Here is a 114049-nt window from a genome sequence, read left to right as displayed (position 1 = left end):
ACCGCGCGCGTGGATCCGCCGCGCGTCACCCAGCGCATCGGCGACAGCCTGGCCAAGGACAAGTACTTCTGGTGGAACGCGGCGCTGCCGGTGGCCGAGGGCGCGGAGTTCTACAGCTTCGGCGGCGTCTCGCACCGCACCGGCGACTCGGCCGGCTTCTTCCGCACCGCCGGCGACGGCCGCAACGTGCCGTCCGTGTACCCGAACGGCTTCCTGCCGAACATCCGCACGACCGTGAAGGACGAGTCGCTGGCGGTGGGCTACAGGCGCGACCTGGCCGACCAGTGGAAATTCGACGTCTCGCTGAACCACGGCCGCAGCGAGCTCGATTTCCACGAAAAGGAAACCATCAACATCAGCTACTGGTACGAGCCCAAGCCGGGTGGCGGCATCTACGCCGAGTCGCCCTTCGAAGCCGACACCGGCAAGCTGAAATTCCGCCAGACCACCGTCAACGCCGACCTGCGCGGCCCGCTCAACCTGGGCGGACGCGAGGTCTCCTTCGCCACCGGCTTCGAATACCGCCGCGACGGCTATGCCATCGGCGCCGGCGATCCGGTCTCCTACCAGTACGGCCGCACCAATAACCCGGCCATCGTGATCCGCGACCAGCTGGGTGGCATCGCCGCATCGGGCACGCAAGGCTTCCCCGGCTACACGCCCGGCACCGAAGTGGACGACAGCCGCCACAACATCGCGCTCTACGCCGACCTCGAACACAAGCTGACCAGCCAACTGCTGCTGGGCGCCGCCGTGCGCTGGGAAAAATACTCGGACTTCGGCAGCACCACCACCGGCAAGCTGAGCCTGCGCTACGACCCGTCGAAGACCGTGGGCGTGCGCGGCACCGTGTCGACCGGCTTCCGCGCACCCAGCGTGCAGCAGAAGTTCTATAGCTCGGTCTCGACCAACCTGAACGCGGCCGGCGTGCTGACCGAAACCCTGACCGCGCGCGAAGGCAGCGCCGTCACCAAGGCCTTCGGCATCCCGAACCTGAAGCAGGAGACCTCGAAGAACGCCAGCATCGGCCTGGTGCTGCGCCCGGCCTCGAACTTCTCGCTGACCGCCGACCTGTGGGGCATCAACATCGACGACCGCATCGTCTTCTCGTCGAACATCGCGCCGGAATCGGGCGCCTGCGCCAGCGCGGCCGCTTGCCCGATCAAGGCCATCCTCGATCCGCTGAAGGTGGGCCAGGCCCAGTTCTTCACCAACGCCATCGACACCGAGACGCGCGGCCTGGACATCGTCGCCGAGCACACCACGCGCTGGCCGGGTTCGACGCTGGTGCTGTCCGGCCAGCTGGACTTCAACCGCACCAGGGTGGCGGGCCGCCATTCCGATTCGCCGGTGCTGAGCGGCACCCAGCTGTTCGACGATTCGCAGGTGACCCTGATCGAACGCGGCCAGCCGCGCCAGCACCACGTGCTGTCGGCCGACTACACGACCGGGGCCTGGAACGGCAACGTGCGCGCCAATTACTATGGCGAAGTGCAGGGCCAGGGCTTCACGGCGCCCTTCGTGCAGACCTGGGATTCGAAATGGATCGTGGACGCCACGCTGCGCTACAACTTCAGCAAGGCGGCCAGCGTGACGGTCGGCGCGAACAACCTGTTCAACACCTTCCCGACCAAGTGGGACCCGGTCAAGGCCGCGCCCTTCCCGCAGCTGGGCTTCACCTACTGCTGGGAGACCTGCCCGTTCGGCATCAACGGCCGCTCGTGGTATGCGCGGGTGGACGTCGCGCTGTAAGCCTCAGGCTTTGATCGGGGCCGGCGGCACCGGATGCAGATCCAGGCGCCGGCCGGCTTTCAGGATCTGGCTCGGCACGGCGTGGCCGAGCAGGTCTTCCAGCGTGTGCGCAGACTTCAAGAGCTGGCCGAGGTCGACGCCGGTGTCGTAGCCCATCAGTTCCAGCGCATGCACGATCTCCTCGGTGCAGACGTTGCCGGTGGCGCCCGGCGCATACGGGCAGCCGCCGATGCCGCCCAGCGATGCGTCGAAGCGCTCGGCGCCGGCGTCGATCCCGGCCAGCACATTCGCCAGGCCCATGCCGCGGGTGTTATGGAAGTGCAGGGTCAGCTCCAGGCCGGGCCAGCGTGCGCGCACTTTATCGGTCAGCTCGCGCACCTGGGTCGGATAGGCCATGCCGGTGGTGTCGCACAGGGTGATGCCCTGCACCTGCAATTCGTCGACGAAGCGCGTGCACCAGTCCAGCACCGTCTGCTGTTCCACCTCCCCTTCCATCGGGCAGCCGAAGCTGCAGGACAGCGAGACGTTCACCTTGATGCCATGGCTGTGCGCAAGCGCCGCCACGTCCCGCAAGCCGGCGAAGGATTGCGCGCGCGTCATGCGCAGGTTGCTCAGGTTGTGGCTTTCGCTGGCCGACATCACCAGGTTGATCTCATCGACGCGGGCTTCGATGGCGCGCTCGGCACCGCGCAGGTTGGGCACCAGGGCGCTGTAGACGACGCCGGGTTTTCTTTCGATCCCGGCGAACACCTCCACCGCATCGGCCAGCACCGGCACCGCTTTCGGCGAAACGAAGGAACTCACTTCGAGCTTGGCGACGCCGGCCTTCGAGAGCGCATCGGCCAGGGCGATCTTCTCCATCGTCGGCACGAATCGGCTTTCGGCCTGCAAGCCGTCGCGCAGGCCGACTTCCTGGATGTGGATGCGGCGGGGATTCATGCCACCACCTTGCGTTCGCGCAGCGCCACGATCTGCTCTTCCGTCAGGCCGATCTCGCGCAGCACCGCGTCGGTGTCCTCGCCCAGGCGCGGCGCGGCCGAGCGTACCGCGCCCGGGGTGCCCATCAGCTTGGGCACGATGCCCGGCACCTCGACCTCATAGCCCTCGCGGGTCTGCTGGGTCAGGATCATGCCGCGCTCGCGGTAATGCGGGTCTTCGGCGATGTCCTGCGCGGTATAGACCTTCCCGGCCGGGACCTTGGCTTCGCCCAGCGCCGCCAGTACGCCGGCCACGCTGCGTTCGACGGTCCAGGCTTCGATCGCGGCATCCAGCTCGGCCACGCGCTTGACGCGGCCGGCGTTGTCGGCCAGGTCAGGCGCCTCGGCCAGGTCGGCGCGACCGATCGCCATCATGAGGCGCTTGAAGATGCTGTCGCCATTGCCGGCCACCAGCACATAGCCATCGCTGCAACGGTAGGCGTTCGACGGCGCGATGCCCGGCAGCGCGCTGCCCGCGGCCTCGCGCACCGCGCCGAACGCGCTGTACTCGGGGATCAGACTTTCCATCACGTTGAACACGGCTTCGTGCAGGGCGACGTCGATCACCTGGCCTTTGCCGCCGTTGACCTTGCGGTGGTAGAGCGCGGTCAGCACGCCGATGGTGCCGTGCAGGGCCGCCAGGGTATCGCCGATCGAGATCCCGCAGCGCACCGGCACGCGTCCCGGTTCGCCGGTCAGGTGGCGCAGGCCGCCCATGGCCTCGCCGATCGCGCCGAAGCCGGGCAGATCACGGTAAGGGCCGGTCTGGCCGTAGCCGGAGATGCGCAGCATGACCAGGCCCGGGTTCAGTTCGGACAGCGCTTCATAAGACATGCCCCAGCTTTCCAGGGTGCCCGGGCGGAAGTTCTCGACCAGCACGTCGGCCTCCGCGATCAGCTTGCGCGCGATTTCCTGGCCTTCGCTGCTGCGCAGGTCGAGCGCCACCGAGCGCTTGTTGCGCGACTGGACCTGCCACCAGACCGAGGTGCCATCCTTCATCATGCGCCAGTTGCGCAGCGGGTCGCCGGCGCCGGGCGCCTCGATCTTGATGACCTCGGCGCCGAATTCACCCAGGGTCTTGCCGGCAAAGGGCCCGGCGATCAGTTGTCCCATCTCGATCACGCGCACGCCCTTCAGCGCCTGCTCGGAGATCATGTTTGGAGCGGTCATGGTATTCCCCTTCAATTGTCCGAATGTTCGCGCTGGCGCAGCTGCTGCGGCAGGCCGAAGGCCAGCACCGCGGCGCACACCAGGCTCAAGGCCGCGATCGCATACAGGGCCGGCGTCGTGCTGCCGGTGACGTCCTTGATGCGTCCCACCATCACCGGGCTGACGATGCCGCCCAGCTGGCCCAGGGTATTGATCAGCGCGATGCCGCCCGCCGCGCCGGCGCCGGTCACGAGTTTTGGCGGCAGCGCCCAGAAGGCCGGGATCGATGCCACCACGCCGGCGCCCATCACGGCCAGCGCCGCCAGCAGCAGGGCCGGCTGGTGGTCGAACAGGCCGGCGCAGCAGAAGCCGATGGCGCCCAGCACCACCAGGCCGATCACGAATTTGCGGCGCTCGCCGCTGGCGTCCGACAGGCGGCCCACCGCCACCATCGCAATCGCGCCGCACAGATAAGGCACCGCGGTGAGCAGGCCGATCATGGTCGGATTGGTGGTGCCAGCGCTGCGGATCATGTGCGGCGCCCAGAAATTCAGGCCGTAGGAGCTCACCTGGATCAGGAAGTAGACCAGGCCCAGGGTCAGGAAGCCGGGCGTCTTGAGCGCGCCGAACAGCGAGTGGCTGCCGATGTGGCGGTTCTGCTCGGCGATGCGCGCGGCCAGCAGGCTGCGTTCATGCGGCGCCAGCCAGCTGGCATCCTCGACCCGATCTTTCAGCGTCAGGTAGACCACGGCGCCGAGCAGGATGCAGGGCAGGCCGCCGACCAGGAACAGCCAGTGCCAGCCGGCCATGCCGAGTGCGCCGTCCATGTGGCCCAGCACCAGGCCGGCGGCGGGCGCGCCGACCAGGCCGGAGAAGGCCGAGGCCAGGAACAGCATCGATGTGATGCGGCCGCGGTAAGCGGTCGGGAACCACAGGGTCAGGAAGTACAGCACGCCGGGCGCGAAGCCGGCTTCCATGGCGCCAATGATGAAGCGCAGCGTATAGAACTGCCATTCGGTCTGCACCAGCGCCATCAGCGCGGTGGCGATGCCCCAGGAGACCATGATGCGGGCGATCCAGCGCCGCGCGCCGACCTTGTACAGCATCATGTTGCTGGGCACCTCGAACAGCACGTAACCGACCGAGAACAGGCCGGCGCCCAGGCCATAGGCGGTGTCGGACAGCGACAGGCTGCTCTGCAGCGCGAACTTGGCGAAGCTGATGTTGATGCGGTCGAAGAAGGCGAACAGGTAGCAGATCATGATGAGCGGCATGATGCGCCATGCCACCTTGTTCACGATGCGCGCCAGCTCGGGCGTGGTGCCGGCCGCCGCGCTGAGCGGGGCGTTGAGGGTCTTGTCCATGATGTCTCCGATTGAATGCCGTGGCGACGTTCTATGACGTCATGATGGCAATTCTGGCACCGGACTTTCAAACGCAGAAGCGCAAAGGCATGAACCCAGCTTTCGTGAAACGCGAAAGCTCGGCTGCTATCGGATCAGGCGTGCGCAGGCTGCGCCAGGTGCTCGACCAGTTGGCGCGCATGCCGCGGCAGACTTTCGAGGTCACGCACGCCAATCAAAAGCTGGCGCCGTGCCCAGGCATCCTTCAGCGGAATCTGGCGCAGGTCGAGCGAACGCACCAGGGCGCGCACCGCATCGGCCGGCAGCACCGCCACGCCCAGCCCGGCGGCCACCATCTGGCACATGGCGTCGAAGCTGCGCACCTGGATCCGCAGCTTCAGGCGCCGGCCCATCGCCTCCGTCTCGGCCTCCAGGCGGCGCGCCAGCGAGGTGCCCTGCGACAGGCTGACGAAGTCGTAATCGACGGCCTCGTCGAAGGCCAGCGCGCGGCGCCGCGCCAGCGGGTGCCTGGCCGGCACCACCAGCACCAGCCTGTCCTCGCGGTAGGGCATCAGCTGCAGGCCGAGGGCCGGCGTGCGGTCGGCGAAGATGCCGATGTCCGCCCTGCCCTCCAGCACGCCGAGCACGACTTCGCTGCTGTTCAACTCCTCCAGCTCGATCCGGATCGCCGGGTTCGCGCGCGAGAACGCGGCGATGTCGCCAGGGAGGAACTGGGTGATGGCCGAGGTATTCGCCCACAACCGCGCCACGCCGACGATGCCGCTGGCATGGTCATGCAGCTCGGCCGCCAGCAGGTTGACGTCGCCGAGGATGCGCTGCGCATGGCGCGCCAGCGCGTCGCCGGCGGCAGTGGTGCGCACGCCGCGCGCATGCCGCTCCAGCAGCGCGGTGCCGACGGCGGCTTCCAGGTCCGAGATGCGCTTGCTGGCGGCGCCGACCGCCAGGTGCGCGGCCTCGGCGCCCTTGCTGATGCTGCCGGAGCGGACGATATGGCTGAACAGGGAAAGCGAGACGAGGTCGAGACGGTGCAGGTTCATGGCGGCGCGTAGCAATCGGACTTTCCCATTGTGCAGCGCGCTGGCGTGGCTGGCAATCGCCAGCTCTCAAGCGGCCAGTTCGACCCGGTTGCGGCCCTTGTCCTTGGCGCGGTACAAAGCATGGTCGGCGCGCTGGCACAACAGGTCCAGGCTGTCGACCTCCGGGATGTTCTCGGTTACGCCGATGCTGATGCTGGGCGCCAGGCCCGCAGGCAGGTCGCTGCAATCGATGTCGAGCACTGCTTGCCGGAGGCGCTCCGCAACCTGCAAGGCATCCTGCTCGGAAGCCCCGGGCAGCAGGCAGAGGAACTCCTCGCCACCTACCCGTCCGATGGTGTCACCGGGACGCAGAGCGCTGCGCAGGACATGGGCGACCCGCTGCAGGACAATGTCGCCGACGGCGTGGCCGTAGCGATCGTTGATGCGTTTAAAATAATCGATGTCGAGCCCGGCAAGCGACAGTCGCGACCGGGATTTGCCGGCTCGCGCAAAAGCATCGTTCGCGACAGCCATGAAGTGGCGGCGGTTTGGCAGGCGGGTCAATTCGTCGGTCAGCGCAAGGTCGCGCATCTTCCGGCTGAATCTGCGCTGCCGGACCACCAATACGCTCAACAAGACAATCAGCGCGAGGCTGGCTGCAAGAGCCGCCGCCTGCCAGCGCCTGACCCGTGCCGTGCTCTCGAGGTCACGCAGCTGCAGGATGTTCTGGTGCTGTAGTTCCGCATTACGCAGCCTGGCCTGTTCGGACTGGAACTGGATGCGCAGGCGCGTGGTCCGTTCATCCAGCTTCTGCTTGTCGATGGCCTGCTGCGCCTCCAGCATGCCCTGTTGCGCCGAAAAGGCGTTACGCCAGTCGCCCGCCTGGCCGAACGCGGCGGCGCGCTCTTCCTGGATTTTCTTCAGGAAGCGTATGTTGTGAATAGGGCCGAAATGAAGGAGCGCCGCATCGAGATCGGCCAGCGCATCGGCATGACGGCCGGCCCGCCGGTAGGCCGCGCCGCGCGACAAGCGTGCCGCGGCGATCGCCGTCTTGTCGGATGCATACCGGGACTGCAGGGTGGCCAGCACGGCATCGAGCATCGCAAGCGCTTTGGCGTGTTCGCCCATCTTCGACAGCACGACGGCATATGCCCGCTTGTCGTTGGCCAGGTCGGCCTCGAGATCGACCGGACTGTGTTCGGCCGCCGCACGCTGGGCTTCCAAGGCCAGGGCTAGTTCGAAATGCCGGCGCGCCAGCGGTAGCCGGCCCTGATTTTCATAAGTACTGGCGATGTTGAAATGCGTCGTCGCCTGGCCACGCACATTGCCGGCCGCTTCGTTGGCGGCCAGGAGCTTGCGGTAGGTCTCGATGGCATTGTCGAAGTCCCGGACTTCGGGATCGGCATACAGGTTGGCCAAGGCATTCAGCACGTAACGCTGATGACTTGCATCGTCCAGTGCCCGCTCCAGTTCGTAGCTGGCCTTGAGGTCGGCAATCGCATCCGCATACAGCCCGCGCACATAGCGTTGCTCGCCGCGCAGGGCAAGCGCACGCGCAAGCGCCTTCTGGTCATGCATGCGCCCCGCCTGTTCGACACCGAATTCATATTCGGCCAGCGCATCCTCGTTCCGTTGCAACTGCTCGTAGGCGTAGCCCCGGCAAACATGCAGCGAGGCGTCATCGCGGAATACAGGTTTGGCTATCTCCGTAGTTGCCAGGGCAAGCGCGCCGGCGGCATCGGTATAGCCCAGGATCCAGCAGCGTGCCGTTTGAATTTCCCGGTAGTCCGCATCGGCGCGGCGCACCCTGGCCTCGGCCGCCAGGGTTTCGAGCTTGGCCAGCGCTCCAGGGACGTCGCGCTCAGCCTCACGGTCGATAGCGGCCAGTTGTTGGGCGAGGTCAGCGTGTGCAGACCCCGCCGCGAACCATAGCGGTGCCATGAGCACTGCGCGTGCTGCCATCGCGCGAAAAACCGGGAAATTGAACATGATGTAAACATAAAAAGTGACTGTTGGAAATATACATGATCTTGACGCAACAGCCCCCAATCGCGTGCTACACTAAAACGATGCGAAATCAAGCGATCAACTCTGGAGTGTGTCCGCGCCGGCCATAGAAGCCAGCGATTGTCTTTTCACATCCACCGTTTCTATGGGCCACAGCGAGAACCTTCTCCTGTGGCCTTTTTCATTTCTGGAGCCCTTCATGCCGCTGATGTTGTACGACACCTACGAGCGCCGCCTGCGCCCTTTCGAATCGCTGGAGCCCGGCCGCGCCGGCCTGTACGCCTGCGGCCCGACGGTCTACGACTACGCTCACATCGGCAACCTGCGCACTTACCTGTTCGGCGACCTGCTCCGCCGCGTGCTGCAGCTGAACGGCTATGAGCTCAGGCACGTCGTCAACATCACCGACGTCGGCCACCTGACTTCGGATGCGGATGCCGGCGAAGACAAGATGGAAAAAGGCAGCCGGCGCACCGGCCGCAGCGCCTGGGACATCGCGGCCTTTTATACCGAGGCCTTCCAGCGCGACCTGGAACGCCTGCGCATCCTGCCGCCCACCATCTGGGCGCGCGCCACCGACCACATCCCCGAGCAGATCGCATTCATCGCCGATATCGAACGCCAGGGCTTTGCGTATCGCACCACGGACGGCATCTACTTCGACACCGCGCGCCTGGAACGCTACGGCCACCTGGCCCGGCTCGACATCGCCGGCCTGCGCGCCGGCCACCGCGTCGGGCTCGGCGACAAGCGCTCGCCGACCGACTTCGCGCTGTGGAAGTTCAGCGGCGACGAGCAGCGGCAGATGGAATGGGACAGCCCCTGGGGCCGCGGCTTTCCCGGCTGGCACATCGAGTGCTCCGCGATGTCGACCCGCTACCTCGGCGCGCTGTTCGATATCCACATCGGCGGCGAGGACCACGTGCCGGTGCACCACTCGAACGAGATCGCCCAGCACGAGGCTTGCCACGGCCACCCGCCGGCGCGTTACTGGCTGCATGGGTCGTTCTTGCGGCTGGCCGACAGCGAGAAGATGTCGAAGTCGGATGGCAGCTTCATCCGGCTGGGGACGCTGGTCGAGCGTGGGTTCGATCCGCTGGCTTACCGCTATCTGGTCTTGAGCGCGCACTACCGGTCGAAGCTGGTGTTTTCGTGGACGGCGCTGGCGGCGGCGCAGACGGCGCTGGGGCGGCTGCGGCTTGCCTATTACCGGCTGCCGGCCGGTGGCGTGGCCGATCCGGCTTATCGCGAGCGCATGCTGGCGGAGTTGAATGACGATCTGAATACGCCGCGGGCTTTGGCGCTGGCCTGGGAGCTGCTGAAATCCGATCTGCCTGGCGAGGTGCAGAAAGCGACGCTCGATTGGCTGGACGGGGTGCTGGGGCTCGGACTGGATGCGTGGAGGCCGGAGGAACACGCGCTGCCGGATGCGGTGCGTGCGCTGGTCGAAGCCCGCCAGCAGGCGCGCGTGGAAAAGCGCTGGGCGGATGCGGATGTCCTGCGGGCGGCGATCGAGGCCGCGGGTTTCAGCGTGCGCGATACGGCCGCAGGTCCGGTGGCGGCGCCTGCCGGATGAGCTTCTGTATGTACGCGTACGCACGGAACCGTGCTGGGCAGCACGCTAGCATGCCTCATCAACTGAACGGGAGGAGCACATGCATATCGCACACCGACACATTGTCCGTATCGCCGCGGTGATGGCCTTGACCGCTGCAACCACGTCCGCCTTTGCCCAGAGCGCGGAATATCGCCGCGGCTACGAGGACGGTTACGCGGCGGGCCAGCGCGAGGCCCGCGGCGGCCAGGGCGGGCCGGACGGTCCTGTCGCCTGGGGCCGCCTGCATATCGAAGAAGCCGAGTACGGCGCGCGCGGGGCCACCTGCAATGCACGCCGCGCCGTGCGCGACCAGCTCGAGCGCAACCACGGTTCCGTCGTGGCCAACAACGAGCTGTGCGGCGACCCGGCGCCGGGCGAGCAAAAGCGCCTGCGCCTGGTCTATCGTTGCGGCGACAGCGCATCGGCACGGGCCTTCGCGCGCGAAGGCGAACGACTGCGCCTGCGCTGCGGCCGCTGATGCCTGGCGCTGCGGCGCTTAGTCGAACTTGCTGAAGTCCGGCTTGCGCTTCTCGAAGAAGGCCGTGAACGCCTCCTTCGCCTCGCCACCCACCAGCATCGCGCTGAAGCGCTCGTTCTCTGCCGCGATGGTGTCCTTCACCAGCGCCGCGCGCGAACGCTTCATCAGCGCCTTGGTGGTGCGGATGGACGCGGCCGGCAGCTTGACCAGCTTGGCGGCCTGTCCCTGTGCGAAGGCCAGCAGTTCGGCGGCCGGCAGCACTTTGGCGACGATGCCCATCTCGAAGGCTTCCTGGGCCGGGAAGGCTTCGCCCAGCATCAGCTTTTCGGCCGCGCGGGTGTAGCCGGCGGCTTGCGCGACCAGCAGCGACGAGGCGAATTCCGGGCACAGGCCCAGCTGGCTGAAGGGCATCGAGAACTTGGCGGTGTCGGCGGCGTAGACCAGGTCGCAGTGCATCAGCATCGTGGTGCCGATGCCGACCGCAGCGCCGGCGACGGCGGCGATCACGGGCTTGGTGCAGCCTTCCAGCGCCTGCATGAACTGGAACACCGGACGGGATTCCGTCATCTTGCCTTCGCCGACGTTGTTGAGGAAGTCGTCGAGGTCGTTACCGGCGGTGAAGATCTCCGGCTTGCCGGTGATGAGGATGGCGCGCACTTGCGAGTCGGTCTCGGCGCCGCGCAGGGCTTCGGCCATGGCGGTGTACATGGCGCCGGTGATGGCGTTCTTGCGCTCGGGGCGGTTGAATTCGATGGTCAGGATGCCGTTGGCGGTGGTGGTGACGATGTCCATTCAGGGTCTCCGTTTATTTAGAAAAAAGGCGCTGGGGTTGTGCCCGCAGCGCCCTTCTTTGTATCGTGAGGTGGGGTCCATCAGGCCACTGGCCTGATGGACCCCACCCTACCTGGTTTACACGCGCTCGATGATACCCGCAGCGCCCATGCCGGCGCCGACGCACATGGTGACCATGCCGTATTTCAGGTTGTTGCGGCGCAGGGCGTGCACCACGGTCGCGGCGCGGATCGCGCCGGTTGCGCCCAGCGGGTGGCCGAGGGCGATCGCGCCGCCCATCGGGTTGACCTTGCTGGTATCCAGGTTCAGGTCGCGGATCACGGCCAGCGCCTGGGCGGCGAAGGCTTCGTTCAGCTCGATCCAGTCCAGCTGGTCCTGGGTGATGCCGGCGGCCGCCAGCGCTGCCGGGATGGCGACCTTCGGGCCGATGCCCATGATCTCCGGCGGCACGCCGCGCACGGCAAACGACGAGAACTTGGCCAGCGGGGTCAGGTTGTGCTCTTTCAGGATCTTCTCGCTGACGACGATCAGCGCGCCGGCGCCGTCCGACATCTGCGACGAGGTCGCGGCGGTGACCGAGCCTTTGGCGGCGAACACCGGCTTCAGCTTGGCCATGCCTTCCATGCTGGCGTCGGCACGCGGGCCTTCGTCCAGGTCGACGGTGCGGCGCTTGACGGTGATCTCGCCGGTCGCCAGGTTCGGCGTGCGGGTCACGATCTCGACCGGGGTGATCTCGTCCTTGAAGAAGCCAGCCTGCTGGGCGGCGATGGCCTTGCGGTGCGATTCCAGGCCGAAGGCGTCCTGCTCTTCGCGGCTCACCTTCCACTGCTGCGCCACCTTCTCGGCGGTCAGGCCCATGCCGTAGGCGAGGCCGACGTTCTCGTCCTCGAACACGCGCATGTTGATGGACGGGTGGTGGCCCATCATCGGCACCATCGACATCGATTCGACGCCGCCGGCGATCATCACGTCGGCTTCACCGACGCGGATGCGGTCCGCGGCCATCGCCAGGGCGGTGATGCCCGAGGCGCAGTAGCGGTTGACGGTCACGCCGCCGACGGTGGTCGGCAGGCCGGCCATCACGACGGCCTGGCGCGCCACGTTGAAGCCCTGCTCCGCTTCAGGGAACGAGCAGCCGACGATGGCGTCGACGATCAGGGCCGGGTCCAGGTTCGGCACGGCGGCCATGGCGCCCTTGATCGCGGCGATCAGCAGGTCGTCCGGACGGGTCTTGTTGAAGAAGCCGCGCGGCGCCTTGCCGATCGGGGTGCGGGTCGCTGCGACGATGTATGCGTCTTGAAGTTGTTTGCTCATGTCAGTAGTCCTTGTGGTCGGCGACTTAGTTACGCACCGGCTTACCGGTCTGCATCATGCCCATGATGCGTTCCTGGGTCTTCGGATTGTTCAGCAGCGAGATGAAGGCTTTGCGCTCCATGTCCAGCAGCCACTGCTCGGAGACGTAGCTGCCCTGGTCGATGTCGCCGCCGGTGACGATTTCGGCGATGGTGTCGCCCAGCTGGTAGTCATAGGCCGAGATGAAGCCGCCGTCGCGCATGTTGACCAGCTGGCCGCGGATGGTCGCCCAGCCGTAGCGGCCGGTGACCGGGACCGGGCGGCGCAGCGGTGCGCGGTAGCCGGCGTCGAACATCGAGCGCGCGGTGACTTTCGCCACGTGCAGCAGCTCGTACGGGTTGAAGACGATGACGTCGTCTTCCTTCAGGTAGCCCATGGCCTTCGCTTCGAGAGCCGATTTCGACACCTGTGCGGTGGCCGCGTTGGTGAAGCCGGTCTTCAGGAATTGCAGGATGTCGTTGCCCTTGGCTTCGCCGGCAGCGCGGACTGCCGCTTCCTTCAGGCCACCGCCGGCCGGCACCAGGCCGACGCCCACTTCGACCAGGCCGATGTAGGACTCGATCGAGGCCACGCGCTTCGATGCGTGCAGCGCCATCTCGCAGCCGCCGCCCAGGGCCAGGCCGGCCACGGCCGCCACCACCGGGATGTTCGAGTACTTCATGGCCATGAAGCAGTCCTGCAGCTCGCGCACGATCGGCTCCATCGCCTTCGCGCCGCCGGTCATGAAGGCCGGCAGGGCCGATTGCAGGTCGGCGCCGGCCGAGAAGGCGCCGCCTTCGGCTGCGTCGGTGTTCCAGATGACCAGGCCCTTGTAGCCCTTTTCCGCTTCTTCCAGGCCGCGCTTGATGCCCTTGATGACGCCGTCGCCGATCACGTGCATCTTGGTCTTCAGCGAGATCACCAGCACTTCGTCGTCCGAGTGCCACAGGCGCACGGATTCGTCTTCGAACACGGTGGTGCCGGCGGTCCTGGCGTCGACGGTGGTGCTGCCCACGACCGGCGCGCGGAACTGCTGGCGCTTGTAGACCGGCAGGTCGGACAGCGGCACATAGGCGTTCTTCGACACCGAGTACGAACCCTCGGCGGTGTGCACGCCCTTCTCCGCCACCGGTGCGCTGAACACCCAGCTTGGGAGCGGGGTGTCGGTCAGCGCCTTGCCGGCTTCGATGTCTTCCTTCACCCACTGGGCGATCTGGGTCCAGCCTGCGGCCTGCCAGGTCTCGAACGGGCCGACGCTCCAGCCGAAGCCCCAGCGCATTGCGAAGTCGACGTCGCGCGCGTTGTCGGCGATGGTGTCCAGGTGGACGGCGATGTAGTGGAAGGCGTCGCGGTAGATCGCCCACAGGAACTGCGCCTGCGGGTTGGTCGATTCGCGCATGGCCTTGAACTTCTTGACCGGGTCCTTTTCTTTCAGGATGCGGCCGACGATGTCGGCGGCCTTGGCGCCGCCCGGCACGTATTCGCCGGTGGCGAAGTCCAGGCGCTGGATCTCCTTGCCGACCTTTTTATAGAAGCCGCCGCCGGTCTTCTGGCCCAGCGCGCCCTTTTCGATCAGCTTGGCCAGCACGTCCGGCGTCTTGTACAGGCTGAAGAAAGGATCGTCCTGCAGGGTGTCCTGCATGGTCTTGATCACGTGGCCCATGGTGTCCAGGCCGACCACGTCCGCAGTGCGGAAGGTGCCCGACTTGGCGCGGCCCAGCTTTGCGCCGGTCAGGTCGTCGACCACGTCCACGCTCAGGCCGAACTTCTCGGCTTCGTGGATGGTGGCCAGCATGCCGAAGATGCCGACGCGGTTGGCGATGAAGTTCGGGGTGTCTTTTGCACGCACGACGCCCTTGCCCAGGGTCGAGGTCAGGAAGGTCTCGAGCTGGTCGAGGATTTCCGGACGGGTGCTCGCGGTCGGGATCAGCTCGACCAGGTGCATGTAGCGCGGCGGGTTGAAGAAGTGGACGCCGCAGAAGCGCGCCTTCAGGTCGCTGTCGAAGCCTTCGGCCAGTTTCTCGATCGACAGGCCCGAGGTGTTCGAGGCGAAGATCGCGTTGGCGCCGATGTGCGGGGCGACCTTTTTATACAGGTCATGCTTCCAGTCCATGCGCTCGGCGATGGCTTCGATGATCAGGTCGCAGCCGGCCAGCAGTTCGAGGTTGTCCTCGTAGTTGGCGACTTCGATCAGGGCGGCGTCTTCCTTGTTGCCCAGCGGGGCCGGCGACAGCTTCTTCAGGCCTTCGATGGCCTTCAGGACGATGCCATTCTTGTTGCCCTCTTTGGCAGGCAAATCGAACAGCACGACCGGAACCTTGGCGTTGACGCAGTGCGCGGCAATCTGCGCGCCCATCACGCCGGCGCCCAGCACGGCGACTTTCTTGACGATGAAATTGGACATTCTCGTTATCCTTAATTTAGTCGTCATTCCCGCGGAGGCGGGAATCCAAGTTCGTCGATTTGCCGGCAAACTTGGATCCCCGCCTGCGCGGGGATGACGGGAAGCGGTTACGTGATGGTGCGGTTAGAACAGATCAGCATCCATAGCCAGCAAATTCGCCGAACCCGAACGCGCCTGACGAATCAGCATCGCGGTTTCCGGGTACAGGCGGCCGAAGTAGAAGCGTGCGGTGTGCAGCTTGGCTTCGTAGAACTTGTCGCCCGAATCCTTCTTCTCCAGAGCGATCTTCGCCATCTGCGCGAAGAAGTAGCTGAACACCAGGTGGCCGACCACGCGCAGGTAAGGCACGGCGGCGGCGCCGACTTCGTCCTGGTTCTGGAAGGCCTTCATGCCGATTTCCATGGTCAGCTTGGTGACCTTCTCGCCCAGTTCGCCCAGCGGGGTCACGAACTCGGACAGGTTCTCGTCCAGGCCGTTCTCTTCGACGAAGTTCTTGATCTTCTCGCCGAAGGCGCGCAGCTTGGCGCCGTTGTCCATCAGGATCTTACGGCCCAGCAGGTCCAGCGACTGCACGGTGTTGGTGCCTTCGTAGATCATGTTGATACGGGCGTCGCGCACGTACTGCTCCATGCCCCACTCGCTGATGTAGCCGTGGCCGCCGTACACCTGCATCGCTTCCGAGGTCGCGATCCAGCCGTTGTCGGTGATGAAGGCCTTGACGATCGGCGTCAGCAGCGCGACTTCGCCGGCGGCTTCCTTGCGCACTTCTTCGTCCGGGTGGTTCAGTTCGCGGTCGATCTGCAGCGCGACGTAGGAGGTCAGCGCGCGGGCGCCTTCGGCGTAGGCTTTCGCCGTCAGCAGCATGCGCCGCACGTCCGGGTGCACGATAATCGGGTCGGCCGGCTTGTCCGGCGCCTTCGGGCCCGACAGGCTGCGCATCTGGATGCGGTCTTTCGCATACACCAGCGCGTTCTGGTAGGCGACTTCGGTCAGGCCCAGCGACTGCATGCCGACGCCCAGGCGCGCGGCGTTCATGAACACGAACATCGCGTTCAGGCCCTTGTGCGGCTGGCCGATCAGGGTGCCGACTGCGCCGTCCAGGTTCATCTGGCAGGTCGAGTTACCGTGGATGCCCATCTTTTCTTCGATGGCGCCGCAGAAGATCGGGTTGCGCTCGCCGATCGAACCGTCGGCGTTCGGCAGGAACTTCGGCACCAGGAACAGAGAGATGCCTTTCGAGCCTTCCGGTGCGTCCGGCAGGCGCGCCAGCACCAGGTGGACGATGTTTTCCGAGACGTCGTGTTCGCCGGCCGAGATGAAGATCTTCGAGCCGGTGATCTTGTAGGTGCCGTCGGCTTGCGGCTCGGCCTTCGAGCGCAGCAGGCCCAGGTCGGTGCCGCAGTGGGCTTCGGTCAGGCACATGGTGCCGGTCCATTCGCCCGAGACCAGCTTCGGCAGGTAGAACTTCTTCTGCTCTTCGGTGCCGTGCTCTTTCAGGCACTCGTAGGCGCCGTGCGACAGGCCCGGGTACATGGTCCAGGCCTGGTTGGCCGAGTTCAGCATCTCGTAGAAGGAGTTGTTCAGCGAGACCGGCAGGCCCTGGCCGCCGTATTCCGGATCGCAGGCCAGCGCGGCCCAGCCGCCATCGACATACTGTTTATACGCTTCCTTGAAGCCCTTCGGCGTGGTGACGGTCTTGGTCGCCGCGTCGTAGTGGCAGCCTTCGCGGTCGCCGGAGTGGTTCAGCGGGAACAGCACTTCCTGCGTGAACTTCGCGCCTTCTTCGAGCACCTGGTTGATGATGTCGGCGTCGATTTCCTGGTACGCCGGCAGGTTCTTGAACTCCTCGGTGACGTTCAGGAATTCATGCAGAACGAACTGCATATCCCGGATTGGCGCGACGTACTGACCCATGTTGTTCTCCTGACGAAGGTAATGATTGGTGGTTATTTGGTAGTGGGATTGCGGTAATTCTCGATCAGGCGCGCGAAGCCGCGATGCGCGCGGTCGGGGGCGCCGGGGATGCGCAGGAAGCGCGCATCGTGGTGCACCGCCAGCACCAGGCCATACATCTCGTACACCAGCTGCTGCGGGTCGGTATCCGCTTTCAGGTCGCCGCAATCGACGGCCTGCTGGGCGCAGCGCACCAGGGCGCCCTGCCAGATCCGCACCATGCCGACCAGCTCGTCGCGGATCGGACCCGGGCGGTCGTCGTATTCGACGGCGCCGCTGATATAGATGCAGCCGGAGGCGATTTCGACCGAGACGCGCTTGAGCCAGTGCTTGAACATGGCTTCCAGGCGCGGCAGGCCACGCGGCTCCTTGATGCTGGGGACGAACACTTCCTGCTCGAAGCGGCGGTGGTAGAGTTTCAGCACTTCGATCTGCAGGTCTTCGCGCGAACCGAAGTGGGCGAACACGCCCGATTTGCTCATGCTCATGCGGTCGGCCAGCAGGCCGATCGTGAGTCCCTCGAGGCCGTCGCGGCTGGCGAGTTCGAGCGCAACGTCGAGAATCGCTGCACGCGTCATCTCGCCCTTGCGCATGACCATGGATTTGGCTGAAGTGTTAATACGAGACCCCCGTTTGAAGCGAGAAAAAATCCGAACGCTCGTACTATTATCTACCAGCCTGGAAATGTCAAACGGGAAGTTTAGAGGCGCTGTTCTATTGCTCGTCCCCGGCCCGTTCGATCGCGCGGCGGTCACGCTTGGTGGGGCGCCCCTTGATCGTGCTGCTGGGCTCCGGGGCCAGGCGGCGGGCTTCCTGGTCGTTGGCGCGTTTCTGGATGCTGACTTCGGTTTCGCGGTAAAGCGCCTGCGCCACCGGGGCCGGGCCGCGCGTGCCGGACAGGCCTTGCACGATCACTTCCCAGCGGGTCGAGCCATTATCGATCAGGATCTTGTCGCCCAGCTTCACCGAACGCGCCGGCTTGACGTTCTCGGCATTGATCTTGATGCGCCCACGGTCGACCGCCTCCGCGGCCAGCGAGCGCGTCTTGAAAAAGCGCGCCGCCCACAGCCATTTGTCGATCCGTACGTTGTCGTTATCGGTCATAAATCACAGTTCTTGCTCAGGCATAGCCGATGGTAAAGATCCGCATCGTCAGTTTATACAAAAGATAGGCGATTTCGTGGCCTGTACGGCGCACCCATCCGAGTTGCCTCAAATCATCCAGCCCGACCGGCACACCGTCGGCGATGCCGCGCTCGATCTGCTTGGCCATGCTGGAGGCGAAAGCGGCGTCGCGCACCACCACGTTCGCTTCCTGATTCACGAACAGGGACAGGCCGTCGCAGTTGCTGGAGCCGACCGTGGCCCAGTCATGGTCGACCACCGCCACCTTGGCGTGCAGCTGGGTCTTGCGGTATTCGACGATGCGCACGCCCGCCGCCAGCAGCTGCGGGTAGAAGGAGCTCGCCACCGCATCCTGCATGCGGAATTCGCCCACGCCGATCAAGAGGCAGACGTCGACCCCGCGCCGCGCAGCCTGCGCCAGCGCCTGGCGGAATTTGAGTCCCGGTGCAAAGTATGGCGTGGCCATCAGCACCCGCTTGCGGGCGCGGCCGATGGCCTGCAGGTAGGCGCGCTGGATGGTACGGCGGTTGCGCAGGTTGTCGCGCACCACGAAGCCGGCGCGCATCGGATGCTCGCCCTGCCCCGGCGCCTGCTTGCGGGTTTCCTTGAACAGGTGGTAGCGATGCTTGATGTTCAGGTGGCCGGCGCGGGTCCACTGAGCCTGGGCCTCGCGGTGGATGCGCTCCACCAGCGGGCCGCGCACGCGCACCGCGAAATCCCAGCGCGGCGCCGGCAGCGGCTTATAGGGCGCGTAGTCGCACAGGGTGTCGTCGTTGGTATTGATGCCGCCCACGAAAGCGGTCTCGCCGTCCACCACGCAGATCTTGCGGTGGCTGCGCGCGGCGCCGCGCCGGAACCAGCGGTTGAACATGCGGTAGTGCACGCAGTGCCGGGCGAATTCCTCGCCCAGGCGGGCGGCCGTGCGGCGGCCGGTGCCGAACCAGTCGACCAGCACGCGCACCTTGACATCCCGCTTGGCGGCGCGGATCAAGGCGTCGGTGACGGCGCGCGCGGTCTCGTCCTCGGCGTAGATATAGGTCTCGAAGAGGATCTCCTGCCTGGCCGAATCGATCGCGGCCAGCAGTTCCTTGAAATAGTTGCCGCCGCTTTCCAGTAGCTTGACGTCGTTATTGGCGACGTAAGGGACCGATCGCATGGGCGCTCAGGACAGCTGCAGGTTGGCGACGATGGGCGCGTGGTCCGACAGCTTGGCCCATTGCGGCCCGTGCAGGACTTCCGCCTGTTCGACCTTGAAGCCGCGCACATAGATGCGGTCGAGGCGGAACCAGGGCATGGCGGCGGGGAAGGTCCGCGCCGGCACCAGGCGGCGCTCGCGGCCGGCCACGTTGCGCACCAGCTCGCCGATCTTCGAGGACCGTTTTTCCAGCTCGTCGAACACCTCGACCACGCCCAGCTTCAGGCGCAGGCAGTCGGACAGGGTATTGCGCCAGTCGTTGAAGTCGCCGGCGATGATGACCGGCTCGCCGTTCGGCGCCGAATCGTTGACGGCGCTGATCAGGGCGTCGGTCTGGCGCCGGCGGCTGCCTTCGAACAGGCCCAGGTGGACCACATAGCAGTGCACCTTGCCGACCGGCGTGTCCAGCGCGCAGTGCAGGATGCCGCGCTGCTCGTAGGCGTGGTCGGAAACGTCGTGGTTATGCTCGTTGGCGATCGGGTAGCAGGACAGCAGCGCATTGCCGTGGTGGCCATGGTCGTAGACCGCGTTCATGCCGTAGGCGGAATGCAGCGACTCGCCGGCAAAGAACTCGTGCTGGGCCTTCTCCGGCCAGTGGTGATGGGGACTGCGCACCTTCTCGCCATAGCGTGCCTGGTAGCGGTCGTGCCGGCCCTGCACTTCCTGCAGGAACACGACATCCGCATCGAACATGCCGATGGCCTTCTTCAGCGCCACCACACGCGGGGTGCTGCGGAAAGAAGAGACGCCTTTATGGATGTTATAGGTCGCAACACGAATTTTCATGGGAACATTTTAACCCCATCATTCCGTGTTCTCCCGGTAAGCGCGCCAATCGTGCGGCACGTCAGGACGCGGCCAGCACCCTGGCCTGCACTTATTTCTCCAAGGCACGTATTTAGGGCTGGGCAGCGCGTACGACGCGGTTGCGCCCCTCCCGCTTGGCGCGGTACATGGCCTGGTCGGCGGCCCGGAACAGCGCTTCGGCATCGGGGCCGTGGAGCGGGAACTCAGCGACGCCGAACGAGGCCGTGATGGTGTCCGGGCCGGCGCCGTCGTTCATCGGCGGCGCGCCCGCGATATCGGCGCGCAGCGACTCCGCGCGCCTTAGCGCATCCGACTGCGCGCAGTCCGGCATCAGGATCACCAGCTCTTCGCCGCCGTAGCGGCAGGCGACGTCGCAGTAGCGGATCGATTGCCGCACCAGCTGGGCGATCGCGCGCAGCACCGCATCGCCGGCGGCATGCCCGAAGCCGTCGTTGACGCGCTTGAAGTGATCGACGTCGAGCACCACCAGCGACAGCGGCGAGGCCATGCGCCGCGAACGCGCCAGCTCGCGCCTGAGGGTCTCGTCGAAGTAGCGGCGGTTGAACAGGCCCGTCAGCGGATCCAGCACCGACTGGCGGCGCAGCGATTCGCGCAGCCTGGCGTTGCCGAGGGCGAGCGCCAGCTGCTCGGCCACCGTCACGGCCAGCTGTTCCTGCTCTTCGCGCACGCCGGCTTCGCGCGCCAGGTCTTCGAGGTGGACCAGGCCGATCAGTTCGTCGTGCGTGACCAGCGGCACGCACAGGCGCATGCCGCCCTTGCCGTCGCCGCCGTGGCTGCGGTAATGCGCGCAGGATGGCCTGTCGCAGCCCGAGGTCTTGTATTGCGTGCCGTGCTGCAGAGCCCAGCAGTCGTCCTGCGTCATCTCGGACGGCTGGGCGGAGGCATCGCCCCAGCGCGACAGCTGGTGCAGCGTGCCCTCGTCGTCGCCGTCCAGCGCGAAGAAGGTGCCGCCAGCGCCGGGCAGCAGCCTGGCGAAGCCGCGCGCCACGACCGCCCCGGTATCCAGGCTGGATGGCATGGCTTCGACTGCGCGCAGCATCTCGGCGACGATCCTGAGTTCGCGGTTCTGGCGCGTGCCCACTTCGACCGCGCTGGCCAGCTGCTCGGCCTTGTGCTCGAGCTGGAGCGCGGTGTCGCGGCGCTCGCGCAGCATGCGCGCCAGGACCACCAGCAGCGCGCCGAACACGCAGATATTGATGAGGGTGGCGGCCAGGCTCACCATGAAGGACCGGCGCGAGGCCGCCAGCATCTCGGTGCGCAGCTCGGCGCGCCGCGCCTCGGTGCGCACGTGGCGCGCCGCCACCAGGCGGCGCAATTCGTCCATGTAGGCCTTGCCGCGCATCGAGCCGACGGTTTGCGCGGTCTTCGCAAAGCCCTCGGCGCGGCGGACGGCGATGGTCTCGTCGAGTTCGGCCAGCTTGAGCTCGGCCAGGCGCGCGATGTGCCGCAGATTGGCCCGCTCGGCATCGCTGCCGGCCTTGTCCTTGGCCTCGCGGATGGCGGCCGGCAGCGCCTGCTCTGCGTGGCGCCAGGGTTCGAGGAAGACTTCGTTGCCGGTGATGATGAAGCCGCGCTGGCCGGTTTCGGCATCGCGCAGCATATCCAGGATGCTGTCGACGCGCTGCTGCTGCTCCAGCTCCGCGCGCAAGTCATGGACCAGGGCCGTCGTGGAGCGGTCCAGCCAGAAGGGCACCGCCGCCACCAGCACCATCACGAGAAACACGGCCAGTGCGGCAAATTTTATGTTCTTTTTACTGCGCATGCGGCTGGGCAGATATGTATCTCACTCAAGTGCGAGCAAACATAGCATAGATTTTGAACAGCACGATTGCAGTCGCCATCTTTTGACGCGCCTGCCGGCTATTCTTCGGTTTCGAAACGGAAGTCGCCGGCTGGGAGCATCAAGGCTGGGGCCGGTTTGCCGGCATCAAGCAGCACGACGTCGGCCGGCACCGCATCCTTCCCATCCGCTGGCCGGAACGCCTTGATCACGCGCCGACCCTGCTTCGGCAGCAGTGCGGACGGAATGGGACGCGGCGCGCGGCCGGCCAGGGTCTGCAGCCATTCGGGGCGGCCGTCGCGCGTGGCATAGCGGGGGAAGATCACCTGCATATCGATTCGTCCCTCGTAGCCGCTCAGCACCGGGTGGCTGCCATCCGGTGCGCGCAGGACGAATGGCGCCGTTTCCGGGAACTTGCCGAGCAGGCCGGCATACATGGGATGCTCCAAGGCGGGGTCAGGATGGGCGTAGAACTGTGTCTGGTCGACGTGCAGGGTCGGCACGCCGCTCAGCCGGCGGATCAGCTCGCCCATCGGCACGAAAGGCATCTTGTCGCCAGGCGCCACCTTGATCAGGTGGTGGTAGCCGACGTGGATCAGCACCTTGGCGTTCTTGTCCCTGCCGAGCGTGCGCTCGATGAGCTGGCGTGCCTGCACCTGCTCGCGTTCCCTCACCTGTTCGGTCTGGTTGAGGCCGGACGACGTGGTCCGTTCGATCTCGTAGGGGACCAATGTCCAGCCATCGGCCACGGCCTCGTTCACGAAATCGGCAAATCCCGGCTCCCAGGTATAGGTGCCGGTCCTGAACTGCGTCCGTCCCGCCGCGCTCAAGGGCACTCTGCCCTGGCTGTCGGCATTGAAGGTCTCGGCAGCCAGGTAGGTGTAGCCGATCTTGCGCAGTTCCTGCGCCAGCCTGCGCGTGAAGGCGCGGTGCATCGGCACGTGGTGGGCTTCGTTGATCAGCACGATCTGTTTGCTGCGCGCCTGCTCGACGATGGCGCGGATTGCATCCTCGGCGCGGGCGTCCTCCACCCCGGGCAGGTTCGCCACCTGCTGGGGCTTCAGCAGCGGCCTGGCCGGCATTTGCAAATCGAAGGCGGCGATGGCGCCGTCGGTGTCGCCCACATAGGACCGGTTCGTGGCCAGGCTTTGCAATGCATGGCTCATACGGCGTATGGCAGTCTCCACCTCGGGCGTGCGCGGGCGCGCATATGCCTCCGCAGGCAAGGCCGCCGCGTCTTTTTCGGCGTTGGCCAGCGGCTGCAGGTAACTGCCGAGGGCGTACGGGCGCGATTGCTGGGCGGACGCCCCGTCCACGGCAAACAGCGCGGCCACCAGCACGACGGAAAGGGAAAGACGCGCAGGCATCGCGACTCCGGTCGGTAGAGAAAAGCCCTACTCTAGCGGAAAAAGATGTCTTTACATCAACTAGCAGGATGAGGGGGTGACGTGGCGCGGCAAATGCAGGATCGCCTCCGCATTCGAGCTGGAGAAGCAGCGGTCGGCCGCTTCCAGCAGCGGCAGCCACGCATATTGCAGGTGCTCGCGCGGGGCCAGCGTGATAGCGATATCGCGCGGCACGCAGACGGAGAACACGTGCTCGGTATTGTGGGTCACTCCGGGGGGATAGCGGTGGCGCCAGGTCTGGTAGATCTCGTAGACGTTGGAGAGGTGCCAGTCGTGCAGGCGGATCGTCTCGCCGTCGGCATGGATGCCGGTTTCCTCGAACAGCTCGCGGGCGGCGGTGTCGAGCAGCGGTTCGTCGATCCGGTCGAGGGAACCGGTGACGGATTGCCAGAAGCCGGGCCGGTCGGCGCGCTCGATCAGCAGGACCTCGAGGTCGGCGGTGTGGATGACGACGAGGACGGATTCGGGGATTTTGTGGGGCATGAGCGCTATTGTAGCGCCCAAAAGCGTCGTCCCCGCGGAGGCGGGGACCCAAGTGCTGTAAGCGCTAACGAAACGCCGGCAAACTTGGGTCCCCGCCTGCGCGGGGACGACGGGTGAAGCTTACGCCACCTTCGGCTGCTCGCCACGCAAACGGATATGCAGTTCCTTCAGCTGCTTCTCGTCCACTTCCGACGGCGCGTTGGTCAGCAGATCCTGTGCGCGCTGGGTCTTCGGGAAGGCGATCACGTCGCGGATCGAGGTCGAGCCGGTCATCAGCGTGATCAGGCGGTCCAGGCCGAAGGCCAGGCCACCGTGCGGCGGCGCGCCATACTGCAGGGCGTCGAGCAGGAAGCCGAACTTCAGCTGGGCTTCTTCGGCGTCGATCTTCAGGGCGCGGAACACCTTGCTCTGGACTTCTTCGCGGTGGATACGGATCGAACCGCCGCCCAGCTCCCAGCCGTTCAGGACCATGTCGTAGGCTTTGGCGATGCAGGCGCCCGGGTTCGATTCCAGCATGTCCTCGTGGCCGTCCTTCGGTGCGGTGAACGGGTGGTGGGTCGCGGTCCAGCGATTGGCTTCGTCGTCGTACTCGAACATCGGGAAGTCGATCACCCACAGCGGCGACCAGACGTCGTCGAACAGGCCGGCCTTCTTGCCGAATTCCGAGTGGCCGATCTTCACGCGCAGCGCGCCGATGGCGTCGTTGACGACCTTGGCTTTGTCTGCGCCGAAGAAGATCAGGTCGCCGTCTTCGGCGCCGGTCATTTCCAGGATCTGGGCGAGGATCTCGTCCGAGAGGCTCTTGACGATCGGCGACTGCAGGCCGTCACGGCCTTTCGCCTTCTCGTTGACCTTGATGTAGGCCAGGCCCTTGGCGCCGTAGATGGCGACGAACTGGGTGTAGGCGTCGATTTCCGAACGCGGCATCGAGCCGCCCTGCGGCACGCGCATGCCGACCACGCGGCCACCGGCCATGTTGGCGGCGCTGTTGAAGATCTTGAATTCGGCGGTCTTCACCACATCGGTCAGTTCGGTGAACTGCAGCTTGACGCGCATGTCCGGCTTGTCCGAACCGTAGGAGCCCATGGCGGTGGCGAAATCCATCACCGGGAAGGGGTTCGGCAGGTCGATGCCGGCGGCGTTCTTGAAGACCACACGCATCATGTCTTCGAACAGGTCACGGATTTCCTGCTCGGTCAGGAACGAGGTTTCGCAGTCGATCTGGGTGAATTCCGGCTGGCGGTCGGCGCGCAGGTCTTCGTCGCGGAAGCACTTGGTGATCTGGTAGTAGCGGTCGAAGTTGGCGACCATCAGCAGCTGCTTGAACAGCTGCGGCGACTGCGGCAGCGCGAAGAAGGTGCCCGGGTTGACGCGCGACGGCACCAGGTAGTCACGGGCGCCTTCCGGGGTCGACTTGCCCAGCATCGGGGTTTCGATGTCGATGAAGCCCAGGTTGTCCAGGTACTTGCGGACTTCCATCGAGACTTTGTAGCGCAGGCGCAGGTTGTGCTGCATCTGGTCGCGACGAAGATCCAAAACGCGGTGCGTCAGGCGGGTGGTTTCCGACAGGTTGTCGTCGTCCAGCTGGAACGGCACCGGCACCGAAGCGTTCAGCACTTCCAGTTGCGTGGTGTTGATTTCGATCTTGCCCGACTTCAGGTTGGCGTTGGCGGTGCCCTCCAGGCGGTTCACGACGGTGCCGGTGATGCGCAGGCAATACTCGTTGCGCACGTGCTCGGCGCCCTTGAAGACGTCCGCATTGTCGGGGTGGCAGACGACCTGCACCAGGCCTTCACGGTCGCGCAGGTCGATGAAGATCACCCCGCCGTGGTCGCGGCGGCGGTGCACCCAGCCGCACAGGCTGACGGTTTGGCCCAGCAGCTCTTCGGTCACGAGGCCGCAGTAGTTGGTACGCATGGAGGACATAGTTTTTCGATCCAGGTTGGTTATTCGGTGCCTGCTGCCAGGCGTTAGATTCTTGCTATTCGGGCGCCACGACGCCCATCGACACGATGTACTTCAGGGCCGCGTCGACCGTCATGTCCAGTTCGACGACCCGGCTGCGTTCCATCATCAGGAAGAAGCCGGAGGTCGGATTCGGGGTGGTCGGCACGTACACGCTCACGTAGTCGCCCACCAGGTGATTCTTCACGTCGCCGCCCGGCACGCCGGTCAGGAAGGCGATCGTGTGCGAGTTCTCGTGCGGGTACGGGATCAGCACGGCCTTGCGGAAGGCGTTGCCCGAGGACGAGAACAGGGTGTCGGACACCTGCTTGACGCTGCCGTAGACCGAGTTCACGACCGGAATGCGGTTCAGCAGCCGCTCCCACAGGCGCACGAACCACTTGCCGACCAGGTTATTGGTCAGCACGCCGGTCAGGAACACGATCGCCAGCGTGATAATCGCGCCCAGGCCAGGGATGTAAGTGCGCGGCTGCCAGTCGTTCGGCACCAGCACCAGCGACTGGTCCAGCAGGCCGATCACGAAGTTGAGCACCCAGGCGGTAATCGCCAGGGGAACCAGGACCAGCGCGCCGGTAATGAAATATTTACGCATTCGGTGTCCGCAATGGAATCAGGTGCTGCTGTCGCCCGGCTTCGCGGCCGGTGCAGCCGGTGCGACCGCCGCTGCAGGCGCGGCGCTGGCGGTGCTGCTGTCGCCGGCGCTACTGCTGCTGCCGTTGCTGCCGCTGTCGGCCGACGGCGCCGTGCCAGTCGCCGGCGCGCTGCCGCCGCGGAAGTCGGTCACATACCAGCCGGTGCCCTTGAGCTGGAAGCCGGCGGCGGTCACCTGCTTCTTGAACGAGGACTTGCCGCAGGACGGGCAGACGCTCAGGACCGGATCCGAAATCTTTTGCAGCACATCCTTGGCAAACCCGCATTCATCGCAGCGGTAGGCGTAAATCGGCATCTGAATACTCCGCAAAAATCATCAAAACCCTGAATTATAAAGCTTTTGCGGCGGGATTTGCCGCCTCGGCCCATGGCCGGACGGGATGAACACCCTGTTAACTTGCTGCCAACCGGCAACAGTGTTGTTTTTATTCCGCACAATGGATGAGTTACGTTTGCCGAACATCAACATACCTGTTTAAATAGCACTCCTCAGCTCAGCTGAAAAAGAAACAGAAGTTTGCGCGACCGGTCCTGCACCATCGCCGCGAAGCCATAAAAGAACGACTTCAAATCAGGGCCCTCCGCGGGCCCTTTTCTTTTACGAAGCCACAATGACGCGCTCTACCGAACCCCGGCTTGGCCGCCGTCCCAGGATCGCAGGCGGCAAGGAAACCGCACCCGTGATCCTGGACGCGGCCGAAAAACTGTTTTCGGTGCATGGCTTCCATGGCGTGACGGTGCGCGCCGTCGCCGTCGAATGCGGGGTCGACTCGGCCCTGGTCCACTATTACTTCGGCACCAAGCAGGCATTGTTCGACGCCGTGTTCGCGCGCCGCGCGGGTCCGATCAACCAGGACCGCATGGACGCGATGGACCGCTACGAAGCGGAATGCGGCGACCGCATGACGGTCGAGGGTGTCGCTTCGGCCTTCCTGATGCCCCTGCTCGACCGCGCCCGCCACAGCGACCCGGGCTGGCAGCATTATTTCGCCCTGCTCGGCCTGGTCAACAGCGCCCCCGGCTGGGGCGCGGACACCATGACCAGCCACTTCGATCCGGTGGTGCGGCGCTTCATCGGCCTGCTGCAGCGGGTGCTGCCGGATGCCGGCATCGACGACCTGTTCTACAGCTACCACTTCCTGACCGGCGCCCTGACGCTGACCCTGAGCGACACCGGCCGCCTGGACCAGCTGTCGGCAGGCAGCGCCTCCTCGTCCGACATGGCGGCGATCGCGCCGCGCATGATCGCTTATTGCGCGGCGGGGTTCCGCGCCGTCTGCGGGCCGCGCTAAGGCCTACTTCCTGCGCCAGACCATCCAGCGTTCTTTACCTGCAAACACCGGAATCGAATCGGTGACGGCATCATCCACGATGCAGTCGAAGTGCGGCGCCAGCAGCGCATCGAGTTCGGCGCGGGCAATGCCGAAGGGCGGGCCCTTGGGCGCATCGTCGAAGAAGAAGTAGCCGGCCAGCAGGCCGCCGGGCGCCAGCAGCCGGGCCCAGCGCGCGGCCACGTCAAGCCGGCGCGCACGCGGGAGCGCGCACAGGAAAGCCTGTTCGTAGACCAGGTCGAGCGGTTTGGGCGGCAGGTAATCGAAAAAGTCGGCCTGCACGATACGGTCGGCGTGCGGTCCCGCGAGCGCCTTTGCACGCGCCACCGCGCTGGACGAGAAATCGATGGCGGTGGCGTCCCAGCCGCCGTCCAGCATCAGCGCCAGTTCGTAGGCCGAGCCGCAGCCTGGTAGCAGGACTGCCGGGGGCCGTCCTGCGACCGTCAAAGGGCCGGGCGCCTGCGCCACGAAAGCACGCAGCGCGGCCGGGGCAGCACCGCGGTCCCAGGGCGTGAACTGCTTGTCGAAGCGCTCGTCCCAGAACGCGGGCGCGAGCGGATCGCGGATCGAGAAATCGGGCATGCTGGTCAGAAGCGGACGAAATGCATGGCGGCCAGGCCGACCACGGCGACGGCCGTGACGCCGGCCAGGAAGGCCAGCAGGCGGTTGGTGCGGCGCTGGTTCTCCACCAGCTTGTACATCAGGTCGCCCATATCGAGGTCGCTGTGCGCGTGCTTGTGCAGCACCTGGTGCGCCAGGCGCGGGATCTGCGGGAAGATCTGGGCGAAGCGCGGCGCCTCGTCGCGCAGGCGCTCGACAAAGCCGCGCCAGCCGACCTGGTCGGCCATCCAGCGTTCCAGGTAGGGTTTCGCGGTCTTCCACAGGTCGAGGTCCGGATCCAGCTGGCGGCCCAGGCCCTCGATGTTGAGCATGGTCTTCTGCAGCAGCACCAGCTGCGGCTGGACCTCGACGTTGAAGCGGCGCGAAGTCTGGAACAGGCGCAGCAGCACCTGGCCGAAGGAGATGTCCTTCAGCGGGCGGTCGAAGATCGGTTCGCAGGTGGCGCGCACCGCGGCTTCCAGCTCGTCGACGCGGGTGTCGCGCGGCGCCCAGCCGGATTCGATGTGGGCCTCGGCCACGCGCTTGTAGTCACGGCGGAAGAAGGCCAGGAAGTTCTGCGACAGGTAATCCTTGTCGAAGTCGTTCAGGGTGCCGACGATGCCGAAGTCCAGCGCGATGTAGCGCCCGAAGGTCGCCTCTTCCACCGATACCAGGATGTTCCCGGGGTGCATATCGGCGTGGAAGAAACCGTCGCGGAAGACCTGGGTGAAGAAGATCTCGACGCCGTCGCGCGACAGCTTTTTCAGGTCGACGCCGGCGGCCACCAGGCGGTCGGTCTGCGAGATCGGGATGCCGTTCATGCGCTCCATCACGATCACGCTGCTGGAGCAGTAGTCCCAGTACATCTCCGGGACCATCAGCAGGGTCGAGTTGGCGAAGTTGCGGCGCAGCTGGCTGGCCTGGGCCGCCTCGCGCATCAGGTCGAGTTCATCGTGCAGGTACTTGTCGAATTCGGCGACGACTTCGCGTGGCTTCAGGCGGCGGCTGTCCGGCCACAGCTTTTCGATCAGTCCGGCCGCCATCTGCATCAGGGCCAGGTCTTCATCGATGGTGGTCTTCATGCCGGGACGCAGCACCTTGACCGCGACTTCCTTGCCGTTCTTGAGGGTCGCGAAGTGCACCTGGGCGATCGAGGCCGAGGCCACCGGGGTGCGCTCGAAGGTCGCGAACAGCTGGTCCGGCGGGGCGCCGAGCGAACGCGTGATCTGGGCGATGGCGAGATCGGAATCGAAGGGCGGCACGCGGTCCTGCAGCAGCGACAGCTCGGCCACGATATCCTCGGGCATCAGGTCGGGACGGGTCGACAGCACCTGGCCGAACTTCACGAAGATCGGGCCCAGCTCTTCCAGGGCCAGGCGCAGGCGGATCGCGCGCGGCGAGGTGATGCGGCGCCAGAAGAACATCGTGTTGATGAAGCGGGCGGTGCGCGGCACGTCGAGGCCGGACATCGCGATTTCGTCGAGACCGTATCGGGTGAACACGGTCAGGATTTTCAGCAGGCGCAGGAATTTCAGGATCATCAGCTATCCGATTTGGGGTCCGGGAGTGCGGGAACGGTGGCGGCGCTGCGCTGGGCCAGCCGCTGTTCCAGTTTGGCGATGCGCTTGGCGGCGCGCTCGACGTCGTCGCGGGTGCGGTTCACCTCGTCCGCGAAGGCGTCGACGGTGCTCGGGCGGAGCAGCACGCGGCGTTCTTCGAGCAGGAATTCGGCGACGTTCTCCGCCAGCCGGCGCGAGGCGCCGGTCGCATGCGAGACGGCCGCGCGTGCGCCGCCCACCAGGCGGGCCGCCGCGATCGGGCCGAAAAAGCGTTCAAGGTCGTATTCGGCATCCCAACGCAGGCCTTTCGACAGCTGGGAGATGGTGTTTGCGAATTCGGCATCGCCGTCGATGCGCACATAGGAAAAGGCGCGGTCGCGGTTCTGCAGGATCAGCGGCAGGTCGCTGAGCTTGACGTGGATGGTCACGTCCGGCGCCTCGCCGTCGCCGGCCACTTCCAGCATGCCATCCTTCGCCACGCGCATGCACAGGCGGAGTTGGCCCCGCAGTTGCTCGACACTGATGCAGGCGACCTTGCCGGCCTTGCGCATCAGCGTATCGCGCGCCCAGGCTTCCTGGGCCAGCAGGTGATTGACGGTCGCTACGAATAAAGAAGAAGTCGGTGACATTGATGCTTGCGTTCAAAAAAAAACCGCCCTGCTTGGGCGGTTTCGATCTTACCAGTTCGCCGGGGCACAAACCGGGCGGCACGTACCCTTATGACAAAAATTGTCAAAAATATTAGGTAATTTGCTGGATACCCGCCAAAACCCAGCCGCCATTGCCGTTCAGCGGCTTGGCAAGGTTCCACACCTCGACGTAAGGCTCGGCCTGCGCGCCCGGGGCGTTGCGGATCATGCCGTTGAACTGCACGCTGGCCAGGTAGTCGCGCTCGGTAGTCTCGATGCCCAGCAGCTGGGCGTCGATCGAGACGACCTCGGTGTAATCCTGGTTGCCGCCGCGTTCCTGGATCTGCAGCTGCAGTTCGGCGAACACTTCGGGCGAGGTGAACTCGCGCAGGTCGGCCGTGTCGCCGCGGTCCCAGGCGGCCTGCATGCGGATGAAGGAGGCTTTCGCGTGGCGCAGGAAGGCTTCGGTATCGAAACCGGCCGGCACGCCCCACTGCTCGTGCGCGCCCTGCTTGTTCAGCGAAACGTTCGAGGTCGGCTGGTTGTAGCCGCCGGAATAGCTGTTCGCCGAGTTCGGCTGCCAGCCCTGGTTCAGGCCGGAACCGATTTCCGGCGTGGCGCTGGCCGCGCCGGTGGCGGGTACCGGATGCTGATTGAAGCCGGAAAACTGCGAATTGGCCGGGGCGGCTTTGCGGCGGAACATGCGCACGATGAACATCACGGCGAATACCAGCAGCAGGATCATCAGGATCGAGGACAGTGCGCTGGCCATGGCGCCGCCGATGCCGAAGTGCGAGAACAGCGCGCCCAGGCCCAGGCCCAGCAGCGCGCCGCCCAGCACGCCCTTCCACATGCTCGGACGACGCTGCGGAATCTGCTGCGGCGCCATCGGGGCCGGCGCCGGGCGTTGCTGGTAGCCCGGCTGCTGGTAAGGCGCCGGCGCGGGCGCCGGGGCCGGCGTGCGCATCCGGCTGACCGAAGACGACTGGCGCCCGAAGGAACGGCCGCCGCCCACCGGACGTGCGAATGCGTCGGCGACGAAGGACAGTGCGGTCACCGCGATCATCGTGCTGGCCAAGAATTTCTTCATCGTGGACACCTCAAAGTTTGATGCCGGTGTGGAGTGCGGCCACACCAGCCGTCAGGTTGTAGTACTGCACCCGTTCCAGGCCCACCGTTTCCATCATGGACTTCAGGGTTTCCTGGTCCGGATGCATGCGGATCGATTCGGCCAGGTAGCGATAGCTCTCGGCATCGCCCGCGATGCGCTGGCCCAGCCACGGCAGCACCGAGAACGAATACACGTCGTAGGGCTTCTGCAGCGGCGCGGCGACCTTCGAGAACTCCAGCACCAGCAGCTTGCCGCCCGGCTTCAGTACGCGGCGCATTTCCGCCAGCGCCTGGTCCTTGTGCGTCATGTTGCGCAGGCCGAAGGCCACGCTGACGCGGTCGAAGTAATTGTCCGGGAAGGGCAGTTTTTCCGCGTCACACAGCAAGGTGGGGGTCACTAGACCTTTATTCAATAGACGGTCACGGCCGACGCGCAGCATCGATTCGTTGATGTCGGTGAGCCAGACCTCGCCGCTCGGCCCCGCCTGCTTCGCAAAGGCCTTGGCCAGGTCGCCGGTGCCGCCGGCAATGTCGAGCACCTTGAAGCCGGGGCGGATACCCGCCTGGGCGATGGTGAAGGTCTTCCAGATGCGGTGCAGGCCGCCGGACATCAGGTCGTTCATCACGTCGTACTTCGACGCGACCGAGTGGAAAACCTTGGCGACTTCGTGGACCTTGTCGTCCTCGGAAACGGTCTTGTAGCCGAAATGGGTGGTGTTGGTCATATCGTTTGCCAGTTTGATCTTCTTGCATTATACAAGCGGCATGCAGGGAGGCGCGTATACAGCCCGGCCGCGGATACTGCTGAGCTGTTGTCGCGGAAATAACAACACTAGCAAAAACTTTATTTCAATCGTGCAGCACTTTCCTTAAATTTTGCTTATAGTGATTTAGCTCTGTCGAGTCCGCCAGGCGAAGACCTGGGGCGCGGCACAGTTTGGACAATCCTTTAAAGAGAGAAAAGACATGGCGACTGGCACTGTGAAATGGTTTAACGACTCCAAGGGCTTCGGCTTCATCAAACCGGATGATGGCGGCGACGATCTGTTCGCGCACTTCTCGGCGATCAATACGGCCGGCTTCAAGTCCCTGGCGGAGAACCAGCGCGTCAGCTTCGAGATCACCACTGGCCCGAAGGGCAAGCAGGCTGCCAACATCCAGCCGCAGGCGTAAAGCCGTCCAGCCGGCCGAGGCCGGCATCGGGCACAAAAAAAGCCGGCGTCAGCCGGCTTTTCCTTTTTCAGCGATCGGTCTTCAGCTGGCGAGCATCGCCTGCCGCTGCGAAGCGAGCGCGTAGCCGCCCTGGCTTACGGCTTGCGCGACACGCTGCGGCGCCGTGCCCGTCGCCTGGAGCTTGAACACGGCCACCAGTTCCGCCAGGCGCATCGCCTGCTCCTGCATCGCTTCCGCCGACGCCGCCGCTTCCTCGACCAGGGCCGCGTTCTGCTGGGTCGCCGCATCCATCTGGCCGATGGCGCCATTGATCTGCTCGATGCCCGATTCCTGCTCCCGGCTCGCCACGCCGATGTCGCCTAGGATACCGGCCACCTTCTGCACGCTGGCGACGACTTCCTGCATCGTGCTGCCCGCTTCATCCACCAGCCTGGAACCGAAGTCGACCTTCTCGACCGAATCGCCGATCAGCTGCTTGATCTCCTTTGCGGCCGAGGCCGAGCGCTGCGCCAGGTTGCGCACCTCGCTCGCCACCACGGCAAAGCCGCGCCCCTGCTCGCCGGCGCGCGCTGCCTCGACCGCCGCGTTCAGCGCCAGGATATTGGTCTGGAAAGCGATGCCGTCGATGACGCTGATGATGTCGACGATCTTGCGCGAAGCCTCATTGATGGCGCCCATCGTATCCACCACCTGCGCCACCACCGAACCGCCCTTGAGCGCCACGGCAGAGGCCGACGCCGCCAGCACGTTGGCCTGCCTCGCGTTCTCGGCGTTCTGCTTGACGGTCGAGGTCATTTCTTCCATCGAAGATGCGGTTTCCTCGAGCGAACTGGCCTGCTCTTCGGTACGCGAGGACAGGTCCTGGTTGCCGACCGCGATCTGGGTGGCGGCCGAGGCGATGGTATCGGTACCGGCGCGCACATCGCCGACGATGGTCGAGAGGCTGTCGCGCATGCGCTTCATGGAATACAGGATGCTCGAGGTGTCGCCGGCGCGAAGCGCGATGTCGGCAGCGAGGTCGCCCGAAGCGATGCGGTCGGCCGTTTCCACCACGAAGGCGGGTTCGGCGCCGATCTGGCGCACCAGCGAACGAGTCAGCAGGACGCCGCACACGGCGGCCACCAGCAGCGCAGCGATGCTGCTGCCGATCATGAGATGACGGGCCGTCACGTATTCCTCGGCCGCCGTCTGCTGGCTGCCCGCGATGACGTCCTTCTGCACCGCCATGAATTTGCGCAGGGCGTTGATGTATTCGCGCTGGCGCGGCCGCACCGTGTCCAGCAGCAGCGTCTTGGCGGCCTCGCGATCGCCGGCCATGACCAGCTTCAGGTAGGCATCCTCGCCCGGCGTGTATTCGGCGCCGCGGTCGATGACCTCCTGCAGCGCCGCCTTGCCCTGCGGCGTGACGACGGTCTTCTGCAACTGCGCCATGTACTCGGCGCGCGCCTTCTTGTCATCAAGCACGCCGTCGACCTCGGCCTTGATCTTGGCCGCGTCGTCGAGGATCAGCATGTTGCGGGTATGGCGTGCGGTTTCCATGACCCGGAACAGCCAGTCGCTGGCGGTGAGGATCTTCGGAACGCGATCGTCGGACATCTGCAGCATTGTGTGGTTCAGGCTGCTCAAGCGTTGCACGCCGATGGCGCTGACGGTGACCAGGAGGATGAGGATGGCGCCAATAGCCAGGCTCAGGCGGGTGCTTACTTTCATGGAGGCGTGCGTGGACATCTTTTCTCTCGAAAATGGATATTTTTAGGAATTGATGGCCTGGGGCTGGGGCCTGGATCGACGCACGGCCACCCGGCCGGCGTGAAAATGGGGACATCGGCGCCTGGCCTGCGCGTGGGTTGGGCAGGCGAACGGCGGCATGTGGAATATGTCAATACGATCGGATCGTAGCGACCGTATTTCTGCTTGTCAACAAATGCCTGGGATCTGTGTTGTTTTGCTGGCAGCTCAGGCCGGCGCTCAATGGGCGTGGCCGCCGCAGCCGCCGCTGCGTGCCGGCGCGCCCGGCAGCACCGTACCCGGCTCGCGCCCGCTGTCGCCCGCGAAGCCGGCCGCGTGCAGGCGCTGCAGGTAGTCCTGCCACATACTTTCCTGCTCGCTGCCCAGCTTGTACAGGTAGTCCCAGGTAAAGATGCCGGAATCGTGGCCATCGGTGAACAGCGGCTTGATGGCGTAATTGCCGACCGGCTCGACGCCCTTGATCCCAACTTCGCGCTTGCCGACCTGCAGCACTTCCTGGCCGGGGCCGTGGCCTTTGACTTCGGCCGAGGGGGAATAGACGCGCATCAGTTCGAAAGGGATGGCGAAGGCGGTGTTGTCGTCGAAGCTGATTTCGAGGATGCGGGATTGCTGGCGGATGGTGAGGTTGGTTGGGGTGGGCATGATGTCTACAAGTGAAAAACCGTCGTCCCCGCGCAGGCGGGGACCCAAGTTCTGGCTGAGCAGCCGATACGCAAACTCAACTTGGGTTCCCGCCTTCGCGGGAACGACGGGATAGGCTGATTTTACTGCTTCGCGAACGTCCGCTCGATCGCCCGCTTCAATTCCGGCACCAGCCCCCGCCTCTGCTCCAGCACCGCCTCGTCCGTCACCCGCACCGCCTGCGCCCAAACCGGGGCCGGAAAATGCGCGTCATCGGCATAGCGTGGAATCACGTGCCAGTGCAAATGCGGCACCACATTCCCGAGGCTCGCCACATTCACCTTCAGCGGCTGCATCACCTCGCGCACTGCCTGCTCCAGCTTGAACACGGCCTCGTTCAGCAGCAGGCGGTCTTCGTCCGCCAGGTCGCTGACTTCGCGCACATGCTCGTTCCAGATCACGCGCGCGAAGCCGGGGTAGCTGGCCTCGTTCGCCAGGATCACCGAGAACTTGTCGTTGGCGACCACCTTCGAAGCGGCCGCCAACCCACACAGCTCGCAACCCTCCACGTTCGACGTCATACCAGCACCCTTTCGATACCGCCGTTATTGGCGTTGGCCACGTAGTTCGGCAGCCAGTTCTCACCCAGCAGATGGCGCGCGATCTCGACCACGATGTAGTCGGCGGTCGTGCCCGAGTCGTCGTTGTAGCGCGACAGGCCTTGCAGGCAGGACGGGCAGCTGGTCAGGATTTTCACGTCGCCCTTGAAGCCGTCGGCGCGCAGTTTATCCGCGCCCTTCTCCATCTCTTCTTCCTTGCGGAAGCGGACCTGGGTCGCGATGTCCGGACGCGACACGGCAAAGGTGCCCGACTCGCCGCAGCAGCGGTCGTTCTTCTCGATCTTCACCTTGTCCACGGTCTGCACCAGCGCATTCACGGTCTTCATCGAGTCCTGCAGCTTCATCGGCGTGTGGCAGGGGTCGTGGTACATGTAGCGGGTGCCGGTCACGCCTTCCAGCTTGACGCCCTTCTCCAGCAGGTACTCGTGGATGTCCATGATGCGGCAGCCCGGGAAGATCTTCTCGAACTCGTAGGTCGCCAATTGATCGTAGCAGGTACCGCACGAAACGAGGACCGTCTTGATGTCCAGGTAGTTCAGGGTATTCGCCATGCGGTGGAACAGCACGCGGTTATCCGTCATCATCTTGTCGGCCTTGTCGTACTGGCCGGCGCCGCGCTGCGGATAGCCGCAGCACAGGTAACCCGGCGGCAGCACGGTCTGCACGCCCACTTCCCACAGCATCGCCTGGGTCGCCAGGCCCACCTGCGAGAACAAACGCTCGGAGCCGCAGCCCGGGAAGTAGAACACCGCTTCCGTGTCCGCGTTGGTCACCTTCGGATTGCGGATGATGGGGATGACCTTGTCGTCCTCGATGTCCAGCAGGGCGCGCGCCGTTTTCTTCGGCAGGTTGCCCGGCATCTTCTTGTTCACGAAGTGGATCACCTGCTCGCGGATCGGTGCTTTGCCCGTGGTCGGCGGCGGCGCCTTGGTCTGCTCCTTGGCCACCGCCTTCAGCAGGCTCGCACCCATGCGCTGCGCCTTGTAGCCCCAGCCGATCATCGCCTGGCGGGTGGCGTTGATGGTGGTCGGGTCGGTCGCGTTCAGGAAGAACATACCCGCGCGCTGGGCCGGCTTGAAGCTGCGTTTGTCCATCTTGCGCAGCAGGTTACGCATGTTCATCGAGACGTCGCCGAAGTCGATGTTGACCGGGCACGGCGTCACGCACTTGTGGCACACGGTGCAGTGGTCGGACACGTCCTCGAATTCTTCCCAGTGGCGGATCGAGACACCGCGCCTGGTCTGCTCTTCGTACAGGAAGGCTTCGATCAGCGCGGAGGTCGCGAGGATCTTGTCGCGCGGCGAATACAGCAGGTTCGATTGCGGCACGTGGGTGGTGCAGACCGGCTTGCACTTCCCGCAGCGCAGGCAGTCCTTGATGCTGTTGGCGATGGCGCCGATGTCGCTCTGCTGCATGATCAGCGACTCGTGGCCCATCAGGCCGAAGGACGGCGTGTAGGCGTTGCGCAGGTCGGCGTAGGCGGTGTCGGTGTTGAGCAGCTTGCCCTTGTTGAAGCGGCCTTCCGGATCGACCCGCTTTTTATACTCGCGGAAGTCGTGGATCTCTTCGTCCGTCAGGAATTCGAGCTTGGTGATGCCGATGCCGTGTTCGCCCGAGATCACGCCGTCCAGCGAACGGGCCAGCTTCATGATGCGCTCGACGGCTTTATGGGCGTCCTGCAGCATCGCGTAGTCGTCCGAGTTCACCGGCAGGTTGGTGTGGACGTTGCCGTCGCCGGCGTGCATGTGCAGGGCCACGAACACGCGCGAGCGCAGCACGCGCTGGTGGATGGCGGTGGCCTCGTCCAGGATCGGTTTATACGCCGCGCCGTTGAAGATGTGGCGCAGCGGCGCGCGGATGTCCTGCTTCCACGAGACCCGCACCGTATGGTCCTGCACCACGTCGAATAAGGTCGCCTGCGGCTGCTCGTTCAGGCGACGCTCGAAGTTCTCGTAAAAGCCGTCGAGCCCGAATTCGGTCAGCTTGGGCAGCACCTGCGTGAGGGGCTGGTCGAGGTTGGCCAGCAACCAGCCCCAGCGCGCCGCGGTCTTCGCCAGCAGTTCCTCGGCCTGCTGCGGGCGGTCGCCCAGGATCTCTTCCTTGGACACGCCCTCGCCGGTGGCGTCGTCGGCCTTGGTGACTTCCAGCTGGCCGGAGGCGACCAGGGCGTGCAATTCGCCAGCCAGCTGTAGTTTGTTCTTGATCGACAGCTCGATGTTGATGCGCTCGATGCCGTCCGTGTATTCGCCCATGCGGTTCAGGGGAATCACCACGTCTTCGTTGATCTTGAAGGCGTTGGTGTGGCGCGCGATGGCGGCGGTGCGGGCGCGGTCCAGCCAGAATTTTTTCCTGGCTTCCGCGCTCACGGCAACGAAGCCCTCGCCGACGCGGGTGTTCGCGATGCGCACCACTTCCGATGCAGCCTGCGCGACGGCATTCTCGTCGTCGCCGACGATGTCGCCGAACAGCGCCATCTTGGGCAGCGTGCCACGCTTCGATTTGGTCGCGTAGCCGACCGCGCGCAGGTAGCGCTCGTCCAGGTGTTCCAGGCCCGCCAGGCGCAGGCTTTCGAATTCCGGCTTGCCGTTCTTCGGCAGGCTGTCGAGATAATCCTTGATCTCGACGATCGACGGAATCGCATCGCGCGCCTGGCCGAAGAATTCCAGCGCCACGGTGCGCGTAAACTTCGGCATCTTGTGCAGGATCCAGCGGCTCGAGGTGATCAGGCCGTCCGTGCCCTCCTTCTGGATGCCCGGCAGGCCGGCCAGGAATTTGTCGGTGACGTCCTTGCCCAGCCCCTCCTTGCGGAAGCGGCGGCCTTCGATGCTGAGCGTCTCGGTGCGGAACGGCGCGCCCTTGGGAGCACCCTTCTCCGATGGATGCGTCCATTCGAGCTTGAAGGTCGCGACAGGGGCGTCGTGGATCTTGCCGAGATTGTGGTCGACGCGCGTCACGTCCAGCCAGTCACCGTTCGGGTCGACCATGCGCCACGACGCGAGATTATCGAGCGCGGTGCCCCACAGCACGGCCTTCTTGCCGCCCGCGTTCATGGCGATGTTCCCGCCGATGCAGGAAGCGTGGGCCGAGGTCGGATCGACCGCGAACACGAAGCCGGCCTTCTCGGCGGCCTGCGAGACGCGCTGGGTCACCACGCCGGCGCCGGTGTAGATGGTCGCGTACTCGCGCTCCACGCCTGGCAGGCGGCTCATCTCGACCTCGCCTATGCCAATCAGCTTTTCGGTGTTGATCACCGCCGACATCGGGCTCAGGGGAATTGCGCCGCCGGTGTAGCCGGTGCCGCCGCCGCGCGGGATGATGGTCAGCCCGAGTTCGATGCAGCCCTTCACCAGGCCGGCCATCTCGTCTTCGCTGTCCGGCACCAGCACCAGGAAGGGGTATTCGACGCGCCAGTCGGTGGCGTCGGTCACGTGCGAGGTGCGGTGCATGCCGTCGAAGCGGATGTTGCGCTTGTCGGTGTAGCGGCCCAGCACGGCCTTGGCGCGCTTGCGCAGGTCGTACATCTCGCGGAACTCGCGGCCGAAGTCGTCGACCGCCTTGCGGGCCGCTTCGAGCAGTTGTTCGACCGCCTGGCTGCGCGCGGCGCTGGTGGCCGCGTCAAGGTTCTCGCTGGCGTCCACGGTCAGGCGGCGCTTGTCGACTTCGGCCAGGCGGTGATGCAGGGCCTCGATCAGCTTGGCGCGCCGCTTCGGGTTGTCCAGCATGTCGTCCTGCAGATACGGGTTGCGGCGCACCACCCAGATGTCGCCCAGGACTTCATACAGCATGCGCGCCGAGCGGCCGGTCTGGCGTGCGCCGCGTAATTCGTCCAGCAGCCGCCACGAGGACTCGCCCAGCAGCCGGATCACGATCTCGCGATCGGAGAACGAGGTGTAGTTGTAAGGGATTTCGCGCAGACGGGCGGGCGCGTTCTCTTCGAGCAGGGCGTGGATGTTTGCTGGAGCGTTCATGGGCTATCGGATGCTGACGAACTGGCGCGTAGGGGGCTTCATTCTAGCTTATTGCGATGCACCACGCTGGGCGTCGAGCGATTTTTACAAGCCTGTTTTAGCACAAACATCGGCAAAACGGGCTTCCATGCAAATTTCCGATGCATAAAAACTCGTTTTTGCACCGAAAACTCGGCGATGTAATCAGGAGGGCATCTTATCCACGCGGGGTCGATTCCGCACTGCCCCAGGCCCGGTAGCGACGGGTCAAACGCAGGCCGCGCAACTGGTCGAGCACCAGCGTGACGACCGGACTGTAGGCGGCCAATGCCCCGCCGCCCTTTGCCAGCGCATGCAGGCGGCGCCGTACCAGCGCCATCTGCGCCAGGCTGGTCAGCGCCTTGTCCTTCCAGGCGACGGCCGGCATGCGGGCTACGGGTTCGCGTCCCGCCTGCCATTGGCGCGGCAGGTCGGGCACCGCGGCCAGCGCCGTGCCGATGCCGACGATCGCGACGCCGCTTTGCAGGACCTGCTCAGCGATGGCGCGGCGCGCGATGCCGCCGGTCGTCATCAGCGGCATCTTCGCGACTGCCGCGAGATCCGTGGCGAATTCGAGGAAATAAGCTTCGCGCGCGAGCGTGCGGCCGTCCGCGGTGCGGCCCTGCATCGCGGGGCTCTCGTAGCTGCCGCCCGACAGCTCGACCAGGTCGACACGCTCGGCATTCAGCATCGCCAGCACCTGCTTCGCATCGTCTTCGGAAAAGCCGCCGCGCTGGAAATCGGCCGAATTCAGTTTGACGGCGACGCAGAAGCCCGGCGCCACACGGGCGCGCACCGCCCGCACCACCTCCAGCAGCAGGCGCGCGCGATTCGCGAGGCTGCCGCCCCAGGCATCGTCCCGCCGGTTGGTCAGCGGCGACAGGAATTGCGAGAGCAGGTAGCCGTGCGCCGCATGGATCTGCACGCCCGTGAAGCCCGCCTGCTCGGCCGCGTGGGCGGTGCTTGCGAAGCGTTCGATGACTTCCGCGATATCTGCCACCGTCATGGCCACCGGTTGCGCGAACATCTTGCTGTGCTTGCCCAAGTCCAGCGCCACCGCCGACGGCGCCCACGCCAATCCTCCCATGTTCGCCATCACCTGGCGGCCCGGGTGAGAGATCTGCATCCACACCTGGGCGCCGTGCGAACGTGCTTTCTGCGCCCAGGTTTTGAATGGCGCCAGCGGCGTGCCGGCTTCGAGGGCGATGGTGCCCGGACCGGTCAGCGCACGGCGGTCGACCATCACGTTGCCGGTGATGAGCAGGCCTGCGCCGCCCTCGGCCCAGCGCTGGTACAGGCGCTGGATGCGCGGTCCCGGCAGCTGGCCGGCGTCGGCCAGGGTTTCTTCCATCGCGGCCTTGGCCAGGCGGTTGGGAACGACGGCGCCGTTCGGCAGGGTGAAAGGTGTGAATAGCATGGTCGGGTCTCGAAATCGTCAGGGATGAGGTATCCTAAGCTTGAAGCCAACTTGAAGGTCAAGCACCAAAATGAAAATCGGCGAACTGGCGGAGCGCACCGGCATTCCGGCATCGACCATCCGCTACTACGAGAAGGAAGGCTTGCTGCCGAAGGCGCAGCGCGGCGCGAACGGCTACCGGGTCTACCAGGACAGCGCGCTGGAACGGCTGGACCTGATCCAGCTCGGCCAGAACCTGGGCTTTTCGCTGGACACGATCCGAAGCATCGCCGCGCTGCAAGGCACCGCGCTCAAGGACGCCCTGCTCGGCCAACTGGAGGCGCGGCTGGACGAGATCGACCGCCTGCGCGCCATCCTCGACGCGCAGCGCAGCTCGGTGGCCGAGGCGAAGGAACGGGTACTGGCGGCCCTGGCGCGCGGCGAGTGCCGGGTGGGGGCGGCGTGGACCACAGAGGAGTGTTTCAAGAAGACCTGATCAGCCGAACCAGCGGCTGGTCGTGTCCCCAATCGCCTTCGACCAGCCATCCGGCACATACAGCAAAGTCACCGTCATGCAGATATAGCGCCCGAACTTACCGATCGCCATCGGTATCTTCTAAGAGCCAAGCCCGTTTTTATATTATTTTAGCGTCACAAAATATATTTTTGATTTTCAAGAACAGTAAGCTATTCGTCTAATAAAACATGTTGGAATGATGTGTCCTTAGGTGGAGTCCGATAAACCGCTGGAACTTCAGACAAATCAATTGCAAGAAGTGTAGGTGACGCAACAATTCTTTGCAAAAGATCATTCATAAGTTCATCGACATTTATTAGCGACTCCAAAATCCATAGCAACTGCAATAGTTCTGAAGTTTGATGAGCACCCCAATGCCGCGGCCCTACATTATCTAGCTCAGATGTCTTCTTTCCAGGACGGACCGCAAGTCGATTACCAATCCAAGACTGAAGAATTTTATTACCTGACACTTCGAAGTTCCATTGCGCAAAGGAAACTGGAGAAAATTTTCCATCTCCGATTATTAAGACGCCATTTATTTCGTCATAGGAAAAGGAGGTCGGCGCAGTAGATTCCGATATTGCCTTCACACATTTCGCCTTGCCAGTTGCAACCTTACCAAGCATCTCCTCAAACCGCTCGCCATAAGTATACAAATGAATTAAACGCCTTCCTGCCTCAACGGCCTCAGAAAATAAATTGGGCTTTAGCGTTATTGGAATTCTAAGCTCTCGAGCTTCAATTTCAGAGCGAAATTTTCGCACGTACCCACTATGCCCCGTTACTGCGAATAAGTAACAGGCCCAGTCGTCTACAGATATTCTCAATTCCGTTTTACTAGATATTAATGTCAATAATTCAGGATGTATATTCGGCTGCGTGGCCTTTTCATCTCGATAAAGCGGTATCACATCTTTAGCGCCAAAAGAACCTCTGAAGAAATGCAAGTCAGGCACATCGATTGATGCTGTCAACGCCGGCCCCAAGGAAAGCGTATTTGTGGTCAAAGTTGCAAAAAATATTTGCTTTTCGCTAACTGAACGCCAAAGAGCAGGCCTAAAATAATCTCCCACTCGGTTATCTAAAATTACATATTGACGATCAAACGATCTAAAGCCGTATCGAACAATAGGAGGATGTGGGGCATCATTTGGCAACTCTGCAATTGTTGATAAAGCGACATGCGAATCAACAAGATTACTTAGCTTTGATTTTACAGTACGATCTCGACTTTCTCTGAACATAGTACTGCGATCACTACTGTTTAACAGTAACTTCCAGCGCTCAACCAATACTTCCCGGTATGCCGAAATTGGCCAATTACGTTTCAACTGACTTCCGGAATGATGCCACGGCATCAAATCAACAATGGATGGCCAAGTGAAGTATTCTGATAGAGGCTCAGCCGGTCGCATCGGCGCGATCCAGTCGCTTGGGCATTCTTCAAACTTAAGATCCGCAAGCCCCCTTACTGCTTCCAGCTTTGCGAATTTTTCTGACCTCTCACCACGAATGCGAGTATATTGCACTCGCGCAGGAACCTTCGGATTAGGTTTATCTTTTCGAATAGCGATCGTTATTGCAACAGGCGTTTGAATTGCAAAAACATTTTCTTCTTTTTGAGTTCCTCGTCCATCACCACCTAGATCTATTATCCAAATCTCGTCGCAGAGTTCGCGCATCTTTGCACGCATACCAAGAAATGCATCCCCGTCCAAGAAAGATGAAGCCGTAATAAAAGCGACAATTCCTCCTGCTTGAGCAAACGGCTGTTCAAAAACCTTCCATAATGCCCATCGCCAGAAATACGTGTACAAGTTATAAAGATTTTTTAATTGACCACCTTTGCCTGCTTTTTTTACTGGCTCAATAAAATCATTGAGGATTGCATCCTTACCATCTTTTGACTCCCCCCATCTGACCCACCCACCTGTGCTCATCTTGTTAGCACTTGTTGCTTTAGCATGCCGATCGTAAGGCGGATTTCCGAGACAAACAAAAACAGGGACAGTTTCCTTAACCCGCTTTGCACGCTGATGTTCCTTACCAATAGCAAGATACATCATCGGAAGTTCTGGCATCCTTTCAAAAGGAGACTCTAGAGTATTACTAAGAAAAACTTGCACACCATCTTGAGGGATACCGGCACCGAAATCCTGAAGAAGCCGTGTCATCCTAAGCGCACCAACCGCATAAGGCCCTACCATCAATTCGAAACCGAAAAGGTTTTGGGCAAGAAGGCTTGCTCGCGCCCGTGCAGCACCTGGCCCTTCCTCTTCTACTACGCGTGGCATTGCTTCCTCTACTACAGCAAGGAGATAAGTTCCGGTTCCGACAGCAGGATCTAGCGTCGTCACACCACCTTCAGCAAATCCCATAGGTTTATTCAACCGATTTCTTAGAATATCGTCAACAATTCGTACCTGAGCGTGCACAACTGGAAGCGGGGTGTAATATGCGCCAACATCTTTTCGAAGCTTTGGATCGTATTCTTGAAGGAAGTCTTCATAAAAATGAAGCCAAGGATCTCGCCTACCTTTTGTCATAGTATGAGCGGGAATTTCCTTGATAACACGCTTAAGCATAGACAATGGGGCTCGTACATCTCCTTCGACTTCTTCGTCAGTTAGAACCTGTAGAGCTTTTCCAAGCAAAGTATTTCGCGCCGATAAGGAATGTATAGCATCATCGATAAAAAGTGTATTCGCCCCATTTGATCGTGCGAGAAGAAGAGCAAATGTAACTGTTTGAGCATATGAATCAGAAAATTCTTCATTGCTTGCATCAGGAAACAGATAATTTCGCCAATCTCTTGCAACCCCCATCATTGACGACGATCCAGATTTTAATGCATCAAGCACATCATCTTTCAACATCCTACAAAGTGGAGCCAAATATAACGCCAACTGCTTTGATGTTGTAGGAACAATAGGGTTCCACGTAAGAAAATCGTGGAGCAACGATTTCAAAGCTGCAGCTTGACTTTCATCAAGCACACTCCCCCCCTCTACACAGGGATCAGCATTGAAGCGGAATGTGCGCACCTCTTCCCCGGCCCTAAACAATCTCCATTCAATTGCATCTGTGTATAAAATATTTGGCAGCGCTCTGAATCGATCCCATTGTTGCTTGTCATGTCCTTTATACTTTTTCGGATTTGCACCTTTCCCCGGAGCTTTTAGCTCCACGTGACCACAAAGAATGCCCTCTACTTCGATTCCAAAATCTGGACGACCAAGATTTTCAGCTAGCTTTGTCTCGCCGATTGGAATTACGTTCAAGTCTAACTGCGCACCAAAATCTTGAATTAGAGACTCAAACGGAGATCGCAATTGATCTTCAGGTTCACCATTAGTAAAAGCAAGAAACTTTTTTTGTATCGAATCCGCGAAATTTTCAAATATTTTAGTCATTGTTTTCATATTATTCACGCATTCTAAATCGCGTTAGACACACAATAATTCTCTAATAAAGATTATGCTTGAACTTAAACCTCGGAAAAAAATCCATGGCTGGAAGAGCAACTGCCGTTTACGATGGATATTTTACGCTCTCTGATCTAATATTAGGCGGCAATGAAAGCTAAAACCCATAAATATGAGGTTTTTAGTATTGTATTCGACTGACGCCATCAGCCGAACCAGCGGCTGGTCGTGTCCCCAATCGCCTTCCACCAGCCATCCGGCACATACAGCAAGGTCGCCGTCATGCAGATATAGCGCCCGAACTTGCCGATCGCCATGTACATCACGCTGGACCAGAACGGCAGATGCAGCCAGCCGGCCAGGGTGCAGAGCGGGTCGCCGATGCCCGGCACCCAGGACAGCAGCATGGTCTTGGAGCCGTAGCGCGCCAGCCAGTGGAACCAGCGCGACTTTCGCTCCTTGGCGAAGGCGACCTTGGCGCGGTAGCCGATCCAGTAATCGACGGCGCCGCCCAGCGTGTTGCCGAGGGTGGCGACCAGGACCGCCGGCCAGAACATCGCCGGATTCGCTTTCACCACCGCGAACACGGCCGGCTCCGAACCCAGCGGCAGCAGGGTGGCCGAGACGAAAGCGATCAGGAAGACGGAGGTGAGCCCGACGGCCGGTGCGGCGAGGATTTTCAGCAGCCAGAGGACGGCGGACTCGATCATGGGGTGGTCGTGTTGAAGGTTGACTAGTCCATTATAATGAGGAAAAACCCAGCATCACGACACGGTAGGCCCCGCTCCACCGAGCATTGCCCGCCACACTGAACGCCTCACAGCTTACCGCCAGCAGGACAGTCCAGCGTCGCCCGGAATCCAGACACCTCCAATCCGCCATGACTACCGACTACCTCAAGAAAATCCTGACCGCGCGCGTCTACGACGTGGCCCAGGAAACCCCGCTCGAATTCGCGCCGACGCTGTCCCAGCGCTTCGCCAACCGCATCTATTTCAAGCGCGAGGACATGCAGAGCGTGTTCAGCTTCAAGCTGCGCGGCGCCTACAACAAGATGGCCCACCTGACGGCCGAGCAGCTGAAGCGCGGCGTGATTTGCGCCTCGGCCGGCAATCACGCGCAGGGCGTGGCCCTGTCGGCCAGCCGGCTCGGTTGCCGCGCGCTGGTGGTGATGCCGACCACCACGCCGCCCGTCAAGATCAACGCGGTCAAGGCGCGCGGCGGCGCGAATGTCGAAGTCGTGCTGCACGGCGACTCCTATACCGACGCCTACAACCACGCCCTGCTGCTCGAGCGCGAGCAGAAGCTGACCTTCGTGCACCCCTTCGACGATCCGGACGTGATCGCCGGCCAGGGCACGATCGGCATGGAGATCCTGCGCCAGCATTCCGGCCCGATCCACGCGATTTTTGTCGCGATCGGCGGCGGCGGCCTGATCTCCGGCGTGGGCGCCTATGTGAAAGCGGTGCGCCCGGACATCAGGATCATCGGCGTGCAGACCGTCGATTCCGATGCGATGGCGAAGAGCCTGAAGGCCGGCGAACGCGTCACCCTGCCCGACGTCGGCCTGTTCTCGGACGGCACCGCGGTCCGCCTGGTGGGCGAGGAAACCTTCCGTATCGCCAAGGAAGTGGTCGACGAGATCGTGATCGTCGACACAGACGCGATCTGCGCGGCGATCCAGGACGTGTTCCAGGACACCCGCAGCATCCTCGAGCCGGCCGGCGCGCTGGCGGTGGCCGGCGCCAAGGCCTATGTCGAACGCTCGCAGATGACGCGCAATCCAGTCAAGGGCGAGACCCTGGTGGCGGTGGCCTGCGGCGCCAACATGAACTTCGACCGCCTGCGCTTCGTGGCGGAACGGGCCGAGGTCGGCGAGGCGCGCGAAGCCGTGTTCGCCGTCACCATCCCCGAGCAGCGCGGCAGCTTCAAGCGTTTCTGCTCGCTGGTCGGGCCGCGCAACGTCACCGAATTCAATTACCGCATCAGCGACGAGCGCGAAGCCCATGTTTTCGTAGGCGTCCAGATCGGCGACCGCAGCGAGTCGGCGACGGTCGCGCGCACCTTCGAGGAACACGGCTTCCGCACCCTCGACCTGAGCCACGACGAACTGGCCAAGCTGCACGTGCGCCACCTGGTGGGCGGCAAGAGCCCGCTGGCCCACGACGAACTGCTGTACCGCTTCGAATTCCCGGAACGCCCGGGCGCGCTGATGCGCTTCCTGGACAGCATGGCGCCGAACTGGAATATCTCCTTGTTCCACTATCGGAACCAGGGTGGGGATGTTGGGCGGATTCTGGTGGGCTTGCAGGTGCCGGCTGGGGAGATGGATGAGTTCAGGGAGTTTTTGGCTTCGTTGGGTTACCGGCATTGGGATGAGACCCAGAACCCGGTTTATAAGTTGTTTTTGTAATGTTGCACGTGGGCGGAGGGCCGCCCACCCTACGTAGGGTGGGCACCCCGTGCCCACGCGGAAACCAACGCATCAATTTCTGGAACGGTGTACGATACGCGGCTTTGCCGACGCCGACCGGCACCCAAAGCCGGCGTATCGAGACTGAACCATGACCAATACCCCTGATCAATCGCCGCTCGGAAAATCCTCGGCCTACCAGACCCAGTACGCCCCCGAGCTGCTGTTTCCCATCCCGCGCCAGCAGAAGCGCGACGAGCTCGGCCTGACGGGCACGCTGCCCTTCTTCGGCGTCGACATCTGGAATGCCTACGAACTGTCCTGGCTGAACATGCGCGGCAAGCCGCAGGTGGCGATCGCGACCGTCACTGCGCCCGCCGATTCGCCCAACATCGTCGAATCGAAATCGTTCAAGCTCTACCTGAATTCCTTCAACCAGACCCGCCTGGCGAACACGGACGCCCTGCTGGCCTTGCTGCGCGAAGACCTGTCGAATGCCTTCGGCGCGCCGGTGCACGTGGCGCTGACGCTGCCGGAAGACTTCGGCAAGCTGAAAATGGGCGAGCAGGAAGGCCTGCTGCTGGACCGCCTCGACGTCGAGATCGACAGCTATGCGCCGGCGCCGGAATTGCTGAGCGCGAACCACGACGAAGCCGCGGTCGAGGAGACCCTGGTCTCGCACCTGCTGAAATCGAATTGCCTGGTGACCGGCCAGCCGGACTGGGCCAGCGTGCAGATCCACTACGTCGGCCCGCAGATCGACCAGGAAAGCCTGCTGCGCTACCTGATCGGCTTCCGCGAGCACAACGAGTTCCACGAACAATGTGTGGAGCGTATCTTCACCGACATCCTGCGCCACTGCAAACCGAACAAGCTGGCCGTGTACGCCCGCTACACCCGGCGCGGCGGCCTCGACATCAACCCCTGGCGCGCCAATTTCAGCACCGCAAAACCGCCGAATTTGCGCACTGCCCGCCAGTAAAGCCCCGGTCCAGGCGCGGCTGCTAGTGAAAAGCCGCGCATCACCCCCATCTACTGTACGTTTCCAGCGACAGAATCGTGTTGTCAATGTGACGCAACTTGCCTTTTGACGCCCTGGCGCCGCTTAGGCAGCTTTGCAAGATTCGGCTAGAAAATATGAAGGATGGGCCTGAAATTGCCCTTTCCGTTCGTCAAATTTGAAATTTCGTGGCGGAAATTGCGTGAGTATGACAAACGGTTGCGCGCGCTCAAATCGTCGTTTCATGGCGGGGCTAAAACAGCTTGCCGTACAGACGCGAAATCGAATGTCACGGCCATGAAACAGGCCTATAATTCCCGCTCGCAAGTACCTGGTGCACCGCAATATCGAAGCGTGTTATGACTAATTTAAGCAAAATTCTCTCGCTCGAGAACGTTCAGCTGGATTTGGAAGTATCGAGCAAGAAGCGCGCCTTTGAACAGGCCGGCCTCATTTTCGAGAACAACTGCGGCATCGCCCGCTCGACGGTCTCGGATAACCTGTTCGCGCGCGAACGCCTCGGATCGACCGGGCTCGGCCACGGCGTGGCCGTGCCGCATGGCCGCATCAAGGGCAGCAAGAGTCTGAAGTCGCCGCTGGCCGCCTTCGTGCGCCTGGCCGAGCCCATCCCCTTCGAATCGCCGGACGGCCAGCCGGTCAGCCTGCTGTTCTTCCTGCTGATCCCGGACCACGTGACCCAGCAGCACCTGGAGATCCTGTCCGAGATCGCCGAGCTGTTCTCCGACGAAGCCGTGCGCACCGCGCTGGCGACCGATCAGGATCCGCGCTCGGTGCATGAGCGCATCATCAACTGGCAGCCTAGTCTGCAGGCGATGGGTTAAAATCAAACCATGCTCCAGACCCCGCTGACCATCCAGAGGCTGTACGACGACAATCGCGACAGCCTGCAACTCGGCTGGTTTGCAGGTTTCCCCGGCGGCGAGCGCCTGATCTCGGGCGACGCCGTCTCCGCCGCCGACCAGGTCGGCCACCTGAACCTGATCCACCCGGGCCGCATCCAGGTGTTCGGTCACCAGGAACTGAATTACTACCAGCGTCTCAAGACCGGCTCGCGCAGCCACATGATCGGCGAAATGATCGCCGGCGGCCCGCCGGCCCTGATCATCGCCCAGGGTCTGGACACCCCGCCGGACATCCTCGCGATCTGCGACGAGCAGAACATTCCCCTGTTCTCGACCCCGCTGCCGGCGGCCCAGGTCATCGACTTCCTGCGGGTCTATTTATCGAAGAAGCTGGCACAACGCGTCATCATGCATGGCGTGTTCATGGACGTGCTGGGCGTGGGCGTGCTGATCACCGGCGACTCCGGCCTCGGCAAGAGCGAACTGGGCCTGGAACTGATCTCGCGTTCGCACGGCCTGGTGGCCGACGACGCCGTTGAATTTTCGCGCATCGCCCCGAACATGATCGAAGGCCGCTGCCCACCGCTGCTGCAGAACCTGCTTGAAGTGCGCGGCCTGGGCCTGCTAGACATCAAGGCGATCTTCGGCGAGACCGCGGTGCGCCGCAAGATGCGGCTGAAGCTGATCGTCCACCTGGTCAAGCGCGGCGCGCTGGACGAAGAGGTTGAGCGCCTGCCCTTCCACTTCCCGACCGAGGACGTGCTCGGCCTGCCGATCCGCAAGGTCGTGATCCCGGTCGCGGCCGGCCGCAACATCGCGGTGCTGCTGGAGGCCGCGGTGCGCAATACCATCCTGCAGCTGCGCGGCATCGATACGCTGCAGGAATTCATGGAGCGCCAGCGCCAGGCGATGAGCGGCGACTGAGGCAAGGCCTCAGCTGATGCGGTATCATCGAGGCATGCGCATCGTTCTCATCACCGGTATCTCGGGCTCCGGCAAATCGGTTGCCCTCAATGTCCTCGAAGACGCAGGCTACTACTGCGTCGACAACCTCCCGCCCGCCCTGCTGCCTTCGCTGGTCGAGACGATCAACGGCGCCGACAGCAAGTGCGTCGCCGTCGCGGTCGACGCCCGCAGCGCCGAGTCGCTGGCGGAACTGCCGTCCACGGTCCGTGCGCTGCGCGAGCAAGGTCACGACGTCAAGGTGATGTACCTGACCGCCAGCACCCACTCGCTGGTGGCGCGCTTTTCGGAAACCCGCCGCAGCCACCCGCTGTCGCACGAGCTGCGCCCGGGCGAAAACCCGGCCTCGCGCCGTACGCTGATCGAATGCATCTCGGAGGAGCGCGAGCGCCTGGGTTCGATCGAGAAGCTGGGCCACGTGATCGACACTTCGGAAATGTCGGCCAACAAGCTGCGCGCCTGGGTCAAGGAACTGGCCGAGGTCGAATACGCCAGGCTGACCCTGTACTTCGAATCCTTCGCCTTCAAGCGCGGCGTGCCGCTGGACGCCGACTTCGTGTTCGACGTGCGCGCCGTGCCGAACCCCTATTACGACCTGACGCTGCGCCCGCTCACCGGCAAGGACGCGCCCGTCATCGCCTTCCTCGACGCCCAGCCCCAGGCCACCGAAATGCTGGCCGACATCCGCGCCTTCGTCGCCAAGTGGCTGCCCTCCTTCAAGACCGACAACCGCAGTTACCTGACGGTGGCGGTCGGCTGCACGGGCGGCCAGCACCGCTCGGTCTACATGGCGGAGCGGCTGGGGGCTTATTTCGGCGAGACCGAACGGGTGGTTGTGCGGCATCGCGAGCAGCACTGATCAGCACGTCGTCCTCGCGAAAGCGGGGACCCATACTGAAGCGCAGACCCGGGCGCTGTGCGTTGAAGCGAACCCGTTAACTTCGACAGCTCAGCATGGGGGGAATAGTGCCGGGGGCACTATTCCCGCTTTCGCGGGAACGACGTGCTAACTGTGCGATTGGCGAGCCGACTTAGACCAACCCGGTCGCATAAAACACCCCAATCACAAAGAACACCGCCAAGGTCTTGATGATCGTGATCGCAAAGATCTCACGATAGGAATCGTGATGTGTCAGCCCGGTCACCGCCAGCAAGGTGACGACGGCGCCGCTGTGCGGCAGGGTGTCCATGCCGCCGCTGGCCATTGCCACCACGCGGTGCAGGATGTCCAGCGGAATCTGCGCGGCCTGCGCACCCAGGATGGACAGGTCAAAGATGCCGAGCAGCAGCGTCGCTTCGACCAATTAAATCGCCCGCACGTCTTCACGATGGCAGTCATTGAGGTGCATCGAGTAGAACTTCGAAAGCACGATGTAACCATTGGCGCCGTACCAGAAATACGTAATCTCATTCATTAGCACCGAGCTTCGCCAGAAGCTCACTATTGCGGCCTAGTATAGAAAACGAAAGCGGAACGATGACATAGCTCTGGCGGTCCAAGATGCACTATGATTCTCGCGCACCGCATCCGACTTGACCCGAACAACGTGCAGGCGACCTATTTCGCGCGCGCTGCTGGCACTGCGCGTTTTGCTTATAACTGGGCACTGGTCGAGTGGCAACGCCAGTACAAAGCTTGCAAGGTCGACCCGGCACTGTCGAAACCAAACGAAGCGGCGCTGCGACGCCAGCTTAACGCCATCAAGCGTGAACAATTTCCATGGATGTTGGAAGTGACCAAGAACGCGCCACAGATAGCTATCATGCAGTTGGGCCGTGCGTTCGAAAATTTCTTTGCTAGGCGCGCTAGATATCCCACATTCAGAAGGAAGGGACGCGATGATCGCTTTTCCCTGAGCAACGACCTATTCCGCGTTGACGACCGCCGCATCCGTATTCCGAAGTTGGGATGGGTCCGCATGCGCGAAACACTGCGGTTTACCGGGCGGATCGTCTCCGCCTCGATTTCCCGCGTTGCAGATCACTGGTACATCAGCATTACAGTCGACACCCCGGCCTTGCCTTTGCCGCCAGCCGAAAATCAAGGCGCGGTCGGGGTTGACTTGGGAATTACGAACCTGGCCACCTTGTCCACCGGTGAAAAATATCCTGGCCCTAAGGCACTGCGCACCCTGCTTGAGCGCCTCCGTCGTCTATCACGCGCCTTGTCACGCAAAATCAAAGGATCGCGCAATCGCGCCAAAGCAAAGTTGAAGCTGGCCAGATTACATGCGCGGATCGCCAGCATCCGCCGCGATAGCCTCCACCAGCTAAGCTCCAGTATCACACGGCGTTTTCATACGATCGGCATCGAGGATCTGAGCGTCAAAGGGATGTTGACCAACGGCTGGCTTGCACGCGCCATCATTGACATGGGTTGGTCTGAACTACGCAGGCAACTAATGTACAAATCGGTTTCGCGCGGCGGCCAAGTGGTTGTGGCGGACCGCTGGCACCCCACAAGCAAGACTTGTTCGGGATGTGGATACAGGTTGCAGAAACTCGACCTGAGTATGCGGAAATGGCGCTGCTCGGGCTGCGGCGTACTTCAAGACCGCGATATCAACGCTGCTATCAATCTAAAAAACTTGGCGGTAAGTTCTACCGTGTCGGCCTGTGGAGGAGAAGGCGCTGGCCTCGCGTTCAAGCGCGAGGTGAAACCGGCTCCGGTGAAGCAGGAATCCAGCAGCAAAGCTAACTACGGCTAGTTTGCGTAAGTTTGGAAGAACGGATGATGTTCTGGATTTGCAGGATGCCCGGCGGCGAGGTCATGGTAAACGAGTGTTTCCAGCGTCAGCGGCCTAATGTCATTGTCTGATGAATCATCGCGCAAAGACGGTGACTTCGCCGGAATGCATCACGCCGATATTCGGAAGGATCCGTCAAGCAAACGATAAAAGCGGTTCTTGCGACGTCCTGTTCAATCCCGTCGGCTGTAGGATGGGGCAACCCACTCTTAGCCCCATTCTTTACAACGACGGCACGTGCAGTATGTTAGAGGTGCCGCAGCGGATGCGCCCAGTCCGGCCACACCGGCTCGAAGAAGCGCGCCACCATCTCCGGGGTGACCTGCTCCAGCGAAGGCGGATTCCACGCCGGCGCATTGTCCTTGTCGATCACCAGCGCGCGCACGCCTTCCAGCACTTCGCCGTGTTCGAAGTTGCGGCGCACCAGCGAGCGTTCCATGCGCAGGCAGCCGGCCACATCCATAGAAGCGCCGCGCACCAGCATCTCGCTCGTCACGCACATCATCAGCGGCGAGCGCTGGCGCATGGCGGCCAGGGCCTTCTGCGCGAAGGGCGCGTCGTCGCCTTCGAGCGAAGACATCACCGCTTCCACTGAAGCCGCGCCGAAGTGCCTGTCGATCGGCGCGCGCTGGGCGGACAGTTCGCTCGCGCCCGCCTGCTGCGCAAACGGCGCCGCAAAGGCACGGATCGCCTCCGCCAACTGCGCACCAGGCGTGGACGCGATCAGGGACTGCAGCGCCGGCAATTGCTCGGCGGGGACGAACACATCGGCCAGGCCGACATACAGCGCATCGGCGGCGCCGATCGTCAGCCCCGTCAGGCCAAGATACATGCCGAGCGCGCCCGGCGCATGCGACAGGAAGTGGCTGCCGCCGACGTCCGGGAACAGGCCGATGTTCACTTCGGGCATCGCCATCTTCGTACGTTCGGTCACGATGCGCAGGCCGCTCTCCGGGCCGCCCTGGGCGATGCCCATGCCGCCGCCCATCACCACGCCATCCATCAGCGAAATGTAGGGCTTCGGATAAAAATGGATCAGGTGGTTCAGCGCGTATTCTTCAGTAAAGAAGTCTTCCAGCAGAGCACTACCCCCTAGCGGGGTCGCGTGGCCGGCCTGATGGAAGAAGCGGATATCGCCGCCTGCGCACAGGGCTTTCTCGCTGGTGCTGGTGATGAGGACCGCGGCGACGTTTTCGTCTTCGCGCCAGGCCAGCAGGGTCTCCGTCAGTGCGCGCACCATCTCCAGCGACAGCGAGTTCAGGGCCTTGGGGCGGTCCAGGGTGATGATGCCGGTGCCGTTGGCAACGCGGGTCTGCACGTGTTCGCTCATGTTCTTTTATTTATGAAAGGGAAAGCGGCATTGTAGCGCGGTCCAAAAAAACGAAAAGGGCGCCAGATGCGCCCTTCGTCTTGCTTGTGCTGCGCCAGCGGAATCGTCACGCTGCAGCGGCAGCTTCTCCTCCCTCATCGGCTTCGTTAGCCATGCGTTTTAGTGCGGTATGACTGTGATCCTGCAGCATCTGCTTGTACTTCTGGACCTGGCGGTCAAGGCGGTCCATCAGCATGTCGATCGCAGCGTAGAGGTCATGCGCGGCGCTAGCGACGTGAACGATCTTCCCAGCAACGCGCAAGTTGATCTCGGCCTTCTGGCGTTTTTCTTTCTCGGTGAGATTGTCTATGCAGAGGATGACGTGGGAGTCGATCACTTGATCGAAATGGCGGGTGATGCGTTCGAGCTTGTTCTGTACGTATTCACGGATTGCTGGGGTTACATCGAGATGATGTCCGCTGATAGTGAGATTCATACACACTCCTTTGAAGATGCGCTGTCAGGTTATCAGTATCTGGGTGCCCTGCAGCTTATTACAAGGATTTGCGGAGGCTGACGGGCGGGATCTTCAGCGCCTCACGGTATTTCGCGACCGTGCGGCGTGCGATAACCATTCCCTGTTCCCCTAGCATCTCCGCGATCTTGCTGTCGGATAAAGGGTTCTTGGGGTCTTCTGCTCCTGTGAGTTGTACGATGAGAGCCCGGATCGCAGTCGAGGATGCTTCACCGCCCGCCTCGGTCGCGACGTGACTTCCGAAAAAGTACTTCAACTCAAACATGCCGTGCGGCGTCAGCATATATTTCTGAGTTGTGACGCGAGAAATTGTGCTCTCGTGTAGACCTAGTGTATCAGCTATCTCACGTAAAACAAGGGGCCGCATGGCAACTGCGCCATGCGAGAAAAAGTTCCGTTGGCGCTCGACGATTGCTTGCGCCACGCGCAGGATCGTGTCGAAGCGTTGGCGCATGTTCTTGATGAGCCACTTGGCTTCCTGCAACTGTGCATTCAGCTGCGATTCCGATTTCCCCTGCTTCAGCAAGGCGGCGTAGATGCTGTTCACGCGCAGGCGCGGCATCACTTCCGGATTCAGTTGCACGCTCCAGCCGTCCTTCGCGCGGCGCACGATCACGTCCGGCACCACGAAGTCGGAAACGTCGGACGCAAAGGCCGCGCCCGGATGCGGATTGCACTGGCGGATCACGGCCTGGGCTTCGCGCAGGTCTTCGTCGTCGCAGTCGAGGGCCTTTTTGAGCTTGTTGAACTCGCGCTGCGCGAACCAGGTCAGGTAGCGTTCGACGATGACCAGGGCCATCCGACGCGTCACCATCGCCACGCCGGGCATGCGGCGGATCTGCAGGGCCAGGCATTCGGCGGCGCTGCGCGCGCCCACGCCCGGCGGGTCCATGCTCTGCACCAGCGACAGCGCGGTGCGCAGTTCCTCGAATTCGATCTCGAGTTCGGCCGGCAGGCGCGCGTGGATGTCGTCCAGCGATTCTTCCAGGTAGCCGTTGTCGTCGAGCGAGTCGACCACGATCTCGACCAGCGCGCAGTCGCGCGGCGAAATGCAGGTCAGGCGCACCTGTTCCATCAGGTGTTCACGCAGCGAGATCGGGCTGGCTTCCAGTTGCGGGCGGCCGTCCTCTTCTTCGCCGCCGCTGCCGCTGCCGGAATGGCCGGCATCGCCCCACTCCATGTCATGCTCGGCGCCGCCGGCTTCGCCGCTGTCGCCGCCTTCGGCTTCGCCGCTTCCACTGCCGCCGCCGTTCTCCTCGCCCTGGCCGGACGCGGGTGGCGCATCGGGCGTGGTGTTGGTCGAGGAACCGTTGTTGATGGCGCCGTCCGCCAGCAGGCGCACGGAGCGGTCGAGCGGATCGTCGAGGCGCTCGAGCAGCGGATTCTCACCCAGGACCTGTTCGATCTCCTGGTGGAGTTCGAGCGTGGACAGCTGCAGCAGGCGGATCGACTGCTGGAGTTGCGGCGTCAGCGCAAGGTGCTGTGAGGTCTTGAGTTGCAGCGTCTGTTTCATGACTACATCCTGAAGTGTTCACCCAGGTAGACGCGGCGGACGGACTCATTCGCGATGATGTCGTCGGGCCGGCCCGAGGCCAGCACCGCGCCCTGGTTGATGATGTAGGCACGGTCGCAGATGCCGAGCGTCTCGCGCACGTTGTGGTCGGTGATCAGCACGCCGATGCCGCGCTCTTTCAGGAAACGCACGATACGTTGGATCTCGATCACGGCAATTGGATCCACGCCGGCGAAAGGTTCGTCCAGCAGCACGAAGCGCGGGTCGGTGGCCAGGGCGCGCGCGATCTCCACGCGGCGCCGCTCGCCGCCCGACAGCGACAGCGCCGGGTTCTCTCGCAGCTTCTCGATCTGCAACTCGGCCAGCAGCTCGTCCAGGCGTTCCTGGATACGCGCCTTGCTCAGCGGCTTGCCGTTCTCGCGCTGCAGTTCCAGCACCGCGCGGATGTTCTCTTCCACCGTCAGCTTGCGGAACACCGAGGCTTCCTGCGGCAGGTAGGACAGGCCCAGCATGGCGCGGCGGTGGATCGGCAGGCTCGTGATGTCCGTGCCGTTGATGACGATGGCGCCGGCATCGGCCGGCACCAGGCCCACGATCATGTAGAAGGAAGTGGTCTTGCCGGCGCCGTTCGGGCCCAGCAGTCCCACCACCTCGCCGCAGGCGACCTGCAGCGAAACGTCGCGCACCACCAGGCGCTTGCCGTAGCTTTTCTGCAGCCCCTTGGCGACCAGGGTGCTGCCGCCGCTTGCGACGGTGGTCGGGGTGGCGTCTGCGTGTGCATCCATCATTGCTTGGCAGCTCCCGCAGCTTGTGCAGCCGGCGCGGTGCGGCGCGGCGCGATGATGATGGTGCTGCGGCCGCCGCCCGCCTTGCTCTCGCCGCTGGCGTCGTTGTACACGTTGGCCTGCTCGGTGCGGTTGTCGTAGGAGATGAAGGGGCCGTTCACCTCGCTCGTCATGCGCTTGCCTTCCAGCTGCTTGACGACGGCGTTGGCGAACAGCTTGACCACTTCGGTGCGCTCGTCGTATTCGATGCGCTGGGCCTGGCCTTCGGTCCACAGGTCGGGGCCGCCGTCGCGCTTCTGACGGAAGCTGGCGGTCTTGCCCGGCGCGGCGGTCAGCGTCAGCAGCATGTAGCCCTCGGGCGTTTCCTTCAGCACGGCCTTGTCCGACTTGATCAGCAGGGTGCCGCGCGTCAGCACCACGTTACCGGTCAGGATGCGGGTCTGGGTGGCTTCGTCGATGTGGCCGTTGTCGAAGTCGATCTGGGCCTGCTTGAGCGAATCGGCGCGCTCGGCCGAGGCGCTCAGGCTGGCCAGCGCAAGCATGGCGACGGCGATTATTTTTTTCATTGAATGCGGTCCTTTCAGGTTGTTCCTGTCAGCGTTGGCCACGCGGCGGGTAGACGATCCGGCCGCGCCCGCCCAGCGTCAGCTGCTGGGTGGCGTTGTTGGCCACCATGCCGACCCCGGTCGCGGAGGCGTGACCCAGCGTCATCTGGATCGGCTTGTCGGTCTTCGAGATTTCCTCGTCCGGCAGCACGGTCAGGGCCTCGGTGCGGATGCGCAGCGGGTCCGAAGTCTTGCTGCCGGGGCGCGAGATGTCGACGTTGCCGCTCAGGTCGATCTGGTTCTGGTCCTGGTTGACGTGGGCTTTATCCGCCGTCATGGTCATGCTCGGGTGGTCGGTGCTCATGCTCTGCACCACCGGCTTCTCGATGTCCGAGGTGTTGTCGTTCGGGCGGTGGGTCAGGCGCTCGCCCGAGATCACATAGCGCGGCTGGCCGGTCTCCGACATCCGCACGAAGCTGAAGTTGTCGATGATGTAGTCCGGGTCGTTGCCCACGTTGACGTTCGGCCCCTGCGCCTCGCCGCGCATCACCTGCACCAGCCAGAAGCTGCCGAAGGCGAAGAAAAGCGCCGTCATCATCAGCGCGAGCAAGCGCCAGCGGTGCCGGGTGCGCTTGTTGACGTAGGTGGTGGTCGCCATGGCTTGCGAGGGATTATCCAAAGTACGGCGCCAATGCCTGTTCGTAGGTGCCCTGGGCGCGCATCACCATGTCGCAGACTTCGCGCACGGCGCCGCGGCCGCCCGGGTTCTTCGTCACGTAATGGGCGCGGTACTGCACTTCCGGATGGCCGCTCGGCACCGTGACGGCAAAGCCGACGCGGGTGAACAGCGGCAGGTCGATCACGTCGTCGCCGATGTAGCCGCACGCCTCCGCCGTCACGCCGGTCCTGGCCAGCAGCTCGGCAAAGGCCAGGCGCTTGTCGTGCTGGCCCTGGAACACGTGAGTGATCCCGAGGTCGGCCGCGCGTTTCACGACGATCGGCGAATTCCTCGCGCTGATGATCGCGGTCTGCACGCCGGTGCGGTTCAGCAGCTGGATGCCGAGGCCGTCCAGCACATAGAAGGTCTTGGTGATCTCGCCGTTGGCGTCATAGGTCAGGCTGCCGTCGGTGAGCACGCCGTCGACGTCGAAGATCATGACCTTTACGCGCGCCGCGCGCTGCGTATGTTCGAGCGGAGTCACCATCAGATCACCTTGGCGCGGGTCAGGTCGTGGATGTGCAGGGCGCCGACCAATACATCGTCGTGGTCGGTCACCAGTATCTGGTTGATGCGGAATTCCTCCATCACGGCAACGGCGTCGACCGCCAGCTGCTCCGGATGGATACGGCGCGGGTTCGCGTGCATGACGTCCTGGATCGTCAGCTTGCTGAAATCCTGCACCTTTTCGAACAGGCGGCGCAGGTCGCCGTCGGTGAACACGCCGACCGGGCGGCCGGCATCGTCGACGATGGCGGTCATCGCCATGCCCTTCTGCGAGATCTCCAGCAGGGCGTCGGACAGGCGCGCGTCCGGCTTGACCATGGGGATGGCATCGCCGGTGCGCATCACGTCGCGCACATGGGTCAGCAGCTTGCGGCCCAGGGCGCCGCCCGGGTGCGAAAGCGCAAAATCTTCCGATTTGAAGCCGCGCAGTTCCAGCAGCGCGACGGCCAGCGCATCGCCGAGCGCCAGGGTGACGGTAGTGGACGCCGTCGGCGCCAGGTTCAGCGGGCAGGCTTCCTTCTCGACCGAGACGTCGAGGTGGACGTCGGACACCTGCGCCAGGCGCGAGCCCGGCTTGCCGGTCATGGCGATCACGGGCACGCCCATGCGCTTGACGGCCGGGATCACGACCGCGAGTTCCGCGCTTTCGCCGGAATACGAGATCGCGATCAGGACATCCTGCGGCGTAACCATGCCGAGGTCCCCGTGCGCGGCTTCGGCCGGGTGCAGGAACAGGGCCGGCGTGCCGGTCGAGGCCAGGGTGGCGGCGATCTTGCGGCCGATGTGACCCGATTTACCGATCCCGGAGACGACCACGCGGCCCTTGCAGGCCATCATCAGCGCCACCGCGCGCGGCACGCTGTCGTCCTGGCCGAGGCGCGCAGACAGCTTGCGGATCGCTTCGCCCTCGATATCCAGGGTCTCGCGGGCCAGCTCCAGAGCGCGCTGTGCCTGGGTCTCGTTAAAACTTGTCAGCATTATTTTTTCATCGGTTACACTCATGGTGGAAGTATAGCCGAATTGAGAAAGCAAAAAACTTGCCAGATGTAACCGAGTGCAGATATTTACACTATTGGGATCCCGAGAAACCGTCGCGAGCAGCGGCAGTTTTGGAGGAGAAGCGCAGCTGTACGGACGTACAGCGAGCATCGCAGTCCAAAAATGCAATGCGCAGTAGGTTTATCGGGATCACATGACATCAGGCCTTGAACTCACCCTATTATTACTGGGCAGCGCGGTCCTCGGCGTGGTCGCCTTCCGGATGCTGCACCTGCCCCCGATGCTGGGTTACCTGGCTGTCGGCGTATTGATCGGGCCGCACGCCCTGCACCTGGCCGACAACGGCCCCACCACCCACGGCCTGGCCGAATTCGGCGTGGTGTTCCTGATGTTCTCGATCGGCCTCGAATTCTCGCTGGCCCAGCTCAAGGCGATGCGGCGCATCGTGTTCGGGCTGGGACTGGCCCAGGTGGCGCTGACCATCCTGATCACCATGCTGGTCGCCTTCCTCAGCCCGCGCCTGCCGCCGCCGCTGAACATCAGCTGGCAGGCCGCGCTGGCGCTGGGCGGCGCGCTGGCCATGTCGTCCACCGCGATCGTCTCCAAGATGCTGACCGAGCGCCTCGAGCTCGAAAGCGAGCATGGACGGCGCATCATCGGGATCCTGCTGTTCCAGGACCTGGCGGTGGTGCCGCTGCTGATCCTGATCCCCTCGCTGGCGCGGCCGGCCGAGGAGCTGGCGATGAACCTGGGCTGGGCGGCCGTGAAAGCCGCCGGCGTGCTGGCGCTGCTGCTGTTCTTCGGCCAGAAGTGGATGCGCAGGTGGTTCACCATCGTCGCCAAGCGCCGCTCGCAGGAACTGTTCATGCTGAACCTGCTGCTGGTGACCCTGGGCGCGGCCTGGATCACCGAGCGCGCCGGCCTCTCGCTGGCGCTGGGCGCCTTCGTGGCCGGCATGCTGATCTCCGAGACCCAGTACAAGCACCAGGTGGAAGAGGACATCAAACCCTTCCGCGACGTTCTGCTCGGCCTGTTCTTCATCAGCATCGGCATGCTGCTCAACCTGGAGCTGGTGCTGGCCAACTGGTGGCTGGTGCTGGCCATGCTGCTGGTGCCGGTGCTCCTGAAATTCGCCCTGATCGCGGCGCTGGCCAAGGCCTTCGGCTCCTCCGACGGCGTGGCCATGCGCACCGGCCTGGCCCTGGCCCAGGCCGGCGAATTCGGCTTCGTGCTGCTGAATCTCGCTTCGGGTTCGAAGCTGATCGATCCCTTCCTGATCCAGCTGGTGCTGGCGGCGATGGTGCTGTCGATGCTGCTGGCGCCCTTCATGATCGCCAACAGCGACAAGATCGTGATGAAGATGGCGTCCAACGAATGGATGCTGCAGTCGCTGCAGCTGACCCAGATCGCCAGCCGCACGATGGCGGCGCAGAAGCACGTGATCATCGCCGGCTTCGGGCGCAGCGGGCAAAGCCTGGCGACCCTGCTGTCCGAAGAAAAGCTGCCCTGGTATGCGCTCGACCTCGACCCGGAGCGGGTCCAGGAGGCGCGCGCGGCCGGCGCCAACGTCTCCTACGGCGACTGCTCGCGCAGGGAAGCCCTGATCGCGGCCGGCATCAACCGCGCCAGCGCGCTGGTGGTCACCTTTGCCGACACCCGCCTGGCGCTCAAGGTGCTGCACCTGGTGCACGAGCTGGCGCCCAAGCTGCCGGTGATCGTGCGCGCCCACGACGACACCGAACTCGATCTCCTGAAACGCGCCGGCGCCACCGAGGTGGTGCCGGAAGCGCTGGAATCGAGCCTGATGCTGGCCTCGCACGCACTGGTGGTGATGGGCGTGCCGCTGCGCCGCGTGGTGCACCGCGTGCAGGCCGCGCGCGACGAGCGCTATGCCTCGCTGCGCGGCTTCTTCCACGGCGCCAGCGACATCAAGGAAGACCCGGAGCACAACTACGTGCGCCTGCATTCGGTGGTGCTGGCCGAGGACGCCGGCGCGGTCGGCCGCTGCCTCGGCGACCTGGCGCTGGATGAAGTGGGCGCGGAAGTGACGGCGGTCCGGCGCGGTAACCAGCGGATCGAGCCGGAGGAGGATACCGAGCTGCGGGCCGGGGATGTGGTGGTGTTGCGCGGGACCGGGATGGCCGTCAATCGGGCCGAGGGGCGTTTATTGCGTTGATGGCACGCGTGGGCACCCCGTGCCCACGTGCGTTACCCGGTTACGACGCGGTTCCTGCCCTGCTGCTTGGCTTGATATAAGGCCCCATCGGCCTGGGCAACCAGCGCCGAGGCCACCTCCTCGATCGCATGCTCGCGCTCGAAATCGTTCAAGGCCGCCACCCCGATCGACACCGTCACCGACAGGCCCTGCCCTTCCGGCAGCAGGAAAGGCTTGTCGGCCACGCTGGCGCGGATGCGCTGCGCCACGATGCCGGCGCTGTCCAGGTCCGCGTCGATCAGCAGCACCACGAATTCTTCGCCGCCGAAGCGGCCCAGCGCATCCGACATGCGCAGCTCGGCCTTGATGCGCGCGGCGACTTCGCGCAGCACGTCGTCGCCGGCCTGGTGGCCGTGGCTGTCGTTGACCTGCTTGAAATGATCGACGTCGATGTACATGCAGGCGATGCGGTAGGACTGGCGGCGCGCGCGGGCGATCTCCTCGGCCAGGCGGCGGTCCATGTAGCGGCGGTTGTAGACGCCGGTCAGCGCATCGGTCAGGCCGATGTACTTCAGCATCTCGTTGCTGATCACGTTCTCGAGGCAGATCGCGATGATCGAGCCCATGTGCTCGACGAAGTCGGTGCCCAGCAGCGGCGTGAAGCGGCTCGGGTCGCGGCTGCCCAGGTTCAGGCTGCCGATCAGGCGGCGGTTGCGGATCAGGGGCACCAGGGCGACGCTGGCCAGGCCGGCAGGCGGGTGCGGGAAGGCCATGCCGTGGCTGAGCGGGTGGTAAGGCAGCAAACGCGGACGCGGCGGGCGGCCCGGCTCGAGGTCGAAGCCCAGCTCCTCGGCGTGTTCATGGAACAGCAGGTTGGGCAGGGCCTCGAAGTCCACGTCCAGCTTGTGCATCACGGTGTAGATGTCGGCGCCGGCGTCGACCAGCGACAGGGTCACGATGTCCAGGCTGGAGACGATGGGCAGCTGGCGGAAGATGGTGGCAACCAGTTCCTGGAAGCTGCCCGCGCCCACGATGTCGAGATCGAAGCCCTGGTGGCGCATCATGATCGCGTGGTTGCTCTCGGCCTGGTCGATCAGGCTGGCGAGCTGCCTGCGCAGCGCGGCGTTCTCGGCCATCAGTTCGCGCACACTGGCGCCCTGCTGCTCATGCATGGACGTTCCTTTCAGCAATTTGCCCTAACATTACGCCAACTCGGCCGTAATGCAAATGGAAACCTTGTCCAGGCGTTGTCAGAATGCGAGTTCGGCTGCCAGTTCCTGTCCCACGTGCAACCTGGCGCCGGCGCCGGCCGAGACGATGCAGTTCATGCCCAGGCAGACCGCGCCGTCGAGTTTGGGGTTGGCGCGGTAGGTCTGCAGGATGTCGAGCGGATCGGGGCCCGAGACGCCGGTGGCCTGGTCGATCGCCGGAATCGGGCAGCGCGCGCAGGGTTTGACCGGGCGGATCTCGGCCGCGCCGGTGCTGAGGAAAGCCGTGTAATCCTCTTCGAAGGCTTCCAGGCCGGCCACCACCAGGTTCGGGCGGAAGCGGTCCATCGGCAGCGTTTCACGCCCGGCCGCGCGCAGGCGCAGGTTCAGGTCGTCGAGCGAGGACTGGCCGATCAGCAGCAGCGGATAGCCGTCGGCGAAGCGGGTCTGCGAAGGCATGCCGCCGGTCCACTTGACGCTGGTCGGACGCACGACGTCGTGCCGGAAGCGCACCAGGCGGACCCGCTCGCGGGCGTCGAGCGCCTCGGTGAACCAGCCGGCGGCCACGTCGCCGCAATCGGCCGCGCTGACGCTGTCGTCCCAGATCTGGACGTGGCGGGTGGGCGCTTCCTCATGCCAGGCCAGCGGCAGCAGCAGGTCGCCCATGTTGGGGCCGCTCACGCGCAGGTTGCCGCCGTCCGGGCGGGGCCGGATGAGCGCCATGCGCGGATATTCGCGCTGGGTCAGGAACTGGCCTGATTCGGTCACCAGCATCCATTCGCGGTCGTGCACGCCGTGCGCGGCGAGGCCGGATTCGAGCAGGGTGGCCTCCTGCACGGCCATGCCGGCGCAGGATTTGATCGGGTACAGGAGGAGTTGGGACAGGGTGGGCATTGCGGCGCGGGATTCGACGTCAAGCCGCATAGTATCGCACCATCCCGTCCCTGTTTCAGGATTTTTGCTGGAAGGCCGAAGCCAGGGCGCCGTGGTCGAAGCCGGGCGCGTCGCTGCCGCCGACGGCGTAGCGGTACAGCACGGCCGAATAGATGCCGCTCAGCGTGGCGTGCACCAGCATGCAGGCAAGGCCGGCCAGCACGGCAAAGGTGGCGAACAGGAAATAAAGCGCCGGCGCCGCGCCCAGCTTGACCATGAACAGCGTCAGCACGACGCCACCCGCGATCAGGAAGAAGTACAGCAGGCCGAAGGCGGTGCTCAGTCCCACCTGCCCGGCCACGTTCTCGCCCCAGGTGCGCTTGAGCAGGGCCGTGCTCTCGGAAATCGAATCCATCGCACCGCGCTCGCCGCTCGCGATCACCGGCACGACCAGGAAGGTGGCGACGGTCCAGCCGGCGCCGAGCAGGCCGGCGATCAGGCGGCCGATGAAGCCGACCCGCTCCTGGATGGCGCGCAGGATCACGCCGACGGTGGCGGAGATGACGGCGTAGCCGAAGATCGTCCCGATACGGCCGTTGGCGATGCGCAGGCCATCCCTCAGGGTCGGGCTGCCGCCGTCGAGCCGGATCATGACCGCGCCGACCAGGGCCGTGTTGTAGTAGAAGATGACGAAGTACTGGACGATGTAGAACAGGAAGGCCGCCGAATAGGCGCCGCCCTGGCCGATGCCATCGATCGAGGCCAGGCCGAACAGCGGCAGCGCGAAGGCGGCCAGCACCACCAGCAGGGCCAGGCCCGAGATGATGGGGAACAGCATCAGGTGCTTGTCCTGCCTGAGCACTTCCGCGCTGGCGCCAACGAGGCGGAAACTGCGTTTGAGACGGTCGAACATGGGCTCTCCTTGCATGTTACTGGTTCATCATGGGGTGGAGCTTATCAGGCCGGCGCGCGAATAAATACGCGCATTATCACGCGCGGCGCCTGGATTGCCATTGTTCCAAAACCCACGTACACTCCGCCCGTCGCTTCTTCATGAAGCGGCAACAACGCTAGGGGTCCTGCGCTTTAAACGGCGCGGGTGAGAAATACCCTCCGAACCTGATCTGGATAATGCCAGCGAAGGGAAGCTACAGAGTCCGCGCATGCCCGTGCCTGCGCTCATCTTTGCACTCCTCCGAGCTGGATCGATCTTCAGTCGCCAACAAGGAGTGCAATTGAACGCCGATCCAAAATTCCTGTCCGCCAGCGCCACGGTCGATGCCGCGGCCGTGACGCCGCTTCCCAATTCGCGCAAGGCCCATGTGGCCGGCTCGCGTCCCGACATCCGGGTGCCGATGCGCGAAATCCTGCAATCGCCTACCCCCGCATCTTTCGGCGCCGAGCCGAATCCACCGGTCTGGGTCTACGATACCTCCGGGCCCTATACCGATCCGGATGTGCGCATCGACATCCGTTCCGGCCTGCCCTGCCCGCGCGCTGGCTGGATCCGTGAACGCGGCGACACCATCGAGCTGCCCGGTCCTTCATCGCGTTATGGCCAGGAGCGCCTGAAGGACCCGAAGCTGGCGGAATTGCGCTTCGACCTGCAGCGCAAGCCGCGCCGCGCCGCCGGTGGCCGCAACGTCACCCAGATGCACTACGCGCGCCAGGGTATCGTCACGCCCGAGATGGAATTCGTCGCGATCCGCGAGAACCTGCGGCGCCAGGACTACCTGCGCAGCCTGGAAGCGGCCGGTCCGACGGGGCAGAAAATGGCCGCCCTGCTGGGCCGCCAGCATCCGGGCCAGTCCTTCGGCGCGGCGATTCCGGCCGAGATCACGCCGGCATTCGTGCGCGACGAGATCGCCCGCGGCCGCGCCATCCTGCCGGCCAACATCAACCACCCGGAATCGGAACCGATGATCATCGGCCGCAACTTCCTGGTGAAGATCAACGCGAATATCGGCAACTCGGCCATCACTTCCTCGATCGGCGAAGAAGTCGAGAAGATGACCTGGGCCATCCGCTGGGGCGGCGATACGGTCATGGACCTCTCGACCGGCAGGCATATCCACGAGACGCGCGAATGGATCATCCGCAACAGCCCGGTTCCGATCGGTACCGTGCCGCTCTACCAGGCGCTGGAAAAGGTCAATGGCAAGGCCGAAGAGCTGACCTGGGAGATCTACCGCGACACGCTGATCGAACAGGCGGAGCAAGGCGTCGACTACTTCACCATCCATGCCGGCGTGCGCCTGCCCTTCATTCCGATGACGGCCAGCCGCCTGACCGGCATCGTTTCGCGCGGCGGCTCCATCATGGCCAAGTGGTGCCTGGCGCATCACAAGGAATCCTTCCTGTACACGCACTTCGAAGAGATCTGCGAAATCATGAAGGTCTACGACGTCGCCTTCAGCCTCGGCGACGGCCTGCGCCCGGGCTCGATCCACGACGCCAACGACGAAGCCCAGCTGGCCGAGCTGCGCACCCTCGGCGAGCTCACGCAAACCGCCTGGAAGCACGAGGTGCAGACCATGATCGAAGGTCCGGGCCACGTGCCGCTGCACCTGATCAAGGAGAACATGGACCTGCAGCTGGACCAGTGCCATGAAGCGCCCTTCTACACCCTGGGTCCGCTGACCACCGACATCGCCCCCGGCTATGACCACATCACCTCGGGCATCGGCGCCGCCAACATCGGCTGGTACGGCACCGCCATGCTTTGCTACGTAACGCCCAAGGAGCACCTGGGCCTGCCCGACAAGGACGACGTCAAGGACGGCATCATCACCTACAAGATCGCGGCCCACGCGGCCGATCTGGCCAAGGGCCATCCGGGCGCGCAGATCCGCGACAACGCCCTGTCGAAAGCGCGCTTCGAATTCCGCTGGGAAGACCAGTTCAACCTCGGGCTCGATCCGGACAAGGCGCGCAGCTTCCACGACGAGACCTTGCCCAAGGATTCCGCCAAGGTCGCCCACTTCTGCTCGATGTGCGGGCCGCATTTCTGCTCGATGAAGATCACGCAGGAGGTGCGCGACTACGCCGCCGCAGGCATGCAGGAGAAGGCGGTGGAGTTCGTGCGCAAAGGCGCCGAACTTTATGGGAAGGCTTGAACATGCTGGAGATCGAACTGAACGGCGCACCGCACATCCTGCCGCGCGCCGCCAGCCTGCATGCGCTGGTCGACAGCCTGGGCCTGTCCGGCCAGGCGCTGGCGCTGGCCGTGAACCGCCGCGTGGTGCCGCGCGAGCACTGGCGCACGACGCTGCTGCGGCCGCGCGACCGCGTGGATGTGGTGCGCGCCATCGGCGGCGGCTGAACTTATCGGAGATAAAACATGAACGACACGAACAACCGGCCGCTCGTCATCGCCGGCAAGGCATACCGCTCGCGCCTGCTGGTCGGCAGCGGCAAATACCAGGACCTGGCGCAGACCGCCGCCGCCACCGAGGCTTCCGGCGCCGAGATCATCACCGTGGCGATCCGCCGCGTGAACATCGGCCAGGACCCGCACGCACCGAATCTGCTGGATGCAGTATCGCCCTCGCGCTACACCATCCTGCCGAATACCGCCGGCTGCTACACTGCCAGGGACGCCGTGTACACGCTGCAGCTGGCGCGCGAGCTGCTGAACGGACACAAGCTCGTGAAACTCGAGGTGCTGGGCGACGACAAGACCCTGTTCCCCAACATGCCCGAAACCCTGCGCGCCGCCGAGGAACTGGTGCGCGACGGCTTCGACGTGATGGTCTACTGCAGCGACGACCCGATCCAGGCGCGCATGCTGGAAGACCTCGGCGTGGCCGCCGTGATGCCGCTGGCGTCCCTGATCGGCTCCGGCATGGGCATCCTGAATCCGTGGAACCTCTCGCTGATCGTCGAGCAGGCAATGGTGCCGGTGCTGGTCGACGCCGGCGTCGGCACAGCCTCGGATGCCGCCCTGGCGATGGAGCTGGGCTGCGACGGCGTGCTGATGAACAGCGCCATCGCCCTCGCCCAGGACCCGGTGCGCATGGCGCGTGCGATGCGCCTGGCGGTGGAGGCCGGCCGCGATGCGTATCTGGCGGGACGGATGCCGCGGCGCTTCACGGGCTCGCCTTCCTCGCCGATGGCGGGGCGAGTCTGATGCGGCCCTGCGTACTGGTGTTTTCCGGCCTCGACCCGTCGGGCGGGGCCGGCATCCAGGCCGACATCGAGGCCATCGCGGCCCAGGGCGCGCACGCGCTGCCCATCGTGACGGCACTGACGGTGCAGGACCACGAGCGGGTGCACGAGGTGGCGCCGGTGGATGCCGGGCTGCTGGCGCGCCAGGCTACGCTGCTGCTCGACACCATGCCCATCCGCGCGGTCAAGCTGGGCATTCCGGGCAGCCTGGCGAACGCCGAAGCGATTGCCGGCATCGTCCTGCTGCTGCGTGCGCGCCAGCCGGCGCTGCCGGTGGTGCTCGACCCGGTGCTGGCCAGCGGCCACGGCGACCCGCTCGCGCGCGGCGATGCGCTGGCGGCGCTGGCGCCGCTGCTGGCGGTGGCAACGGTGCTCACGCCGAATCTGCCGGAAGCGGCGGCGCTCGGCCCCGTCTCCTGCCCGAACGTGCTGGTCACCGGCGGCCATGGCATTGGTGCCGAAGTGGTCAACCGCTGGCACAGCCGCGACGGCGTGCGCGAATGGCGCTGGCCGCGCCTGCCCGGCGAATTCCACGGCAGCGGCTGCACGCTGGCCGCCACCCTGGCCGCGCGCCTGGCCCTGGGCGACACGATGGCGCAGGCGCTGGAACGCGCCCAGCGCTGCTGCAACCAGGCGCTCGCGGATTCGTATGCGATCGCCCACGGCCAGCGCATTCCGCGCCGGATCGAACATCGGGGAGCTTGAGATGAAGGGACTCTATCTGGTCACGCCGGATTGGGAGGACACCGGCCGGCTGCTGGACGTGACGGCGCAGGCGCTGGACGCCGGCGCGGCGCTGGTCCAGTACCGCAACAAGACGGCGTCGGCGGCGCTGCGGCGGGAACAGGCGGGCGCGCTGCTGGCACTGTGCCGTTCTCACGGCCGGCCGCTGCTCATCAACGACCATGTGGACCTGTGCCTGCAGCTGGATGCGGACGGCGTGCATGTCGGCGGCACGGATGCGACTGTGGCCGCGGTGCGTGCGGCGCTGGGGCCTTCCAGAATCGTCGGCGCGTCATGCTACGGGGAGCTGGCGCTGGCGCAGGCGGCGCAGCAGGCAGGGGCGAGTTATGTGGCCTTCGGCGGCTTCTATCCATCGCGCGTGAAGGTGTACGAGGTCAGCACGCCGCTGCATATCGTGGCGCAGGCGCGGGCGCAGTTGCGGGTGCCGGTGGTGGTGATCGGGGGGATGACGGTGGAGAATGCGCGGCCGCTGGTGGGGCTGGGGGCGGAGATGGTGGCGGCGATCAGTAGTGTGTATTTGGCGCCGGATCCGTTTGAGGCGGCGCGGGAATTCACAAGCCTGTTTTAATCGTTGGCCTGTAAACGTCATTCCCGCGGAGGCGGGAATCCAAGTTGGACGCGTTTCGACAACTCTTGCAAACTTGGATTCCCGCCTGCGCGGGAATGACGAGGTGCTTAGGCCTTGGCCAGCTTGAACTGCGTGAGTTCACCGGTCAGATAACCCACAGCCGCCCCGAACTTGTCCTTGTAATTCGCCCTGATCAGCGGCTCCAGCGTCCCCTTCACATTCGCGTGGATGCCGCCCCAGTCGCCCGGGTGCTGGAAGTTGCTCATGATGTAGGTCCAGCCGTTGATGTCGTCCACCGCGTGCAGGCCGGTCGATTCGGCGCCGGACGGCGTCGACAGGATGCGCGTGAGCTGCCTGGTGTCGACGTTGTAGGCCCACAGGAAGTTGTTGACGTGGTTGCCGCTGTCCTCGCCGATGAACAGGGTGCGCATCTTTTCCGAGAACTTCAGGTTGTCCGGGCTGGCGATCTTGTCCGGATTCGCCGTGTTGCCAAGGGCGTCGGCGGCGATGTCTTCGCCGATCAGGAGGGCCCTGGTATCGACCGGCATCCATTCGCTGTTGATGGCGTTGCCGGCGGTGTCCTTCTGGCCGCCTTTCAGGTTCAGCGCCATCACGGCGCCGGCGGTCAGGGTCTTCGGGATCGAGATGCCGTTGCCTGGCACGTTGGTCGAGCTGCCGGCCACCATCGAACCATTGCAGTTGGCCAGCGCCGAGTAGGCGACCTTGTCCTTCAGGTTGACGGTCGTGCCTTCCATCTTGGTTAAGCCCATCGAGGCGCCGACCAGCGCGGCGTAGCGGTGGGTTTCCAGGAAGGCGGCGGCCTTTTCCATGCCGGCTTTCAGCTTGATCCACTCGACGCGGCCGTTGGCAACGACTTTGGTGTAGCTTGCATCGGCCGGATCGGCGGTTTTGACGTCCATGATGTCGGTGGCCTTGATCGACGCGGCCAGCGAGCGGATCTCGTCGCTGGTGGCGGAGCCCAGCTTGATCCAGGTGAGCGGCGCCGCGGCGGCGGCCGGGTCCACCGAGAAGCCGGCGCCGACCTTGGCCACATACAGGGTGCCGCTCGACAGGTCCTTCTCCTTGTCGGCGACGAACACGAAGTAGCCGCTGTTGGTGGCGTCGTCACCCATCAGCACGGTGCGGTTGTCGCCCATCACCTGCACCAGTTCGTGCGAGATGCGGCCCATGCAGTAGTGCTTCTTGATGGACGCGGTGCCATCGAGGTTGACCGTCACTTCCGGCATGTAGCCGTAGTTGTAGGGATTGGCCCTGGTCTCGTCGCCGTACAGGCTCTTGCTGAAGCCCTTGAACTGCGCTTCGCCGGCGGCGGTGAAGGCGTTCGGCTCGTATTCTTCGCTCGACAGGTGGGTGCCCCAGGGCGACAGGCTGGCGCCGCAGGTGATCCACAGGCCGTTGACGCTGGAAGTGTCGACGTTGTGGTACTTCACGAGACTGAGCTTGCCGGTGCCCGGGTCCTGGTCCAGGGTCAGCACGGCGATCGGCGACGGCAGCTTGCCGTACATGTCGGTCTTGCCATCCTGGGCAAGGCTCGTGTATTCGAACTGCACCACGGCGAACACGGTATTGCCCTTCACCCCGGTCACTTTGGCGTTCGGCACGGTCAGCAGCGAGGTGCCGTCCGGCGAGTCCGAGAAGAACTGGCGCTCCTTGCCGGCCACGGTGGTGTCGACGATGGCCTTGTTGTTGATGTCGTAGTAGCCGCCAGCCAGGATGGTGCCGCCGTTGCCGTTCGGGACCAGGTCGCCGGTGATGAAGAAGGGTTGATAGGACAGCTTGAAATCCAGCTTGCTGCTGTCGCTGAAGCTGACGCTCATGGTCGAGCCGACGGTGGTGGTGGCCATTGCGGCGGCGTTGGCCAGCGAGGGCGCCGGCATCGAACTGAACGAGACGCTGGACAGGGTCACGGCCGGCGGCGTGGTGGTCACCGGCGGCGTCGGCGCGGTCGTGACCGGGCTGTCGTCGCCACCGCCGCAGCCGGCGAGCATGGCGCCCACGGTGCCGGCGCCGATCGGCAGCATCGGGGTGGCGCCCAGCAGGCGAAGCAGGCGGCGGCGGGACAGGTCGGTATTCGGATTCATGCGTCAACACTCCAGGATCAGGTCAGTGGGACCGCGCCTTGGCGCGGCGATCGCTGGGCAGAATAGTGGAGCTGTATGTCAGGAGGATGACGGGAATTTAACGGTTTGATGACATGGCGGGCCGCGCCGGCCAGCGACAGCGAACCGACATGTCCGGAATCTCTTCAAATTTGTAAGCAAGCGCAACAGAGACGGCTTGCCCATCTGCGCCCAACTCGCCCTCATCGCCGAGCAACGTCGATCATTTTCAAAAGCGCGGCAATATACATATCTGACTTCTCAGTCATTTATATGCACACCCGTAACAGTTTCTTACCAATCCGACAGTTTTTTAAAAGAAACAAGCTGCTATCGTTTTTCCTGTCGCGATGCCGGTGCATCGCGGCACAGTGAAAACCAAAACAAAGGAAAAACAATGAAGAAGACGATTTTCGCAGTGCTCGCGGGGGCCCTTGCCATGGGAGCGGCACAGGCCCAGACCACCAGCTTCGCCGATACCGCGCCGCATGCCTACGTCGGCATCGGCACGGGCATGGTCAAGGACTCCATCACCAACGACCGCAAGCGCACCACCAAGATCTTCGGCGGCTATGACTTCCACCAGAACTGGGGTGTCGAAGCAGGCTATTCATGGCTGGGCAGCACCGGGTTTTATGTCACGCAGGGCGATCACGACCTGGCCTACACCCGCCTGCAGAGCAAGAGCTATTACGCGGCCGCCAAATACACCTTCCCGCTCAGCGAGCGCGCCTCGGTGTACGGCAAGCTGGGCCTGGCCCATAGCGAGCAGAAATATTCGAGCCCGGTAGGGTCGTGGAACTTCAAGGAGAGCAACAACGGTGTGTATGCCGCAGCCGGTGCGCAGTTCAAGCTGACCCAGAAGGTGTCGCTGTATGCCGAAATCGAACGTAACGGCGAATCGCCCCGCAATGGCGCAAAGAACCACGTCCTCAACGCCGGCCTGAAATTCGGGTTCTGAACATGAAAAATCTGCTCATCTCCGTACTTGCCAGCCTGTCCGCCATCGGCGCCGCCCAGGCCCAGACCACCACCGACACCGGCGCCGCCAGGCTCACGGCCGAAGCAAAACCACACGCCTACGTCGGCCTCGGCCTGGGCGTCGTCAGCGATACCATCGCAGGCGGCCGCAGGGCCAATGCCAAGATCTTCGGCGGCTATGAGTTCAACCAGAACTGGGGCGTCGAAGCCGGCCTGGCGGGCTTCCGCACCTCCGAATTCACCGCCTGGGACTGGACGCCGGACACCGGCTACATCTTCGGTCAGGGGCAGGCGAAGACCACACGCGCCTACCTCGCCGGCAAATACACGGTCCCGATCGGCGAGCGGTTGTCGGCCTTCGGCAAGTTCGGCCTGTCGTACAGCCAGCGCAAGACCTCGGCCGAGCTGAGGGGATGGAACTTTACCGACCGGGATACCGGCCTGTATGCCGGCCTGGGTGCGCAGTACAAGCTGACCGGGAACCTGGACGCGGTGGTCGAATACGAGCGCTATGGCAAGCGCAAGGTCAGCGGGCCGAAGGCCGATGTCTACAGCATCGGCCTGAAGTACGGCTTCTAGGAGCGCTCTACGCCGCCACGGCGCTCATCGCCTCCAGCGAGGCCACGAGGTCGGTAAAGCGCTGCCCCTGCACGGCCACATGGCTGCGTAGGAAGTCGGCGGCCTTCTGGCCGTCGCCGTCGATGATGGCCTTGACCACCGCATCGTGCTCGCTGAACGAGTGCTTCATGCGGTCGCGCACCCTGAGCTGCAGGCGCCGGTAGGGACGGAGCCGGCGCGACAGGGCGCGCGCCTGCTCCGCCAGGAAGTGGTTGTGGCTGCCCGCAAAGATCATCTGGTGGAACACCTCGTTGCGGTAGTAGTACTCGTCCGGGTCGCGCGCCTCGTAGGCGCTGCTGCAGGCCTGGTGCGCTTCCAGCAGCTTGGCGTGTTCGGCGGCCGACATGCGCCGCGCCGCCAGGCGTGCACACATGGCTTCCAGCTCGGCCATCACCTCGAACATCTCCACGATTTCGTGCGGCGACACCGTCGACACCACCGCCCCGCGGCGCGGTCGGATCTGCACCAGCCCGGCCGAGGCCAGCTGGATCAGGGCTTCGCGGATCGGGGTACGCGATGCCCCGAATTCATTGGCCAGTTCCGTTTCGTCGAGATGCTGCCCTGGTAACAACTTCCCAGTAGCAATTCGTTCCTCGATCTGTTCGCGTAGCCGATCAGAGAGCTTTTTCATGGCGCTGCTTCCCGCTTAAAAAAATCATATTAACCTGATTGACATTGTATTTTTTCTGGGTCATCTTGTATACATAAACAAAAAATATGCATGCACAAGCATGCGTTCCCTTGAAGTAAATACTAAAGAGAACTGAGGAGATAAGACATGGCAATCAATCGACGCACCACCCTGGGCGTACTGGCACTGAGCATCGGCATGGCATTCGGCGCGGCGCCGGCCTGGGCGCAGAACACCACCATCAAGATTTCGCACCAGTTCCCCGGCGGTACCATCGACAAGGGCGATTTCCGCGACCGCCTGGTGCGCATGTTCGCCGCCGAGGTGGAAAAACGCACCAAGGGCAGCGTGAAGTTCGAGATCTATCCCGGCTCGTCGCTCATGAAAACCAATGCCCAGTTCTCGGCGATGCGCAAGGGCGCGCTCGACATGTCGCTGGTGCCGCTGTCCTACGCCGGCGGCGAAGTCCCCGAAACCAATATCGGCCTGATGCCCGGCCTTGTGACCTCCTACGAGCAGAGCGCAGCCTGGAAGAACGCCGCGGTCGGCAAGGAGCTGACCAGGATCCTCGCCGACAAGGGCGTGGTGATGGTCAGCTGGATCTGGCAGGCGGGCGGCATGGCCTCGCGCGGCAAGCCGATCGTCGAGCCGGAAGACGCGAAGGGCATGAAGATCCGCGGCGGTTCGCGCGAGATGGACCTGATCCTCAAGGAAGCCGGCGCCGCCGTCGTGACCCTGCCGTCCAACGAGATCTATGCCGGCATGCAGACCGGCGCGATGGACGCCGCCCTCACCTCCTCGACCTCGCTGATCTCGTTCCGCCTCGAGGAAGTGTCGAAGGCGCTGACCACCGGCCGCGGCAAGTCCTACTGGTTCATGCTGGAGCCGCTGATGATGTCGAAGGCCGCCTTCGACCGCCTGAGCAAGGAGCAGCAGGCCGTCATCCTGCAGGTCGGCGCCGAAATGGAAGCTTTCGCGCTGAAGGAAGCCAAGGAAGATGACGAAGATGTCGCCAAGGTGTTCGCCAAGGCCGGCGCCAAGACCGTCGACCTGAGCGAGGCCACCGTCAAGAAGTGGCAGGACATCGCCCGCCGCACCGCGTGGAAGGACTTCGCCGCCAAGAACGCCAACACCGCCAAGCTGCTGCAGCTCGCCGAACAGGTGAAGTGATGAGCGCGCACGGATTCGAGGTGCAGGCGCCGCAGGCGCCCGCGCTGCCCTCGCACCGCGGGGCGGCCACCCTGGCCACCATCCTCAACAGGATCAATCACCTGCTGCTGGTGATTTCCATGGCGGCGATGATTCTCACCGCCATGGTGCTGAGCTATTCGGTGGTGATGCGCTACTTCTTCAAGGTCGCCACCGACTGGCAGGACGAGGCCGCGGTCTTCATGCTGGTCGGCGCCACCTTCTTCTGTGCGGCCTACGTGCAGTCCTTCCGCGGCCATATCGGCATCGAGGCGCTGGCCGGGCTGCTGTCGCCGCGGGTCAACCGCTTCCGCCTGATGCTGGTGGACCTGCTGTCCTTCGTGTTCTGCGCCTTCTTCTCCTGGAAATCGTGGACGCTGTTCCACGAAGCCCTGGTCGAAGGCCAGACCACCTCGTCGACGCTGGCGCCGCCGCTGTGGATCCCGTATTCGCTGATGGCCTTCGGGATGACGCTGCTGACGGTGCAGATCCTGGTGCAGCTGATCGGCCGCCTGACCGAAAAGGAATAAATCATGAGCGCTCTTTCCCTCGGCGTCGGCTACGCCGCCGCCACGCTCGTCGTCATGTTCTCGGGCATGCCGATCGCTTTCGCACTGGGCATGGTCGCTACCGCGTTCATGTATTTCTTCATGCCGGCCTCCTCGCTCGACACGATCACCCAGAACGTGTACGAAGAGATGGCCTCGATCACACTGCTGTCGATCCCACTCTTCATCATGAAGGGCGCAGCGATCGGCAAGTCGCCGGCCGGGCGCGACTTGTACTCGGCTATCCACGCCTGGCTGAACAAGGTGCCGGGCGGCCTGGGCATCGCCAACGTGTTCGCCTGCGCGCTGTTCGCCGCCATGGCCGGCTCCTCGCCTGCCACCTGCTCGGCGATCGGTTCGGCCGGCATTCCGGAGATGCGCAAGCGCGGCTATTCGCCCGGCTTCGCGGCCGGCATCATCGCCGCCGGCGGCACCCTCGGCATCCTGCTGCCGCCGTCGATCACGATGATCCTGTACGCGGTGGCCGCCGAGCAGTCGCTGGGCCGCCTGTTCCTGGCCGGTATCGGCCCCGGCCTGATGCTGGTGCTGCTGTTCGCCGGCTACGCCGTGTACCGGGCGCGTAAGGAATACCGCCTGGCGCATGAACTCTACCAGCGCGGCGGCGAGAAGTCGGCCTACCTGGATGACCACACCTACACGCTGGCGGAAAAGGTCGAGATGCTGCCGCGCGTGCTGCCCTTCCTGGTGCTGCTGACCGGTGTGATGATCGCGCTGTACGGCGGCTACGCCACGCCTTCGGAAACCGCGGGCCTGGGCGCGCTGCTGGCGATCGTGCTGATGGCCGTCGTCTACGGCATCTGGCGGCCGAAGGAACTCGGGCCGATCCTGAGCTCGACGATCAAGGAGTCGACCATGCTCCTCATGATCATCGGCATGTCCCTGCTCTACTCCTACGTGATGAGCTACCTGCACATCAGCCAGTCGGCCGCGCAGTGGGTGGTGGGGCTGCATCTGTCGAAGTGGGTGCTCTTGTCCGTGATCCTGCTGATGGTGATCGTGTTCGGCTTCTTCCTGCCGCCGGTGTCCATCATCCTGATGACCGCGCCGATCATCCTGCCGCCGCTGCGCGAAGCCGGCTTCGACCTGATCTGGTTCGGTGTGGTGATGACCATCGTGATGGAGATGGGCCTGATCCACCCGCCGGTGGGCCTGAACATCTTCGTCATCAAGAACATCGCCCCGGACATTCCGCTGTCCGACGTGATCTGGGGCGTGATGCCGTTCGTGGTGCTGATGTTCGTGGCGGTGATCCTGCTGTGCGTGTTCCCGCAGATTTCGACCGCCCTGCCCGACGTGATCATGGGAGCGCGCTAGATGGCTGCGAATGAACGAAGCTGGGACCGGCAGCGGGCCAACCGCGAGCAGCGCCTGGCGCGGGCCCGCGAGCGGCTCGAGGCCGGCCTGCAAGGCAAGATCGTCGATACCAACCTGGCGCAGGAGCTGATGCACCAGGTGATCGAATGCGGCGACCGCGTCTGCCTCGAAGGGAACAACCAGAAGCAGGCCGACTTCCTGGCCAGGACCCTGGCTTCGCTGGATGCCGGCCGGGTCAACGACCTGCACATGCTGCAGTCGGTGCTGGCCCTGCCCGAGCACCTGGACGTGTTCGACAAGGGCATCGCGGCAAAGCTGGACTTCTCCTTCTCCGGCCCGCAGGCCGGACGGCTGGCCAAGCTGGTCTCCGCCGGCAAGCTGAATATCGGCGCCATCCACACCTACCTGGAACTGTTCGGCCGCTACTTCATCGACCTGACGCCACAGGTGGCATTGGTGGCCGCCCAGGCCGCGGACCGCCACGGCAACCTGTACACCGGCCCGAATACCGAGGACACGCCGGCCATCGTCGAAGCCACCGCCTTCAAGAGCGGCATCGTGATCGCGCAGGTCAACGAGATCGTCGACGTCCTGCCGCGCATCGACATCCCGGCCGACTGGGTCGACTTCGCGGTGGCGGCGCCGACCCCGCATTACATCGAACCGCTGTTTACGCGCGACCCGGCACTGATCTCGGAAATCCAGGTGCTGATGGCGATGATGGCCATCAAGGGCATCTACGGCGAGTACCAGGTCGAGCGCCTGAACCACGGCATCGGCTTCGACACCGCCGCCATCGAACTGCTGTTGCCGACCTACGCGGCTTCGCTGGGCCTGAAGGGCAAGATCGGCCGCAACTGGGCGCTGAATCCGCACCCGGCGCTGATCCCGGCCATCGAAGCCGGCTTCGTCGAGACCGTGCATTCCTTCGGCTCCGAGCTCGGCATGGAAGAGTACGTGCGCGCCCGCCCCGACGTGTTCTTCACGGGACCGGACGGCAGCATGCGCAGCAACCGCGCCTTCAGCCAGGTGGCCGGCCACTACGCCTGCGACATGTTCATCGGCTCGACCCTGCAGATCGACTTGCAGGGCAACTCGTCCACCGCCACGCTGGGCCGCATCTCCGGTTTCGGCGGCGCCCCGAACATGGGCGCGGATGCGCGTGGCCGCCGCCACGCCAGCCCGGCATGGCTGAAGGCCGGCGAAGAAGCACGCCGCGGCACCAATGCCATCCCGCGCGGCCGCAAGCTGGTGGTGCAGATGGTCGAGACCTTCCGCGAGCACATGCAGCCGGCCTTCGTCGAGACGCTGGACGCCTGGCAGCTGGCCGAGCAGGCGAAGATGGCGATTCCGCCGGTGATGATCTACGGCGACGACGTCACCCACATCCTGACGGAAGAAGGCATCGCCAACCTGCTGCTGTGCCGCACCGGGGAAGAACGCGAGCAGGCGATCCGCGGCGTGGCCGGCTACACCCCCGTGGGCCTGGGACGCGACGCCCGCATGGTGGAAAATTTGCGCGACCGCGGCATCATCAAGCGCCCCGAAGACCTCGGCATCGACAAGCGGCTGGCCACGCGCGACCTGCTGGCGGCCAGGAACATGAAGGACCTGGTGCGCGCTTCGCACGGCCTGTACAAGCCGCCCAAACAGTTCAGGAACTGGTAATCATGGAAACCCTACGATTCAATTTCAGTGGCGGCCAGCGCCAGATCGACGGCGCACGCCTGGTCGGCGTGGTCGGCTCCGGCAACCTGGAGATCCTGATCGAGCAGAAAGCGCTGAACGGCGGCTGCGAGATCGAAATCAGTACCGCGGCGCACGGCTTCGGGGCTATCTGGGAAGCGGTGGTGCGCGACTTCCACCAGCGCTGGCAGCTGGCCGACGTCCACGTGGCCATCAACGACATGGGCGCGACCCCGGCGGTGGTCAGCTTGCGGCTCGACCAGGCAGCAGAATCCATCATGGGAGTAGCCTCATGAGCAGCTACCAGGAAGCCACCGCGCGCCAGCGCATCGCCGGCATGCTGGACCCCGGCAGCTTCGACGAATTCCTGCCGCCGCAGATGCGCGTCACGAGCCCGCATCTGCCCCAGCTGGACGCCCCGGTGTCCTTCGACGACGGCGTCGCGGTCGGCCGCGGCACCATGGACGGCCGCTGGGTCTTCATCGCCGCCCAGGAAGGCGGTTTCATGGGCGGCGCGGTCGGCGAGGTGCATGGCGCCAAGCTGGCCGGCATGCTCAGGCGCGCCATCGACGAACAGGCGGACGCCGTGCTGCTTCTGCTGGAAACCGGCGGCGTGCGCCTGCATGAAGCGAACGCCGGCCTGATCGCCGTGTCGGAAGTGATGCGCGCCGTGATGGACGTGCGCGCCGCCGGCATCCCCGTGATCTCGCTGGTGGGCGGCTCGAACGGCTGCTTCGGCGGCATGGGCATCGTGGCCCGCTGCACCAACGGCGTCGTCATCTCCGAAGAAAGCCGGCTGGCGATGTCCGGGCCGGAAGTCATCGAGACCGCCGGCGGCGTGGAAGAATTCGACGCCCGCGACCGCGCCCTGGTCTGGCGCGTCACCGGCGGCAAGCACCGTTATCTGCTAGGGGATGCGCAGGCCATTGTCGCCGACGACATCGCCGCCTTCCGCGCCGCGGCCTTGCAGCTGGCCGATGCGGCGCGCGGTCGCGGTTGCGAACTGACTCTGGAGGCGCTCGAAGCCGAGCAGCGCATGCTCACAAGCCGCATCGAACGCTTCGGCGGCCTCGAAGACCCGCTGGAGATCTGGGAAGCGCTCGGCATCGAAGACCCGCACAGCGTGCCCCTGCTGGAAACCGACGCATTCCGCGAACTGGCCGACGGCCACCGTGAAGGAGCAGCAGCATGAACTGGCAGACCGTGGCGGACGCCCTGTTCCCGCAAGGCCACCGCATCGCCGAGCGCGAGAATTTTTTGAGCGGCGAAGCGCAGGTGGGCGGGCAGACCGTCAGCGTGATCGGCACCACCGAACACACGCCGATCGGCGTCGAGATCGCGCTGGCGCAGGCCGCCGCCATCCTCGACACCGTGCGCACGCATCCCGGCCGGCCGATCGTGATCCTGGTCGACACCGTCGGCCAGCGCCTGCGCCGGCGCGACGAGATGTTGGGCATCAACAGTTACATGGCCCACCTGGGCAAATGCATCGAACTGGCGCGGCGCCGCGGCCACCGCATCGTCGGGCTGGTGTACGACCAGGCTTTGTCGGGCGGCTTCATCACCAGCGGCCTGATGGCGGACGCCTGCTATGCCCTGCCCGACGCCACCATCCGCGTGATGGGCCTGCCGGCGATGGCGCGCATCACCAAGGTGCCGCTGGAGCGGCTGGAAGAGCTGGCCGTGGACAATCCGGTGTTCGCGCCGGGTCCGGAAAACTACCTGCGCATGGGCGGCGTGGCCGCGATCTGGCACGGCGACCTGGCTGCCGCCATGGAGCAGGCGCTGGTTGACGCAACGCCGGAAGACCGCCGTGCGGAACTGGGACTCGAACGCGGCGGCCGCAAGCTGGCGCGCCCCGTCGCGGCAGCGGTACGCACGGGCTCCGATGTACAGGCGGCATGACCTGGTCTGGCTGACGCCGCAGGGCTGGGATACGGCGCTGCACGGCCTGCAAGGCAGTCCGCGCGAACTGGCGCTGGACTGGCGCACGCGCAGCCTGCCGGCCGTCGTACGCCGCAGCGATCCGGGCACGCCGGCCGGGCTGCTTTGCCTGGGCATTCCGGCGCCGCCGGATGCGCACAGCGGCCAGAAGGTGCGGCTCGGCTTCGCGATCGAGCGCGGCCACGTGGCGGAAGTGCGCCCTGCGCTGGCGCTGGACCAGGTGGAAGCCCCTGCCGCCTGGCAGCCGGGCCTGGCCAGCCTGGGCATCGCCTTGCGCGCCGCGGGTGTCGACTGCCGCGTGTTCGGCTCGCTCGCGATGCAGACCCTCACCGGCAAGGCCTATCTTGGCGCCAGTTCCGACGTCGACCTGCTGCTTCGTCCCTTGAACGGCGCCCAGCTGGAGGCCGGCCTGGCGCTGCTGGCGCGCCATGCGCAAAGCCTGCCCTTGGACGGCGAGATCGAATTCCCCTTCGGCCATGCAGTGTCCTGGAAGGAGTGGCTGGGTGCGGATGCGCAGACGCACGACGGCGCCGACCGTGTGCTGGCCAAGCACCTGGATGCGGTGGCGCTCATGCGGCGCGACGAGTTGCTGGCGCAGTTTGGCGTGGACGGAGGCTGCCATGGCTGAAGCCTGCTTCACTGCTCACGGTTTTATCGCGGTCGATCCCGCGGCTACCATCGCCCGCCACGCGGTGCGCAGCTTGTACCAGGAACTGGCGCTGTATCCCAAGCCGGGACTGGTCTCGCTTGTCGACACCGGCAGCCACGAGGACATGGACGCCTCGACTTTTGTCCGCAGCCTGTTCTCGCTGCGCCGCTACTTCCTCGACATCGCACTGGCCGGCGCGCAGGATGCTTCATTTGCCGTGCTCAGGGACTTGGGCATCGAGGCTGAGCGGCGCATGCTGCTGGCCACCGGGGGCATCAACACGCACCGCGGGGCCATCTTTTCGCTCGGTATGCTGTGTGCGGCGGCCGGACGTTCTTTATCCTGGCAGCCGGCGGACTTGCGCGCGACGATGGTCGATTGCTGGGGCGCGGCGCTGTCTCGGCATCGCGGCTCGTCCTCATCGAACGGCGCAGTGGTCCACGCACGGCATGCGGCGCCCGGCGCGCGCGAACAGGCGGCGGCGGGCTTCCCGGCGATCTTCGAACTCGCGCTGCCCACCCTGCGCCGCACGCTGGCGCTTGGCCGCGGCCTGCGCTGCGCGCGCATCGACACCCTGTTCACCTTGATGGCGGAGCTATCCGATACCAACGTCTATCATCGCGGCGGTCTTGAAGGTGCGCGCATCGTGCGCGACACTTCGCTTGACTTCCTGGCGCGCGGCGGCACCGCGGCGGATGGCTGGGAAGACAAGGCTGTGGCAGCGCATCGTTTGTTCGTCGCGCATCGCCTGTCGCCGGGCGGCGCGGCCGATCTGCTGGCGGCGACCTGCTTCGTTCATTCACTGGGCAGCGCATCATGACGCTGCGCCTGGCCATTCTCTGCCCCGGCCAAGGCTCGCAGAGCGCGGCCATGTTCGACCTGGCGGCGTCCGATCCCGCGGCGATGGATCGCGTTCAGACCTGGTTGCGCTCGGCCGATGGGCCGGTGTCGCAGACGCCGCTGTCCGAGTTGTTGGCCCATCCCGCGACCATGTTCGAGAACCGCTGCGCGCAACCGCTGGTGGTTGCCGCCACCCTGATGGCCTGGACCATGCTGGCCGAGCGCCTGCCGCGGCCCGCGCTGGTGACCGGCTACAGCGTCGGCGAGATCAGCGCCTATGCGATTGCCGGTGCGCTGCCTCTGGACAGCGCGGTCGGCATCGCTTCGCAGCGGGCGGCGATCATGAGCGATGCGGCCGAACGCAGCGGCGAGCAGGGACTGGCGGCGCTGTCCGGCATCGCGCCGCAGGCTGCGCTGGCGCTGGTGGCGCAAGCCGGCTGCGAAGCGGCCATCGATACGCCCGGCGCCCTCATCGCCGGCGGCCTGCGCGCAAATCTTGACCAGTTGGCAAAATTTTCGCAGCACGCCGGCGCTACCTATAAACCGCTGCCCGTTCATATCGCTTCGCATACGGGTTTGCTGGCGTCGGCGGTCGAGCCGCTGCATGCCCTGCTGCAGGCCCATGCCCGGGCGCCTGCCCTGCCGCTTCTGGCCGGCGTGAACGCCAGCACCATCCGCGACGGCGCCCAGGCCGCCGGCCTGCTGGCCCGGCAGACCGCCAACACCATCCACTGGACCGACTGCCTCGATGCGATTGCCGAAGCGCGCATCGAGGTCGCGCTCGAACTCGGCCCCGGCAATGCCTTGACGCGCATGTTGCGCGACCGCCATCCGGAGATCGCCTGCCGCTCGGTGGCCGATTTCCGCAGTATTAAAGGCATCGTGGCCTGGGTTGAAGCGCAGGCTTGAGCTGTCGGGAAACTTTACAGCTGGCATTTCTTCTCTCTCCGTTAAACTTGCCACAGTGCAGCAAGTCATTGATTTCATTCAACTTTAAAAATTCGCCAATTTATTGGTACAAATATTGCATTGCGTTAGTCATCGCACTTATAGCGTCTATTTTTTTAAGGAGTAAATCATGACTTTCGCCCCGTCCCGCCTGATCGCTGCCCTCGTGCTGAGCGCTGCCTCGTTTGCCGCCGCCGCCGCGCCGATCACGCCGACCTACACCGACTTCGCGAAGCTGGCTGGCGCCACCTTCGGCGGCTCGGGCATTCCGACCAACCCGACCGCGATCACCACCTACAAGACCGCCTCCGGCAGCACGCTCACTCTCGGCCTGGCGGCAACCCAGCGCTACAATGCGCCTGCCCTCGGCAATAACGGTACCGGCACCTACACCGCCACGCCGGGCACAGCCAACGGGGCTTCGCTCTGGAATTTCAGCTACTACATCAATGACAGCGCGAGCAACTTGAATGCGAATGGCCTGAGCTACAAGCTGTTCTACGATTTCAATGCCGGCGTCGACACCGACGAGTCGGCACTGGGTGCATGGGACCTGAGTATTTTCGCCACGGGCTCGACTTATCAAGACTCGCAAAACCTGAGCTTCGGCTTCCTGTCGGCTAACCTGCCGCCGTTTATCACCCCGCCGTCGGGTGCCTACGATCCGCTGGCCAACGGCGAGTACAGCTTCGCCCTCGTTGCGTACAGCAATGGTAGCGAAGTGGCGCGCAGCGCCATCCTGGTTGACGTCGGCAATGCGGACGTCCCGGAACCGGCGTCGATCGCCCTGCTGGGCTTCGGTCTGGCCGGCCTGGGTTTCATGCGCCGCAAAGCGCAGAAGTAAGCGGTTTTAGTTTTACACAAGCAGCGACAAAAAAGCCCCGGCGCCTTTGGCGTCCGGGGCTTTTGCTTGAAGCAGGTACGGATTAGACGTTGAACAGGAAGTTCAGCACATCCCCATCCTTGACCACATATTCCTTACCCTCAGCCCGCATCTTGCCTGCCTCCTTTGCACCCGCCTCACCCTTCAGCGCGATGTAGTCATCATAAGCAATCGTCTGCGCACGAATAAACCCACGCTCGAAGTCAGTGTGAATCACACCAGCCGCCTGCGGCGCAGTATCGCCAACATGGATGGTCCAGGCGCGCACTTCCTTCACACCCGCAGTGAAGTAGGTCTGCAGGCCGAGCAGTTTATAGGCAGCGCGGATCAGGCGATCCAGGCCCGGCTCTTCCATGCCCATGTCGGACAGGAACGCAGCCTTGTCAGCGTCGTCCAGATCGGCAATCTCGGCTTCGATGGCGGCCGAAATCGCCACGATCGGCGCGTTCTGCGCGGCGGCGTAGGCGGTCAGCTGGTCGAGCAGCGGATTGTCCTTGAAGCCGGTGTCGGACACGTTGGCCACGAACATCGCCGGCTTGGCGGTGATCAGGCACAGGGTCTTGATCATGGCCATCTCGTCGGCGTCGAGGCCGGCGGTGCGCACCGGCTTGCCTTCGTTCAGGTGCGGCATCAGGCGCTCGCAGATCGCGACCAGCTTGGCCGCATCCTTGTCGCCCGAACGCGCTTTCTTGTTTTCGCGGTGGATCGCCTTCTCGACGGCGCCCATGTCGGCCAGCGCCAGTTCGGTCTGGATCACTTCGATGTCGTCCAGCGGGCTGACCTTGCCGGCCACGTGGATGACGTTGTCGTCTTCGAAGCAGCGCACCACGTTGACGATGGCGTCGGTCTCGCGGATGTGCGACAGGAACTGGTTGCCCAGGCCCTCGCCTTTCGAGGCGCCCGCCACCAGGCCGGCGATGTCGACGAATTCGACGATGGCGTTGACCATGCGTTCCGGCTTGACGATGTCGGCCAGCGCCTGCATGCGCGGATCCGGCACCTCGACCACGCCGACGTTCGGCTCGATGGTGCAGAACGGATAGTTTTCAGCCGGGATGCCGGCCTTGGTCAGGGCGTTGAACAGGGTGGACTTGCCGACGTTGGGCAGGCCGACGATGCCGCATTTGAGACTCATGGGATGCTTTCAGGATCGAATATACGAAACCGCATATTGTACCTCTGCTCGCCCCCAAAGACTGCAAATGCTCGCTCAAAGCGGACGAATGCGCGACAAATCCGGCTTGTTCACAAAGGCCGCAAACTCGTCGCGCAATCTCCCACCCTCATCCATCGCCTGCTTCCAAGCAAGAATCCGCGCATCGTGGTTCAACCCATAAAACTTGAAATCGCTACGATCAATCAATTTCCCACGCGGTAGCTTGCCCAAAAATTCAGCACTGGGCGCCACGATCAGCACATTGTCCAGCCAGCCGCGGTTCGGTCCGCGGGCCGCGCGCCGCCAGGGCAAGGCCTTGTCCAGCCAGCCCGGCACGATGTGTTCGGAAAAATGCGGGTACAACACAATCGAACCCGGGTCTTGCGAAGCCAGGCGCGCATAAGGCAGCGCCAGGTTGTAGTCGATGATGCCGCCGTCCCAGTAATGGCCGGGCGGCGCGCCGGCGATGTCGCGCACCGGCTTCATCAGCATGGGCAGCGTGCCGGAGGCGAGCAGGCCGGCCGCCAGGTTCTCGCGCGTCAGCGGCGAGAAGTGCGTCGCGAAACTGTCGAACTTTTCCCGCAGCCAGGGCGCGGCGCTGCGCACGTCGCCGATCACCACGCGGTCCAACAAGTGGGCCAGGCGGTCGCGCGAAGCCAGGTTGTGCAGGGCCGCCGCGGCGAAGCCCTTCATTTCCGCATAGCGGTGGCCGGGCGCAGCCAGAGAGCGCTTGCCGCGCACGGTCAGCAGGTGCAGGCGGTACTGCGGGTGGTTGACGATGTCGTCCTCGTGGCCGCGCACGAATTCCGCCAGCAGTCCCTGCACCACCTCGTCGATCTGTTCCTGCGACGGTTTCGTGCTGGTGTAGCGCTGGCCGCTGTAGAGCTCGCCCAGGCGTTCGAAGGCTTTTACCGGGTCGCGCTGGCAGGCGGCGGCCATGCGCCAGGCGCCGATCGAGGAGCCGATCAGGGTGCGCTCGCGCGGCGCCGACGGGAACCATTCGCCGAACACCCACTGGTCGAGCGCGCGGAAGATCAGTCCCTTGGGACCGCCCGCCGCGGCAGGCACGACGGCGATGTCCTGGGCGCGCAAGCCATGCGCGCGGATCTGGGCCAGGGCCATCGGCCCGGCGTGGAAGGTCAGTGCAGTCATCCGGAAATTATCGCAGGAAGCGCACATGCACGTCGGCGCCGACGACATATGCATACCTCATATTTATCTGCGTATTGTGACAATGGGTGAGTTTCGACCCGTAGGATTTGGCCTACACTAAATTTCTACTCGTCAAGGAGCCACCATGGCCACGCAAGCATTCTTCGATATCGGTAATCTCATGCTGGATCCCAAGCCCACCTTCGCCCGCCTGAAGGACAGGGGCGGCGCCTGGCTTCCCCTGCTCATCCTGATCGCGCTGTCCATCGGCATCATGTACTGGTGGATCTCGACCCTCGATTTCGGCTGGCTGGTCGAGCACATGGTGGCCTCGCAGCCGAAGGCCTCGCCGGAAGTGCGCGCCGCAATGGAAAAATTCATGACCCCGACCTCGATGATGTGGAGCTCGGGCATCGGCGCCGTGGTCGGCACGCTGGTGGCGCTGGCGCTGTCGGCGCTGTACTACCTGGTTGCCAGCAAGATCATCGGCGCGCCTATCGGCTACGGCAAGTGGTTCGGCTTCTCGGTGTGGACCAGCGTGCCGCGCCTGCTGACGATCCCGCTGTCGGCGGTGCAGATCGCGACCTCGAACGGCCGCCTGGCGCCCGAAGACTTGAACATGGCCTCGCTCAACTATCTGGTATTCCACCTGCCGATGACGAATCCCTGGGCCAGCCTGGTCGGCAGCATCGACCTGACCATGTTCTGGAGCATCGCCCTGGCCGTGCTCGGCCTGAAGGTCTGGACCGGCCGCTCGACCGCGACCTGCGTCACGATCGCCGTGCTGCCTTACCTGATCGTCTACGGCCTGTGGTCGGCGAAGATCGCTTTCTTCGGCTAAGACCATGCGCAAGAAACTGATCGGTGCGGCCGTCGCGGCCGCCGTCATCGCCATCCCGGTGGCGGTCAAGTTCGGCAGCAGCAAGCCGGGCCGCGAAGCCGAGCTGGCGACCGTGCAGAAGCTGGCGATCCACCCGTCGATCCTGGCCACCGGCAATTTAGTCTTCCGCCAGGAGGTGCAGCTGTCGGCCGAAGTGATCGGCAAGGTGGCGGCGGTGCAGGTCAAGGAAGGCGACCGGGTCGCGCGCGGCCAGGTCTTGCTGAAGCTCGACCCGACCGTCTACCTGGCCGAGGTGGCGCAGCAGGAAGCCAACCGCCGCAACGCCGCGATCGCCATCGAGCGTGCGCAGATCAACGTGGCCAACCAGGAACGCAGCCTGGAGCGCACCGGCCAGTTGTACAAGTCGAAGTACGTCGGCGTCTCCCAATACGACGATGCGGTGCACCAGCTGGACCTGGCCAAGGTCGAGCTGCGCGCCAGCCGCGCCTCGCTGGAGCAGGCCAGCGCCCTGCTGTCGCAGTCGCGCGAGCACCTGGCCAAGACCGAGGTGCGCGCGCCGATCGACGGCACCGTGACCGCGGTGCCGATCAAGATCGGCGAGACGGCCGTCGCCAGCGCCACCGGCATCGCCGGCTCCTCGCTGATGACGATCGCCGACGTCGGCTCGATCATGGCCGAAGTGAATGTCGATGAAGCCGACATCGCCCGCGTGGCGGTCGGCCAGCAGGCCAAGGTATTCCCGGCCGCCTACCCCGACCAGCCCCTCACCGGCAAGGTGGAGAGCGTGGCAATGGCGCCGAAGAGCGCCCTGCCCGGCGCCCAGAGCCAGGGCCGCAACTACGTGGTCAAGTTGCACCTCGAGGATCCGAAGCTGGCGCTGCGTTCGGGCATGACCTGCCGCGTCGAGATCGTGGTCGGCGGCAGCAGTGCCAAGCCGGCGGTGCCGATCCAGGCGGTGATGAGCGAGGAAATCGCCGGCGCCAAGGACAAGGACCAGATCAGGAACGCCAGCTATGTGTTCGTGATCCAGGACGGCAAGGCGAAGAAGACCAGCGTCGAACTGGGCCTGTCCGACGACGCCAACCAGGAAGTCACGAAAGGCCTGGCGGCCGGCCAGACCATTGCGGTGGGCCCGGCGCGGCTGTTGCGCGAACTGCGCGACGGCGACCAGGTCAGCGCCAAGAAGGCGGATGCCAAGCCTGCCGACGCAAAGGTCGCGCAGCGATGATCCGCCTGCAGGGGATCACCAAGGAGTACCGGATGGGCGACCAGACGGTGCGCGCGCTGCAGGGCGTCGACCTGGAAATCGGGCGCAACGAGATGGTGGCCTTCATCGGCGCCTCCGGTTCCGGCAAGTCGACCATGATGAATATCGTCGGCTGCCTGGACAAGCCGAGCAGCGGCGAGTACTGGCTCAATGGCCGCGAAGTGGCGACCATGTCCGGCGACGACCTGGCGCGCGTGCGCAACCAGGAAATCGGCTTCATCTTCCAGAGTTTTCACCTGCTGCCGCGCGCGAGCGCGGTCGACAACGTGGCCCAGCCGCTGATCTATCGCGGCATCCCGCTGCGCGAACGCCTGGCGCTGGCGGCGCAGGCGCTAGAGCGGGTCGGCCTGGGCGCGCGTATGCATCACCGCCCCAATGAACTGTCCGGCGGCCAGCGCCAGCGGGTCGCGATCGCGCGCGCGCTGGTCGGCAAACCCTCGATCCTGCTCGCCGACGAACCGACCGGCAACCTCGATTCGGCCACCAGCCTCGACATCATGAACCTGATCCGCGAACTGCACGCGGACGGCCAGACGGTCGTCATCGTCACCCACGAACCGGAAATCGCGGAGCAATGCCAGCGCGTGGTGCGCCTGCGCGACGGCCGCGTCATGTCGGATACCCGCGTGGCGGAGCGTGTAGCATGAACCTGTTCCTGGAAGCCGTGCGCTCGGCGCTGGCATCGATCCGCGCGCACCGGCTGCGCAGTTTCCTGACTTCGCTCGGCATCGTCATCGGGGTCGCCTCCGTCATCACCGTGATCTCGCTGATCCAGGGCCTGTCGAAAAGCGTCAGCGACCAGTTCGAGGGACTGGGCGGCAACGGCCTGACGATCCAGGCGCGCAACGAGTTCAAGGACCGCATGCGCGGCAAGATCAACTACCTGCGGGTCGAAGACGTCGACCAGCTGCGCCTGCGGGTCGACGGCATCCGCGACCTGAGTCCCTTCTTCGTTCCCGGCACATCCGAAGTGCGCTTCACCGGCATGACGGCCACGGCCCAGGTGTTCGCCACCTCGGCCAGCTACCAGGAAGTGAACCAGCGCTTTGCCCGCCTGGGACGCTTTATCAGCGACTCCGACAACGCCAGTGCGCGGCGCGTGGCCGTGATCGGCGAAAAGCTGATCCAGGAACTGCACCTGCCCGCGAATCCGGTCGGCCAGTTCATCCTGTACGGGAACGAGTGGTTCAAGGTCATCGGCGTGATGGAGAAGCGCGGCGAAGTCTTCGGCATGTCCCAGGACAACTACATGATCATCCCGTTCAAGACGGGCCAGAGCATGATCGGCAATAACACCCGTCCCTACCTGGCGATCACGGTGGCCGTGCGCGACCTGTCGACGCTGGACGAGACGCGCAGCCGCATCCGCGCCGTGATGCGCCAGGCGCACCGCCTGAAGCCCGACGAGCGCGACGACTTCGAGATCGAATCGGCGGACCAGATCGCAAAGAGCTTCGACAAGCTCAGTGCGACGGTGACCCTGGTGATGAGCGGCGTGGTCGGCATCGCCCTGCTGGTGGGCGGGATCGGCATCATGAACATCATGCTGGTGTCGGTCAAGGAGCGGACCCGCGAGATCGGCATCTGCAAGGCGATCGGCGCGCGCAGCCGCGACATCCTGCTGCAGTTCCTGATCGAGGCGGTGACGCTCTCCCTGCTCGGCGGCCTGCTCGGGCTGGCGATCGGCTACGGCCTCGGGGTGGCGATTGCCGCCATGATTCCCGACTTCCCGCCGGCCGTGGTGCCGTGGTGGGCGGTGGCGCTGTCGGTGCTGTTCTCGGGCAGCGTGGGCGTGATTTTTGGCGTGGTGCCGGCGAGCCAGGCGGCCCGTTTGGATCCAATCGACGCATTGCGCTACGAATAAAGTAGCCACAGGCGCGCTTGTGCCTGCTCAAGGGATGAGGCTTGAGCCCCCGTAACATGGTTCGATCGCGTTTTCGCCCCATGCCTCCGGAGCCTTCATGCCTTGTCGATATTGCGCCGTGCTATGGTTTTGCCTGCTCATCCTGTGCGGACCGGCACGGGCGCGCGACACCGGCACCGATCCGGCGCTGACGATCGACCGCTTCATCCAGCACTACGTGGTCGAGACCGACGGCAGCTACCGGCTGGACGTCGACCTCGCCCGCACCATCGTCCAGCAGCGTGCCCTGCGCAGCCACGGCCAGTACGCGATCAGCTACAACCGCACGCTGGATGAGGTGCTGGCGCTGGATGCGTACACGCAAAAGCCGGACGGCCGGCGCGTGCCGGTGCAGCCGGGCCAGGTGCAGGACCAGCAGGAAGCCGCCGCCGCGCCCGGCGAGGCGCCGATGTTCGAGGACACGCGCCTGAAAGTGGTGGTCTTTCCCGAAGCCGCGGTGGGCGACCAGCTGGTGCTGCGCTACACGCTGCGGCGCAGGACGGCGCTGTTCCCCGGCCATTTCGAAGACCTCTCGTCCGCGCCCTTCTACGCGAGCAAGAACTACCTGCTGGTCTACGACATGCCGGCCTCGATGCCGCTGCATGCGGACGCGGTCGGCTTCGTGCCGGTGCCCGTTTCCGATGGCAGTCCGCCGGGACGCCGGCGCTACCAGTGGCGCTATGTGAACGGCGACAACGAACGCCTGGAAGCCGGCTCGGTCAGCTACCTGGACTACGGCAAGCGGCTGGCGGTATCGACCTTTGCCGACTACGCCGCCTTCGCGCGGGCGTTTCGCGCGGGCGCCGCCGGCCGGACCCAGCCCTCTCCGGCCATCGTGGCGCTGGCGCGCCAGCTGACGGCCGGATTGCCGGATGCACGGGCGCGGGCGCTGGCCTTGTCGGAATGGGTCCGGCACAACATCCGCTACGTGGGCGTGTACGTGGGCGCCGGCGGCGTGGTAGCGCACCCGGCAGCAAGCGTGCTCGAGAACCGCTACGGCGACTGCAAGGACCACGCCGGCCTGCTGGAAGCCCTGCTGGCCGCGGTCGGCATCGACAGTACCGGCGCCCTGGTCAACAGCGGCAATGCCTACCGCCTGCCGGATACGCCGACCCTGGGCGTGTTCAACCACATGATCACCTGGGTGCCCAGCCTCGGCCTCTACCTCGACCCCACCGCCGAAGCGGTGGGCGCCGGCTACCTGCCGGCCGGCATCCTCGGCAAGCCGGTGCTGCTGCTGAAGACCGAGACCTTCGCGATGACGCCGATCCTGCAGCCGGAGCGCAACCGCAGCACGACCTGGTTCGACATCCGCCGCGACGGCCGCAGCAGCTTCAAGCTCAGCAAGACAGCGGTGGGCGCGATCGCCGAGCCCTACCGGACCGCGCTGCGCGATGCGCGCCAGGCCGAGCGTGCCGCCTTTGCCCAGCGCATGCTGCAGGGCCTGGGCCGCAAGAGCCGTGGCGTGTTCGATGCCGTGCCTGTCGAGGGCTTCAGCACCGGCATAGCCGATGGTGACGAGGTCCGGCTATCCTTTTCCGGCACCAGCGACGGCTTCCTCGACCTGCCTGGACCGAGCGCCGTGGCCACCATCTACGATTTCTGGGGAGGATTAGCGGAGGCCGTGTCCAGCCTGGGCCAGGAAAGCGAGCGGCGCCAGGACTTCGTCTGCCCCGCCCTCGACCATGAGGACGAGACGGCTTTTCGCTTCCCGAAAGGCGTGCGCATCCTCGCGCTGCCTAAACCGGTCAAGCTGATGGATGGCGGCATCCATTACCGCGCCAGTTATGCGCGGCGCGGCAACGAGGTGGTGGTGAAGCGCCGCCTGACTTTCCGCCACGGCCGTGCCACCTGCACGCCGGCCGATTACCGGGCGATGCAGCCGGCGCTGGAAAGGATCAGCCGCGATCTACGCAGCCAGATCGTCGTTAGCGCAGGTTCTTAATCGAGCGCAGTTTCTCCACCGCCGCTTCGCTCAGCTCGAAACGCAAGTCGACCCGGTCGCGCCCGGAGCGGTAGCCGCCGGGCCAGCGCGCGATCTCTTCGAAGCCGCAGCGCTGAAAGAAGCCCGCCGTGTGCGGATGCGTATCGACGGTAACGTAACGCGGCCGCTGCTTGCGGCCCGCCATGTGCAGCAGGCGGTAATGCAGGAGCGCGCGGCCGATGCCCGTGCCGTGGCGGTCGGCGCGCACCAGCCCGAACACCAGGGTGCCCAGGTTATAGAAGCTTGATATCTCGTAGCCGCCGAAGGCCACCACCTCTCCATCTTCGACCACGACGAAGAAAGGCCCGTCCGGTTCATCGAGCGCCGAACGTAGCCAGGCTTCCTCGGAGGCCGGAAAATGGTCCGGCACATTGCTGCGGAAGGCCGCCAGCACGGCCTTGCGGTCGTCCGGACGGTAGCGTCTGATTCTGGCTGTCATCTGAAATTAAATCCGAAATGCTTAGGTGAACGCAGGTAAGGCCTGTATATTGAATCGGGCACTACATCAAGTCGTCGTTCGTCGTTGTCGGTATCTCTCCCGTTCGCCTTCCAGGCATTCCTGTTTGATTCCTTTCGGTCGCATCTCTCTTGGTCGCAAGTGCGCATCGGGCATGTTCGCCCACATCAAACACTACAGGAATATCAACATGACTACTCAAACCGGCACCGTCAAATGGTTCAACGATTCCAAGGGCTTCGGCTTCATCGCCCCTGACGCAGGCGGCGGCGACCTGTTCGCGCACTTCCAGGACATCCAGTCGGAAGGCTTCAAGAGCCTGTCCGAAAATCAGCGCGTGTCCTTCGAACGCTCGGCCAGCCCGAAGGGCGAAAAGGCGAGCAATATCCGCGCGATCTGATTCGCCTGCGCGATGCGCCGTCCACTGGGCGGCGATCTCGACAAAGCCCGCTTCCGCGGGCTTTTGCATTTCAGGCAATCGTGCGCTTGTTGCATCGACTGTTGGCCGGTACATTATGGCCATGCAACTCGACGAAACCATCAGCGTGGAAGATGCCGTGCAGGTGCTGGCCATGGTCGGCGACCTGAGCATGGGCCTGCCGCCGGATCACTCGGTCCGCACGGCGCGCCTGGCCGCCCGCCTGGCGGAAGAAAACGGCGACGCTGCGGAGGCCTGCACCAGCACCCGCCTGGTCGGCCTGCTGCGCTGGTCGGGCAGCACGGCGACGGCGGCAGGCTTTGCCCACCTGCTCGGCGACGACGTCCTCGGCCGGCACGCCATGGTAACCCGCACCCTGTCCGGCAATCCCAACCTGACCCTGCCGAACGTGCTGCCGCTGGCGCAGATGCAATGCGAGGTCGCGGGCGACATCGCCAGGCTGCTCGGTCTGTCCAGCGACGTCGAGGAAGCGCTGCGCCAGCTGTTCGGCAGCCACCACCGCGGCGACATGCAGGATGCGCTGTTCGACCCGAACATTCCGCGCGCCGTGTACTACGTGCGCCTGGCCGGCGACCTGGAAGTGCTGGCGCCGGCCCACGGCACCGAGGGCGCAATGCGTTTGATTGGCGAGCGCGCCGGTGTGAAGTATCCGGCGACGCTGGTCGAACGCCTGGCGCCGCACGCCCAGGATTGGATCGATGCGCTGGGCGAGCCCTCCTGCGCGGCCGACTACGCAGGACACGACCGCCGCGTGCCGCTCACCATCGTCGCCGACGTGATCGAGCTGAAGCTGCCCTGGCTGGCCGGCTACTCGCGCCGCGTGGCGGAGCTGGCGAAGCGCAGCGCGGTGGGCGCGGGCCTGATCGCGCTCGAGGAAAAGCCGCTGGTGCGGGCCGCCCTGCTGCACGGAATCGGACGGGTGGCGGTGCCGAACAGCGTGTGGCAACAGCCCGGCAAGCTGGGCGTGCTCGACTGGGACCAGGTGAGAAAAGTGCCGTTCTGGACTGCACGCGCCGGCGCCCTGGTGCCCGCCATCGCGCAGGATGCGACCCTGGCTTCGTTTGTGTATGAGCGGCTGGACGGCAGCGGCTACTTTCGCAAGGCGCGCGGTGAAGCGGTCGGGCCGCAGGAAAGGGTGCTGGCGGTGGCGGCGGCTTATGTGGCGATGACTTCGCCACGGCCCTGGCGCCCGGCGCATGGCGACGCCGCCGCCGGCACGCTACTGGTGGCGCAGGCCGGCGCGGGCCGCTTCGACCGCCAGGCGGTGAGCGCCGTGATCGATGCGGCGCGGGCCATGGCCCCCAAGCCCGGGCGGGCGAAGCCGGTGCACGATGCCGTGCTGTCGTCGCGCGAGGTGGAAGTGCTGCGCCACATCAGTCTTGGTGAAACCAGCCGCGAGGCAGCGCGGGCGATGAAGATCAGTCCGGCGAGCGTGCGGACGCATGTCGATACGATTTTCGAAAAGCTTGGGGCGCACTCGCGGCCTGCCGCGACACTGAAGGCGCTGACCCGCGGGCTGATCTGATGCCGCTTGCGTGGGCACGGTGTGCCCGCGTGCGGCATCGGCAACGTCAGTCGGTATGCAACTGCGTGGTCGCCTGCGCCATCTTCCCATCGCACACCATCGGAATGATGCGCAGCGCCTTGTCAATGGCTTCCTCGATCAGGCTCTGCTCCTCACGGCGCGGGCGGTGCAGCACGAAATCGGCCACCGCCTGCTGCAGGTTGAGGGTGCGCGGATGGCCGATGCCGAGGCGCAGGCGCCAGTAGTCCTGGGTGCCGAGCGCCGCGGTGATGTCCTTCAGGCCGTTGTGGCCGCCCGAGGAGCCGCCGCGCTTGAGCTTGGCCGCGCCGGGAGGCAGATCCAGCTCGTCGTGCACGACCAGCACTTCTTCCGGCGCGATCTTGAAGAAGCGCGCCAGCGCGCCGACCGACTGGCCGGAGCGGTTCATGAAGGTCAGCGGTTCCAGCAGCCAGACGTCCTTGCCCGAGATCGATGTCTTGGCGACCATGGCGTTGAAGCGCGATTCACGCTGCAGGTGGCAGCCGGGCAGCGTGTTGGCCAGGTTGTCGACCAGCCAGAAGCCGGCGTTGTGGCGGGTTTGTTCGTATTCGGGGCCGGGGTTGCCGAGGCCGACGATCAGGCGGATGTGCATAGGGCGTAAATAAGCGTCAATTCAATCGTAAAGCTCGATTATCGCGGAAAACCGCCAACGCTTGAGCAAGAAACAAAAAACCCGCCGGACGCGAGTCGCAGCGGGTTTTCATGTCACCGCTCCCGAAGGAGCGGCGGCGAACAGCAATTACTCAGCAGCGGTTTCAGCAGCTGCAGCACCGCGCGGGATCGACGAGGTGGCGACGGTCTGGTCCTTGCCGTGAGCAACCACGGTCACGCCTTCCGGCAGGGTCAGGTCGGACACGTGCACCGATTGACCGGCTTCCAGCTTGCTCAGGTCGACGGTGATGAATTCCGGCAGTTGGCCCGGCAGGCAGGTCACGTCCAGCTCGTTCAGCACGTGCGACACGATGGCGCCGCTCAGCTTGACTGCCGGCGAAACGTCGGCGTTGACGAAGTGCAGGGCGACCTTGGTGTGGATCTTCTGCGAAGCGTCGACGCGCTGGAAGTCCACGTGCAGGACCAGTTGCTTGTATGCGTGCATCTGGAAGTCACGCAGCAGGACTTGCTGGGTCTGACCGTCCAGTTCCAGGTCCAGGACGGCGCCGTGGAATGCTTCTTTCTTGAGCGCGTGGAACAGTGCGTTGCCATCGACGGCGATCAGTTCCGGGGTGGCGGTGCCACCGTAGATGATGCCTGGGGTCTGGCCAGCATTGCGCAGGCGGCGGCTCGCTCCGGTCCCCTGCAGTTCGCGTTTGAATGCGACGACTTTCATGGTGTTACTCCAAAATAAAGGGCCCGAATTCCGGCTGATGCCGGCCCGATTGCCCGGTTGTGGACGCCCCCGCGACCAGGGACTTCCGTGAAATGAGCGCAGATACGCACTCAAGAAAAACATAAACGTCGTTCCCGCGCAGGCGGGAACCCAAGTTCTGCGTGCGTTTCGATAACGCCTGCAACTTGGGTTCCCGCCTGCGCGGGAACGACGATGTAACTTTTAATCGACGAACAGCGAGATGACCGAATCACCCTTCACGATACGCTTGAAGGTCTCGGCCAGCAGCGGTGCGCAGGTCAGCTGGCGGATCTTGCCGCAGGCGCGGCCGGCTTCGCTCAGCGGGATCGTGTCGGTCACGACCAGCTCGTCCAGCGGCGAGTTCGAAATGCGGTCGATTGCCGGGCCGGACAGGACCGGGTGCGTGCAATAGGCCACAACTTTCTTGGCGCCACGTTCTTTCAGGACTTCGGCGGCTTTCGTCAGGGTGCCTGCGGTGTCGACCATGTCGTCCATGATCACGCAGTTGCGGCCTTCGACTTCACCGATGATGTTCATGACTTCCGACACGTTCGCCTTCGGACGGCGCTTGTCGATGATCGCCAGGTCGCAGCCGAGGCGCTTGGCCAGCGCACGGGCGCGCACCACGCCGCCGACGTCCGGCGACACGACCAGCAGGTCGTCGTAGTTGCGCTTCTGCAGGTCGCCCAGCAGGATCGGCGATGCGTAGATATTGTCGACCGGGATGTCGAAGAAGCCCTGGATCTGGTCTGCGTGCAGATCCATGATCAGCACACGTTCCACGCCGGCTTCTTCCAGCATGTTGGCGACCACCTTGGCCGAGATCGCGACACGCGCCGAGCGTGGGCGGCGGTCCTGGCGGGCATAGCCGAAGTACGGAATCGCCGCGGTGATGCGGCCTGCCGATGCGCGCTTGAGAGCGTCGACCATCAGCATGATTTCCATGAGGCTGTCGTTGGTGGGAGCGCAGGTCGATTGCAGAACGAAGACGTCCTTGCCACGAACGTTCTCGTTAATTTCGACCATCACTTCGCCGTCGGAGAACTTCGAGACCACGGCCTTACCGAGAGGAATGCCGAGGCTTTTTGCGACCCCTTCTGCTAGCGCCGGATTGGCATTGCCGGTAAAAACCATCAGGTTTTCGTAAGCCATGGGGAGTCCCAGAAGAGTAATTGAAAAATCTGAAAAGCCGTTAATGCAAGAAGATTAACGCTTGAAGTACAAAAAAAATGGGCCGCTCTAGGCGGCTCCACTTCGATTGCCTGCTGGAGCACTAGTCATCAACAGGTCAGGCAATATAACTTTGGCAGGGGAACAAGGATTCGAACCTTGGTATGCCGGAATCAAAATCCGGTGCCTTAACCAGCTTGGCGATTCCCCTACACGAACTTGCTGCTCGCCGACGCTTTAACTATGTTGCCGCTGCGTCGACAGGCAAAATTTTATTCTACAACTCGTTGATTTGCAAGAGCGATTTCATCGGATGTTTCGTTAGCGACCTTGCTTTCCATGCTGTCCACTTCGCCGGCACCTGCATCAGTACCTGCTCTGCTTCTTGCTCTGTGGAAAACGCGCCGAACACACACGCTCCGGAACCAGTCATCCTGGCCGCCCCGTGATTTCCCAACCATTCGACCGCCTCGGCTACCGGCGGGAACAGGCGAGCTGCCACGTCCTGCAAATCATTCTTCCCGAACCCACCTGAATCTTTCGACTCGGGTTTGTGCCCTAGGAAGTCCGCTACTGTAACGGGTTTCGTGTTTCTTGTCAAATCGGGCGCCGTGAAAATCGCGGCGGTCGGGACCGAGACGCCGGGCTCGATCACCACGTACCAGCAATCCGGGCCCGGTACTGCCTGCAAGTCGTCCCCGACGCCCTGGGCAAACGCGGTCTCGCCGAACAGGAAAAAGGGGATGTCGGCGCCCAGCGGCAAGCCGATCGTCATCAGCTCGGTCGTGCTCAAGCCGGCCTGCCACAGGTAGTTGGCGGCCATGAGCGCGGTGGCCGCATCGGAAGAGCCACCGCCCAGCCCGCCGCCCATGGGCAGGCGCTTTTCGATCTGCACGGCTATGCCGGGAGGCAGCTTGCCGTGACGGCGCTGGTATTCCGCCTGCAGCGCACGCAAGGCGCGCACGATCAGGTCCTGCTCTTCCGGCACGCCGGGCACTTCGTTGACGCGGACGATGCGCTCGTCTTCGCGCAGGTCGAAGTCGAGCGTGTCGCCGTGGTCGATCAGCTGGAACACCGATTGCAGCAGGTGATAACCGTCCGCGCGGCGCCCGGTGACGTGCAGGAACAGGTTGAGCTTGGCCGGCGCCGGGCAGCCGTGCAGCGAGGTCAGGGCCATCTCAGCTTTCCGGGAAGATCGTGATGCTGATCGCCAGGTCGCCACTGCTGGCGGTGGCGCTGCGCTCGGCCTTGATGAGGCGCGGCATCGGCGTCGCCGTGCCTTTTTGCCAGTCGACGAAGCGCAGCTGCCAGCCATCGCGCGTGAACACATTGTTGTTCGCCGGAGAAGCCACGAAGCGCTTGCCCTGGGCATCCGTGGCATAGCCTTGCAGCCAGTCGCGCAGCCCCGCCACCGGCAACGGCCAGCCGAGGGTCTGCCGGGTCAGCGCATCGATATCCTTGGCCGTGCGCGGTTCGCGGTTGGCCTGGGTCAGGGTGGCGGCATCGGGCGTGACGGCGATTTCGGCGGCCGTCTGCCCGGTTGGCGTGAACATCGACACCTCGACACGTCCAGGACGCTGGGTCCAGCTGAAATCGGCGGCGACGACTTCGCGTCCGCCCTCGGTTTTCTGGTAAACCACGTTGATCTTGCCGTTCAGGGCGATGGTGTCGCGGTAGGCGCCGACCTGGGCGGTGGAGAGATTGGCGGTGGAGGTGGCGCAGCCTGCCAGGGATAAAACGGCGGCGGCGAGAACTGGGGCGAATAGACGGGAAATTGGCATCGGTACGAACTTGGGTCCCCGCCTTCGCGGGGACGACGTGTTATTGGTCACGGAAACGAGCTTGTTTTATGAAATATTATTTCAAACGTTAGCCATTCTTGAAAGATTATTTCAGAGCGAAGCCCGCAGCCGCGTCAGCGTGCTCTTGAGCGCATCGTTCTTCGGATCCTTGGCCCGTGCTTCGCGCCACAGCTTGCGCGCGTCGTCGTGCTGGCCCTTCTTCCACAGGACTTCGCCAAGGTGGACGGCGATCTCCGGATCGTTGCGCAGCTGGTAGGCCTTGCGCAGCTGGGTCTCGGCCGCGTCCAGCTTGCCAAGGCGATATTGCACCCAACCCATGCTGTCCATGATGAAGGGGTCCGCCGGCGCCATCTTCTGGGCCTTGTCGATCAGGGCGTAGGCTTCCTTCAGGCGCACGTTGCGGTCCGCCAGCGAATAGCCGAGGGCGTTGTAGGCGTGGTGGTTTTCCGGGGACTTGGCGATCACCTTGCGCAGCGATTTTTCCATCACGCTGGTCTTGCCCATCTTCTCGGCCATCAGCGCGAAGTCGTACAGGAAATCCGTGTTGTCCGGGAAGCGCTTGAGGCCCTGCTCCATCAGTTTGTAGGCTTCCTGGTTCCTGCCGGCGTCGCGCAGCAGCTGGGCGTCGATCAGCACGATCTGCGCCTGCTCGGCCTTGTCTTCGGGCTTCAGGGTGCCCAGCAGCTTGCGGGCGCCGGGCAGATCGCCTCCCTTGGCGGTCAATTGCGAGCGGCGCAGGTCGGCGCCGAACTGGATTTTCGGATCGTTGGTGTCGAGGCGGTCGAGCCAGCCCATGGCGGCGGGGATGTCGCCGCGTTCCTCGGCTAGCTGGGACAGGATCAGCACGGCCTTGGTCGGATCGCGCTCCTCGTCCGGGGCCTTGTCCATGACGTCGACGAAGCGGGTGAAGTAGTCTTCGGCGGTCTTGCTGTCGTTCATCTGCATCGACAGGATGCCGAGCGCGTACAGGGTGCCCGGGTTGTTCGGCTGGGCTTTATCGAGCGCCAGGAATTGCTGGCGCGCGGCCTCGTATTGCTTGGCGTTGACCAGCAGGCGGGCGTAGGCCACGCGCACGTCCTTCGCGTCCGGGTGCGCGGCCAGGTAGTCGGCCAGCACCTTGGCGGATTGCTCCTCGCCTTCCGTCACCTGGGCCAGGGTCAGGATGGCGATCTCGGAATCGGGCTTGATCTGCAGCGCGGCGCGGGCTTCGCGCTGGGCGTCGGCCTTGGCGCCGCGGGCCAGGGCCGTCTGCGCCAGCACCACGTGGGTTTCCATCATGTTGCCGTAGGGTGCGACCAGGCGCTCGAGCATGGCGACGGCGGCTTCCTTGTCCTTGGCGCGCATCACCAGCTGCTGCATCTGGAACATCACCAGGCCGCGGGCGCCCGGCGTCGCCTCCGCCAGGCGCTGTTTCAGCGCATTTTCTGCATCGGCGAGGTTGTCGGAGAGGATGACCAACCCCAGATAGTACTGGTTGGCCTCATCGGAATTGGGTGCGTACTGGCGCCACAGCTTGACCGCGGCGAGGGCGTCCTCGGCCTGCTTGGCGGACAGCGCCATCTCGGCGGCGCGCTTGGCCAGGCGCGGATCCCTGGTCTGCTGGGCCAGGCTCATCAGCGTCAGGTAGGGTCCCTGCCAGTCGCCCTTCTTGTAGGCCAGCTCGGCATTCATGAGCTGGACCATCATCTGGGGCGTCATGTTCACGTTCGGCAGTTGCTCATCCGCCTGCTTGGCCTCGTCCTGGGCAGGCTCGCCGGCGGCTACACGGCGCTGGGCTTCGGCGGCGGCGAGCGGCTGGTCGGACTGGGCAGATTGATCAGGCGCCTGCTGCTTGGGCGCCACAGCACATGCAGATAACAAGGCCGAGAGCGTTACAATGGCGAAAGTGTTTTTCAAGGTCGATCCCGCATTGACAAGATGGACCGATTCTACGCTTAACGTCCCCCGCGCGTGCGCCGTTGCAACACGAATTTACATACTTTCCTCTGTTCTTCTTTGCTCATTACAGCTGATCTATGCCTGAACTCCCAGAAGTCGAAGTGACGAGGCGTGGCGTCGCGCCGCACCTCGAAGGCCGTGTCGTCGAACAGGTCGTGCTGCGCCGCGAGGGCCTGCGCTGGCCTTTCCCTCCGAATCTGGACGAACTCCTGGCCGGCCGCGAGATCCTGTCGACCAGCCGCCGCGGCAAGTATCTGCTCATCCATTTCGAGCACGGCACGCTGATCGTCCACCTCGGCATGTCCGGCCACCTGCGGGTGCTGCCGGAAGGGGTCGAGCTCAAAAAACACGATCACTTCGATCTCGTCGTGCGCGGTCCCGAAGGCCGGCGCGTGCTGCGTTTGCACGATCCGCGCCGCTTCGGCGCCGTGCTCTGGCATGGCAACGACGATGGCGAACTCGAGCAGCACATCCTGTTGCGCGGCCTCGGCGTCGAACCGCTCGAGGACGGCTTCTCCGGCGCCCTCCTCCATCGCGAAACACGAAAGCGCAGCGCGCCCATCAAGCAGGTGCTGCTAGCCGGCGACATCGTGGTCGGCGTCGGCAATATCTACGCGTGCGAGAGCCTGTTCCGCGCCGGCATCAACCCGAAGACGGCGGCCTCGCGCATCAGCCGCGCCCGCTACGACAAGCTGGCCGAGGCCATCCGCGAGATCCTTGCCGCCGCGATTGTGCAAGGCGGCAGTACCTTGCGTGACTTTATTGCTGTAAATGGGCAGTCCGGATATTTCCAGCAGACATATTTCGTCTATGATCGTGCGGGAGTGCCTTGCAGAAACTGTGGGGCGCCGGTGCGCCAGATCGTCCAGGGCCAGCGGTCGACGTTTTACTGCGCGACCTGCCAGAAGTAAGCCAACAATAGGCAGCTCAACATGCAAGAAATTCAACATTATGGGGCCTGGCGTTCGCGCGTGGCCGACACGCTGGAGCAATACCGCGGCTGGGTCCAGGCGGCCGAGCTGCTGGACGGCGCCGCCGAGCAGCGTCTCGCGCGCGCCCTCGCCCGCGTGCGCGACGACCGCCTGTCGGTGGCCTTCGTGGCCGAGTTCTCGCGCGGTAAATCCGAGCTGATCAACGCGATCTTCTTCGCCGACTACGGCCAGCGCATCGTGCCCTCCAGTCCCGGCCGCACCACCATGTGTCCAACCGAGCTGGCCTGGGACCCGTCCCTGCCGCCCTGCATCCGCCTGCTGCCGATCGAGACCCGCGCCCAGCGCCTGGCCACCAGCGACTATCGCGAAGACGCGGGCGCCTGGACCGTGCTGCCGCTGGACCTCGACGCGCCCGAACGCATGATAGCGACCTTCCGCCAGGTCAGCCTGACGCGCCGCGTGAGCGCCGAGGAAGCGCGCAGCTATGGTCTCTACGACCCGGAAGACCCGGACCTGGCCGGCACGGTCGGCGACGACGGCCTGGTCGAGATCCCGCAGTGGCGGCATGCCTTGATTAATTTTCCGCATCCGCTGCTGAAGCAGGGCCTGGTGATCCTCGATACGCCGGGCCTGAACGCGATCGGCACCGAGCCCGAGCTGACCCTGAACCTGATCCCGAACGCGCACGCGGTGCTGTTCATTCTGGCTGCCGAAACCGGCGTGACCAAGAGCGACATCGAAGTCTGGCGCACCCATATCGGCGCGGGACCGGGCCGAATGGTCGTGCTGAACAAGATCGACGCCCTGTGGGACGAGCTGCGCAGCGAACAGGAAAACGATGCCGCGATCGCGCGCCAGCAGACCAGCGTGGCCCAGCTGCTCGGCGTGACCGAGTCGCAGGTGTTCCCGGTGTCGGCGCATAAAGGCCTGGTCGGGCGCGTCAACCAGGACATGGCGCTGTTCGAGAAGAGCCGCATCGGGCAGCTGGAATCGGCGCTGTTCAACGAACTGATTCCGGCGCGCCAGGACATCCTGCGCCGCCAGCTGCGCGAGGACATGGACGCGATCACGGCCGGCCAGCAGGCCCTGCTCGGCACGCGCATCCGCGACCTGGTCGAGCAGCTGCAGGAACTGCAAAGCCTGCGCGGCAAGAACCAGGGCGTGATCGCCCACATGATGCGCCGCGTCGAGATGGAAAAAAAGGAGTTCGACGCCAGCCTGTTCAAGCTGCAGGGCACGCGCGCCGTGTTCGCGACCCTGTCGACGGAGCTGTACACCAGCATCGGCATGGACGTGGTGCAGGAACAGGTGGACGCCGTGCGCGCGGCGATGGAAGGCGTGCGCTTCGCCACCGGCCTGCGCACGCCGGTACGCGTGTTCTTCGACGAGGCGCGCGCCAACCTCGACGCCTCCAGCGCGAAAATCGGCGAGATCGGCGCGATGATGGAGACCATGTACCGCAAGTTCTCGGCCGAGCACGGGCTGGCGCTGGCGATGCCGATGGCGCTGTCGCTGGCGCGCTACCGGGCCGAGATCGACGCCATCGAAGCGATCTGGCAGAAGCAGTCCGGCACCGCGACCCTCCTGATCACCAGCCGCGGCACCATGCTGGAGCGCTTCGTCGACTCGGTCGCGGCGCGCGTCAAGGCCACCTTCCGCTCGGCGAATGCCGATGTCGAAGCCTGGCTGAAGGTGATCATGGCGCCGCTGGAAGCGCAGATCCGCCAGCACCGCGAACAGCTGCGCCATCGCCAGTCCTCGATCCAGCGCATCCACGATGCCACCGAGGGACTGGAGCAGAAGATTGCTGCCTTCGAGGCGGCGCAGCAGGATCTGGAGCAGGTCAAGTCGCGGCTGGCTTTGTTGATGGGTGCGGTGACGCGGGTGCTGGACGATTCTCTTGAAACGGCTGCTGCCGCATCGGCGTCGGCAGCTCTGGAACCAGCATGAAACGATTGACTGAATTCGACGCCATCGAGCTGGCGGACCCCGGCTTTTCGCGCGCCGTGATCGACTGGCAGCGCGCGCACGGCCGCCATGCGCTGCCGTGGCAGAACACGCGCGAAGCCTACCGGATATGGCTGTCCGAAATCATGCTGCAGCAGACCCAGGTGACCGCAGTGCTGGGCTATTACGCGCGCTTCCTGGAGCGCTTCCCGACCGTCGTCGCCCTGGCCGAAGCGCCGGTGGAAGACGTGATGGCGTATTGGGCGGGCCTAGGCTACTACACGCGGGCGCGCAACCTGCATGCCTGCGCGCGGCGCGTGGTCGCGGAATATGGCGGCGTGTTCCCGTCCGATCCGGCGCTGCTGGCCGACCTCCCCGGCATCGGGCGCTCGACCGCGGCGGCCATCTCCGCCTTTTCCAGCGGCACCCGCGCCGCGATCCTGGACGGGAACGTCAAGCGCGTGTTCGCGCGCGTGTTCGGCGTCGACCAGTATCCCGGCCTGAAACCGGTCGAGGACGCGCTGTGGCGCCGCGCCGAGGCCCTGCTGCCTCTCGAAGAGGGGATTGAATCCTATACCCAGGGCCTGATGGACCTGGGCGCGACCCTGTGCACGCGTTCCAGGCCCGACTGCGCGCGCTGCCCGCTGCAGGAACGCTGCGTGGCCTACGCGACGGGCCGCACCGCCGAACTGCCGATCCGAAAACCGAAAAAAGCGACGCCGGAAAAGCGCGCGCAGATGCTGGTGATGATCGACCGCGGCCAGGTGCTGCTCGAGCAGCGGCCGGCTACGGGCATCTGGGGCGGTTTGCTGTCGCTGCCGGAAGTGGACGGCCACGTCGCGCTGGACGAGGACTCGGAAGAACTCGACCTGGGCGCGGCCGCCGAAGCCGCCGAAAAGTTCGGCGTGGTCGAAGAAACCGAAGCGCTGCTGCCGATGGAGCACGGCTTCACGCACTACAAGCTGCACATCCATCCCTACCGGATCGGTCTGGCCTCCCGCGCCGAGACGCCGGCCGGCTATGTGTGGTGGGACCTGTCCAGCATCGACGCAGCCGCCCTGCCATCGCCCATCAAGAAGCTGCTGGGCCAACTGGGCCAGCCTTCCCTCTTCAGTTAAACCGCAAATTCGGGGTCAAATTCGGGGTCAGAGCACTTTATTCCTGAAATTCGGGGTCAGAGCACTTTTTTGAACAATTGTTCCGACAAAAGTTCGAGCTACACCTGTTCGCTTACTGCCTCTAGCTCGCGCAAGCTCTTCACAAGAGTGATGGCAAGAGGAAATTGTCCGAAAAAGTGCTCTGACCCCGAATTGATTCGAAAAAGTGCTCTGACCCCGAATTTTTAAAGTTCGTCGAGCGAGAAGATTCGCTTGTGTTCCCGGATCGCGTAGCGGTCCGTCATCCCGGCGATGTAGTCGGCGATCTTGCGCGCCTGTTTCAGGGTGTCGCCCGGCGTTACCTGGTAGTCGAAGGGCAGCAGGACCGGATCCGTCATGAAGGCTTCGAAGAGTTCGCGCACGATGCGGCTGGCCTTGACGCGCATGCGGTTCACTTTGTAGTGGCGGTACAGGTTCGCGTACAGGAAGCGTTTCAGGGCCGTGGTCTCTTCGCGCATCTTCGGCGAGAAGCGGATCAGCGGCGGGCTCTCGCGCACGTCGTCGATGCTCTTCGGCGCAGTCTCCGCCAACAATGCCGCCGAGGTCTCGACCAGGTCGGCCGTCATCGCCGTGATCATCAGGCGGATCGTTTCGTACAGCTCGCGCCGGCCCGGCAGGCCCGGGTACTGCTGCACGACTTGCCGGTGCAGGCGCGCGAACAGCTCGACTTCTTCCATCTGCTTCATGCTCAGCAGGCCGGAGCGCAGGCCGTCGTCGATGTCGTGGTTGTTGTACGCGATCTCGTCGGCCAGGTTGGCCAATTGCGCTTCCAGGCTGGGCTGCTTCTTGTCGATAAAACGCTGGCCCAGTTCGCCGAGCTGGCGCGCATTGTTCGGCGAGCAGTGCTTCAGGATGCCTTCGCGCGTTTCAAACGTCAGGTTCAGGCCATCGAAGGCGCCGTAGTGCTCTTCGAGCTCGTCGACCACGCGCAGGCTTTGCAGGTTGTGCTCGAAGCCGCCGTGGTCTTTCATGCATTCGTTCAGCACGTCCTGGCCGACGTGGCCGAAGGGCGTGTGGCCGAGGTCGTGGGCCAGGGACACCGCTTCGACCAGGTCTTCGTTCAGGCGCAGGCTGCGCGCCAGCGTGCGCGCGATCTGGGCGACTTCGATCGAATGCGTCAGGCGGGTGCGGAACAGGTCGCCCTCGTGGTTGAGGAAGACCTGGGTTTTGTATTCCAGCCGGCGGAATGCCGTCGAATGGATGATGCGGTCGCGGTCGCGCTGGAATTCGCTGCGCGAGCCGGCCGCGGGTTCCGGATGAAGACGCCCACGCGACTTCGACGAATGCGCCGCGTAAGGCGCGAGGTGGGCGTCGAAATCGATCATCCGCGGTTCCTTGTAACGTTCGCGTCCAGGGTCGCCAGCAGCTGTTCCTGCGGCGCGCCCGTGATGCTCGGGCTGCCCAGGGGTTTCAGCAGGATGAACTTGATGGCGCCGCCCTCGTTCTTCTTGTCGACTTCCATCAGCTCGATCCAGCGGTCCGCGCCCAGGTCCGGCCCCTCGACCGGCAGTCCGGCCGCCTTGACCAGCCGGCGCACCCGCAGCGCGCTGTCGGCGTCCAGCAGGCCGAGGCGGTGCGACAGGTCGGCCGCCATCACCATGCCGCAGCCGACCGCTTCGCCGTGCAGCCATTCGCCGTAACCGAGGCCGTTCTCGATCGCGTGGCCGAAGGTGTGGCCGAAGTTCAGCACCGCGCGCAGGCCGCCTTCGCGCTCGTCGCGCCGCACCACGTCGGCCTTGATCTCGCAGGAGCGCAGGATCGCGTGCGCCAGCGCGGCGTGGTCGCGCGCCACCAGCTTGCCGATGTTCGCCTCGATCCAGTCGAAGAAGGAGAGATCGAGAATGGCGCCATGCTTGATCACCTCCGCCAGGCCGGCCGACAGCTCTCTAGCCGGCAGGGTGTCCAGCGTCGCCGTATCCGCGATCACGGCGCGCGGCTGATAGAAGGCGCCGATCATGTTCTTGCCGAGCGGGTGGTTGATGCCGGTCTTGCCGCCCACCGAGGAATCGACCTGCGACAACAGGGTGGTCGGGATCTGCACGAAGGGCACGCCGCGCATGTAGCTGGCGGCAGCAAAGCCGGTCAGGTCGCCGATCACGCCGCCGCCCAGCGCCACCAGGGTGGTCTTGCGGTCGCATTTGTTCGCCAGCAGGGCGTCGAACACCAGGTTCAGGCTCTGCCAGTTTTTATGTTCCTCGCCGTCCGGCAGAACGATGGTGACGACTTCGCGGCCGCTGGCCCTCAGCGGCGCCACGACCTTTTCCAGATAAAGCGGCGCCACCGTGGTGTTGGTGACGATCGCGACTTTGCCGCTGCCGGCGCCGATATGGCGGGTCAACAGCGCGCCGTCGTCCAGCAGCCCGCGCCCGATCAGGATCGGATAACTGCGCTCGCCAAGATCGACGTTAAGGGAGATGCATGCCTGTTCGTTCATGTGTGTCCGTGCCTTGGTCCGCTGGCGCGCCGCGTCCATCGTGGCCAGCTGGTCCAGAATTGTCTGAACCATCGATTGTACGTTAGGCCGCCCGGTATCGATGACGAGGTCGGCGATCTCGCGGTACAGGGGCTCGCGCTGCGCGGTCAGGTCTTCCAGCTTGCGGCGCGGATCGGCCGTCTGCAGCAACGGACGGTTCTTGTCGTGCGAGGTGCGCGCCAGGATGCTGTTGACGCTGGCGCGCAGGTAGATCACGGTGCCGCGCTCGGCCAGCAGGCGCCGGCTGTCCGGGTTCAGCACGGCGCCGCCGCCGGTGGCCAGCACCAGGCCGCTGCCTGCGCTCAGCTCGCGGATCATGTCGGCCTCGCGCCGGCGGAAGCTGGCCTCGCCTTCGATCTCGAAGATCCAGGGCACCGAGGCACCGGTGCGGGCCTCGATTTCATGGTCGGAGTCGGCAAAGTGCATGCCCAGCCGGCGGGCCAGCATGCGCCCGATCGTGGTCTTGCCTGCGCCCATCAGGCCGACAAGGAAGATGTTGTTATTCTTGCAGTGAGGCACTATTCGCTATCGCTCAAAATGCAAACGGCCAGGATACCCTGGCCGCCGCATGGTCAAACCCCGATTTTACGGGCAGGTGAACAACAGTTTAAACGGAATAGCGGTCACTGTGCCTCCCGGCGTGGTGATCGCCACGTTGAACGATGCCTGGGCCGAGCTCTTGCACTCGGTCGGGGTGGTGCTGGAAATGCTGAACGTGTGCGTCGAACCCTGAGCACCGCTGACCGTCACGCCGGTCTTGTCGTCGCCGGAGGTGCCGTGCGGCGCAATGTTCGGCACGGTCGCCGGCGAGACGGCGGCCGCGTTGGCGTTCAGGACGCTGGTCAGTTCGACCCGGGTGCCGACCGGCATCGGGTTGTTGTTGACGTCGTTGATCTGCAGCTGGAACACCTTGGTCTCGCTGGACTTGACCGCTCCCAGGTCGTTCGGCGCGCCGAAGGAGACCAGGCTGCCGTTCATGGTCGTGTTGATCGCCCCGCTGCCGCTCATGAAGATGGCGGTCTTGGCGAACACGGTGTTGCTGCCGTCGGTCGAGCTGGCGCAGATGGTGGCCAGGCCCGGACGGGTGCTGTCCGCGCTGGAGCCGCTGCCGGTATTGCACGGCGTGGCCGGGGTGCCCGGAATCGCGACGCGCGGATTCTGCGTGCGGAAGATCACCGAGCACAGGCCGTTGACGGTATTGCAGCCGCCCTTGTCGGCCGAACCGATGGCGCCCATATTGGTCTGGAACACGACCGGGGTGCCGTCCGGCACCGGATTGCCGAAGGCGTCGGCCAGCATCACCTGCACGGTGGTGGCGTTCGGGTTGTCGATGCTCCAGCCTTCGACGTTGAACGCGCCCGAGCTGATCGAGAAGGCGCGCTGCACCGGCAGGCCGGTAGTCACGACGATCGAGTCGGACATGGTCGAGATGTCGGCGTTGCCGTTGGCGGCGGTGCCCGGCAGGGTCGCCATCACGCGGAACGAGGTCGGGGTGCTGCCCGAGTTGACGGTGGTGACCACGCTGCCGGTATCGTCGGTGGTGTCGCTGGCCTTGTTGACCGTGACGGCGCTGGTGCTGGCGCTGAAATTCACCTGCTTGCCGGCCAGCGGATTGCCGAAGATGTCGACCACTTTGAAGGTCAGGGTCGCGGTCTCGGTGCGGCCGTTGCCGCCCTGGCCGCGGATCACGATCGACTTGTCGGACGGCGCGGCCTGCACGAACTGGACCGAGGCGGCGGCCGGCGCGGCGATCTGCAGCTGCGTGGTGGCCGATTTCGCCACGCCGTCGGCGGACACGGTGATGGTGTCGTTGTTGGCGCAGCCCTTGTCGCGGTAGACCGTCTGCGCGGTGCCGTTGTTGGTGGCGACGGTGGCGGCCAGGGTGGCCTTGCCGGCGGCCACGCAGGCCGAGCTGAAGCTGACGTTAACCTGCTGCTCGGTGTACTTGCCGGAACCGGCCAGCACATCGACCGCCAGTACGGTCGAGCCATAGGCCTGGATGCTGGCCGGCGAAGCGCTCAGCGCGCCGAAGCTCAGCGTGGTGGCGCCCACCGAGTAATTCGATTCGCCGGTGATGGTGGCGCCTGCCACCGTGGTGCTGGCGGTGACCTTGGCGGCGCCGCCCGCGGCCAGGCTGGCCACGCGCATGGTGACGCTAGCGACGCCGTTGACGTCGGTCAGCGCGGTGCCGGCCGTGGGCGAGAATACCGCCAAGGTGTTGTCGGTTGCGAAGCTGACGATGGCGTTCGGCACCGGCTTCTTGTTCGCGTCCAGCACGGTCGCCTTGACCGTCAGCGGGGTCGCGCCGGTCAGCGCGTTGGTGCTGCCGCCGCTGGCGTTGACGAAGCCCAGGGTCACGGTGGGGGCCGCGGGCACGGTGGTGCCGCCGGTGCCGGTACCGCCGCTGCCGGTGGAACCGCTGCCGCCGACGGAACCGGGATTACCGCCACCGCCGCCGCACGCGGCCAGCACCAGCGCCATCAGGAACGCGGTGGCCACGAGCGCGCCGTAGCGCTTGAAATTGGTATTGCTCATGTCTGCCTTCTTCTTGTTGATTGTGTTGGTCGAATCAGCGCGACGCGTTCTGCAGATGTTCGGTCACGATCTTCGGGGTGATGAAAATCAGCAGCTCGGTCTTCTGGGTCGAGCGCGCCGTGTTCTTGAAAAGGTGGCCCACCAGCGGCAGGTCGCCCATCAGCGGCACCTTGGATTCGCTGTTGGTTTCGCTCTGCTGGTAGATACCGCCCAGCACCACCGTGCCGCCGTTCTCGACCATCACCTTGGTCTTCACGTGCTGGTTGTTGATGGCGAAGCCGGCGGAGGTGGCCTCGCCCTTCGAATCCTTGGTGACGTCGACGTCCAGCACCACATTGCCGTCCGGCGTGACCTGCGGGGTCACTTCCAGGCGCAGGTTGGCCTTCTTGAAGCTGACGGTGGTGACGGCCTGGCCGCCCACGCCGCTGGCGGCCTGCGTCGACTGGTAAGGCAGCTCGACGCCCTGCTCGATCACGGCCGGCACGTTGTCCTCGGTGACGACGCGCGGGCTGGAGATGATCTTGCCCTTGCCGTCCGCTTCCAGCGCCGACAGCTCCAGGTTCAGGAAGCGGTTCGCGGCCGACGAGAACAGCGAGAATGCGATGGTCTGCGCGTTGACGCCGTTGACCGGCGCCGCCGGCAGGTTGACCAGGGTGCTGTTGGCAAAGGTGCCGGTCGGATCGACCTGGCCGGACACCTGGCCGGCGCCGGTCAGGTTGCCGCCGATCGCCAGGCGGTTGTTGCCGTTCAGCTGGTAGCCGCCGTCGCCGCCGCGTTCCGCGCGCAAATCGGCGAAGCCCAGCTTGGCGCCGAGGTTGCGCGAGAAGCCGTCGTTGGCCTCGACCAGGCGGGCCTCGACCAGCACCTGCTTGGTCGCGACGTCCACCTTCTGGATCAGCTTGCGCACGTCTTCCAGCTTGGACGCGATATCGGTCACGAACAGCTGGTTGGTGCGCGCATCGATGATGGCGCTGCCGCGCTTCGACAGCACGCGGTTGCCGCCGCCGGCAGCACCTGCGCCGCCGCCCGCGTCCAGGCCGAACACGGTGCGGAAGGCCTCGGCCTTCTGGTAGTTCAGCTGGAAGATCTCGGAGCGCATCGGCTCGAGGTCGGCGATCTGCGCCTTCTGCTCGAGCTCCAGCTTTTCCTTGGTCAGCATTTCTTCCTTCGGCGCGATCCACAGCACGTTGCCGTTCTTGCGCATGTCGAGGCCCTTGGCCTGCATGATCACATCGAGCGCCTGGTCCCAGGGCACCTGCTTCAGCTGCAGGGTCAGGCTGCCGCTGACGGAGTCGCTGGCGATGATGTTCAGGCCCGAGATGTCGGCCACCGCCTGCAGCGCGGCGCGCACTTCGACGTTCTGGAAGTTGAACGATATCTTCTCGCCCTTGTAGCCCTGCGGGCCGGTGGCCAGGCGGTTCGGGTCTTCCTTGACCGGCTTGACGTCGATGACCAGCTGGGTATCGCTCTGGTACACGCTCTGTTCCCAGTTGCCCTGGGCGTCGATGGTCATGCGCACGTTCTCGCCCTGCGGCGTGGTGGTGATGCGGGTCACCGGGGTGCCGAAGTCGGTCACGTCCAGGCGGCGGCGCAGCGTTGCCGGCAGGCCGGTGCGCAGGAAGTCGACGTGGATCTTGTTGCCTTCCTGGCGCACGTCGACCGGGACCTGGCTGTTCGGCAGGTCGACCACGATGCGGCCTTCGCCGTTCGCGCCGCGGCGGAAGTCGAGGTCGCGCAGGGTTTGCCGCGCGGCGGCCGGGGCCGCGGCATGCACGGGCACACCGGCGGCGCTGACCGCCTGCGCCGCGCCGCCCGAGCCTTCGACGGTCAGGATCACCGACTTGCCGTCGATCGCGGCGGCATAGCCCAGCGGGCGCTTCAGGTTCAGCACCAGGCGCGTGCGCTCGCCGGCCTGCACCACGTTCAGGCCGCGCACGTCGCCCAGGTTGATGTCCTGGGCGCTCTTGCCGGTGGCGTTGGCGGTGGAGCCGAAATCGAGCGCGATGCGCGCCGGATTCGTGATCGAGAAACCGATCGGCAGCTTGGCGGGCGTGTCCTTCATCGCCACGTTGATGACGACGTTATTGCCTTGCTGGTTGGCGCTGATCGATTCGATCGCGTTGTTTTGCGCGAAGGCGCTGCTGGCGCCGAACGCCAGCACCAGGCCGAGGGCGATGCTTCCAAGTCGGGTCATTTGCGGTTCTCCTTGCTTTGCAGTTCCAGCTTCGACAGGCGTTCGACCCATTCGCCGGCGGCGTCCTGCACCACTTCACGGATATTGATGGCATCGTCGCCCACGCGGGTGACGAGACCGAAATTCTGGCCGATGCGCTGGCCGGCGCGGACCTGATAGACCGAGCGGTCGATCTGCACCAGCGCATAGTTCACGCCGGCCTTCTGCAGCGTGCCCACCATCTGCATGGTATCGAGCGGGAAGCTCTCGAGCAGTTCGCGCGGGCGCTGCAGGTCCGGCTTGTTCGGGTCCGGCGAAGCCTCGGCGGCCTTGGCCAGCTGGTTCAGCAGCTTGTTCGGGCTGTACGGATCCAGTTCCTCCTTGGCGCCGTAGGCGTAGGGGATGAAGTCCTTCGGCTCGGACAGCGGCTTCACGTGCGGCCTGGTTTCCTGCTTCACCTGGTCCATCCAGGTATGCACTTCCTTGACGTCGCTGTCGCCGCAGCCGGCGAGCAGCAGGGTCACGGCCGCGAAGGCGCCGATTCGCTTGGTGGTTCCGGCGATCATGACTTGGCTCCCTTCTTCTTTTTCTTGCGGGCCTGGGACTGCTGGTCCAGCTCGTCCTGGTCGAGGTAGCGGAAGGTCTTGGCGATCGCATCGAGCGTCAGCACGCCATCCTTGCCGGCCGTGAGCGCGAGGTTGTTCAGGGTGACGATGCGCGGCATCTTCGCCATGTCGGCGGCGAACTCGCCGATGTCGTGGTAGCTGCCGGTGACCTTGATGTCGATCGGCAGCTCGGCGTAGTAATCCCTGACCACCACCTGGCCCGGGCGGAACAGCTCGAACTGCAGGCCGCGGCCGATGCCGGCCTGGTTGATGTCCGACAGCAGGGCCGCCATCTCGGCCTTGCTCGGCAGCTGCTTCTCGAGCCGTTCGACGTAGCGGTTGACCTGCTGCTGCTGGGCTTCCAGTGCTTCCAGGTTGATCGCCTGCGTCATCTTGCTGCGGTATTCGGTGCGCAGGGTTTCCTCCTGCGCGGCCAGGGTGTCGTGCTCTTCGAACTGGCCGCTCCAGTACAGGAAGTAGCCGGCCACCAGCACGGCCGCCATCACGCCGGCCGCGCACAGCAGGCGCGGCGCCAGCGGCCACAGGCCCGGGTGGCGGCCCTGCAGGCCCTCGAACTGGGCCGAAAAGTCGGCGCCCAGCTGTTTCAGATCGATGTTCATGGTTTCGGCTCTTTTTCACGCGCGCGCTTGATCGACACGCTCAGCGTGAATTCGACGACCTTGCGGCCGGTCTTGCTCTGGGCCAGCGTGGCCGCGCGCACCTCGGTCAGGTCCGGGCGTTCCAGCCAGGGCGAATTGCCCGACAAATTACGCAGCAGTTCGGCCACCCTTTCCTGCGACTGGGCGACGCCGTTCAGCAGCACCTTCTGGCCATCCTGCTTGAAGCTCTTCAGGTAGACCCCTTCCGGCGTCTGGCGCACCAGTTCGTCGAGCAGGTAGACCGGCTGGTTGCGGTCGCCCTGCAGGTCTTCGACCGCCTGCTGGCGCGCCTTCAGCGCCTCGATCTCGGCCTTCAGGTTGGCGATCTTCTTGATCTTGACGTCGAGTTCCGCGTTGGCTTGCTTGAGCACCTGGTTGCGCTGGTTCTGGGTCGAGATCTGGCTGGCGTTGTAGGCGCCCACCATCAGCACCAGGGCGCCGCCCAGCAGGCCGCCGAAGGCCAGCAGGGCCGCGAAGGCAGTCTGCTTCTGCTTGCGTTTCGCTTCCCGGTGGGGAAGCAGGTTAATCCGGATCATCAGCCAAACCTCCGCAGTGCCAGGCCGCAGGCGACCAGGTAGGCCGGCGCTTCGT

General features: G+C 64.5%; 102 protein-coding genes, 1 tRNA gene, 1 pseudogene and 1 riboswitch (2 of these 105 running past the window's edge). Of the genes and pseudogenes, 41 read left to right on the top strand and 63 right to left on the bottom strand.

What is annotated here, in order from left to right; all coding sequences use genetic code 11:
- Window positions 1–1752 carry the 3' portion of a TonB-dependent siderophore receptor gene (locus LQV39_RS09395; RefSeq protein WP_230024546.1) on the top strand. 729 nt of this gene lie to the left of the window's left edge, so the window shows 1752 of its 2481 coding nt (coding positions 730–2481); the start codon falls outside the window, past its left edge; the stop codon is at window positions 1750–1752.
- Between the two features lie 3 nt (window positions 1753–1755).
- On the opposite strand, the gene LQV39_RS09390 is transcribed toward LQV39_RS09395, so the two are convergent.
- The 5 genes from LQV39_RS09390 to LQV39_RS09370 all read right to left on the bottom strand — a co-directional run bounded on the left by LQV39_RS09390 (window position 1756) and on the right by LQV39_RS09370 (window position 8247).
- Window positions 1756–2691, bottom strand: coding sequence for a hydroxymethylglutaryl-CoA lyase (locus LQV39_RS09390; protein ID WP_230024544.1), 936 nt, complete (start codon window positions 2689–2691; stop codon window positions 1756–1758).
- On the bottom strand, window positions 2688–3899 hold the full coding sequence (locus LQV39_RS09385; RefSeq protein WP_230024542.1) for a CaiB/BaiF CoA-transferase family protein: 1212 nt from the start codon (window positions 3897–3899) through the stop codon (window positions 2688–2690). Before LQV39_RS09385 ends, LQV39_RS09390 begins: the two co-directional genes overlap by 4 nt.
- Window positions 3900–3910: 11 nt before the next feature.
- Window positions 3911–5242 (bottom strand): MFS transporter, encoded by a 1332-nt coding sequence (locus LQV39_RS09380; protein ID WP_230024540.1) that lies wholly within the window; start codon window positions 5240–5242, stop codon window positions 3911–3913.
- Window positions 5243–5376: 134 nt separating this feature from the next.
- Entirely contained in the window at window positions 5377–6279 is a 903-nt protein-coding gene (locus LQV39_RS09375; protein WP_230024538.1) for a LysR substrate-binding domain-containing protein, read from the bottom strand.
- A gap of 66 nt (window positions 6280–6345) precedes the next feature.
- Window positions 6346–8247 carry a diguanylate cyclase gene (locus tag LQV39_RS09370; protein ID WP_230024536.1) on the bottom strand — a complete coding sequence of 634 codons (1902 nt, stop codon included), beginning with the start codon at window positions 8245–8247 and terminating at the stop codon, window positions 6346–6348.
- Between the two features lie 217 nt (window positions 8248–8464).
- On the opposite strand from LQV39_RS09370, the gene cysS reads away from it, so the two are divergent.
- Together cysS and LQV39_RS09360 are read left to right on the top strand one after the other, a co-directional pair.
- A complete protein-coding gene (gene cysS / locus LQV39_RS09365) occupies window positions 8465–9841 on the top strand; it encodes a cysteine--tRNA ligase (protein WP_230024534.1) in 1377 nt (458 codons plus the stop codon).
- Between the two features lie 79 nt (window positions 9842–9920).
- Window positions 9921–10340 carry a DUF3395 domain-containing protein gene (locus tag LQV39_RS09360; protein ID WP_230024532.1) on the top strand — a complete coding sequence of 140 codons (420 nt, stop codon included), beginning with the start codon at window positions 9921–9923 and terminating at the stop codon, window positions 10338–10340.
- Between the two features lie 18 nt (window positions 10341–10358).
- On the opposite strand, the gene LQV39_RS09355 is transcribed toward LQV39_RS09360, so the two are convergent.
- From LQV39_RS09355 to LQV39_RS09290, 14 genes are all read right to left on the bottom strand, one after another.
- Entirely contained in the window at window positions 10359–11132 is a 774-nt protein-coding gene (locus LQV39_RS09355; protein WP_230024530.1) for an enoyl-CoA hydratase, read from the bottom strand.
- Between the two features lie 117 nt (window positions 11133–11249).
- Window positions 11250–12446 carry an acetyl-CoA C-acyltransferase gene (locus LQV39_RS09350; protein WP_230024528.1) on the bottom strand — a complete coding sequence of 399 codons (1197 nt, stop codon included), beginning with the start codon at window positions 12444–12446 and terminating at the stop codon, window positions 11250–11252.
- A 25-nt stretch (window positions 12447–12471) separates the two neighbouring features.
- On the bottom strand, window positions 12472–14868 hold the full coding sequence (locus LQV39_RS09345; protein WP_230024526.1) for a 3-hydroxyacyl-CoA dehydrogenase/enoyl-CoA hydratase family protein: 2397 nt from the start codon (window positions 14866–14868) through the stop codon (window positions 12472–12474).
- 123 nt (window positions 14869–14991) lie between these two features.
- Entirely contained in the window at window positions 14992–16782 is a 1791-nt protein-coding gene (locus LQV39_RS09340) for an acyl-CoA dehydrogenase C-terminal domain-containing protein (RefSeq protein ID WP_230024524.1), read from the bottom strand.
- A gap of 32 nt (window positions 16783–16814) precedes the next feature.
- Window positions 16815–17414: a TetR/AcrR family transcriptional regulator gene (locus tag LQV39_RS09335; RefSeq protein WP_230024971.1), complete on the bottom strand. Its 600-nt coding sequence runs from the start codon at window positions 17412–17414 to the stop codon at window positions 16815–16817.
- A gap of 121 nt (window positions 17415–17535) precedes the next feature.
- The gene (locus tag LQV39_RS09330; RefSeq protein WP_230024518.1) at window positions 17536–17925 is read right to left on the bottom strand and encodes an RNA-binding S4 domain-containing protein; all 390 of its coding nucleotides are present in this window, start codon (window positions 17923–17925) and stop codon (window positions 17536–17538) included.
- Between the two features lie 16 nt (window positions 17926–17941).
- Window positions 17942–19102 (bottom strand): cardiolipin synthase ClsB, encoded by a 1161-nt coding sequence (clsB, locus tag LQV39_RS09325; RefSeq protein WP_230024511.1) that lies wholly within the window; start codon window positions 19100–19102, stop codon window positions 17942–17944.
- A 6-nt stretch (window positions 19103–19108) separates the two neighbouring features.
- On the bottom strand, window positions 19109–19927 hold the full coding sequence (locus LQV39_RS09320; protein ID WP_230024504.1) for an endonuclease/exonuclease/phosphatase family protein: 819 nt from the start codon (window positions 19925–19927) through the stop codon (window positions 19109–19111).
- Between the two features lie 112 nt (window positions 19928–20039).
- Window positions 20040–21692, bottom strand: a complete 1653-nt coding sequence (locus tag LQV39_RS09315; protein ID WP_230024493.1) for a diguanylate cyclase — start codon at window positions 21690–21692, stop codon at window positions 20040–20042.
- A gap of 137 nt (window positions 21693–21829) precedes the next feature.
- Entirely contained in the window at window positions 21830–23116 is a 1287-nt protein-coding gene (locus LQV39_RS09310; protein ID WP_230024486.1) for a hypothetical protein, read from the bottom strand.
- A 60-nt stretch (window positions 23117–23176) separates the two neighbouring features.
- Complete coding sequence (nudB, locus tag LQV39_RS09305) at window positions 23177–23638, bottom strand: dihydroneopterin triphosphate diphosphatase (RefSeq protein ID WP_230024479.1); 462 nt, start codon at window positions 23636–23638, stop codon at window positions 23177–23179.
- Between the two features lie 120 nt (window positions 23639–23758).
- Window positions 23759–25564, bottom strand: coding sequence for an aspartate--tRNA ligase (gene aspS, locus LQV39_RS09300; RefSeq protein ID WP_230024472.1), 1806 nt, complete (start codon window positions 25562–25564; stop codon window positions 23759–23761).
- 55 nt (window positions 25565–25619) lie between these two features.
- Window positions 25620–26195, bottom strand: coding sequence for a DUF502 domain-containing protein (locus LQV39_RS09295; RefSeq protein ID WP_230024463.1), 576 nt, complete (start codon window positions 26193–26195; stop codon window positions 25620–25622).
- An 18-nt stretch (window positions 26196–26213) separates the two neighbouring features.
- Window positions 26214–26549, bottom strand: a complete 336-nt coding sequence (locus LQV39_RS09290; protein ID WP_230024455.1) for an FmdB family zinc ribbon protein — start codon at window positions 26547–26549, stop codon at window positions 26214–26216.
- 316 nt (window positions 26550–26865) lie between these two features.
- Here LQV39_RS09290 and LQV39_RS09285 point away from each other — a divergent pair, with 316 nt between their 5' ends.
- Window positions 26866–27546 carry a TetR/AcrR family transcriptional regulator gene (locus LQV39_RS09285; protein WP_230024451.1) on the top strand — a complete coding sequence of 227 codons (681 nt, stop codon included), beginning with the start codon at window positions 26866–26868 and terminating at the stop codon, window positions 27544–27546.
- Window positions 27547–27549: 3 nt separating this feature from the next.
- Here LQV39_RS09285 and LQV39_RS09280 read toward each other — a convergent pair whose 3' ends face one another.
- From LQV39_RS09280 to ubiE, 5 genes are all read right to left on the bottom strand, one after another.
- Window positions 27550–28167: a methyltransferase domain-containing protein gene (locus LQV39_RS09280; protein WP_230024444.1), complete on the bottom strand. Its 618-nt coding sequence runs from the start codon at window positions 28165–28167 to the stop codon at window positions 27550–27552.
- Between the two features lie 5 nt (window positions 28168–28172).
- Window positions 28173–29726, bottom strand: a complete 1554-nt coding sequence (gene ubiB, locus LQV39_RS09275; RefSeq protein WP_230024437.1) for a ubiquinone biosynthesis regulatory protein kinase UbiB — start codon at window positions 29724–29726, stop codon at window positions 28173–28175.
- Window positions 29726–30373 carry an SCP2 domain-containing protein gene (locus tag LQV39_RS09270; protein WP_230024422.1) on the bottom strand — a complete coding sequence of 216 codons (648 nt, stop codon included), beginning with the start codon at window positions 30371–30373 and terminating at the stop codon, window positions 29726–29728. Before LQV39_RS09270 ends, ubiB begins: the two co-directional genes overlap by 1 nt.
- A 112-nt stretch (window positions 30374–30485) precedes the next feature.
- Window positions 30486–31463: a Tim44 domain-containing protein gene (locus LQV39_RS09265; RefSeq protein ID WP_230024415.1), complete on the bottom strand. Its 978-nt coding sequence runs from the start codon at window positions 31461–31463 to the stop codon at window positions 30486–30488.
- 10 nt (window positions 31464–31473) lie between these two features.
- A complete protein-coding gene (gene ubiE / locus LQV39_RS09260) occupies window positions 31474–32208 on the bottom strand; it encodes a bifunctional demethylmenaquinone methyltransferase/2-methoxy-6-polyprenyl-1,4-benzoquinol methylase UbiE (RefSeq protein WP_230024408.1) in 735 nt (244 codons plus the stop codon).
- Window positions 32209–32449: 241 nt separating this feature from the next.
- Here ubiE and LQV39_RS09255 point away from each other — a divergent pair, with 241 nt between their 5' ends.
- Window positions 32450–32656 carry a cold-shock protein gene (locus LQV39_RS09255; RefSeq protein ID WP_230024400.1) on the top strand — a complete coding sequence of 69 codons (207 nt, stop codon included), beginning with the start codon at window positions 32450–32452 and terminating at the stop codon, window positions 32654–32656.
- An 81-nt stretch (window positions 32657–32737) separates the two neighbouring features.
- Here the strand turns inward: LQV39_RS09255 and LQV39_RS26365 are convergent, their stop codons facing one another.
- The 5 genes from LQV39_RS26365 to LQV39_RS09225 form a co-directional block, all read right to left on the bottom strand.
- Window positions 32738–34366 (bottom strand): methyl-accepting chemotaxis protein, encoded by a 1629-nt coding sequence (locus tag LQV39_RS26365; RefSeq protein ID WP_290368567.1) that lies wholly within the window; start codon window positions 34364–34366, stop codon window positions 32738–32740.
- Window positions 34367–34624: 258 nt separating this feature from the next.
- Complete coding sequence (locus tag LQV39_RS09240; RefSeq protein ID WP_230024394.1) at window positions 34625–35047, bottom strand: gamma-butyrobetaine hydroxylase-like domain-containing protein; 423 nt, start codon at window positions 35045–35047, stop codon at window positions 34625–34627.
- A 122-nt stretch (window positions 35048–35169) separates the two neighbouring features.
- Window positions 35170–35607 (bottom strand): HIT family protein, encoded by a 438-nt coding sequence (locus LQV39_RS09235; protein ID WP_230024386.1) that lies wholly within the window; start codon window positions 35605–35607, stop codon window positions 35170–35172.
- Window positions 35604–39614 carry an FAD/FMN-binding oxidoreductase gene (locus LQV39_RS09230; protein WP_230024380.1) on the bottom strand — a complete coding sequence of 1337 codons (4011 nt, stop codon included), beginning with the start codon at window positions 39612–39614 and terminating at the stop codon, window positions 35604–35606. Before LQV39_RS09230 ends, LQV39_RS09235 begins: the two co-directional genes overlap by 4 nt.
- A gap of 196 nt (window positions 39615–39810) precedes the next feature.
- The gene (locus LQV39_RS09225; protein ID WP_230024374.1) at window positions 39811–41049 is read right to left on the bottom strand and encodes an NADH:flavin oxidoreductase/NADH oxidase family protein; all 1239 of its coding nucleotides are present in this window, start codon (window positions 41047–41049) and stop codon (window positions 39811–39813) included.
- A gap of 70 nt (window positions 41050–41119) precedes the next feature.
- Here LQV39_RS09225 and LQV39_RS09220 point away from each other — a divergent pair, with 70 nt between their 5' ends.
- Window positions 41120–41524 carry a MerR family transcriptional regulator gene (locus LQV39_RS09220; RefSeq protein ID WP_230024366.1) on the top strand — a complete coding sequence of 135 codons (405 nt, stop codon included), beginning with the start codon at window positions 41120–41122 and terminating at the stop codon, window positions 41522–41524.
- A gap of 191 nt (window positions 41525–41715) precedes the next feature.
- Here LQV39_RS09220 and LQV39_RS09215 read toward each other — a convergent pair whose 3' ends face one another.
- Together LQV39_RS09215 and LQV39_RS09210 are read right to left on the bottom strand one after the other, a co-directional pair.
- Window positions 41716–44970, bottom strand: coding sequence for a type ISP restriction/modification enzyme (locus LQV39_RS09215; protein WP_230024359.1), 3255 nt, complete (start codon window positions 44968–44970; stop codon window positions 41716–41718).
- A 209-nt stretch (window positions 44971–45179) separates the two neighbouring features.
- Entirely contained in the window at window positions 45180–45683 is a 504-nt protein-coding gene (locus LQV39_RS09210; protein WP_230024344.1) for a YqaA family protein, read from the bottom strand.
- Window positions 45684–45769: 86 nt separating this feature from the next.
- Here LQV39_RS09210 and ilvA point away from each other — a divergent pair, with 86 nt between their 5' ends.
- From ilvA to rapZ, 5 genes are all read left to right on the top strand, one after another.
- Window positions 45770–47386 (top strand): threonine ammonia-lyase, biosynthetic, encoded by a 1617-nt coding sequence (gene ilvA, locus LQV39_RS09205; protein ID WP_290368566.1) that lies wholly within the window; start codon window positions 45770–45772, stop codon window positions 47384–47386.
- A 151-nt stretch (window positions 47387–47537) separates the two neighbouring features.
- Window positions 47538–48368: an NADPH-dependent 7-cyano-7-deazaguanine reductase QueF gene (queF, locus tag LQV39_RS09200; protein WP_230024328.1), complete on the top strand. Its 831-nt coding sequence runs from the start codon at window positions 47538–47540 to the stop codon at window positions 48366–48368.
- A 377-nt stretch (window positions 48369–48745) separates the two neighbouring features.
- Complete coding sequence (locus tag LQV39_RS09195; protein ID WP_230024321.1) at window positions 48746–49228, top strand: PTS sugar transporter subunit IIA; 483 nt, start codon at window positions 48746–48748, stop codon at window positions 49226–49228.
- A gap of 9 nt (window positions 49229–49237) precedes the next feature.
- Window positions 49238–50173 carry an HPr(Ser) kinase/phosphatase gene (hprK, locus tag LQV39_RS09190; protein ID WP_230024320.1) on the top strand — a complete coding sequence of 312 codons (936 nt, stop codon included), beginning with the start codon at window positions 49238–49240 and terminating at the stop codon, window positions 50171–50173.
- A 34-nt stretch (window positions 50174–50207) separates the two neighbouring features.
- Window positions 50208–51071 carry an RNase adapter RapZ gene (gene rapZ / locus LQV39_RS09185; RefSeq protein ID WP_230024315.1) on the top strand — a complete coding sequence of 288 codons (864 nt, stop codon included), beginning with the start codon at window positions 50208–50210 and terminating at the stop codon, window positions 51069–51071.
- A gap of 172 nt (window positions 51072–51243) precedes the next feature.
- On the opposite strand, the pseudogene LQV39_RS09180 reads toward rapZ, so the two are convergent.
- A pseudogene (locus LQV39_RS09180) lies at window positions 51244–51483 on the bottom strand (GntP family permease); the annotation flags it as partial.
- 237 nt (window positions 51484–51720) lie between these two features.
- Here LQV39_RS09180 and LQV39_RS09175 point away from each other — a divergent pair.
- Window positions 51721–52920, top strand: a complete 1200-nt coding sequence (locus LQV39_RS09175; RefSeq protein ID WP_230024313.1) for a transposase — start codon at window positions 51721–51723, stop codon at window positions 52918–52920.
- 286 nt (window positions 52921–53206) lie between these two features.
- Here the strand turns inward: LQV39_RS09175 and LQV39_RS09170 are convergent, their stop codons facing one another.
- The 8 genes from LQV39_RS09170 to LQV39_RS09135 all read right to left on the bottom strand — a co-directional run bounded on the left by LQV39_RS09170 (window position 53207) and on the right by LQV39_RS09135 (window position 59873).
- Entirely contained in the window at window positions 53207–54289 is a 1083-nt protein-coding gene (locus tag LQV39_RS09170; protein WP_230024311.1) for an enoyl-CoA hydratase/isomerase family protein, read from the bottom strand.
- A 106-nt stretch (window positions 54290–54395) separates the two neighbouring features.
- Complete coding sequence (hpf, locus tag LQV39_RS09165; RefSeq protein WP_230024309.1) at window positions 54396–54764, bottom strand: ribosome hibernation-promoting factor, HPF/YfiA family; 369 nt, start codon at window positions 54762–54764, stop codon at window positions 54396–54398.
- Window positions 54765–54822: 58 nt separating this feature from the next.
- The gene (locus LQV39_RS09160) at window positions 54823–56316 is read right to left on the bottom strand and encodes an RNA polymerase factor sigma-54 (protein ID WP_230024307.1); all 1494 of its coding nucleotides are present in this window, start codon (window positions 56314–56316) and stop codon (window positions 54823–54825) included.
- Window positions 56317–56318: 2 nt separating this feature from the next.
- Window positions 56319–57104, bottom strand: coding sequence for an LPS export ABC transporter ATP-binding protein (gene lptB / locus LQV39_RS09155; RefSeq protein ID WP_230024305.1), 786 nt, complete (start codon window positions 57102–57104; stop codon window positions 56319–56321).
- Window positions 57101–57667: a lipopolysaccharide transport periplasmic protein LptA gene (gene lptA, locus LQV39_RS09150; protein WP_230024303.1), complete on the bottom strand. Its 567-nt coding sequence runs from the start codon at window positions 57665–57667 to the stop codon at window positions 57101–57103. Before lptA ends, lptB begins: the two co-directional genes overlap by 4 nt.
- 28 nt (window positions 57668–57695) lie before the next feature.
- Window positions 57696–58304, bottom strand: a complete 609-nt coding sequence (gene lptC / locus LQV39_RS09145; RefSeq protein WP_230024301.1) for an LPS export ABC transporter periplasmic protein LptC — start codon at window positions 58302–58304, stop codon at window positions 57696–57698.
- A gap of 13 nt (window positions 58305–58317) precedes the next feature.
- Window positions 58318–58851 carry an HAD family hydrolase gene (locus LQV39_RS09140; protein WP_230024300.1) on the bottom strand — a complete coding sequence of 178 codons (534 nt, stop codon included), beginning with the start codon at window positions 58849–58851 and terminating at the stop codon, window positions 58318–58320.
- Entirely contained in the window at window positions 58851–59873 is a 1023-nt protein-coding gene (locus LQV39_RS09135) for an SIS domain-containing protein (RefSeq protein WP_290368565.1), read from the bottom strand. Before LQV39_RS09135 ends, LQV39_RS09140 begins: the two co-directional genes overlap by 1 nt.
- Window positions 59874–60063: 190 nt before the next feature.
- Here LQV39_RS09135 and LQV39_RS09130 point away from each other — a divergent pair, with 190 nt between their 5' ends.
- Window positions 60064–62046, top strand: a complete 1983-nt coding sequence (locus tag LQV39_RS09130) for a monovalent cation:proton antiporter family protein (protein WP_230024296.1) — start codon at window positions 60064–60066, stop codon at window positions 62044–62046.
- 32 nt (window positions 62047–62078) lie between these two features.
- On the opposite strand, the gene LQV39_RS09125 is transcribed toward LQV39_RS09130, so the two are convergent.
- From LQV39_RS09125 to LQV39_RS09115, 3 genes are all read right to left on the bottom strand, one after another.
- Window positions 62079–63197: a diguanylate cyclase gene (locus tag LQV39_RS09125; protein ID WP_230024295.1), complete on the bottom strand. Its 1119-nt coding sequence runs from the start codon at window positions 63195–63197 to the stop codon at window positions 62079–62081.
- A 78-nt stretch (window positions 63198–63275) separates the two neighbouring features.
- Entirely contained in the window at window positions 63276–64127 is an 852-nt protein-coding gene (locus LQV39_RS09120; RefSeq protein WP_230024294.1) for an MOSC domain-containing protein, read from the bottom strand.
- 55 nt (window positions 64128–64182) lie between these two features.
- Window positions 64183–65019 carry a DUF6159 family protein gene (locus LQV39_RS09115; protein WP_230024293.1) on the bottom strand — a complete coding sequence of 279 codons (837 nt, stop codon included), beginning with the start codon at window positions 65017–65019 and terminating at the stop codon, window positions 64183–64185.
- 149 nt (window positions 65020–65168) lie between these two features.
- Window positions 65169–65269: riboswitch (TPP riboswitch) on the top strand.
- A gap of 72 nt (window positions 65270–65341) precedes the next feature.
- Between LQV39_RS09115 and thiC the strand changes: the two genes are divergently transcribed.
- Genes thiC through thiE form a run of 5 tightly spaced genes read left to right on the top strand, consistent with a single transcriptional unit; the run spans window position 65342 to window position 69585 of the window.
- A complete protein-coding gene (gene thiC / locus LQV39_RS09110; protein ID WP_230024292.1) occupies window positions 65342–67222 on the top strand; it encodes a phosphomethylpyrimidine synthase ThiC in 1881 nt (626 codons plus the stop codon).
- A gap of 2 nt (window positions 67223–67224) precedes the next feature.
- Entirely contained in the window at window positions 67225–67428 is a 204-nt protein-coding gene (thiS, locus tag LQV39_RS09105; protein ID WP_230024291.1) for a sulfur carrier protein ThiS, read from the top strand.
- Between the two features lie 18 nt (window positions 67429–67446).
- Window positions 67447–68235 (top strand): thiazole synthase, encoded by a 789-nt coding sequence (locus tag LQV39_RS09100; RefSeq protein WP_230024290.1) that lies wholly within the window; start codon window positions 67447–67449, stop codon window positions 68233–68235.
- On the top strand, window positions 68235–68978 hold the full coding sequence (locus LQV39_RS09095; protein WP_230024288.1) for a hydroxymethylpyrimidine/phosphomethylpyrimidine kinase: 744 nt from the start codon (window positions 68235–68237) through the stop codon (window positions 68976–68978). Before LQV39_RS09100 ends, LQV39_RS09095 begins: the two co-directional genes overlap by 1 nt.
- 1 nt (window position 68979) lies before the next feature.
- Window positions 68980–69585, top strand: coding sequence for a thiamine phosphate synthase (gene thiE / locus LQV39_RS09090; RefSeq protein ID WP_230024286.1), 606 nt, complete (start codon window positions 68980–68982; stop codon window positions 69583–69585).
- Window positions 69586–69692: 107 nt separating this feature from the next.
- Here thiE and LQV39_RS09085 read toward each other — a convergent pair whose 3' ends face one another.
- The gene (locus tag LQV39_RS09085) at window positions 69693–71687 is read right to left on the bottom strand and encodes a PhoX family phosphatase (RefSeq protein WP_230024284.1); all 1995 of its coding nucleotides are present in this window, start codon (window positions 71685–71687) and stop codon (window positions 69693–69695) included.
- Window positions 71688–72102: 415 nt separating this feature from the next.
- Between LQV39_RS09085 and LQV39_RS09080 the strand changes: the two genes are divergently transcribed.
- Together LQV39_RS09080 and LQV39_RS09075 are read left to right on the top strand one after the other, a co-directional pair.
- On the top strand, window positions 72103–72666 hold the full coding sequence (locus LQV39_RS09080; protein WP_230024282.1) for a porin family protein: 564 nt from the start codon (window positions 72103–72105) through the stop codon (window positions 72664–72666).
- 2 nt (window positions 72667–72668) lie between these two features.
- Window positions 72669–73265, top strand: a complete 597-nt coding sequence (locus LQV39_RS09075; RefSeq protein ID WP_230024280.1) for a porin family protein — start codon at window positions 72669–72671, stop codon at window positions 73263–73265.
- Window positions 73266–73272: 7 nt separating this feature from the next.
- Here LQV39_RS09075 and LQV39_RS09070 read toward each other — a convergent pair whose 3' ends face one another.
- Window positions 73273–73935, bottom strand: a complete 663-nt coding sequence (locus LQV39_RS09070; protein WP_230024278.1) for a GntR family transcriptional regulator — start codon at window positions 73933–73935, stop codon at window positions 73273–73275.
- 147 nt (window positions 73936–74082) lie between these two features.
- Here LQV39_RS09070 and dctP point away from each other — a divergent pair, with 147 nt between their 5' ends.
- From dctP to LQV39_RS09015, 11 genes are all read left to right on the top strand, one after another.
- Window positions 74083–75105, top strand: coding sequence for a TRAP transporter substrate-binding protein DctP (gene dctP / locus LQV39_RS09065; protein ID WP_230024276.1), 1023 nt, complete (start codon window positions 74083–74085; stop codon window positions 75103–75105).
- The gene (locus tag LQV39_RS09060; protein WP_230024274.1) at window positions 75105–75653 is read left to right on the top strand and encodes a TRAP transporter small permease; all 549 of its coding nucleotides are present in this window, start codon (window positions 75105–75107) and stop codon (window positions 75651–75653) included. The genes dctP and LQV39_RS09060 overlap by 1 nt, the downstream gene beginning before the upstream one ends.
- A 3-nt stretch (window positions 75654–75656) precedes the next feature.
- Window positions 75657–77006, top strand: a complete 1350-nt coding sequence (locus tag LQV39_RS09055) for a TRAP transporter large permease (protein WP_230024272.1) — start codon at window positions 75657–75659, stop codon at window positions 77004–77006.
- Window positions 77007–78674, top strand: a complete 1668-nt coding sequence (gene mdcA, locus LQV39_RS09050; protein ID WP_230024270.1) for a malonate decarboxylase subunit alpha — start codon at window positions 77007–77009, stop codon at window positions 78672–78674. It begins immediately after the preceding gene.
- A gap of 2 nt (window positions 78675–78676) precedes the next feature.
- On the top strand, window positions 78677–78988 hold the full coding sequence (mdcC, locus tag LQV39_RS09045) for a malonate decarboxylase acyl carrier protein (RefSeq protein ID WP_230024268.1): 312 nt from the start codon (window positions 78677–78679) through the stop codon (window positions 78986–78988).
- Window positions 78985–79884 carry a biotin-independent malonate decarboxylase subunit beta gene (locus LQV39_RS09040; protein ID WP_230024266.1) on the top strand — a complete coding sequence of 300 codons (900 nt, stop codon included), beginning with the start codon at window positions 78985–78987 and terminating at the stop codon, window positions 79882–79884. Before mdcC ends, LQV39_RS09040 begins: the two co-directional genes overlap by 4 nt.
- Entirely contained in the window at window positions 79881–80597 is a 717-nt protein-coding gene (gene mdcE / locus LQV39_RS09035; RefSeq protein ID WP_230024263.1) for a biotin-independent malonate decarboxylase subunit gamma, read from the top strand. Before LQV39_RS09040 ends, mdcE begins: the two co-directional genes overlap by 4 nt.
- A complete protein-coding gene (gene mdcG / locus LQV39_RS09030) occupies window positions 80581–81264 on the top strand; it encodes a malonate decarboxylase holo-[acyl-carrier-protein] synthase (protein WP_230024257.1) in 684 nt (227 codons plus the stop codon). The genes mdcE and mdcG overlap by 17 nt, the downstream gene beginning before the upstream one ends.
- Window positions 81257–82105 carry a triphosphoribosyl-dephospho-CoA synthase MdcB gene (mdcB, locus tag LQV39_RS09025; protein WP_230024251.1) on the top strand — a complete coding sequence of 283 codons (849 nt, stop codon included), beginning with the start codon at window positions 81257–81259 and terminating at the stop codon, window positions 82103–82105. The genes mdcG and mdcB overlap by 8 nt, the downstream gene beginning before the upstream one ends.
- On the top strand, window positions 82102–83034 hold the full coding sequence (locus LQV39_RS09020; RefSeq protein WP_230024244.1) for an ACP S-malonyltransferase: 933 nt from the start codon (window positions 82102–82104) through the stop codon (window positions 83032–83034). Before mdcB ends, LQV39_RS09020 begins: the two co-directional genes overlap by 4 nt.
- Window positions 83035–83203: 169 nt before the next feature.
- Complete coding sequence (locus LQV39_RS09015) at window positions 83204–83917, top strand: PEP-CTERM sorting domain-containing protein (RefSeq protein ID WP_230024238.1); 714 nt, start codon at window positions 83204–83206, stop codon at window positions 83915–83917.
- Between the two features lie 82 nt (window positions 83918–83999).
- Here the strand turns inward: LQV39_RS09015 and ychF are convergent, their stop codons facing one another.
- Both ychF and LQV39_RS09005 read right to left on the bottom strand, forming a co-directional pair.
- A complete protein-coding gene (gene ychF / locus LQV39_RS09010) occupies window positions 84000–85091 on the bottom strand; it encodes a redox-regulated ATPase YchF (protein WP_230024236.1) in 1092 nt (363 codons plus the stop codon).
- A 75-nt stretch (window positions 85092–85166) separates the two neighbouring features.
- Window positions 85167–86264, bottom strand: a complete 1098-nt coding sequence (locus LQV39_RS09005; RefSeq protein WP_230024223.1) for a patatin-like phospholipase family protein — start codon at window positions 86262–86264, stop codon at window positions 85167–85169.
- Window positions 86265–86409: 145 nt separating this feature from the next.
- Between LQV39_RS09005 and LQV39_RS09000 the strand changes: the two genes are divergently transcribed.
- The 5 genes from LQV39_RS09000 to LQV39_RS08980 all read left to right on the top strand — a co-directional run bounded on the left by LQV39_RS09000 (window position 86410) and on the right by LQV39_RS08980 (window position 92220).
- On the top strand, window positions 86410–87105 hold the full coding sequence (locus LQV39_RS09000; RefSeq protein WP_230024216.1) for a YIP1 family protein: 696 nt from the start codon (window positions 86410–86412) through the stop codon (window positions 87103–87105).
- Window positions 87106–87109: 4 nt separating this feature from the next.
- Complete coding sequence (locus tag LQV39_RS08995) at window positions 87110–88333, top strand: efflux RND transporter periplasmic adaptor subunit (RefSeq protein ID WP_230024209.1); 1224 nt, start codon at window positions 87110–87112, stop codon at window positions 88331–88333.
- Window positions 88330–89019: an ABC transporter ATP-binding protein gene (locus LQV39_RS08990; RefSeq protein ID WP_230024202.1), complete on the top strand. Its 690-nt coding sequence runs from the start codon at window positions 88330–88332 to the stop codon at window positions 89017–89019. Before LQV39_RS08995 ends, LQV39_RS08990 begins: the two co-directional genes overlap by 4 nt.
- Window positions 89016–90236: an ABC transporter permease gene (locus tag LQV39_RS08985; RefSeq protein ID WP_230024195.1), complete on the top strand. Its 1221-nt coding sequence runs from the start codon at window positions 89016–89018 to the stop codon at window positions 90234–90236. The genes LQV39_RS08990 and LQV39_RS08985 overlap by 4 nt, the downstream gene beginning before the upstream one ends.
- 118 nt (window positions 90237–90354) lie before the next feature.
- The gene (locus LQV39_RS08980) at window positions 90355–92220 is read left to right on the top strand and encodes a DUF3857 and transglutaminase domain-containing protein (protein ID WP_230024188.1); all 1866 of its coding nucleotides are present in this window, start codon (window positions 90355–90357) and stop codon (window positions 92218–92220) included.
- On the opposite strand, the gene LQV39_RS08975 is transcribed toward LQV39_RS08980, so the two are convergent.
- Complete coding sequence (locus LQV39_RS08975; protein ID WP_230024180.1) at window positions 92204–92698, bottom strand: GNAT family N-acetyltransferase; 495 nt, start codon at window positions 92696–92698, stop codon at window positions 92204–92206. The genes LQV39_RS08980 and LQV39_RS08975 overlap by 17 nt on opposite strands.
- A 208-nt stretch (window positions 92699–92906) precedes the next feature.
- On the opposite strand from LQV39_RS08975, the gene LQV39_RS08970 reads away from it, so the two are divergent.
- Both LQV39_RS08970 and LQV39_RS08965 read left to right on the top strand, forming a co-directional pair.
- Window positions 92907–93116 carry a cold-shock protein gene (locus tag LQV39_RS08970; protein WP_230024178.1) on the top strand — a complete coding sequence of 70 codons (210 nt, stop codon included), beginning with the start codon at window positions 92907–92909 and terminating at the stop codon, window positions 93114–93116.
- A gap of 121 nt (window positions 93117–93237) precedes the next feature.
- On the top strand, window positions 93238–94680 hold the full coding sequence (locus LQV39_RS08965) for an HD domain-containing phosphohydrolase (RefSeq protein WP_230024172.1): 1443 nt from the start codon (window positions 93238–93240) through the stop codon (window positions 94678–94680).
- Window positions 94681–94726: 46 nt separating this feature from the next.
- Here LQV39_RS08965 and pth read toward each other — a convergent pair whose 3' ends face one another.
- The 7 genes from pth to LQV39_RS08930 form a co-directional block, all read right to left on the bottom strand.
- Window positions 94727–95311, bottom strand: a complete 585-nt coding sequence (gene pth / locus LQV39_RS08960; protein ID WP_230024164.1) for an aminoacyl-tRNA hydrolase — start codon at window positions 95309–95311, stop codon at window positions 94727–94729.
- A gap of 147 nt (window positions 95312–95458) precedes the next feature.
- Entirely contained in the window at window positions 95459–96046 is a 588-nt protein-coding gene (locus tag LQV39_RS08955) for a 50S ribosomal protein L25/general stress protein Ctc (RefSeq protein WP_230024153.1), read from the bottom strand.
- Between the two features lie 222 nt (window positions 96047–96268).
- The gene (locus LQV39_RS08950) at window positions 96269–97219 is read right to left on the bottom strand and encodes a ribose-phosphate pyrophosphokinase (protein ID WP_230024151.1); all 951 of its coding nucleotides are present in this window, start codon (window positions 97217–97219) and stop codon (window positions 96269–96271) included.
- A 152-nt stretch (window positions 97220–97371) separates the two neighbouring features.
- Window positions 97372–97448 (bottom strand) — tRNA-Gln (locus LQV39_RS08945).
- A 66-nt stretch (window positions 97449–97514) separates the two neighbouring features.
- Window positions 97515–98414 carry a 4-(cytidine 5'-diphospho)-2-C-methyl-D-erythritol kinase gene (gene ispE, locus LQV39_RS08940; RefSeq protein ID WP_374199418.1) on the bottom strand — a complete coding sequence of 300 codons (900 nt, stop codon included), beginning with the start codon at window positions 98412–98414 and terminating at the stop codon, window positions 97515–97517.
- A 1-nt stretch (window position 98415) separates the two neighbouring features.
- Complete coding sequence (locus LQV39_RS08935) at window positions 98416–99018, bottom strand: outer membrane lipoprotein LolB (protein WP_230024147.1); 603 nt, start codon at window positions 99016–99018, stop codon at window positions 98416–98418.
- 111 nt (window positions 99019–99129) lie between these two features.
- Window positions 99130–100881, bottom strand: coding sequence for a tetratricopeptide repeat protein (locus LQV39_RS08930; protein WP_230024145.1), 1752 nt, complete (start codon window positions 100879–100881; stop codon window positions 99130–99132).
- A 173-nt stretch (window positions 100882–101054) separates the two neighbouring features.
- Here LQV39_RS08930 and mutM point away from each other — a divergent pair, with 173 nt between their 5' ends.
- From mutM to mutY, 3 genes are read left to right on the top strand one after another with little or no spacing between them, the layout of a single operon-like run.
- Window positions 101055–101888, top strand: a complete 834-nt coding sequence (mutM, locus tag LQV39_RS08925) for a bifunctional DNA-formamidopyrimidine glycosylase/DNA-(apurinic or apyrimidinic site) lyase (protein WP_230024141.1) — start codon at window positions 101055–101057, stop codon at window positions 101886–101888.
- Between the two features lie 21 nt (window positions 101889–101909).
- Window positions 101910–103859: a dynamin family protein gene (locus LQV39_RS08920; RefSeq protein ID WP_230024133.1), complete on the top strand. Its 1950-nt coding sequence runs from the start codon at window positions 101910–101912 to the stop codon at window positions 103857–103859.
- On the top strand, window positions 103856–104974 hold the full coding sequence (gene mutY, locus LQV39_RS08915; RefSeq protein WP_230024125.1) for an A/G-specific adenine glycosylase: 1119 nt from the start codon (window positions 103856–103858) through the stop codon (window positions 104972–104974). The genes LQV39_RS08920 and mutY overlap by 4 nt, the downstream gene beginning before the upstream one ends.
- A 224-nt stretch (window positions 104975–105198) precedes the next feature.
- Here mutY and LQV39_RS08910 read toward each other — a convergent pair whose 3' ends face one another.
- The 8 genes from LQV39_RS08910 to LQV39_RS08875 form a co-directional block, all read right to left on the bottom strand.
- Window positions 105199–106338, bottom strand: coding sequence for a deoxyguanosinetriphosphate triphosphohydrolase (locus tag LQV39_RS08910; protein WP_230024114.1), 1140 nt, complete (start codon window positions 106336–106338; stop codon window positions 105199–105201).
- Window positions 106335–108005, bottom strand: a complete 1671-nt coding sequence (aroKB, locus tag LQV39_RS08905; protein ID WP_290368564.1) for a bifunctional shikimate kinase/3-dehydroquinate synthase AroKB — start codon at window positions 108003–108005, stop codon at window positions 106335–106337. The genes LQV39_RS08910 and aroKB overlap by 4 nt, the downstream gene beginning before the upstream one ends.
- A 66-nt stretch (window positions 108006–108071) precedes the next feature.
- On the bottom strand, window positions 108072–110021 hold the full coding sequence (locus tag LQV39_RS08900) for an Ig-like domain-containing protein (protein WP_230024107.1): 1950 nt from the start codon (window positions 110019–110021) through the stop codon (window positions 108072–108074).
- A 34-nt stretch (window positions 110022–110055) separates the two neighbouring features.
- Window positions 110056–112215 carry a type IV pilus secretin PilQ gene (gene pilQ / locus LQV39_RS08895; protein ID WP_230024096.1) on the bottom strand — a complete coding sequence of 720 codons (2160 nt, stop codon included), beginning with the start codon at window positions 112213–112215 and terminating at the stop codon, window positions 110056–110058.
- The gene (locus LQV39_RS08890; protein WP_230024084.1) at window positions 112212–112760 is read right to left on the bottom strand and encodes a pilus assembly protein PilP; all 549 of its coding nucleotides are present in this window, start codon (window positions 112758–112760) and stop codon (window positions 112212–112214) included. The genes pilQ and LQV39_RS08890 overlap by 4 nt, the downstream gene beginning before the upstream one ends.
- Complete coding sequence (locus LQV39_RS08885; protein WP_230024073.1) at window positions 112757–113419, bottom strand: type 4a pilus biogenesis protein PilO; 663 nt, start codon at window positions 113417–113419, stop codon at window positions 112757–112759. Before LQV39_RS08885 ends, LQV39_RS08890 begins: the two co-directional genes overlap by 4 nt.
- Window positions 113416–113994, bottom strand: a complete 579-nt coding sequence (locus LQV39_RS08880) for a PilN domain-containing protein (RefSeq protein ID WP_230024059.1) — start codon at window positions 113992–113994, stop codon at window positions 113416–113418. Before LQV39_RS08880 ends, LQV39_RS08885 begins: the two co-directional genes overlap by 4 nt.
- A protein-coding gene (locus LQV39_RS08875) for a pilus assembly protein PilM (RefSeq protein WP_230024048.1) crosses the window boundary here: on the bottom strand, window positions 113994–114049 show its 3' portion. It continues 1021 nt past the right edge of the window; the window shows 56 of its 1077 coding nt (coding positions 1022–1077); its start codon lies beyond the right edge, outside the window — the gene reads right to left on this strand; its stop codon occupies window positions 113994–113996. Before LQV39_RS08875 ends, LQV39_RS08880 begins: the two co-directional genes overlap by 1 nt.

This window comes from Massilia sp. Bi118, from assembly GCF_918697865.1.
Lineage (GTDB): Bacteria > Pseudomonadota > Gammaproteobacteria > Burkholderiales > Burkholderiaceae_D > Telluria.
The sequence above is the reverse complement of the archived record's forward strand: the minus strand, read 5'-3'. Positions and strand labels throughout refer to the sequence as shown.

Coding starts and splice junctions, on each gene's coding strand:
- LQV39_RS08890 (WP_230024084.1), bottom strand. CDS start 112,760: ATGATCGCCGGAACCACCAAGCGAATCGGCGCCTTCGCGGCCGTGACC.
- LQV39_RS09280 (WP_230024444.1), bottom strand. CDS start 28,167: ATGCCCGATTTCTCGATCCGCGATCCGCTCGCGCCCGCGTTCTGGGAC.
- thiS (WP_230024291.1), top strand. CDS start 67,225: ATGCTGGAGATCGAACTGAACGGCGCACCGCACATCCTGCCGCGCGCC.
- mdcB (WP_230024251.1), top strand. CDS start 81,257: ATGGCTGAAGCCTGCTTCACTGCTCACGGTTTTATCGCGGTCGATCCC.
- dctP (WP_230024276.1), top strand. CDS start 74,083: ATGGCAATCAATCGACGCACCACCCTGGGCGTACTGGCACTGAGCATC.
- LQV39_RS26365 (WP_290368567.1), bottom strand. CDS start 34,366: ATGAAAGTAAGCACCCGCCTGAGCCTGGCTATTGGCGCCATCCTCATC.
- LQV39_RS09340 (WP_230024524.1), bottom strand. CDS start 16,782: ATGGGTCAGTACGTCGCGCCAATCCGGGATATGCAGTTCGTTCTGCAT.
- LQV39_RS08910 (WP_230024114.1), bottom strand. CDS start 106,338: ATGATCGATTTCGACGCCCACCTCGCGCCTTACGCGGCGCATTCGTCG.
- LQV39_RS08885 (WP_230024073.1), bottom strand. CDS start 113,419: ATGAACATCGATCTGAAACAGCTGGGCGCCGACTTTTCGGCCCAGTTC.
- LQV39_RS09320 (WP_230024504.1), bottom strand. CDS start 19,927: ATGAAAATTCGTGTTGCGACCTATAACATCCATAAAGGCGTCTCTTCT.
- LQV39_RS09040 (WP_230024266.1), top strand. CDS start 78,985: ATGAGCAGCTACCAGGAAGCCACCGCGCGCCAGCGCATCGCCGGCATG.
- LQV39_RS08995 (WP_230024209.1), top strand. CDS start 87,110: ATGCGCAAGAAACTGATCGGTGCGGCCGTCGCGGCCGCCGTCATCGCC.
- cysS (WP_230024534.1), top strand. CDS start 8,465: ATGCCGCTGATGTTGTACGACACCTACGAGCGCCGCCTGCGCCCTTTC.
- LQV39_RS08935 (WP_230024147.1), bottom strand. CDS start 99,018: ATGCCAATTTCCCGTCTATTCGCCCCAGTTCTCGCCGCCGCCGTTTTA.
- LQV39_RS08975 (WP_230024180.1), bottom strand. CDS start 92,698: ATGACAGCCAGAATCAGACGCTACCGTCCGGACGACCGCAAGGCCGTG.
- LQV39_RS09215 (WP_230024359.1), bottom strand. CDS start 44,970: ATGAAAACAATGACTAAAATATTTGAAAATTTCGCGGATTCGATACAA.
- LQV39_RS09100 (WP_230024290.1), top strand. CDS start 67,447: ATGAACGACACGAACAACCGGCCGCTCGTCATCGCCGGCAAGGCATAC.
- LQV39_RS09390 (WP_230024544.1), bottom strand. CDS start 2,691: ATGAATCCCCGCCGCATCCACATCCAGGAAGTCGGCCTGCGCGACGGC.
- LQV39_RS09375 (WP_230024538.1), bottom strand. CDS start 6,279: ATGAACCTGCACCGTCTCGACCTCGTCTCGCTTTCCCTGTTCAGCCAT.
- LQV39_RS09385 (WP_230024542.1), bottom strand. CDS start 3,899: ATGACCGCTCCAAACATGATCTCCGAGCAGGCGCTGAAGGGCGTGCGC.
- ubiB (WP_230024437.1), bottom strand. CDS start 29,726: ATGATCCTGAAATTCCTGCGCCTGCTGAAAATCCTGACCGTGTTCACC.
- ispE (WP_374199418.1), bottom strand. CDS start 98,414: ATGGCCCTGACCTCGCTGCACGGCTGCCCGGCGCCGGCCAAGCTCAAC.
- LQV39_RS09170 (WP_230024311.1), bottom strand. CDS start 54,289: ATGAGCGAACACGTGCAGACCCGCGTTGCCAACGGCACCGGCATCATC.
- LQV39_RS09290 (WP_230024455.1), bottom strand. CDS start 26,549: ATGCCGATTTACGCCTACCGCTGCGATGAATGCGGGTTTGCCAAGGAT.
- LQV39_RS09345 (WP_230024526.1), bottom strand. CDS start 14,868: ATGTCCAATTTCATCGTCAAGAAAGTCGCCGTGCTGGGCGCCGGCGTG.
- LQV39_RS09225 (WP_230024374.1), bottom strand. CDS start 41,049: ATGCTATTCACACCTTTCACCCTGCCGAACGGCGCCGTCGTTCCCAAC.
- LQV39_RS09370 (WP_230024536.1), bottom strand. CDS start 8,247: ATGTTCAATTTCCCGGTTTTTCGCGCGATGGCAGCACGCGCAGTGCTC.
- mdcE (WP_230024263.1), top strand. CDS start 79,881: ATGAACTGGCAGACCGTGGCGGACGCCCTGTTCCCGCAAGGCCACCGC.
- LQV39_RS09080 (WP_230024282.1), top strand. CDS start 72,103: ATGAAGAAGACGATTTTCGCAGTGCTCGCGGGGGCCCTTGCCATGGGA.
- mdcC (WP_230024268.1), top strand. CDS start 78,677: ATGGAAACCCTACGATTCAATTTCAGTGGCGGCCAGCGCCAGATCGAC.
- LQV39_RS08950 (WP_230024151.1), bottom strand. CDS start 97,219: ATGGCTTACGAAAACCTGATGGTTTTTACCGGCAATGCCAATCCGGCG.
- pilQ (WP_230024096.1), bottom strand. CDS start 112,215: ATGACCCGACTTGGAAGCATCGCCCTCGGCCTGGTGCTGGCGTTCGGC.
- LQV39_RS09160 (WP_230024307.1), bottom strand. CDS start 56,316: ATGAAACAGACGCTGCAACTCAAGACCTCACAGCACCTTGCGCTGACG.
- LQV39_RS09055 (WP_230024272.1), top strand. CDS start 75,657: ATGAGCGCTCTTTCCCTCGGCGTCGGCTACGCCGCCGCCACGCTCGTC.
- LQV39_RS09015 (WP_230024238.1), top strand. CDS start 83,204: ATGACTTTCGCCCCGTCCCGCCTGATCGCTGCCCTCGTGCTGAGCGCT.
- LQV39_RS08900 (WP_230024107.1), bottom strand. CDS start 110,021: ATGAGCAATACCAATTTCAAGCGCTACGGCGCGCTCGTGGCCACCGCG.
- LQV39_RS09230 (WP_230024380.1), bottom strand. CDS start 39,614: ATGAACGCTCCAGCAAACATCCACGCCCTGCTCGAAGAGAACGCGCCC.
- LQV39_RS09350 (WP_230024528.1), bottom strand. CDS start 12,446: ATGAGCAAACAACTTCAAGACGCATACATCGTCGCAGCGACCCGCACC.
- LQV39_RS09005 (WP_230024223.1), bottom strand. CDS start 86,264: ATGACTGCACTGACCTTCCACGCCGGGCCGATGGCCCTGGCCCAGATC.
- LQV39_RS09070 (WP_230024278.1), bottom strand. CDS start 73,935: ATGAAAAAGCTCTCTGATCGGCTACGCGAACAGATCGAGGAACGAATT.
- LQV39_RS09120 (WP_230024294.1), bottom strand. CDS start 64,127: ATGCCCACCCTGTCCCAACTCCTCCTGTACCCGATCAAATCCTGCGCC.
- LQV39_RS08985 (WP_230024195.1), top strand. CDS start 89,016: ATGAACCTGTTCCTGGAAGCCGTGCGCTCGGCGCTGGCATCGATCCGC.
- LQV39_RS09085 (WP_230024284.1), bottom strand. CDS start 71,687: ATGAATCCGAATACCGACCTGTCCCGCCGCCGCCTGCTTCGCCTGCTG.
- LQV39_RS09360 (WP_230024532.1), top strand. CDS start 9,921: ATGCATATCGCACACCGACACATTGTCCGTATCGCCGCGGTGATGGCC.
- lptC (WP_230024301.1), bottom strand. CDS start 58,304: ATGGCGACCACCACCTACGTCAACAAGCGCACCCGGCACCGCTGGCGC.
- LQV39_RS08920 (WP_230024133.1), top strand. CDS start 101,910: ATGCAAGAAATTCAACATTATGGGGCCTGGCGTTCGCGCGTGGCCGAC.
- LQV39_RS09130 (WP_230024296.1), top strand. CDS start 60,064: ATGACATCAGGCCTTGAACTCACCCTATTATTACTGGGCAGCGCGGTC.
- LQV39_RS09125 (WP_230024295.1), bottom strand. CDS start 63,197: ATGCATGAGCAGCAGGGCGCCAGTGTGCGCGAACTGATGGCCGAGAAC.
- LQV39_RS09000 (WP_230024216.1), top strand. CDS start 86,410: ATGGCCACGCAAGCATTCTTCGATATCGGTAATCTCATGCTGGATCCC.
- ychF (WP_230024236.1), bottom strand. CDS start 85,091: ATGAGTCTCAAATGCGGCATCGTCGGCCTGCCCAACGTCGGCAAGTCC.
- LQV39_RS09335 (WP_230024971.1), bottom strand. CDS start 17,414: ATGCGCAAGGGCGAGATGACGCGTGCAGCGATTCTCGACGTTGCGCTC.
- LQV39_RS08880 (WP_230024059.1), bottom strand. CDS start 113,994: ATGATCCGGATTAACCTGCTTCCCCACCGGGAAGCGAAACGCAAGCAG.
- hpf (WP_230024309.1), bottom strand. CDS start 54,764: ATGAATCTCACTATCAGCGGACATCATCTCGATGTAACCCCAGCAATC.
- aspS (WP_230024472.1), bottom strand. CDS start 25,564: ATGTCCTCCATGCGTACCAACTACTGCGGCCTCGTGACCGAAGAGCTG.
- nudB (WP_230024479.1), bottom strand. CDS start 23,638: ATGCCCCACAAAATCCCCGAATCCGTCCTCGTCGTCATCCACACCGCC.
- hprK (WP_230024320.1), top strand. CDS start 49,238: ATGCTCCAGACCCCGCTGACCATCCAGAGGCTGTACGACGACAATCGC.
- LQV39_RS09355 (WP_230024530.1), bottom strand. CDS start 11,132: ATGGACATCGTCACCACCACCGCCAACGGCATCCTGACCATCGAATTC.
- LQV39_RS09330 (WP_230024518.1), bottom strand. CDS start 17,925: ATGACCGATAACGACAACGTACGGATCGACAAATGGCTGTGGGCGGCG.
- LQV39_RS09210 (WP_230024344.1), bottom strand. CDS start 45,683: ATGATCGAGTCCGCCGTCCTCTGGCTGCTGAAAATCCTCGCCGCACCG.
- LQV39_RS09285 (WP_230024451.1), top strand. CDS start 26,866: ATGACGCGCTCTACCGAACCCCGGCTTGGCCGCCGTCCCAGGATCGCA.
- LQV39_RS09195 (WP_230024321.1), top strand. CDS start 48,746: ATGACTAATTTAAGCAAAATTCTCTCGCTCGAGAACGTTCAGCTGGAT.
- LQV39_RS08990 (WP_230024202.1), top strand. CDS start 88,330: ATGATCCGCCTGCAGGGGATCACCAAGGAGTACCGGATGGGCGACCAG.
- pth (WP_230024164.1), bottom strand. CDS start 95,311: ATGCACATCCGCCTGATCGTCGGCCTCGGCAACCCCGGCCCCGAATAC.
- mutY (WP_230024125.1), top strand. CDS start 103,856: ATGAAACGATTGACTGAATTCGACGCCATCGAGCTGGCGGACCCCGGC.
- LQV39_RS08970 (WP_230024178.1), top strand. CDS start 92,907: ATGACTACTCAAACCGGCACCGTCAAATGGTTCAACGATTCCAAGGGC.
- LQV39_RS08955 (WP_230024153.1), bottom strand. CDS start 96,046: ATGAAAGTCGTCGCATTCAAACGCGAACTGCAGGGGACCGGAGCGAGC.
- queF (WP_230024328.1), top strand. CDS start 47,538: ATGACCAATACCCCTGATCAATCGCCGCTCGGAAAATCCTCGGCCTAC.
- LQV39_RS09175 (WP_230024313.1), top strand. CDS start 51,721: ATGATTCTCGCGCACCGCATCCGACTTGACCCGAACAACGTGCAGGCG.
- LQV39_RS09095 (WP_230024288.1), top strand. CDS start 68,235: ATGCGGCCCTGCGTACTGGTGTTTTCCGGCCTCGACCCGTCGGGCGGG.
- LQV39_RS09075 (WP_230024280.1), top strand. CDS start 72,669: ATGAAAAATCTGCTCATCTCCGTACTTGCCAGCCTGTCCGCCATCGGC.
- LQV39_RS09060 (WP_230024274.1), top strand. CDS start 75,105: ATGAGCGCGCACGGATTCGAGGTGCAGGCGCCGCAGGCGCCCGCGCTG.
- LQV39_RS09220 (WP_230024366.1), top strand. CDS start 41,120: ATGAAAATCGGCGAACTGGCGGAGCGCACCGGCATTCCGGCATCGACC.
- LQV39_RS09115 (WP_230024293.1), bottom strand. CDS start 65,019: ATGTTCGACCGTCTCAAACGCAGTTTCCGCCTCGTTGGCGCCAGCGCG.
- ubiE (WP_230024408.1), bottom strand. CDS start 32,208: ATGACCAACACCACCCATTTCGGCTACAAGACCGTTTCCGAGGACGAC.
- LQV39_RS08965 (WP_230024172.1), top strand. CDS start 93,238: ATGCAACTCGACGAAACCATCAGCGTGGAAGATGCCGTGCAGGTGCTG.
- LQV39_RS09295 (WP_230024463.1), bottom strand. CDS start 26,195: ATGCGTAAATATTTCATTACCGGCGCGCTGGTCCTGGTTCCCCTGGCG.
- clsB (WP_230024511.1), bottom strand. CDS start 19,102: ATGCGATCGGTCCCTTACGTCGCCAATAACGACGTCAAGCTACTGGAA.
- LQV39_RS09020 (WP_230024244.1), top strand. CDS start 82,102: ATGACGCTGCGCCTGGCCATTCTCTGCCCCGGCCAAGGCTCGCAGAGC.
- LQV39_RS09380 (WP_230024540.1), bottom strand. CDS start 5,242: ATGGACAAGACCCTCAACGCCCCGCTCAGCGCGGCGGCCGGCACCACG.
- LQV39_RS09235 (WP_230024386.1), bottom strand. CDS start 35,607: ATGACGTCGAACGTGGAGGGTTGCGAGCTGTGTGGGTTGGCGGCCGCT.
- LQV39_RS09270 (WP_230024422.1), bottom strand. CDS start 30,373: ATGTCACCGACTTCTTCTTTATTCGTAGCGACCGTCAATCACCTGCTG.
- lptA (WP_230024303.1), bottom strand. CDS start 57,667: ATGAAAAAAATAATCGCCGTCGCCATGCTTGCGCTGGCCAGCCTGAGC.
- mdcA (WP_230024270.1), top strand. CDS start 77,007: ATGGCTGCGAATGAACGAAGCTGGGACCGGCAGCGGGCCAACCGCGAG.
- mdcG (WP_230024257.1), top strand. CDS start 80,581: ATGTACAGGCGGCATGACCTGGTCTGGCTGACGCCGCAGGGCTGGGAT.
- LQV39_RS09240 (WP_230024394.1), bottom strand. CDS start 35,047: ATGCCCACCCCAACCAACCTCACCATCCGCCAGCAATCCCGCATCCTC.
- thiE (WP_230024286.1), top strand. CDS start 68,980: ATGAAGGGACTCTATCTGGTCACGCCGGATTGGGAGGACACCGGCCGG.
- LQV39_RS09265 (WP_230024415.1), bottom strand. CDS start 31,463: ATGAAGAAATTCTTGGCCAGCACGATGATCGCGGTGACCGCACTGTCC.
- LQV39_RS09140 (WP_230024300.1), bottom strand. CDS start 58,851: ATGGTGACTCCGCTCGAACATACGCAGCGCGCGGCGCGCGTAAAGGTC.
- rapZ (WP_230024315.1), top strand. CDS start 50,208: ATGCGCATCGTTCTCATCACCGGTATCTCGGGCTCCGGCAAATCGGTT.
- mutM (WP_230024141.1), top strand. CDS start 101,055: ATGCCTGAACTCCCAGAAGTCGAAGTGACGAGGCGTGGCGTCGCGCCG.
- LQV39_RS09310 (WP_230024486.1), bottom strand. CDS start 23,116: ATGCCTGCGCGTCTTTCCCTTTCCGTCGTGCTGGTGGCCGCGCTGTTT.
- lptB (WP_230024305.1), bottom strand. CDS start 57,104: ATGATGGATGCACACGCAGACGCCACCCCGACCACCGTCGCAAGCGGC.
- LQV39_RS09255 (WP_230024400.1), top strand. CDS start 32,450: ATGGCGACTGGCACTGTGAAATGGTTTAACGACTCCAAGGGCTTCGGC.
- LQV39_RS09135 (WP_290368565.1), bottom strand. CDS start 59,873: ATGAGTGTAACCGATGAAAAAATAATGCTGACAAGTTTTAACGAGACC.